A 115,343-nucleotide genomic window follows, 5' to 3' on the forward strand; every position below is an offset into this window, starting at 1 on the left:
ACGCGGGATGGAGCAGTAGGTAGCTCGTCGGGCTCATAACCCGAAGGTCATCGGTTCGAGTCCGGTTCCCGCTACTAAGTTAAGTGCTTTCGGTAAGCACTCTAAAGATACACCGCGGGATGGAGCAGTAGGTAGCTCGTCGGGCTCATAACCCGAAGGTCATCGGTTCGAGTCCGGTTCCCGCTACTAAATTAAGAGAATCACATTGTGGTTCTCTTTTTTTTGTTCAATCAATTCTAAATTTTTACAAAATTATTTTCAAAACATTTTCTACAGTCTTTATGTATTAATTTTTTACGCATCTTTATGATAAAATTTAATAAAATGGAAACTGTCATTATTTCTGAGAGAGAAAAATCAGTAGTAACAGATATAATTCTTGTTACGATTTTCGGTTTAGTTCCATTATTTTTTTTTATTAAATGGTTAATATCATCGGATGATGTTGCTGGTAGCATCTGTATTAGCGTTTTGATAGTAGCAATACTATTTTTCCCGATTGTTGTAATATCAGGCTATATCTGGGATGTAAAACAGAAAATAGTATTGTCTGAAACCGGAATAATATTATGCTACGGAAGAAATATTGTAGATATTTTACATGGTGAGGGAAGCTTCAGAATATTTCCTGATAATGAAATCAATTGGAATAAAATAACAGGCTTTGATATAAGTTCTGAAGAACGTCGGGAGGCGACTGAAGGTGGCGGTTATTCTACTACAATAAGGTATAGTCTCCTTATTAAAATCCGAAATCCAAAAGTGATTGTATATAATGCTCAGGAGTTCAAGATAAATTACTCTACTATCAGGTTGGGAAAATTTAAGGAACATCCTAATGAAATATTAGGAATTTGCGAACGGTTTCAAAAAGCCATTCAAAATGAAAATCATTACATTAATTAACAATTTATTAAATAAAAAAAATCCCACTTCAAAAAAGCGGGATTATATATTATTGAGCTATTGTAGCGTAAGGACTTAATTTGTAGTCTTCAGCATTGGTTTGATCCATAAAATCTTTCTTCTGCATTCCTTTCATTCTTCCTGCAGCATCGCTTGCATTGAAATAAGCTTCACTTAGTTTCGTTGCCATTTCAGCAGGGTTAAAATCTATTTTAGTATCACCTTCTACACCCAAATATCCGTTCTTTTTAGTTAGGTAAGTGATGTAATTTTTATAGTTGATCATTGTATCCCTGAACATTCTGTTATGATATTCAAGACATTTTTTAGATTTTTTATTTGAATTGTTTAGGATACAGCTAGACATATTTCCTCTGTACAAACGCCATTCTTGCTCTACTTTTGCATACTCTTTCCCTAAAGCGGTCTTTCCGTTAATTAGGATATTGTTGTCGCCTTCTTTAGTTGCGATTGTCTGCAAATGTCCTATAACAAGAGGAACTGTTTTTTCAATTTTTGCTTTAGTTTCTTTTAAAGTTCCAAAATCTGCTGCAGGAGAATTTTTCTTTTGAGCAGTCGTTACATTAAAAATAAGTAGTAATAGTACAATCAATAAATTATATCTTTTCATGAGAAATTTTTAAAGCACTAAAATAAATATATTTTCTCAGTTTAAACAAATAGATTTTAATTTTATTTAATAAAAATTAACAAGTTTTAAGAATTTGTGTTCTATTCCTAAATTTTACTGCCGATTAATAAGGTAATAAATTCGATCAATTAAAAATTTAACATATTTTAATAAAATTTATTTAATTGATTTTCAGAACTTTATATTAATTAATCTTTTATCACTAAAAAAATAGTTGTTGGAGTAAAATTTATTTCTACATTTGTATAACTAATTTCTTAGTGATATAGAATTTTGATACAATTTTATATCATATTTAATGATAAATGAAACAGGATATGATAATTCAGACGTTAACAAAAGCAGAAGAGCAGGTAATGCAGTATTTATGGAAACTAGAAAAAGGATTTTTAAAAGATGTCCTTGATCTTTTTCCTGAACCAAAACCGCATACCAATACTGTTTCAACTATTTTAAAAGTGTTGAAAGACAAAGAGTTCGTAGACTACAGCGTTTACGGAAGACAGCATGAATATTTCCCGTTGATCTCAAAAGAACAGTATTCGGGGAAAACCATGAAGAGCCTTGTGAAAAACTATTTTAAAGGTTCTTATAAAAGTGCCGTTTCATTTCTTGTAGAAAAAAATGAAATGACCGTTGAAGATCTTGAAATTTTATTAAACGAACTCAAAAAGAAAGACTAGCTATGGAAGCAATACTTCTATACTTTGTAAAAGTAATTTTATCTTCTGGTGTAATGTTTTTGTATTATCAGTTGTCTTTAAAAGACAAGACGTTTCATCATTATAACAGATTTTATTTACTGTCTGCAATATTGATATCACTATTATTACCGCTGATCACGGTGGATGATTTTACGATAGAGGTAAATAATGATGTTTACAGCTTGCTGGATAAAATACAGAATTTTAATACAACCAAAAACATAGAAAATGACCACACTTATTTTAGAATTATTTTTTCAGCTTTGGGATTGGTTTCTCTCTATTTTTTAGGAAGATTCATTTACGGGATCTTTAGAATACAACAGCTTAAAAGCCAATTTCAAAAAGAAAGTTTTGATGGTATTAATTTTTACCATACAAACCTCACCGAAGCTCCTTTCTCTTACTTTAAAAACCTTTTCTGGAAGAATACAATTATATTGAATTCAGACATTGGAAAACAGATTTTAAAGCACGAAATGGTGCATATTGAGCAGAAACATTCATTCGATAAAATTTTTATTGAAGTGATTACTTCCGTTTTCTGGTTCAATCCGTTTTTTCATATCATTAAAAAAGAAATAAGTTTAATTCACGAGTATCTGGCTGATAAAAAGGCCGTAAAACAATCGGACACAAAAGCATTTGCGCAGATGCTTTTAGCAAGTCACTTTTCCGGAACACAGTTACCTGCAACCAGTCCGTTTTTAAGTTCAAATCTAAAAAAACGACTCAAAATGTTACAAAAACCTAAAACCAAATTCGGGTATGCGCGAAGAATTTTTGCATTGCCGGTTTTATTTTCAGTGGCTTTTGCCTACATGGTAAATGCTAAAAATAAAGAAATTAAAGAAACAAATATTGCCATTGAGGAAGCTGTTTCTCAAATCAAAAAAGACACGATAAGACCAGAAAAAAGCAGAGATATAATTGTTACTCCCAAAGCATATAAAAAATCTGATGACGAGAAAAAAATTGCAGATCTCAGTAAAAAAATACAGGAAAAAAGTAAAGCTTTAAAGGAATTAAAACCGGAAAGCAAAGAATTTCAAAAACATGTCGACGAATTGGGAGAGCTTTCTTCTGAAATTGGCAAAATTGCAAGTTCTGATAATTTCCAGAAAACAGTATTAGCCTACAGAATGGATGGTTCTGAAATGAAAAATATCAATGATTTTTTCAAATCAGACGAATGGAAGAGCAAAGTAAAAGAGCTTAAAAGCATGAATATTGAAATGCCGGAAATGCCAGAAATGAATTTTGATTTTCCTGATGTTCCTCCATTTCCAAAAACTCCGAATGCTCCGGACGCACCAAACGCGCCACGTTCGCCGAATACTTCAAAAGTTAGGGTTTATAAATTTAATGATTTAAAAGACATGAAATGGAGCCCGGAAGCTGATATGGTATTTGCTGAAAGAGCCAAAGAATCTGCATCAACAGCTAAAAAAAGAGCTGAACTCAACAGAAAAAGAGCAAAACTTGATGAAAAGAGAGCGAAATTAGAAGGTGAGAGAGCAAAACTTGACGTAGAAAGAAGAGTCTTGGAAGGAAATAACAGAAGAGTTTACATCCAAAGTAATAACTTTAGAAATATTCCGCAAGATAAAATGTTGAGAATCAGTGCTCAGACTATGAAAATGAATAAAGGCCAGAACGATAGTTTTACAATAACAACTACTGGATCTGGAAGTGTTGTTGGTGATACTGGAGATATGAAAATTTTTATTGATGGAAAACCTTCTACAAAACAAGATATGGAAGCTTTAAAACCAAATGAAATTTCTTCAATGAATATCATGAAAAATACCAATAACGGGAAAACAGAAGGCAGCATACAAATTCAGACCAAAAAATAAAGTTCATTAAAGCTTTGTTGATATTTAAATTGACAAAGCTTTTTTATTTAATACCATAAATATGAAAAAAATACTATTCTTTTTGCTTGTAAGCATATGTGCACATGCACAGATCAACCGATTTTATTATGATTACAAATATATTTCAGATTCCACTAATAAAGCGGAAGTGAAAAGTGACATAATGCTTTTGGATATTGATAAAAATGGGTCAAAATATTATAGCCGTGAAAAATTTGCATCAGATTCTATCACAAAGGCGGATATTGCAAAACAGCTCAAAGGCGGATTTGGCGGAAGCATAAATATCAAAAAAAATATAAAACCGGGAACGATTTTCACGACCGTTACAAAAGCTTATCCTGATTATAAAGTATCGCTTTCAGATAAAATAGGACAAACAACCTATAAAGTGGCAGAAGACCAAAAACCCGAATGGAAAATTCTTTCCGAAAAACAAAAAATTGGAGAATATAATACTCAAAAAGCGACAACAACTTTTGGAGGAAGGCAATGGGTAGCATGGTTCAGTGCTGATATTCCTTTTCAGGACGGGCCCTATAAATTTTACGGATTACCTGGTCTAATTGTGAAATTGGAAGATAAAACAGGTTCGCATATAATGACTTTAATTGGTAATAAAAAAACAGAGGTAAGTGCTGAGGAAGAACTTCAGTTACCGGGTGTTACAATGATTGGAATGGGCGGTAAAGATATTGAGGTAAGTAAAAAGCAATTTAAAAAAGCCTGGAAAGATTATCAGACAGATCCTACAAAAGATATGAAACAGTCAATGAGTACTCTTCCCGCTGGTGCTGTGGTTAAAATGAGAAATCAGGACGGAAAAGATATCGATATGAACGAAATGTACAGGAATATTGAGAAAAGAGCAAAAGAAGAAATACTGAAAAATAATAATAGAATAGAACCGGATTTATACAAATAATCAGTCTATTAATAATAATCCGATAGAGCCAGATTTGGTGAAGTAGGTAAACTAATTTTTTAAATTTGAAACAGGGTAGAAAGTGATTTTTATCCTGTTTTTATTATCTTTAAACGCTAAAAAAACTAAAAATCAAATTAAAACATGAAGAAAATACTATTGTTATTCTTTCTCTTGTCGGTACTTATTATTGATGCACAATATCAAAGGTTTGTCTATGAATATAAATTTGCCATAGATTCAACAGCAAAAGATAAAACTGAAACTGAATTGATGAATCTCGATATTGCTCCAAAAGGATCAAAATTCTACAGTAAAGATTATCAGGAATTAGATTCGTTGATGATTGCATATATGCAAAAACAGGTGAAATTGGGAATTAAGGATATTAGCCTTTCCGGAATGGGATATAAAGGAGAAATGAGGTATTTTGTTGAGAAAAGTTATCCCGATTATGTTTTAAGTTATTTTAATTCTCTCCTTTCGGACGAATACTTGGTACAAGATACCCGAAAGCAGCAATGGAAAATTCTTTCAGATAAAGAAAAAATAGGGAATTTTAATGTTCAAAAAGCTGTTTGTGATTTTGCGGGCAGAAAATGGACAGCTTGGTTTACGACAGATATTCCGATTCAGGATGGACCGTATAAATTCCATGGATTGCCAGGTTTAATTATAAAATTGGAAGACAATACGCACTCTCATATATTTGAACTTAAAGGAGTCAAAAAACTTCCGCAAACAGCTGAATGGAAAAGCCAAAAAGAGAAGAAAAGATATAATGCTCTTATTACTTTAAATCAGGAAAAATATAAAAAAGTTTTTAAAGATTATCTTCAAGATCCTATGAAAGGGCAGCGACAATTATTGAATAACGGAACTATTATTGAAATGCGGGATGAATCCGGAAAAGTGATAGATCCTGCTAAGCAGATGCGCGAAGATGAAAAAAGGCTTAAGGAAAAGATGAAAAAGCAGAATAATATTCTTGAATTGGATCTATTGAAATAAAAATAAACCCTTGAAAAGTAATTTTCAAGGGTTTTATATTTTACAGTAAGCTTAATTTTACGCTAATTTCTGAGAATCTGCAATAAACTGAGCCAATCCGCTGTCTGTTAATGGGTGTCTCAACAAACTCAAGATTGGAGGAAGTGGAGAAGTAATAACATCAGCACCGATTTTAGCACAGTCAATAATGTGCATTTGGTGACGGATAGACGCTGCTAAAATTTCAGTTTCATACATATAATTATCAAAAATTAATCTGATTTCCTGAATTAAGTTTAATCCGTCAGTAGAAATATCATCAAGTCTTCCCAAGAAAGGAGAAACGTAAGTTGCACCTGCTTTTGCAGCTAAAAGAGCCTGTCCGGCAGAGAAAATTAATGTACAGTTAGTTTTGATTCCTTTGTCAGAAAAATATTTTAAAGCTTTGATACCGTCTTTAATCATTGGAATTTTCACAACGATATTCGGGTGGATTGCAGCCAATTCATCACCTTCTTTGATCATTTCTTCGTAAGTTGTAGAAAGAACTTCAGCAGAAATATCTCCGTCTACGATCTCGCAAATTGCTTTATAATGATTTTTGATAGCCTCAGCTCCCTGAATTCCTTCTTTAGCCATTAAAGACGGGTTAGTCGTTACACCATCTAAAATTCCAAGGTCTTTAGCTTCTTTAATTTGCTCTAAATTGGCAGTGTCAATAAAAAATTTCATTTGTTTAAAGATTTATTTATACAAAGATAAACAATCCTTTTTGAGTGGAAAATTTAATTAGGAATTAGGAATTAGGAATTAGGAATTAGGGTTTTTATAAATGACTAAAATTTTTCACAATCATCTGTGCAAATCTGTGAAATCTGTGGGAAATAAAATAACAGCAAAATTCCTAACTTTGTTATCAATGAAAAACCACTTCACAGCTCAGCTCGAAATCATCGGCATCAATCCTTTTATTTTTATTCCTGAGAAAATTTTAAATGAAATTTTTGAAACTTCAGGAAAAAATAAAAGTCCAATTCCCGTGAAAGGAACTGTAAACAGTAAAGAATTCAAGCAAAATTTAATGAAATATTTAGGAGAATGGCGGTTATACATCAATTTGACCATGCTAAAAGATTCTCCAAAAAGAATAGGTGAAATAATTGAAGTTTCCGTTGAATTTGATAATTCAGACAGAACAATTTCCATTCATCCTCAATTGGATAAAGCGATTAAAGAAAATCCTGTTGCCTTAAAAAATTTTGAAAATTTAATTCCGTCAAGAAGATTAGAATTGATTCGTTACATCAATAATTTAAAAACAGAAGCCAGCATCCAAAGAAATATTGAAAAAATAATCAAACATTTGCGTGGCGAGACTGACTTTTTTGGTAAGAATATTAATTAAAAACAATAAAAAAATCCGGGAAAATTTTCCCGGATTTTACTTTATTTTATGAATTTAAAGCTTTACTCAGTTTTACAGCATCCTGATTGGTAGGATCATACTGTATAGATTTTGCAATATGTTCTTTTGCTTTAGCAGGATCAGATTGTTGTTCTGCAAAGGCAATATAGAAATAAGCGTAAGCTAAATTTTTCTTATTCTGTTCCACCTCTTCCTGTTTTACTGTCGCAATATATTTCTCATAAGAAAGTTTTGCGTTGGCATCATCTTTAGCCGCTTGATAAGCGTATGCCTGACTGTAATATGATGGAGCCCAGTCCGGTAACAGAGCAGATATCTTTTTCCAGGTATCAACTGCGTTTGTCCAGTCTGATGCTTCCTGATATGCTGTAGCCAATTTTGCTAATGATTCTGTATCCTTGGGATTTGTTTCGATTTGTTTTTTAAGTCCGTCAATCGTTGCATTACCAGATTGAGCAGTAGCAGCCGTAGCTGTTGTACTGCTTGCAGTATCCGTTTGCGTTGTTTGTGCATTTACAAAACTTGCACTTCCTACAAGGATTAAACCTAAAAACACATTTTTGATATTAATTTTAGTCATTTTCATAATCTTACATTTTTAAAATTCTAATTTTTAAAATTCAATAATAATTCCACAAAGGCTTAAATTTTAGAAGCTTTAAGTTTTTTTAGAAAATATTAACGGATAAATGCATTTTTTTAGCGTAATTTTTGATTCATCGATGTTTGAGTTATCTTTGTAATTCGAGTTTTATTTTTAATAATCAATATAATTTTCTTGTATGAACATCATATTAGCCTCAACTTCCACAATTTTTGGTGGTGAATATTTAGAATATTTAAGAGAAGAATTAATCCAACTATATAAAGGAATTGATGAAGTAATCTTCGTTCCTTTTGCAAGGCCGGGTGGAATTTCCCATGACGATTACACCGCAAAAGCCCGTTCATTCTTTGAAACAATTAATATTAAAGTAAAAGGTCTTCATGAGTTTGAAGATAAAATTGAAGCTTTAAACAACGCTAAAGGATATTTTACGGGCGGAGGAAATACTTTTTTATTGGTTAAAACTTTACATGAAGAAAATTTGATGTCAGTTTTAAAATCAAACGTAGAAAGTGGAAAAGCGTATTTAGGATGTAGTGCAGGAAGTAATATTGGCGGACAAAATATGAAAACTACGAATGATATGCCGATCGTTTATCCGCCAAGTTTTGATTGTATGGGATTGGTTCCTTTTAATTTAAATCCACATTATTTAGATCCCAATCCGGACTTGAAACATAATGGAGAAACCAGAGAAACCAGAATCAAAGAATTTTTAACGCAAAATGATCTTAAAGTTGTAGGACTTCGTGAAGGAAACTGGATCAGAAGAATTGGCAATAAAATTTCCGTTGAAGGAAGTGAACTGACAAGGATTTTTGAAAAAGGAAAAGAGCCGTACGAGATTGAAGCTGGAAGTGAACTTTTGTAAGGTTAAAATATGAAAAAAATAGCTTCTGTTTTCTTTCTATTATTTTATTGTTTCTTTTATTCTCAAGATCTTAAAGTTTCAGATGAAGAAATTTATGAAGTAATAAATTTTATAATTAAAGACGGCAGTCAAAAACCATTTAAAGAGATTAAAATTATTACAGAAGATCCAAATGTAAAAAGAGATTCTAGATATTATGATGATAAAATATTAAAAGAGTTTTTTAATGTTAAAGATCTAAAAGTTATTAAGGATCAATATACAACTATCAATGATTTTTTGTTGAATCCTAAATATATTTTGAATTTAAGAATCATACATAAAGAGGAATTACTAAATTATAGCTCATCAGGTAAGAGTTTTTGGACTGAATTCAATAAAAAACATGGGAATGTTGCATTTATGTTCGTAGGTAAACCATTGTTCACTTCAGATAAAAAAAGAGTCATTATTAATTATGGTTACTATTGTGGAGGACTTTGCGGAAAGGGAGAAAGGGTAATACTTAAAAAAGAGAAAAATAGTTGGATAATAGAAAAGGTTGTATCAGGTTTCATAAGTTAGTTATGATTGTATTTAGCCAAAATCTTTATATTTGATATGAATAAACAAAATGCAATGAAAAAAACGTTTGCTGTTCTTGTGCTTTCAACTCAGCTTATTTTCGCTCAAAATATTGCCCAAAAACTGGATAAAGCAACCAAAGAGTTAATGGATTCTTCGGGAGCTGTTGCTTCCAACTTATCTTTTTATGTGTCTGATGAAAGCGGAAATTTTATTTACGAATACCAAGGAAATAAAGGACTTTCAACGGCTTCTACACAGAAAATATTCACTGCAGGAGCAGCTTTGGAAACTTTAGGCAAAAATTATACATATAAAACAACTTCAAGCTATTCCGGAACTATTTCGGGAGGAAATCTGAACGGAAATCTTTTCATTTCATCAAATGGCGATCCCACGTTGGGAAGTTGGCGTTACGAAGCTTACAAACCGGAAAATTTTAAAAAGAAATTCATTGAAGCCGTAAAAAAATCAGGCATTACAAAAATTTCGGGAGATTTAATTATTGATGATTCTTATTTTGATCATCAGACAATTCCCGGAGGTTGGCCTTGGGATGATCTTGGAAACTATTATGGAGCTGGAGTTTGGGGTGTGAATTGGCGAGAAAATCAGTTTGATATTAATATTAATGGAACAGAATTTAAGAATTTTTCCTATCCTTTGGAAGGCGTAAAATGGTTGAATGATTTAAAAACAGGAGGAAATTCAGATCAAAGTTTAATTTTCACAGCACCACATTCTGATGTTGCTTTAATCAATGGAACTTTACCCGCAGGAAAGACGGTAACCGTTTCAGGATCAGTGCCAAATCCACCATTGCAATTAGGTGTTGAAGTCAAAGATTGGTTGAAAGAATCAGGAATTGAACTTTCAGGAAAAGTAGTTACCAATTCCCAACTAGAATTAGAAGGAAAACAGGTTTTACAGGCTCCAAAAGCGAATATAATTCTTACGTATGAATCTCCGACTTTAGACAAGATCGTTTATTGGTTTTTAAGAAAAAGTATCAATATGTATGGGGAAACTTTCATTAAAACCTTAGGAAAGGAGAAAAAAGGTGATCCAAGTTTCAAAAGTGGAGTAGCTTACCTTAAAGAATTCTGGAAATCAAAAGGAATTAACGCCAGTATGATCAATTTTGCCGACGGAAGCGGACTTTCACCACAGAATTACGTTTCTGCAAAAGCAGAAGTTCAGGCTTTGTTGTATGCAAAAAAGCAGGCTTGGTTTGAAGCTTATTATGACGGTTTTCCAACACAGGATAACGGTATGAAAATGAAAAGCGGAACCATGAGTGATACAAAATCCTTCGCAGGATATCATACCTCCAAAGATGGAAAAAAATATGTGTTCTCTATAATTATTAATAATTATCAAGGGAGTGGAAGTACAGAGTTGCAGAAAATTCTGAATGTTTTAAAATAAATATGATTATCCGTAATTTGACGAACCTTAAAACAGTTAGTAGTCAAAATATCTTTGCGTGCTTTGCGTTAAAAAAAAGCATTATAATTAAAATCGGATATTCAAAAAAATAAATTATCTTGAGAAAATCCATATTTGCCAGATTAAATAACTGGATTACTTTTACCTTAATGACCATTGTGGTACTCACAATTGTTATTGCATCTACGATTTTGATTAATTTTCTCCGTAAAGAGGAAATCAAAAGAGTTGATATTTTGGTGAGTGCCCTAAAGTTTCAACAGGAAGTTGCTACTCCCAATTTAGAAATTCAGGCATTGCTTCTTCAGATTTATGGTTCTAATAGTACGATTCCTGTTATTCTTTTAGATAAAGATGATAGAATCATAGAACATAAAAATCTACCACAAGACATTGAAAATGATCCCGTAAAAATAGTGACTTTAGCCAAAAAAATGGCAAAAAGCTACAGCCCTATTGAAATTGAAATTGCAGAAGGAAACAAACAGATCGTTTTTTATGATAACTCTCCGTTGCTGAATAATTTACGGTATTCTCCATTTATATTAGGATTTTTTATTTTATGTTATTTCTTATTTTCGTTTTGGTTTTTCAGAACAATAAAGAAGACCGATGAAGGTTACCTTTGGGCAGGTTTAGCAAAAGAAACTGCTCACCAAATCGGAACTCCATTATCTTCAATGATAGGCTGGATGGAAATCATGAAGCTTGAAGATCCCGATTCTGAAGGTGTTCACGAGATTGAAAAAGATATTGAAAGATTAAGAACAATTTCAGAGCGATTTTCAAAAATTGGCTCAGTTCCTGAACTTAATGACACCAATTTTAATGCAACAATTCAGGGGAATTTTGATTATCTAAAGACACGAATTTCACGAAAAATTGATTTTAGCTTACATCTTCCAAAATACGATATTCTGGTTCCACACAATAAAATTCTGATGAGCTGGGTAATTGAAAACTTAGTTAAAAATGCAGTAGACGCCATGAAAGGTGAGGGAGCATTGCAAATGTTTGTCTTTGAGAGAAATAAAAATATCTTGATCGAAGTAAAAGATACCGGAAGCGGAATGACCAAGCAACAAGCCAGAAATGCTTTTAAACCGGGATATTCTACTAAAAAAAGAGGTTGGGGATTAGGTTTGTCATTGGCAAAAAGAGTTGTTCAGGAATACCATAACGGTGATATTAAAATTTCCCAGACTGAAGTTGGGAAGGGAACTACTTTTAGAATAACGATTAAAAAAGGATAGGAATTTTTTTTAACACGAATAGCACAAATTTGACCACTAAAACCACAAATTTTTGTTAGTGCTATTTGTGAAAAAATATTTGTGTTATTCGTGTTTAAAAATAAAAAAAGCGAGGAAAAATTTCCCCGCTTTATTATTTACTATTAACTCAGAATTATTTCTTTCCAGTCAACCACTGATCCTGCAATTTCTTTTCTGCCAGAGTCGGGTTAGCCTTGTATTGAAGCGTTTCCATCGTCAATTTATCAAGAATTGCTTTTCCTTTAAGGTCGATTTTATCCATTTTATCACCATTTTTTCTAAGAACAGTCACAGTTACATTTTGTCCTTCTTTAATGGTTTTAGAATAATTGATAAAGGCCTGTACATTTTTAATATCAATTGTTTTTCCGTCTAAAGCTAAAACTTCATCTGTAATTTTAAATCCGATACTTTTTGAGAAAGGAGATAAAGCTGAACTTTCATCAAAAACAAACGTATTATTTTTCTCGTTGTATCCTGTTTGATTTGGATCTTTAATTAACCAAAAGATTAGCGGAGTTTCCTGCTTGCTGATTTCCACACCTACCTGGCTCAAATATTCTGCATAAGGCGTTGGTTGGCTTCCTGCAATATATTTGCTGTAAAAATCTTTGATTTGAGGATAACCTGTTACAGTTACTAATTCATCAATCAGTTTATCATCTTTGAAAGGTTTGTTTTCACCAAATCTCTGAGACAATTTTCTGATCATATCGCGGTAACCCATTTCACCGTTGGATAGTTTTCTCAATTCAATATCAAGACACATCGTCAAAAGTGTTCCTTTTTCGTATACATTTCTGTATTGATCTTTGTATTGATCCAAAAGAACATTTTTACTCATCATCGTGAACGGCATGGTGTCATCATAGTTCTTAGAATTGGTAATTTTTTCGTTGATTCTCTTTAAGAACTCGTTTTTATCAATTAATCCTTCCTGAATCTGGAATAAATTAGCGAAATATTCCGTTCCGCCTTCATACATCCAAAGATGTTGAGACATTTTAGGATCAGCATAATCAAAGTTGTGAATCTCTTCAGAATGTGTCTTCAACGGATTTACTGTGTGGAAAAATTCGTGAGAAACAACGTCTGTGATGGCTTTATCGATTGCATCTTTCGGCATCATTTCTGGCAATACAACACTTGTAGATTCGTGGTGTTCCAATGCTCCGAAACCTTTAATTTGTGGGCCTTCCGTTCCTGAAAGATAAAGCAGGATTGCATATTTTTTATTGGTATTCATATCACCCAAAAATTTCTTTTGAGCAACAACCATTTTTTCTAAATTATCTTTAAAATCTGTCGCCTTATATTTTCCTGTTGGTGAATAAACTCCCAAAACAAGATCCATTCCTCCTGCATTGAACGTGATATAATCAGGTTTTGTGTACATTAACGGAGAGTCGGTCACTTTTGCGTAATTCGCTAGAACATAAGTGTCTGTAGATTCAGATTTATCTTGGTCAACCAAAGCTGTCGTTCCATAAAAATCGTTTGGTTTCTGAACCACCAATTGATAAGGTACATCCTGCATATTGTCGATATATCCGATGAATCCGTGCGTATTGATCATGTATACTTTTCCTTGTTCGATATCTGTTCCGGACGGAGAAAACACGGCTTTATGCTTTGAAGTGTCCATTTCGTCATCGAAACTGTCATTTACCAAATACGTTACTTTAGTTAAATTCTGAGCATTTTTAAGAGAATACGTATTGTCGTTCACTTTAGTGAAAGTCAGTTCTTTTCCTTTATTATCTAAAAATTTGATGCCTTCTATAAATCTTCCGTAATCGTCCACAGAATAAGTTCCGGGAACGGTTTTCGGGAAATGGAATTTGATGTCGCCTGATTTCATTTTCGGGAATTCCATTGTAACGGCAACTTTATCGTCCTTTACATTCACAAGGTCGATGTTGGTTTTAATAGACTGAGCGCTTACTAAAACAGTAACCAAAACGCTTAAACTTAGTGCTATTTTTTTCATTGAGTTTAAATTATAATTAAATAGTTGTCGTAAAATCCATTTTGTTACGAACTGATGTATTAAACTTTTCTTAAATTTTCAGATTAAAATTATTAAAATTATTAAAATGAGAAAAATGAATATTATTTTAGCCATTAAGATTTTTATTAAGAGATTAAGAATATTAATCTTGACGTTGTTTTAAACTTAAATATATATATGATTTTCTTAATTAAACTTAACTCCTTACATATTCTTAATGGTTCAAATAAATAAAAAAGCAAAACCGATATTTCACGATTTTGCCTTCTATATTTACTGTACTTTCTTGTAATTAATATAATAATTCTTGTTAAACTCAACAGGAGTTCCTTTCTTCAACTTTACCGTCTGCCAGTTTTCGGTTGGATTAATGGTTTGCTCGCCATCAATGAGGATCGGAAGCTTAAGGTTTTTGATCACATTCGTGTAACGAAATTTGAGCTCTTCTCCTTTTTGAGAATACTCCAAAGTCGGAATTTTTATAGTTCTTAAATATTGATTAAAAACACTTGAAAAATCAATACCCGATTTTGATGAAATATAATTTTCAACCTGTTCCGTTGTGACTGTTTGATGATAGAATTCTTTACTCAAACCTCTCAATATCTGCCTGAATTTTTCATCATTATTAATAATTTGACGAATCGTATGGATCATGCTTGCCCCTTTTGGATACATATCGCCACTTCCTTCGTTTCTTACGCCATATTTCCCGATAATCGGAACGTCATTATCAATTTTACTTCTATATCCTTGAGCATAAATATCTGCGGACTTTTTATCCATATATTTTTCGGTAAAAAGGGTCTCAGAATAGGTTGTAAAGCTCTCGTGGATCCACATATCTGCCTGATCTTTTGCCGTGATATTGTTGGCAAACCATTCGTGCCCGCTTTCGTGAACGATGATATAATCCCAGTTTAAGCCAATTCCTGTTCCAAAAAAGTCTCTTCCACGGTATCCGTTTTGGTAACCGTTTCCATAAGCAACATTACTCTGATGTTCCATACCCAAATAAGGCGAATCAACTAGCTTGTAAGAATCTTCATAGAAAGGGTACGCTCCAAACCAATATTCAAAAGCAGAAAGCATGGGTTTTACCTGTTGGAACTGTTTTTTAGCCTTATCTAAATTATAATCCAATACCCAATAATCCAAGTCCAGCGTTCCTTTTTCACCTTTGTAAGTATCTTTAAAGTTGACATATTTTCCAATATTTGGGATGATAGAGTAGGCGTTGATCGGGTTTTTAACCTGCCAAGTGTAGGTTGTTTTATCTCCTTCAGTTTTTTTATCAATCAGTCTTCCATTTCCAACTCCAACTAAATCTTTAGGCGTGATGATTTTCATAACCATTCCATTATCAGGTTCATCACTCCAGATGTCTTTTGTAGGAAGCCAGATTGAAGCTCCGATTCCTTCATCTGCAACGCTCATCCAAGGATTTCCTTTCTCATCTGTTGTGAAAACCCAGCCTCCGTCCCACGGTGCATTTTTAGCGATCACAGGATTTCCGGAATAGGTCACATCAATAGTATATTTTTCTCCTTTTTTGAAGCTTTTATTGGTTTTGATCCAAATAAAACCCCCGTCTTGTTTATATTCTGCAATCGGGAAATTTGCTTCCACTTTATCAGCTTTCATTGGTTGTTGAAGATCAATCTGAAAGGTAGGATTAGCAATATCTTTAATAATTTCAAAGCTGATTTTGTTGGTTCCTTTGATGCTTTTTTGCTCAAAATTAGGTTCAACGGAAAGCTCATATTTTTTCACATCCCAAAAATTTCTAAACTTGGTATTGGAACCTTTTAAAGTATCTTGTTTGGTGAAATTTTCCGGTCTTTCGAAGAATTGTCCAAAAACAAGTCCTGATGCCAATAAAAGTGTATATGAAAGCTTTTTCATTTGAAATTAAATTAATCTACCCAAAAATAGAAAATTTAATACCAACTGAGAAAAAATAAATTATAAACCTCTGTGAAGATTAGTTAAATCCATAAAAAATGATTGTCTTTAGAGCGGAGCAAAGTGCAATGAGTAATTATTATAATTTAAACGCAAAGTTTTAATGTAAAAACATATTACTTTTAAGGAGCAAAGAGATGCGACAGAGTCGCTGATGAAGTAAGCTTCTTAAGAATCAATCATATTGATTCAATTCTTTGCTCCTTAAAATTTACAGAATTAAAATAGATCTTTGCGTTAAAAAAAAATGTTTAAAAGCTGAGATACCTTAGGAATGACAAAGAGGATGTCTTATTTTTTAATTCTAATTAAAGAATTTTTTCAATAATATTTTTGAATTTATTAAGATCGATATCGTTATTATCCGATATGTCAATAAAATATTTAGTTTGCCAGTTTTTAGTTTTTTCAGCCTGTTTACTTTCTGGTTCATCCCAATTGGGGTAAACCCGAAAACCTCGTTTGCCCTCTTTTTGATTATCAGTCAGAATATATTTTTCAGCCAATACTTTTTTAGAAAAGATGAAAAATCCGAATTGGGTATTTTTTTCTGTGGCAATCAGATAAAAATCAAAATCATCGGAAGCGTTGAATGGTTCTGTTTTTCCGTCAGAATTTCTTCTCCATAAAGTCACAAATTGACCGTTTTTGGTAGGCGTAATCTTAGCTTTTCGGAATTTAATTTTAAAATTATTAAGTGAAAAATTATGACCAAAATATTCTTCACATTCTAAATCTGTTTCGATATTCGATAGATTTAATTGTAAGATTTTAAAAACAGAATCTTCAATTCGGTTTAGCTCTTCGATCATTTTTCGATTTAAATCTTACTTAAATTACTTCTGAACTGCCGGAAGATTTTCTTCACGCTTCAAAACTTTTTTATGAGTATAAGCACACATAATAATACTGAATTCATAAAGTAGAAGTAGCGGTAATGCTGCCATAATCATACTTAAAACATCCGCAGGAGTAATAATTGCCGCAACAACCATAATTAAAACAATCGCGTGACGACGATATGTTCTCATAAATTTTGGCGTCAATATTCCAATAGTCGTAAGAAAATAAATAAGGATCGGGAAAAGGAAAATAACACCCATCCCCAAAATAACCTGTAAGAATAACGTTGTGTAATCGCTCAAGTCGTAAAGCGGAACAATAATATCTGAAATTTTGAAGATAACTCCAAAATTAATAGCAAAAGGAAGGATTAAAAAATATCCACATAAAACACCTGTCATGAAAAGAATCCAAATCGCATTGATGATAAAGATTGAATTTTTTCTCTCTCTTGGATGCAAAGCCGGACCAATAAAACGCCACAATTCCCAAACAATGTAAGGAAATGCACCAACAATTCCACCAAAAATAGAAACGGACATCATGACATTAAACTGCTGATAAAGCCTTTGTACACGTACAGGAAACTCTTTCGGAAGGTGGATACTGTCTTCTCCCAAAATCATTCTGGAAAAGTGATTTACAATTTCAAATGTAGGGAAATCGTTTCTGGTAGGCCCAAAAAAGATATGGTCCATGATCCAGTTGATGTTAAAACCAACAGCGAAAGCGGCAATTATGATCGCGATCATTGATCGTACAAGATGACCTCTTAATTCTCCAATATGCCCAAGAAAGGACATTTCTTTACCTTCACTCACAGAATAATTTTTTAAAGTTCCAAATTTATGAAATATTTACAAGAAGTTAGAGATTAGATATTAGAAGTTAGATTTTTTCATGTTTCAGAACTAATTTCTAACTTCTAATATCTAGGTTCTAATTTATTCCCTCATCCAGAAGCTTATGCAGATCGATAATCCCGAAATATTTTCCGTTTTCTGTTACGATAAGCTGTCCGATATTATTTTCTTTTAAAATTTTCATGGCTTCTTTTGCCAAAGCGTCTTTTTCTATCGTTTTTGGGTTGGCAGACATGATATCTTTAGCTAAAACTACAGAAACGTCTTCGCCCTTCATCAACATTCGTCTTAAATCTCCGTCAGTAACGACTCCAATGATCTCATTTTCATTCGTTACAACGGTAATTCCGTGTCTTGATGCGCTGATTGAGATAATGACATCTCTTACTGTAGAATCTTCCGTAACCTGAGGTTTTTGAGAAGATAGAAAATCATCAACTTTTGAAATTAAATTCTTTCCTAGACTTCCTCCAGGGTGAAATTTCGCAAAATCATTTTCTTTAAAATCATTTAATTCCATCAAAGCGATCGCTAAAGCGTCTCCCAAAGCCATTTGTAGGGTTGTTGAACTTGTTGGAGCCAGTTTGTTCGGACAGGCTTCCATGTCAACATGAGTATCTAATATGATTTCTGAAAATTCTGCAAGTTTACTTTTTTTATTACCCGTCATTCCAATCAAAGATGAAGAATAATCTTTTAAATAAGGGACAAGCGTTACAATTTCAGGAGAGTTTCCCGAATGAGAAATACATAAAACAACATCCTGCTTCTGAATCACACCCAAATCTCCGTGAATCGCTTCCGAAGCATGAAGAAACTGTGATGGAGTACCTGTAGAGTTCAATGTTGCTACAATTTTATTTCCAACGTGAGCAGATTTTCCGATACCTACAACGATCAACTTTCCTTTTGCTGAGTGAATAATTTCAACTGCTTTTGCAAAATCATCGCCTATTCTGTTCTTTAATTTTTCAAGTTCTGAAATTTCTATTTCTAAAGTGCTTTTTGCGATTGAAATAATATTCGGTCTTTCCATTTTTACTTTTACAATTTTGTATACAAAAATCTCCTGATATAAATTTATACTTTAAAAAGAATATTTAATATAAATTTTATTTTTATAAATTCGTTCGCTTTTATTTTCAGCAAAAATTTTATAACTTTGGGATAGATGCAAATTTAGCAATACAAAATTAGATGAGCGCAAAAAAAGCCAATTTATCGGGCGAATTGAAAAAATATTTCGGATTTTCTACCTTCAAAGGTCAACAGGAAGAAATCATAGAAAATCTACTGAACGGAAAGGATATATTTGTTTTGATGCCTACAGGAGGGGGGAAGTCTTTATGCTACCAGCTTCCAGCTCTTATTTCTGAAGGAACTGCAATTGTGGTTTCGCCTTTGATAGCATTAATGAAGAATCAGGTGGATGCTGTAAATGGCCTTTCATCTGAAAGCGGAGTTGCGCACGTTTTAAATTCATCATTAAACAAAACGCAGACCAAACAGGTTTTTGACGATATTACAAGTGGTAGAACTAAACTGTTATATGTAGCTCCGGAATCTTTGATCAAAGAAGATTATGTTGATTTCTTTAAAGATGTCAATATTTCTTTCGTTGCCATAGACGAAGCGCACTGTATTTCAGAGTGGGGGCACGATTTCAGACCGGAATACAGAAACTTAAAATCTATTATTGATAAAATTGCCGATGTTCCGGTGATTGCATTAACGGCAACGGCAACTCCAAAAGTTCAGGATGATATCCAGAAAACGTTAGGAATGACCAATGCTTTAGTCTTTAAAGAAAGTTTTAACCGTGCGAATTTGTATTATGAAGTTCGTCCAAAGGTGAATGTAGACAGAGAGATTGTTAAATTTATCAATCAGAGAAAAGGAAAATCGGGAATTGTTTACTGTTTAAGCCGAAGAAAGGTTGAAGAATTTGCCCAACTTTTACAGGTAAACGGAATTAATGCACTTCCTTATCATGCAGGACTTGACCAAAAGGTACGAGTTGCCAATCAGGATAAATTTTTGATGGAAGATGCCGATGTAATTGTAGCTACGATCGCATTCGGAATGGGAATCGATAAACCTGACGTACGATTTGTGATTCACTACGATTTCCCGAAATCACTGGAAAGTTATTATCAGGAAACTGGTCGCGCAGGTCGGGATGGTGGCGAAGGCTATTGCCTGTCGTTTTACGATCCTAAAGATATTGAGAAGTTAGAAAAATTCTTAGCTCAAAAGCCCGTTTCAGAAAGAGAAATCGGATTACAGCTTTTAAATGAAGTGGTTGGTTACGCCGAAACTTCAATGAGCAGAAGACAATATATTCTCTATTATTTTGGTGAAATTTTTGATCCTATAACAGGTGAAGGAGCCAAAATGTGTGATAATGCATCCAATCCTCCAAAACTGAAAGATGCAACAGATGACCTGAAAAAGGTGTTGGAATTGATCAGTATAACTGGAGAAAAATTCAAGTCCAAAGATTTGATTTCTGTGATTGTTGGGAAGGAAAGTGCTGTTACAAAGTCATATAAATTAGAACAGACTTCTTATTTCGGTTTCGGAAAAGAGGATAAGGATAACTATTGGAAAACAATTTTAAGACAGGCCACGGTTCAGAATTTTCTTCAAAAAGATATTGAAACCTATGGCGTTTTAAAGATTTCCGAAAAAGGACAATTGGTTTTAAAAGGAGAACTTGAGCATTCATTTTTAATTGCTGAAGATCGTGAATTTGATCTTTCTCAGACAAAAGCAGAAAGTGATCAGGTTCAAATGCAGGCTAATGGAAGTTTAGACCAAAAATTATTTGAACAATTAAAAGATCTTAGAAAAAAAGTCGCAAAAAAATACGGAATCCCGCCTTATACGGTGTTCATGGATCCGAGTTTGGAAGATATGACGGTTCAATATCCGATCACATTGGACGAAATCGCCAAAATCTACGGAGTTGGGGAAGGGAAAGCCAAAAAATATGGTAAAGAATTTGCGGATTTTATAAATACGTATGTTGAAGACAACAACATAGAACGTACTCAGGATATGGTGTTGAAGCAGGTTGCGAACAAATCCAGCCATAAAGTTTTCATCATTCAGAGTACGGATAAAAAAATTGACCTTGAGGATATTGCAAGAGCCAAAAACCTATCAATGGATGACCTGTTGAAAGAAATGGAACGTATTGTTTATCAGGGTACAAAGTTGAATATCGATTATTATATCGAAGATAATTTTGATGAAGACATCGTAGACGGTTTCATGGAATTCATGACCGAATCTGAAAGCGACAGTATGAAAGTCTTGTTAGACGAATTTGGAGATGAACTTTCTGATGAAGAAGTAAGAATGTTGAGAATCAAGTTTATCAGTGACGTTGCTAATTAAAAAATACAGCCTTATCCCTTCGTGGGTAAGGTTTTTACTATGACGAAAAAAATTTCTGTTATGTTTATTCTGCCGGATCTTGAAACCGGAGGCGCAGAAAGAATTGTTACCACAATAGCAAATCATCTTTCCAGAGATCGGTTTGAGCCTAAGATTTTGCTTTTACGCAAGAAAGGCGGATATCTTGATCTTGTTAAAAAAGATGTTGAAATTATTGATATTAATACGGAAAGAATCAGACATTCATTAAAGCCTATTCTTGCTGAAATTTATAGAAGAAAACCGGATATTGTATTTTCCGGATTTGGAGAAGTGAATGCTTATTTAGCGCTATTTATCAAGCTTTTTCCAAGAACAAAATTCATTGCGAGAGAAACCAATGTTGTCACTCAGCATGTAACGAGAAAGGAGATCAAATTTTTCTATAATTTTTACAATAACTATCAGAGAATCATTGCGCAAAGTGATGATATGATGAAAGATTTAACGAGTAATTTCAATATTAAATCGAAGAAAATTATTAAAATAAATAATCCTGTTGATTTCGAATTTATAGATCAAAAACTATCAAATGCTGTAAAGCCTGAAAGTTTTAAATATAACTATAAAAACGTTGTAGCTATTGGAAATTTATCCTCAAGAAAGGGTTTCGATAACTTGTTGAAAGTTTTTTCAAGACTTAAAAATGAAAATATTTTACTCCATATTTTAGGAGACGGAAAAGACAGGGAAATTTTACATCAAATGAAAGATTTCTTAGGATTAAAGAATGTTTACTTTCACGGAAGACAGGAAAATCCTTATCAGTTTCTGAAATTTGCGGATCTTTTTATTCTTTCATCAAGATATGAAGGTTTTCCGAATGTATTATTGGAAGCCGGGGCTTGTGGAACCTATTCTTTAGCCAATAATTGTCCGGGCGGAATTAATGAAATCATCCAGTCTAGAGTAAACGGAGAAGTTTCTGATATTGAAAATCACGAAGATTTTTCACAAAAAGTAATGAGTATTCTGCATGGAAGTTATGATAAAGATTCTATTAAAAATTCAATTAGATCAAGATTTTCAAAGGATATTATTTTAGATAAATATGAAAAGGTTTTGTTGGATTTAATGAAGAAATAATCAGTGTAACCTATTTTATGAGCTTTTATATTTCCTTACATTTGCTCTCCAAAATTTTATCTAAAAAGTCAATATTTCATACATGAAAAAAATCCCCAAAATTGGATGTGCCTGCGAAAAACCTACTTCCGATTATACTGAATACAGAAGTTCAGAATTAGGAATAGACCGTACGAACGGAAGAAATGCCGAAGTAATGATTCAACAATGCAAGCTTTGTCAGAGAATTTGGATTCATTATTTTGTTGAATTTGAGCATCATTCTAAATCAGGAAGATGGTATAAAGGAATTGTTACTAAAAAAGACCGTTCACAAATAACTCCGGAAAATGCCGTGGAATTTTTAGAAAATCTGGAATGGTATGTTTATGGAGGCTCTTATTTTGAAAGTACGGGAACATTTGGTGAAGGGAAAGTGAACGTGGATGTGTAAATTCTGTTTTAAATTAAAAACACTATTAAAAATCAATTAAAATAATTGAAATTTAAAAAAAACCATGAATGACGAATTAAAAAAAGAAATACACAGTAAGTATAAAAAATACGTCGCTGGAAATTATAATGAAAAAAATATTTACCGATTAATACTTCAGGAAGGTTATAATCAACAGGATGTAGATGAAGTAATGAAGGAAATACATGCTGAAAAACAGAAAGTATTAAAACAAAAAAATAAATATCGTACTATTATTAGCATCATACTATATATAGTGGGTACTATTGTTTTTTTTTCAGGGATAGTATTAATGACTTTAACGGGACCTAGATTTGGAATTGCTGCAATTGTTCTTGCAGTAATCATATGGATAAGGGCAAATAGATAATAACTGTTTTATATATTTTTTCAAACCTTAAATTCAATATATAAATTTGACAAATCTCACTTTCTCACGTGGTAATTAATCAGTAAATTTGTAAGAATAAAGAAATTTAATAATAAACAAATTCATAAAATAACATGAGTCAATTCGATGTTACCGTAATCGGTTCTGGTCCTGGTGGTTATGTTGCTGCAATTCGTGCTGCACAATTAGGTTTCACAACAGCAATTATTGAAAAATACCCAACTTTAGGCGGAACTTGTCTTAACGTGGGATGTATTCCGTCAAAAGCGCTTCTAGACAGCTCTGAACATTTCGAAAATGCTAAACATAATTTCGCAGGTCACGGAATCATTATCAATGAGCCTCAGGCAGACATTGCAAGAATGATCGAGCGTAAAAACGAAGTTATCAAGCAAAATACAGACGGAATCAGCTATCTGATGAACAAAAACAAAATCACTGTTTTTGAAGGTGTTGGAAGTTTCGAATCTGCTACTCAGATCAAAGTAACGAAAAACGACGGTTCTACGGAAACCATCGATTCTAAATATACAATCATTGCAACAGGTTCTAAACCAACTTCTTTACCTTTCATCACTTTAGATAAAGAAAGAGTAATTACTTCTACAGAAGCTTTAAATCTTAAGGAAATTCCTAAGCATTTAGTAGTTATCGGTGGTGGAGTTATCGGTCTGGAATTAGGCTCTGTTTACTTAAGATTAGGTGCTCAGGTAACTGTTGTTGAGTTTATGGACAAAATCATTCCTACAATGGACGGAGCTTTAAGTAAAGAATTAACGAAAGTTCTTAAAAAGCAAGGAATGAAATTCATGCTTTCTACAGCGGTTTCTGCAGTTGAAAGAAATGGAGATACTGTAAAAATCACAGCTAAAGATAAAAAAGGAGAAGAAGTAACTGTTGAAGGAGATTATTGTTTAGTTTCTGTAGGTAGAAAGCCTTTCACAGACGGTCTTGGACTTGAAAAAGCAGGTGTTGAACTTGACGAAAGAGGAAGAGTGAAAACTAACGACCATTTACAGACTAACGTTGCAAATATCTACGCGATCGGTGACGTTATCAAAGGGGCAATGTTGGCTCACAAAGCTGAAGAAGAAGGAGTTTTTGTTGCTGAAACATTGGCTGGACAAAAACCTCACGTTAATTATAACCTAATTCCTGGTGTTGTTTACACTTGGCCTGAAGTTGCCGGAGTTGGTAAAACTGAAGAGCAGTTGAAAGAAGAAGGTGTAACTTACAAAGTTGGATCTTTCCCAATGAGAGCTTTAGGTAGAAGCCGTGCAAGTGGTGATGTTGATGGTTTGGTTAAAATCCTTGCAGACGAAAAAACTGACGAAGTTTTAGGAATGCACATCGTAGGAGCTAGAGCTGCCGACTTGATCGCTGAAGGGGTAATTGCAATGGAATTCCGTGCAAGTGCAGAAGATATCGCAAGAAGTTCTCACGCTCACCCAACCTATGCAGAAGCTATCAAGGAAGCTGCATTGGATGCTACAGGTAAAAGACCTATTCATATGTAATTATAAATGATTAATTTTTAATCATTTAAATATAAAAGAGAAATCATTTTTGGTTTCTCTTTTTTTTGGCATAAAAATGGAAATTGACCTAATAAATTTAGTTATGAAAAATATTTTTATCGGTTTGATGCTTTTTGCAGGAATTTATTCATTTGCACAGGAAGCAGGAAAGGCAGGGGAGCTTTTGAGAAATGAAGCTTCTGCGACAGAAATGCAGTCAACAAAAACAAGAGGTTTCGATAATAGAAATAATAATTCAAATAATTCAGGTTTTAGAAATCCGAATAATCAAAATAATAAAGGAAGAAACCCTAATTATCAATGGAATCAAAATTATGGGTATTCAGAAGTTTTTCTAAGGATTCCTGAAATGGGATATTTCACGGTTGAACTTGGTGATCAGGTGATTTCAAACAATTCCGGAAAGTATCGTTTTTTTGATTTACAGTCGGGTAGAGTTCCTATTTCGATTTATGATAATGGATTTTTAATTTACCGAACAACTTTACAGCTTCGAAATAATAACAGATTGGTGCTTGATTTCTTCACTAATAATGGGTTGTATTTGTTAGATTCATATCCTGTTCAAAGTCAGTCTTATGGTTTTAATGACTGGAATGATGTTTGGAATGATCTGTACGGAAATAATCAATCAGGAAATTGGAATAATTCAGGAAATGTGATGGATAATAATACCTTCCGACAGTTTTTTGCAATGTTTCAAAGAGAACGATTTGATGATGGAAAAATAGCCTTGGTCAACCAACAGATGCGCAGTTCACAATTTACTTCTGAACAAATCAGAGATCTTGTGAAGTCAATAAGTTTTGATAAAAATAAACTTATGCTGGCAAAGTCTATGTACAGTAAATGTGTAGATAAAAATAAATATTTTCTGGTAAGCGATGCCTTTGACTACGAAAGTAGTAAGCGCGAGCTGAGGGAATTTATAGCTAAATAATAAGATAAAATTGAAGAGAAGTTAATTTACTTCTCTTTTTTGTTTAGTAGGATATTTTCAATCATTAAACCTGTTTATTTTAACCACAAAAGAGACAAAAGATATTGATAATTTAAAATTTAATTGTTTTGAAAAGTTCTCAAAAGAATTAAAAAATATTTGATTTTTTAAGCTAATGTGATCTTAATGTACGGTTTATTGGTTAACTTAAATATTAATACTTTAATCTTTTGTATCTTTTGTGGTTTAATAAAAAGTTTAAACAAGTTTATAATTAAAAAATAAGACTGTTTTAATTATAATGATCGCTTTTTTGAAGCTCAAACTCTAGAAACTCTCAAACACACTCACCCAAAAACTAGCAATTATTTTCCGTACCTTTGTGGCTTAATTTTATCATTAATGCAATTAGGGAAAACTCAAACTTTAAAAATTTCAGAAAAAACAAGTTCTGGATTAATATTAACGGACGAATCTGGTGAAAAAGCTTTTTTGCCTAAAATTTTCGTTCATGAAGAAAAAGAAATCGATGAAGAAATTGAAGTTTTCGTATATCAAGATGATAATAAATTAAAAGCAACTACTGAAACTCCATTAGCAGAAGTAGGAGAGTTTGCAGTAATGGGCTGTGTACAGAGTCTTCCAAGTGGTGCTTTTATGGATTGGGGAATCATTAAAGATCTCTTCATTCCGTACAAACAACAGAAGTCTAAAATTCTTGAAGGAAAAAGATATCTAGTTTATCTGTATGTTGATGAAAGGCTAGATTTGATCACAGGAACTACAACATTCAAAAGAAATCCTCAGTATGAAGATCTGCCTTTCCAAAAAGGAGATAAAGTGGATCTGATCTTAATGAACGAAAGTGAATTGGGATGGAATGTTGTGATCAACAAAAAATATATCGGACTGATTTATACTTCTGATGTTTTCAAAAAATTATACCCGTTATCTGAGGAAAAAGGCTACATCAAAGCAATCCGAGAAGATGGAAAAATTGATGTTTCTCTACAGCCTGAAGGTTTTGAAAACATTGACGAGTTCAAACAAAAGATTTTGGATAAATTAAATGATAATTACGGTTTACTTTATCTGTCTGATAAATCTACTCCGGAAGAGATTCAGGATGCGCTTCAAATGAGTAAAAAGAACTTTAAAAAAGCCCTTGGCGGATTATATAAAGATAAGATCGTTGAGATTTTAGATGATAAGATCAAATTAGTGTAAAATAAAAAAGGAGCAGAATTTTCTGCTCCTTTTTTTATGTTTAATCTCTGTTTTTAATCAGTAACCAACCGGTGTAAACTCTTCCATCAGAAACTTTTATGGTATACCAATAATTTCCTGTAGGTAGGGGAGTTCCGTTTAATTTTCCGTCCCATTCAAGAGGTTTTTTAGAGATGATTTCTTTGAAAACAGGAAGACCTCTTCGATCGTAAAGATTGATTTCAGTTCCGGGGTAATTTTCTAATCCAACAATCTTCCATTTATCGTTTCTTCCGTCTCCGTTTGGAGTAATCGCATTCGGAATATTAAAAATTGAAAAATTCTTTTCACCAATAATACATCCGCCCTTGGTTCTTACATACACTTTGTATTCTCCAATAGTAAGATTATTAAAGACATTGGAATCCTGCCAGATAAAATTATCCAACGAATATTCATAATTTCCGGTTGCGGAAAGAATAACCGTCGCAGTGCTGTTATTGATGTTTACAGAAACAATTTCAGCAAGAATAGAGTATTTTACTTCAATCGTATCTAGGTCTTCACATCCAAAGTTGTTCGTTACTTTTACAGAATAAATTCCCGGAGTTGAAACGGTTATTGTTTGAGTCGTTGCTCCGGTATTCCATAAATAAGATGCAAAACCACTTCCAGCGTCTAATGTTACCGTTTTACCTTTACAGAATTCAATACTTTCAGGAAGCTTGATCTGAGGTTTTGGATTAAGCGATATATTTAATCTTACAACGATAAAACAACCGTCTGCTGTAGCAACTTTCACATGAATAATTGTTGTTCCGATATTTAAAACATAACCAGATGGATTGGTAATAATATTTCCCGTATTATCTGTGTAAGTGAAAATATAGTTATTCGGATTATTAATGATGTCATCTTCATAAGAATGAAGGTTTACAGTCATTGTATTTGCCGTTGTCGAATTACACAATGTATCCGTAAAATCATGTGCAGGAACATTATTGGTTGAAAGGGTAACAGCAATAGCCAGTTTTTCAGATTCACATCCATTTAAGGTTTGGGTAACAAAATAAGTTTGGCCATGAACAAGTGGAGTTGTTATGGGTAAAATATTTCCGGCAGCATTGTAAAATAGTAAAGAAGTTCCGTTTACCACCAAATTTGCCAAAGTAGGATTTGCCGAAGCACAGAAATCCTGCGTAATATTTGCTGTCGGTTTTGGAGTATTGTTTACCGTAACCTGAATAGCAATCTTATTACTTTCGCAGCCATTTATAGTTTGTGAAGCGTAATAAGTCTGTCCGTTTACAAGTGGAGTAGTTAAAGGTAAAATATTATTTGCTGAATCATACCATTTGATATTTTGCCCTGTAATTTGGATATCTGATATTTTGGGGTGATTGGTAGCACAAAATATTTGAGCTAAATTACCTGTCGGAAGTGCAGGAGAAGTTACAATCACATTTTGATTTTGCGTTGCAGTATTTCCGTTTCCATCGTTATAAGTCCAGTGAATAATATAAGTTCCCGGAATTGTATAAGAAAGCGGGTCTGTTGTCGTTGCTGTAATCGTTCCCGCGCAATTATCGTTTGCAGTCGGGAAGTTGGAAACTATAGTGTGACAATCTCCTGTAATATCTGCAAGAACTGCAATATTTGGAACTGGCGCAACATTGTCACCAACTACAACATTTACTGTAAAGCTTCCGTCACAAGCTCCAGAACCTGAAATTTGACAAGTATAAATTCCGGCATTTGCAACTGTAGTATTGGGAATTGTAGGGTTTTGGAGATTTGATGTAAATCCGTTAGGCCCCGTCCAATTGTAGGTTGTCCCACCTGTAGCGTTTAATTGAAGTGTTGAATTAGTACAGACAGGAGAGTTGGAGGTTACCATTCCGGATGATGTGCAATCTTGAAATTTGGCAATGAACATATCATTTCCACCACCTGGTGATTGTTGAAAAGTTCCAGGAGTTGCAATACCAGAGGAGTTTCCGCTGGACATTCCAGTTAAATAAATAGAACCTTCGCTATCTTTTGTAACTTCACCTTGTTGTGTTGCGCCGTTTCCTGTATAATAAGTTCCCCATTCTTTTGTGTCATTTTGATTGTATTTAATTAAAAAGGTAGAACCATACATTGGGGGAACCCCCATATAAGCTCCGGGAGTTGAAATATCTGCTTGTCCAAAATTTTGTAAATAAAGTCCCGTGAAGAAAACATTTCCTGATGTGTCAGGATATGCTAATAATTGAGGTTCACCACTAAAAGTAAAATAACTCTTTGAAATGCTATTTGTGGCTAAATTTATCCTCCATATTCCGGGTTGTCCCGAAGGAAAAGCTGTTGTTGAATATCTTCCCGGAAGAATCAGAATATCATTTACGATTCTGCCTTTTAATACAAATTCATGCCCGGCATTTCCGTAATAACTTGATCTTAAAATATTGTTACCGGATTTTGAAAGTTTTACATAAATTCCGTCTGATCCCCCACCTTTTACAGGCTGAAAAGCATTTACCATAGGGATATTTGATGATTGAGTTGCTCCAACTATTTCGAGATTATCAACCGAAGACATGATTTGAAAAATGGAAGTTGAGCCGTCACTTCTTCCAAAATAGGTCGCCCAATCTATATTTCCTGTTGTTGTATTTATAGAAGCTAAAATCCCGTCAGTGTATCCTGAAGGAGTAGATTTTGCTGGTTGCATTGCATTTACAGTAGGGAAATCCGGACTAAAAGCATCTCCGGCAATATATACTTGGTTTTGATTGTAAGAAACAGCATAAAGCTTATCTTGTCTGCTTGAAACAAACTCTTTTTGAAAAACCAAGCTTCCATTAGTATTGAATTTTACTAAAACAATATTTTCGTTATACGCGGCTCTCTGTACAATTCCTCCTGCATAAATATTGAAATTTTCATCAAAGTCAACATCCATAAAATAATCAGTCATTCCGAAACCGTAGTAAGTCCCCCAAAGTTTTTGCCCGTTTTTGGTTACTTTCATAAGAAAGGCATCAGTACCTCCTGCAAGGTTCTGTTGATAAGTACCGGAAGTTGCAAAATTAGTATAGCTGCTGGTTGATCCATGTACATAAACAGTGTTTTGACTATCAGTTTTAATTCTTCCATAATCTTCACCTGTTCCACCTACATAACTTCCCCAAATTCTTGTAGGAACAGGATCAATTACAATAGTTTTATTTGAAACATCTACAGGCGAACTAAACCCGAAAGTCTGATCTCCTAAATCTTTAAATGAAACATTAATATTTTCTCTTCTTAATCCTTCTATCCAACTATTAGGAATATTTTCATGAATTTCTCCAAAACGAACTTTCATGGCAAGCTTGCCGTCTTTTATTGAAGTAGGAGCACCATGAAATTTCATTTTAATATCTGAAACTTTACCTCCCGGATTTATAACAAAATTATATTCAATCGGTTTTAAGGTGTTATTAGGTTTAAAAAATATTAAATCAATGTTTGGATAAATGTTTTTGTATGAAATTTTCTCATAACGATGAACATTAGTAACTCCTTTAGGCTTGTTAGGAATATTGTAGTAATTATCATAATCAGAAGATTTTCCGTCTGCTATAATTTTTGAGTTTTTATTTGAATTAATAAGTTCAATATCAACTCTATGAATCAATTTTTCATAGATGAATTCATCCAAATGATAATCATTTCCATTTGGGATTTTATTTGTGCTATTTTTTGAAAAATTTGGATTTGCTGTCTTTTTAGTCTCGTAAACATCATAAGAAAACCCATTAGAACGCAGTTGTACATTCAATCCGGCAGAGTGGAAAAGGTACTTTACATCGGCATTTTCTTTTCCGTCCTGATCAACGACCTGTCCTTTATTTTCGTAGAAAAAATATTCATTATTTTTTAAAGATTTGTTCTGGGAAAATAAAAGCACACAGCTAAAAAGTGTGAAAAGAAATAAAATTTTTCGCATCAGTTATTAATTTTCGGCAAAGATATAAAAACAGCCTGCTTATCAAAGGTTAAGTATAATTAATCTCTAACTGAAGATTCAAAACATGATGCAAATCATAACAATTTTCATTAATTATTTTGTTTAACAATTTTGTCAAAACAGATGATTGGTTTATATTTGCACAAAATTGTTTAACAAAAATGTCAAAACAAGAAAAAAAAGATCAAACACAGGAATTAATAAAGGAGACCGCAAAGAATTTATTCTTTGTGAAAGGGAAATTTAACGCTACTACGCAAGAAATTGCTGATGAAGCGGGAGTCAACAGAACGCTGATTAATTATTATTTCCGTTCAAGAGACAAATTAATTCAGATAATTTTTGATGAAGCGCATCGAGTGGAAAAGGAAAAATCTGAGATCATTATGACTTCTGACCTTCCTTTTAAAGCTAAAATAGCCGAGTTTATCGAAGGAAGTTTATCTACAAGTCTTCAGTATCCTTATCTCGAAACTTACATTGTTTCACAGATTAACAAAGGAAGTTGCCATACAAGAGATGTGGAAGAAGAGGATTTGAAAAAACTTTACGAAGATATTGAAATAGAAATGGGATTGGGAAATATCGAAAAAATGGCTCCCGTTCAGTTTCTTTTGAATATGATTTCACTATTGGTATTCCCGAGTGCGGCTCGTCCGTTATTTTTAGAGAATCTGATGTTAAATGATATTGAATTTGACAAAATTATTTCAGAAAGAAAAGACATTATTTTAAATATGTTGTTTAAAAACTAAATATGTTAAAGTATTTTAAGAAATGATTCGTCACTTATAGATATAAAGAGAATAATATACATTAAAAAATAAACGAAGTATAAAATTATGAAAAGAAAACATATAACTGCAAATAAGCTAAAAATTGGGATAGCTGCTGCATTTATGATTTTCGGCTTTTCATCGGTGTCTGCACAACAGCAGGTTTCCTTACAGGAAGCTATTAAACAGGCACTTCAAAATAAAGCAGAAGCCAAAAAAGCTGCTTTACAGATCAAAAAAGCTGAATATAAAATAGACGAAGCCAGAGCCGGAGCTTTGCCACAGATAAGTGCTACAGCGGGTTTAACTTATAATCCGATCATTCAGGAGTCTTTGCTTGAATTTGGTGGAGAAAGAATCAGAGCCCAACTGGGACAACCTTGGAGCTCTACAGCTTCTGTACAGGTTCAGCAGGCTATTTTTGACCAAAGAGTTTTCACAGGTCTTAAAGCTGCAAAATCAACAAGAGAATTCTATGTTTTGAATGCTCAGTTGACGAACGAACAGATTATCGAAAATGTTGCAACAGCTTACTATCAGGTTTTTGTACAGGAAGAAAATTTGAAGACGGTAGAAGCGAGTTATGTAAATACTGAAAGAGTAAGAAATGTTATTAAAAGCTTAGTTGATAACGGTTTGGCAAAAGGTATCGATTTAGATCGTACAAATGTTCAGTTAACCAATATTGGTTCAAACAAGCAAACATTGATCAACTCTGTGGAACTTTCAAAAAATGCTTTGAAGTTTTATATGGGTGTTCCAATTGGAACTGATATTGAGCTTGAAGAAAAAACAATCGAGCCAAACCCGGAATTGATAGCAAGTAATATAAATCTTGACGAACGTACAGAGGTTAAAGTTTTACAAAAAAACAGAGAACTTCTTGTATACAACAAAAAAGCGACAGAAGCATATTTGTATCCAACAGTAAGCTTGGTGGCAAATTATGGCTGGGGCGGTCAGGGAGCAAAATTCCCGCTTACAAACGGTCTTAACAACGGAGTTCTTTGGAGCGATTATTCAGCGATTGGTTTAAATGTAAACATTCCGATTTTCACGGGTGGTGCTACAAAAGCGAAGATCAATCAGGCTGAAATTGATATTCAGGATATTGATGTGGATATTCAGAATACACAGTTAAGCTTAAGTTTAGATTATAAAAATGCAATCACCAATATGGAAAATGCATTAATCAATATCGAAAGCATGAAAGACAATGTAGGTTTGGCTGAAAGAGTTCAGAAAAATACGCAGTCTAACTATCAGTACGGTTTAGCGACACTTACTGAAGTTCTTGATGCTGAAAATGCTTTAACGCAGGCAAAACAGAACTATTCAAATGCATTGCTGGATTATAAACAAGCTGAAATTAAGCTAATTAAAGCTAAAGGAGAATTAAACACATTACAAAACCCATAATAAACTATAATGAAAAAAACTTTAATATATATCATCGTGGCAGCTGTACTTGTCGGTTTAGCGGCATATAAAATTGCTGATAATAAAAAGAAACAGGAAACAGAAGTAAAAGAAGTTGCTAAGCAGGTTGACAAAATCAATGTAAACATTGTAACCGTAGCAAGAGAAAATATCGATACAGATTATACTGCAAACGGAACTTTTCTTCCAAAACAGGAAATGAATCAATCGTCTGAAATTGCAGGACGTATTGTTAACGTTTTGGTAAAAGAAGGTTCAAGAGTTGGAGCAGGTCAGGTTTTAGCTACAATTAAAAGAGATGCGATCGAAGTTGACATTTCTCAGGCTCAAAACAACTTGCAAAATGCAGTGATCGATAACCAACGTTACGAAAACGCATATAAAACAGGAGGTGTTACAAAACAACAGCTGGATAATTCAAGATTACAGTTGAAAAATGCGCAGGTTGCAGTAAGAGCTCAGGGAGTAAGAGTAAACGATACAAGCATTCGTGCAGGAATCAGCGGAACAATCAATAAAAAAATGGTTGAACCGGGAACTGTGGTTTCTATAGGAACTTCAATGTTCGAAATTGTTAATATTAACAGCTTAAAACTTTCAGTTTTGGTGGATGAAAGCCAAATCGGAAGAATTGCATTGGGTCAGGAAGTTCCAATTAATGTTAATGTTTTACCAGAAGATTCTTTCAGCGGTAGAATTACATTTATTGCTCCTAAAAGTGATGCTTCTTTAAATTTCCCTGTTGAAATTGAAGTTCAGAACAGAGGAAACCTAAAAGCAGGGATGTACGCAACTGCTACATTTAAAACAAATCACGGTGCTGAAACTCAAAATATGTTGACAGTTCCTGCGGAAGCTTTCGTAAACGGAGTAAGTTCAGGACAATTATTTATCGTAAACAACGGAACTGCTAAACTTATCAAAGTACAGACTGGAAAAGTTTATGGCGATAAAATTCAGATCTTAAGCGGACTGAATGGCGGCGAACAGGTAATTACCAGCGGACAGATTAACCTTGATAACGGTTCGAAAATCAATATCGTAAAGTAACAGAAGATGAAGTTAGCAGAAATATCCATTAAAAGACCGTCCTTGGTTATCGTATTATTTACGATACTTACGCTGGGTGGTTTATTAAGTTACTCCATGATGGGGTACGAGTTGATTCCGAAGTTTGAAACCAATATGGTAACCATTTCTACGGTATATCCGGGAGCTTCACCTGCTGAGGTGGAAACTTCGGTAACCCGAAAGATTGAAGATGCCGTTGGTTCCCTGGAAAACGTAAAAAAGGTAGAATCTTCATCTTACGAAAGTTTATCGGTAATTATGGTTCAGCTGAATACCGGTGCCGATGTAAACTATGCTTTGAATGATGCTCAGAGAAAGGTAAATGCTATTTTAGCAGACCTTCCGGACGATGCAGATCCGCCATCACTGCAAAAATTCTCATTGGATGATTTACCGATCATGACGTTGAGTATTTCAAGTGATAAATTGAATAATAAAGATCTTTATGACCTTTTAGATAAAAAAATAGAACCTATTTTCTCACGTGTAAACGGTGTTGCTCAGGTTGACCTTGTAGGTGGACAGGAGAGAGAAATTCAGGTAAGTTTAGATGAAAAGAAAATGCAGGGGTACGGTCTTGCCATTGCAGATGTACAGCAGGCAATTCTTTCTTCAAACTTAGATTTCCCAACGGGAGCTTTGAAAACGAGAACTTCAAGATCTACGATCAGACTTTCAGGGAAGTATAGAAATGTTCAGGAGATGAACAATCTTGTAGTTTCCAATAAAGATGGAGCTCAGGTTCGTTTGTCTGATATTGCAACGGTTTTCGATACCCAAAAAGACATTGAAAAAGTAGCAAGATACAATCAGAATTCAACGATTTTACTTCAGGTTAAAAAGCAGTCTGATGCCAATGCGGTTTCAGTTTCAGAATTAATTCAGAAAACAATTGCTGATGTTCAGAACAATTATAAAACTCAAGGGGTTAAAATCAATATTGTAGATGATACAACAGACTTTACGCTTGAAGCTGCAGATCACGTAATCTTCGATTTATTCTTGGCGATTATCCTGGTAGCAGTAGTAATGTTATTGTTCCTTCACAACATCAGAAATGCATTTATCGTAATGGTTTCGATCCCGATGTCATTAATTGCAACGGTAATCGGAATGTATTTGATGGGGTATACCTTGAACTTGATGAGTTTATTAGGACTTTCATTGGTAGTTGGTATCCTTGTGGATGACGCGATTGTAGTTTTGGAGAACGTTTACCGTCACATGGAGATGGGGAAAAGCAGAATCCGTGCAGCTTATGATGGTGCTTCAGAAATTGGATTTACCGTAACGGCAATTACCTTGGTAATCGTGGTGGTATTCTTACCGATCGCGATGAGTTCAGGGTTGGTAGCTGATATCTTGGCACAGTTCTGTGTAACCGTAGTTATTGCGACATTATTCTCATTATTGGCTTCATTTACTATCATTCCTTGGTTATCTTCAAGATATGGTAAATTGGTACATTTAACAGGTAAAAATCCTTTTGAGAAATTCATCCTTTGGTTTGAAAAGCAATTGGAAAAATTCACACACTGGATCACAGGAATTTTGGAGTGGGTGTTGAAAACTTCATTAAGAAGAATCGTGACAGTGATTGTAACGTTCATTATCCTGATTTCTTCATTCATGTTGGTAGCATTCGGATTTATTGGAGGTGAATTCTTCCCGAAAATGGATAGAGGACAGTTCCTTGTTCAGATGGAGTTACCGAAAGATGCTTCTGTAGAAAAGACCAATCAGGTTACCTTAGCGGTTGAAAAATACCTTAGAAATGATAAAGATGTAGTAGATATGATCACAACAGTTGGTCAGCAGTCATCAGGTTTTGGTGGGGCACAGGCTACATTGTATCAATCAGAAATTCAGGTGATTTTAGTTGATAAATCTGAGCGTAATGAAAGTACAGATATCAAGTCTGCAAAAATCAAGAGAGCTTTAGAAGAAAAATTCACAGGAGTTGAATTTAAAACAGCACCAATCGGATTAATGGGAGCAGATAATGCACCAATTGAAATGGTGGTAACGGCTCAGGATAACGAAACGGCAAATAAAGAAGCAAACAGAATTCTTGAATTGCTTAAAAAAGTACCGGGTTCTGTAGATGCTGAATTATCAACTGACTCTGGAAGCCCGGAAGTACAGGTGAATATCGACAGAGATAAAATGGCTTCTTTAGGTTTAAATCTTTCAAGTGTAGGACAAACGATGCAGACTGCATTCAGTGGAAATACAGACGGGAAATTCAGAGCCGGAGAATATGAATATGATATCAACATCCGTTTTGGTGATGCCAACAGACAGTCGATTGATGATGTAAGAAACTTAATGTTTACAAATCCTCAGGGACAGCAGATCAGACTTAGTCAGTTTGCTGATGTAAAAATGGGTTCAGGACCAAGTTTATTGGAACGTAGAGATAAAGCGCCTTCTGTAAAGGTGAAATCTAAAGTAGTAGGTCGTCCTGTAGGAGATGTTGCCAACGAATGGGCAGCTCAGTTTATGGACAATGAAAAGACAAAACCTGCAGGAGTAAGCTATATTTGGAGTGGTGATATGGAAAACCAGACTGAAGGTTTCGGTACGTTGGGAATCGCTTTATTAGCGGCTATCGTATTGGTTTACCTGGTAATGGTATCCTTGTATGACTCATTTGTATATCCGTTCGTGGTATTATTCTCAATTCCTTTGGCATTGATCGGGGTAATGGTGATTTTGGCCATCACCGGAAACTCATTAAACATCTTTACGATGTTGGGGATGATCATGTTGATTGGTTTGGTTGCGAAGAACGCGATTATGATTGTCGACTTTGCGAATATGAGAAAAGAAGCAGGTGCGAATACGCATGACGCTTTGATTCAGGCGAACCACGCACGTCTTCGTCCGATCCTGATGACAACGATTGCGATGATCTTCGGTATGATCCCGATTGCAATTGCAAAAGGAGCAGGAGCGGAGATGAACAACGGATTGGCTTGGGTAATTATCGGTGGTTTAACATCATCATTATTCCTTACGTTGATCATTGTACCGGTAGTTTATTCATTATTTGATTCAATTCTAAGAAGAATGGGCAAAGGTGAAAAAGTAGACTACGATGCTGAAATGAAGGCTGAATATGAACATAAAGAACTAAGTGAAGACGGTTTTACACCGAAACACGTAGACTAATATAACAACCTTAATTAACCGAAAAAGCGTATCAGAAATGATGCGCTTTTTTTTGTCATTGCGATGAGCAAAGCGAAGAAGCAATCTCATGGATTAAAATATATGTATTGAGGATTTATGAACTCCTGTAAACACGTTAAAGATATATCCGATGAGGTCATTCAACCTAAAAAATGGGGTTCGGAACCTCAAATTTCATATCCTAAACCTCAATTTTTAACTTGTTAGACCTATACTTTTGTGTTCGTAACCACTCAGGAGGAGTCTTGAACTCCATCAGATGGTTTCAGAACCTCAAAAGATAAGTATAGAACCACGAAGGATGAAATAATGAACTTATTCCACTGTGTAACTTATAAAAAAAGTAATCTTTTGGGCAACAAAAAAGCTTTCGAGATAAATCGAAAGCTTTCCTTATTTTTTTATGCTGAAAAACTAATCAGCCATCACTTCACCAGACTTTCTAAAGATAAAATTTCCATAGATGTGTCTTCTTGCGAAACGGCTTGGAGAATCTGCATTCACCATTTTGATATAGGTATTTCTTGGAACTCCAATATATTCAAACATTTTCCCATTCAAATGCTGAACTTTCAAAATAGATTTCTCCAAATAAAAATCCTGAATATTAGATTTTGTGATCGTTTCAGTATATTCTTCTTTATATTTTTCCTGCGTTTCTGGGTTGATACTCACCAAAAAGTGGTACGCTTCAATGATTGTTTTGCTTTTTTCTTCAGCTTCCAGTTTGCCAGCTTCATCATTCACAAATTTATCAGGATGCGTATCTTTCATCGTATTCCTGTAAATTGTTTTTAATTCTTTCAACGTAACGGTTTTATCAACCCCAAGAAGCTTTCTGTGCTCACCAACTCTTTTCATACTATATAATCCTTATTTCGGGGTGCAAAATTAAGCTTTTTTATTTTAAAAATCGTAAGTTATTCAGTATTAATATAGAAACAATTTTATTTTAAATATTTTTTTGTTTCGTCTAATAGCATTTTTACATTTTTAAACTCAGGATTACCCTCATTACTTTCTTTTAGATTAAAGAGTCTGATTTTACTGGTTACCAATGAATCAGAAATATAAGTTTTTGAAATATATTTTGCTAAATCAGGTTGTTGATATTCATCGAAATAGATTGTGATTTCAATGATATTACTTTTTTGAGGCTTGGTACTAGACTTTTCGTAATGATTAGATTCAGATTTTAAAATACGAACTAATTTATCATTCTTATCTTTTGTTATTTCAATTGAGAAACCTGTTGAACCGACATTTTTATTTTTATTATTTCTAATGAATCCAGATCCTTCGATAAGTTTTGTAGGATAGTCTTTTGAATAAACATTAATGCTATCTAAAGAACTATAGCTTTTTAGTTTTATTTGATTTTTTATATCATTACTAGACTGTGCTGAGAATGATGTTGAAATTAATAGTAAAAGGAATAAAAGTCTCATATATTATTTATCTTCATAAAAATATTTATAGGCATAACCTTCTAAATCTCCGCCTTCAGAAATTAAACGATCTTCTTCATCATAAATTTTAAAACTTTCCTGTGAATCTCCAATACTTGCAGAACCATCCAGACCTAATAAAATGGTATAAAAGCTATCTGTCAAAAGAAGAGAAACTATTTCTTTTAATTTTTCACTCTGAACTTCATTTAGATTTAATTCTTCAATTTTTGTTGAAACAAGAGTTCTGTATTCTGATTGATTGTCAAAACTTGAGTTAAGAATGTTTTGTTTTTCTTGGTAGAAATTCTTTATGAATTCTTCAGTTGTCATTATTATGTAATAATTTTTTTGTTATAATATTCTTTCACCCATTCCATTACATGATTTTTATCTCTATAGTCTAGTAAATGAGGTGTTTGTTGTTGTAGCTTTACAGCATCTTTAGTAAAATAAGATGTTGTTACAATTATGCCTTTATTTGCCTTTTCTGTATTTAGTACATCTCTTAAACTTCGAATAATTTCAACACCAACCTTATTCTTTTCACTATACTTTTTACATTCAACCAAATATTTTATAGGACTAAAATCATCAATATATTTTAAAGCTAAAATATCATAGCCATTGTCTCTTGTTTGCTTTGTTAGCTCAACTTGAAACCCTTTATCGTATAGCAATTCAGCTATTATTTTTTCAAATTCTCTTGGATGTATTCGAAACAATTTTTCATTATTAATATAAATATCAAAAATTAATTGTTTTATTCGGTGTGTTTCTTCAAACACTATATTTGTTATAGGTAAGTTATCATATATTTCGTCTGTAACGAAAGTTATATTATCTTCTTTTTCAGTATTTTCATCATCAAAATCAACAATTAATTTAGCTAAATCATACTCATTGAAATTAATTGTATTTGTTAAATTATTAAGTATATAATCTGGAATTCCAATATTAAAATTATCTATTAATAATAGTGTTTTAGAGAAGTTTTCAGTTATAGTTTGGATTGCAGGTCTATTATCAAAAGACTTTTGCAACTTATCTAAATTTGATCTCCATGGGTCAAATTGACTACTTTGAAATTGAATTTTACTTAATTGATTTATGAATGGGGAAAGTTTATTATATATTTGATTTTGGTTAAATAAATCTTTTGGAGTCATTTTATTATTTTACTCTAATCTACGTTAATTTTTTTAAAAATTATATTTTTTAAACAAAAATAGGAGCCCAAAAGGCTCCTGAAAAAACAAATATCAATAATTTTAAAGTGTCTGTAAAGCAAGTTCCTTACTCATTTCCCGCGAAGCCTCTACCATCGCAATCAACGCTTTTTCCGTTTCATCCCAATGACGGGTTTTCAAACCACAATCGGGATTTACCCAAAGTTGTTGTGCAGGAATGACGGCTTGTGCTTTTTTCAGCAATTTTACCATTTCCTCTTTTGACGGAATTCTCGGCGAGTGAATATCGTAAACTCCTGGACCAATCTCGTTCGGATATTTGAAATCTGCAAAAGCATTCAGCAATTCCATCTGGCTTCTGGAGCATTCAATCGTAATCACATCAGCATCCATATCTGCTATATTTTGGATGATGTCATTGAATTCAGAATAACACATATGCGTATGAATTTGGGTCGCATCTTCCACACCGCTTGCCGAAATTCTAAAGGCTTCAACGGCCCATTTCAGATAATTCTGCCAGTCAGATTTTCTCAACGGAAGACCTTCACGAATTGCCGGTTCATCAATCTGGATAATTCTGATTCCCGCTTTTTCCAAATCATTTACTTCATCACGAATCGCCAAAGCAATTTGTTTGCAAGTCAATGAACGAGGTTGATCGTCACGCACAAAAGACCATTGAAGAATCGTTACAGGTCCCGTCAACATTCCTTTTACCCATTTTTGAGTTAAAGATTGAGCATATTCAGCCCAATAAACCGTCATTGGATTCGGTCTGTGAACATCTCCAAAAATCACTGGCGGTTTCACACAACGGCTTCCGTAACTTTGAACCCAACCGTTTTGTGTAAAAGCAAATCCCGCCAACTGTTCCCCGAAATATTCCACCATATCGTTTCGCTCAAACTCTCCGTGAACCAAGACATCGATCCCTATTTCTTCCTGCCAACGGATGGTTCTTTCGGTTTCCTGTTTTAATAAATTGTTGTATTGTTCGGCATTTAATTCTCCTTTTTTGAATTTTGCTCGCCAGGTTCTCACTTCTTTCGTCTGTGGAAACGAGCCAATTGTCGTTGTTGGAAAAAGAGGAAGATTCAAAACTTGCTGCTGAGTTTCTTTTCTTATATTAAATGGTGAATTTCTCTTTGCATCTTCTTCAGTCGTCACATCAACACGATTTTTCACATCCTGATTGTGAATTAATGTTGAGGTTTTACGGTTTTCAATGGCCTTTTTATTTTCAGCCAAAGCTTGTAAAACATTATAATCCGGATTTTCTGAAGCTAATTTTTTTAAATTAACAATTTCATAAATTTTCTGTTTTGCAAAAGCCAGCCATTGCTTGATTTCAGGAGATAAAATATCTTCGTTTTTCTCAGAATCAAGGTCGAAAGGAGAGTGGAGCAATGAACAAGACGGTGCAATAAAAACTCTTTCCGAACCAATTTTTTGAATGGCAGTTTTAATGATATTTAATGAGTTTTGGAAGTCGTTTTTCCATATATTTCTACCGTCAACAATTCCTAAAGAAAGGCTTAAAATTGTTGGAATATTATTTAAAACTTCATCCAACTGTTCTGGTGAACGAACTAAATCAATATGCAAAACATCGATCGGAAGGGAAGTAGTCAAGGCAAGATTATCTTTTAATCCATCAAAATAGGTAGCTACAATGAATTTCAGATTTGGGAATTGTTTTCTGATTTCAGCATAAATAAACTGATATGTTTCTTTCGCTTTTTCATTTAAATCTAAAGCTAAAAAAGGCTCATCAAACTGAATATATTCTGCACCGTGATTTTCCAGTTCTTTTAAAATCTGAATATAAACGGGAAGTAAGTTTTTTGCTAAATCCAATTTATCAAAGCCTTCTTCTTTTTCTTTTCCTAACAATAAATACGTTAATAAACCGATAATGACAGGTTTTGCATTAATTCCGGCTTGTTTTGCACTGATGAATTCTTGGATGATTTTATTGGAGAATAGCTTAAACTCCTGGTTTTTCTGAAATTCAGGAACGATATAATGGTAGTTGGTATCAAACCATTTGGTCATTTCCATGGCGGTGATATCCAATCCATCTTTCTGAAAACCTCTTGCCATTGCAAAATAAAGGTCGAGTTCAGACTTTTTGAGAGCAATTTCCTGATAACGTTCCGGAATTGCTCCAACCGTTAACGTCATATCCAAAACCTGATCGTAATATGAAAAATCATTACATGGAATAAGATCAATTCCTGCTTCCTGCTGTAATTTCCAGTTGTTTTGAGTGATGGTTTTTCCAACTTCCAACAATTCGTCTAATGGGATCTTGCCTGACCAATAGTTTTCACAAGCTTTTTTAAGTTCTCTGTTGCTACCAATACGCGGATAGCCTACTAAGTGTGTTTGCATTTCTTTTAAACTTTTAAATTAAATTTGATTTTAAAAGTTCTTCAGACACTTCGAAATACAGTCGAGGAAAAGAGTTTATGGAATAGAGTAAATACAGTGAGGACGTAATTTTTTCTTTAAATAAAAGAATTGGCTTAATGTTTTTTATTTTTTTGACGCCAAGTTTTAATTCAATTTTCTATATTATTTAAGCGGGCAAAGAAGAATCAATAAATTGATTTTAAGAAGCGGGCGTATAAAACATAAGCTTCATCAGCGACAAAGTCGCAAATCTTTGCTCCTTTAAAATAAGAAGTCATCATAAAAATCTTTGCGTTTAAAAAATAAATTAAATTAAAACTCAATTCAATTTAATTTCAAACCAAATACGTTCAAAAGTATCATCTGTATGACCCAAAAGCTTCAAACCGCGAAAGCATTGTCAATTCGGAACAGGCAGGTCTCCTGACTTGTAACAGTTTTTGTCATCCTTCCCGTTTGCACAGTGGATCTACTTGGACAAAAACTTTTTATGTTACTTACAGTTGCGCGACAGCTCGTGATTTTCACACGATTCCCTATTAATTTACCTTAAGTAAAACCTTTTCCGTTTGATGAAGTATGTTAAAGAACAAAATGGAGTTCAAAGATATTGATTAAAGTGAATTGATTGGCTTAGTGCTAAATATTAAGTATAATATTTTGTTTAAATTAATTTAAAAAGATATTTATTCTTTAAATTTGAAAAATAGAATCAAAAAAAGAATATTATTCTGTGGAAAGACTCGATGAAAAGGATCTTCAACTGTTAAGAATCCTACAAAAGAATGCAAAATTGACCGTAAAAGAGTTAGCGAAAGAAGTTAATCTTTCAGCATCGCCTGTTTTTGAACGAATGAAAAGACTCGAACAGGAAGGTTATATTAAACATTATGCAGCCGTTTTGGAAGCTGAAAAACTGAATCGTGGTTTTACCGTTTTTTGTCAGGTCAAACTAAAAATTCACGACCGTTCTGTTGGAAATGAATTTGTGAAAGATATTCTACAGATTGATGAAGTAGCTGAATGTTATAATATTTCCGGGGATTTTGATTTTCTCTTAAAAGTTCAGGTACGAGATATGAAGCATTATCAGGATTTTGTGTTCAATAAATTGGGCTCTGTAGATTCCATCGGAAGTACGCACAGCACTTTTGTGATGGCGGAAGTGAAGAATATTTATGGGGTGAATATTTAGTAATTGTAAATTTTAACCACAAAAGAGGCAAAAGCTATTTGATACCCATTATTAGGAGACAATAGTTTTCAAAAGAATAAAAATCAAAGATTTTCAAAACTAATGTGTTCTTATTTGCGGTCGATTGATTAACTTAAAATACTTATGTGTTAGTCTTTTGCAACTTTTGTGGTTAAAATAAATAGTTTAAACAATTTTTATTTTAAATTATCTCCGACTTCTAATCCTACTCAAAGAAACAGAAGTAATTCCCAGATAAGACGCAATATAATGTTGCGGAATTCTGCGGATAATCTCTGGAGATTGTTCAAATAATTGATTATATCGTTCTTCCGGTGTATCTTTTATTCTGGAAATAAATAATTTCTGATACTTTAAAAGTCTTTGCTGAAGGTTATTATAATAGAAATCTTTGATGTAAGGATTACGCTCCATTTTCTGTCTGAAATCTTCAAGAGAAGCGCTGTAAACAGTGACAGGTTCTATTGTTTCGATATTGTATAGACTGGGCAAACTGTAAAAAAGACTTTCCCAAGACGAAATAAAAGCGCCCTCAAACATAAACTGAAAAGTGATTTCTTTTCCGTCATTATTGAGCCAGCCTCTCGTAACTCCTTTTTCGATGTAGTAAAATTTTCGGGCGATTTTGCCTTCTTCGATCAAAAGTTCTTTGGGACCGAATTTTTCCTGTTCAAAATCGTTGAGGATAGTAGATAAAATTTTTTCATCAAGTTGCATTACGTGTTTATTACTAAGTTATGCATACGAAATTAGGCATTTTTTAATCATCTTTCACTTAATGTGTGTATTTAGAATGATTTAACTTAAATAATTGCTGATTTCAATTAAATTTTGATCAGGATCGCGGAAATACACAGATTTTATTTTTCCCAAAGCGCCTGTTCTGTCAACAATTCCCTCTATAATTTCTATATTTTTCTGTTTCAATTCTTCTAAAACATCATGAATATCTGTTGTTGCAATAAAACAAAGATCTGCAGAACCAGCGGTCGGATGCTGAGCTTTGGGTTCAAACTCATGACCCTTTTGATGAAGATTGATTTTTTGATTTCCGAAAGTCAGTGCTTTTCTGTTGTCTCCAAAAGTTACAACTTGAAACCCTAGAATATGAGTGTAGAATTCGATTGTTTTTTCAATATCAGCTACGGTTAATACGATATGGTCGATGTTTTGAATTTGCATGATTTTTTGGTCATTTATAATTTAAAAATTAATAGTTTTGAGATAAATTAAAACTGATGATTTTATTATTTCTCTTGTTTATTTTAGTAATTAATGTTGGTCTTGCTTATTTGGCAATGAAATATCTTAGGATGTATACAAAAAATACACAATATCCAGCAGCTTTAGATGCTTCTGTTTTTCTTATTTCATTGGTAATTCTGATGGCGATTACTCTTTTTATTCTTATTAATACTGTTACTATTGGAAGATAAGGTTATTGATTTGTTTTTGACGATTATAATATAAGCAATTGATAGATTGATAAATAACGAAATCCAAACATTAATCCCATAAAATAGATGATAGGAAAAAAGGTTCTCCTGATAAACCAGATTTTTTATGATTCTAAAAGTTATCGCTGTTGTTGTTATTGAATAACTTAAAATCATAAAAATTCTATGCTTGTCGATATTTCCTTTTTTAATATAAATTACGGCAAGGATAGTGAAATAAGCCCAAAGAAAATTTTGCAATAAAAATCCAGTAATTCCTATAATTCCTCCATTTGAAAATATTGAAAGCACAAAACAGGCAGGAAAATTAATGATTAGAATATTGTATACGTATATTTTACCAATTATTTTATGAAGTTTACGATTTTCAGTTAAAAAATGATTTGAAAACTGTGTTAAACCAGCCAAAAGGCAAAATATTATTGAAAAAATATGAATGTAAAAAAATAACAGCCAATATTTATTATTTACAACATCCTGTTTAAATTGTAAGAAGGCAATATTTTTTTGAAAAGTTGTGTATTGAGAAATGGTATTCAGCATAACAATACTAAATATGAAAAGTGCAATTGCTGATATGAATTTATAGATATTCAAAAGGAATTATTTTTTCTTGAAGCAATTTAGCTTTCAAATTGTCAGCATATTTATGAGCAAATTTTTCTTTCTCAACTTTTGGAAGACTGAAATAAAAATCGTTTCTGGCTTCCTTTAACTCATGTTCTTCATCTTCATTTCCTGGTCTTTCAACCACTTCTAAATAATGGACATAATGCCCAAATTCGTGTAGTAAGGTTCTGTAAAGCTGTGTATTTCTTGAAGGTTCGGATTTTAAATCAGCAACGAATTCTCTTTTATTTTCACTAAAAATATGTCCGTCTTGTTTAAGCCTTTCAAACTCTTTTTGATCTTCAAGACTTTGTTTTCTTGGCCAGATTATTTTTTTATTTAAATCAATTGTATCTAAAATAATGGCAGGGAAGTATTCATTTTCAAATTCATAACTATAAACCAATCTTCCCCAAACCGAAGAAATGAGTTCTTCTTTTCTCTTAGATTGTCTTAAAATGATGAATTTTAAATCTCCATAATCTTCAGATGGAATGTGCTGAATAATTTTAATCAAATCATTAACGGAGCATGAATGCATTGAATTTTCGCGAGTTTCTTCAATTACAAACAAAAATTCATGATCATTAATAACTCTAATTTCTTTTTGATACTTTTCAATTCTTTCATAAAAAGAGAGTAAAGTTCCGTAAGGTGTAGAAATTTTGAGCTTATTATTTTGTCCAAAACCTTGGTTTTCGGTTCCAATATTTCTGTTTCTTCGGGTTGGGTTGAACATTGTTAGTTTTCTAAAGTTTAGAGAAAATTATTTAAGATAATTTACGTTTATTAACCCTTTATTAAAGCTTACTTTAATAGTGTCATTATTTTTGATATTCAAAAATCGATTTTAAACCATTTTTGGTTCTGCTTTTATTAATGTTTTCTAAATCATTTCTCTCATGAACAGAGTCTTTATTATTTAGCCAAAAAGTTTTATTCTCTTTATGGCTAATTACATTATAAGTTTTTACAATTCTTGACCCTTCAGTTATTGAATTTATATAAAGTATTGTATTATCAATAAGATTATGTACTCCGAAATAAAAACTAGTTCCAAAGAATATAAAAGCTAGAATAATTACAGGAATCTGATATGCTTTAAGCGATTTTCTTATTCTAAAAATAATAATTGTAGCAATTAATACAATAATTGAAACTGTATATTTCCAAGAATAATTTTTAAAATCTTTTAAATCATCATACAGATATTTTTCTTTTATGATAGGCTTTAATATAAAATCTTGTAGAGAGAATATAACAATAAAGCACAGAACAAATATTATATTTCTTTTTGAAAACTTGGTCATTAGTTTTAAGCTAAAATTCAATTCTACATAATATTTTTCACCCTCACATGCTGCAACAGCATAATCGTCTTCGCATCCTTGATTTCACCCGAATCAATCATTGCAAGTGCATCCACAAAAGAAAGCTCTAAAACTTCAATATCTTCTCCTTCTTCTTCCAATCCGCCACCATCAGTTGTTTTCATTTCCTTGGAATATTCAGCGATGAAGAAATGTAGAATTTCAGTTACGGAACCTGGCGACATATAAGATTCAAAAACCTTTTCAACTTTTGAGATCTTGTAGCCGGTTTCTTCTTCGGTTTCTCTTTTTATGCATTCTTCGGGGTTGTCGTTATCCAATAATCCTGCGCAGGTTTCAATAAGCATTCCGTCCGAATTTCCGTTGATATAAGTCGGTAAGCGGAATTGGCTCGTCAAAATAACGGTTTTCAATTCTTGATTATACAAAAGAATTGTCGCGCCATTTCCCCTGTCGTAAGCTTCTCTGCTTTGAGTTTGTAGGGAACCGTTGCTGCTTATTTTTTCGTAGGTAATTTTATTTAAAGTGTACCAGTTGTCTGATAAAATTTCGGTTTTTAGGATCTTTACTTTGCTATTTTGCATTAGGGATTTGTTCTGTATTAAAATTTTAAACTTATATCAATAATTAATTTTCAACTATAATTGTTGAAGATAAGTCAGTTTTGAGTTTTTGATAAATTCTTCAGAAGACGTGTCTTTTGTCGCACCTTTATTGGTCAATTCAATGATATAAATAGGTGTTCCCGGAATTTTATTGTCGTTGCATATAAGCTTAAATCTCTTAATTTTTGGATCTGTACTTAATGAAACAAGTTCATCAGAAGAATTGATTCTCATATTGTTCACATCAAAAGAAGCACGAGGATCTTTTTGAAGTTTTAAGAATCTTTTCTGAGTTTTATCAGTAGTTTCATCAAGAAATTTTTCCATCTGATAATCGGTCAGAAGCTGAGGGTAAATAAGGCCTTCCTGCAAAAATAATTTGGTGGTTTTATCAGATTTATTGTAATTAATAACCTTATCATCAAACTGAACAAAATTATCCTTTACGATTATTTTACCTTCGAATTTTTTATAGTTTTTCTTTTTGTAATCATTTTTAAAATGTTCAACAATTGCCTTGTCTTTTGAGCTTAAATTTTCCTTTTTTTGAGCAAAAGCTGTCATTGATATTGATAAACAAAGGCTTAATGAAAATAGCAGTTTCATATATTTTGTAATTTTTATTTTAATTTATTTCTTATTGAGTAAATCCTCTAAAGTTAATTTTAAATCAGGGGATTCAAACTGAAATCCTGCATTCTGAATTTTTTGTGAAGATGCTCGTGAACCTTCCAGCAAAGCGTCTGCCAATTCTCCAAATATCAATTTTAAAACAAAGCTTGGAACATTCGGCATAAACAGTGGTTTTTTAACGACTTCGGCGATTTTTATAGTTAAATTTTCGTTCGTAGTTTGTTGTGGTGAATTCGCATTGTAAGCTCCTTCTATATTTGAATTTTTTAAAGCAAATTCATAAATAGAGCAAATATCTTTCACATGAATCCAAGGCATATATTGTTTTCCGCTTCCGAGAGGTGATCCGATACCTAAATTTATCGTTGGCAACATCTTTTTTAGAGCACCTTCTTGTTCTGAAAGCACGACTGCTGTGCGGATTTTTACAACTCTTTCTGCTAAATTCTGTTCTTTAAAATCATCTGCAGATCTTTCCCAAAGTACAACAACTTCACTTAGAAAATCATTTCCTGGTTGATCATCTTCGGTATAAATTTTTTCCGTTGTTATAGTTCCGTAATAATTAATTCCTGAAGCTGAAATGAAAGATTTAAGTTTAATATTTTTCTTTCTTAAAGTATCTAAAAGCAACTTTGCAGAATCTACACGGCTTGAAATCAATTCTTTTTTTCGCTCATCAGTCCAGCGTTTTTCAGAAATATTGGCTCCGGCTAAATGAATGATGTGAGAAATGTTTTCAAAGGCAGATTCATCGATTGTTCCGTTTTTTATGTTCCATTCGAAGTCGTTGGCGCGTTGTTTTTTTCGGGTTAAAAATCGTACGGAATATTCCTTTTCAAGCTTTTTGGATAGTTCCTGGGCAACCATTCCATTGGCTCCGGTGATCAGAACAACTTCTTTCATAATAATTAAATTTAAGTTTAATACAGATTATGCTTGATTTTTTACAATCAAAACAAAATCATCTTCTAACAATTTATAGCCGTAATCATAGATAAATTTGTACTCGGAACCGTTTTTATAAACTTTAAAATTGGTGAAATAATCAAAATCAAAACCCAAGCCATTTAATTTAGATTTTATAACTTTAGTTTTACCATCGATATTGAGTTCACCCAAGATTCGATAATTTTTACGAAGTTTATTATTTACGTTTCGCATAAAGTTATTTGAATCTTTATTCTGCTTATTATTGTAGGCATTTCGGCAGGCATCGTTGCAGAATTTTTTATCTGACCGGCCAATAATTTTTTCGCCACATTCTAGACAATCCATAATTTTTTACTTTTTCATTCTGTGTGTTTGTTTTTTTCTCAATAATCTTATAAATCTATTGTGAGTAGGGTAGCTTCTGTTTGGGGTGAGATTGTTGAACAACAGGGCAACGAGCAACAGTATAATGCATCCCGACAAAACGGGAGAAATCACATACCAATAGCCTAATTCAGGGATTTTTCCTGTTGAACTCACGGCAATTAAAGCCGTCGCGCCACCCGGAGGATGCAGTGTTTTCGTGTATTGCATTAATATGATGGAAAATGCAACTGCTAACGGAGCGGATAACCAGATAACATCAGGAACAATTTTGTAAACGGTAACGCCTACCAAAGCAGAAAGCACATGACCGCCAATTAGATTTCTAGGTTGTGCCAACGGACTTTGAATAGCCCCGTAAATTAAAACACTTGAGGCACCAAAAGAACCTATTAAAAATACATTCTCGGCCTGTAAAAGCTGATGAGATTGGATAAATGCAATAAGCCCAATTCCAAAAAAAGCACCTAAAAACGACCAAAAATGTTCTTTGTAATCAACCAGTGTTTCTTTATAAATCACATATTTTGAAACTCTGAATGTTCTTTTTATTGTCTTCTTCATTTATTCTTCTTTATTTTTTATTATTTGAATTAAATTTTCTACGAAAGGTTGTGTATAGATTCCTTGTTCATCATAGTCGGGATCTAAAATGGTGATCTCGATTCCGAAACATTTTTCGTTATTTATTAAAGGTTGTAGAATTTCTTTAAGGTCGTTGTAATCAATTCCATCTTCCATTCTGCTGTCAACGGCGGGCATAATTTTATCATTTAAAATATCAACATCAAAATGAATGAAAAATCCGTCTAAATTTTTGTCATTAATCATTTTTAGGAAATCTTCAGAAGTTTTTCGGAAACCATTTTTCCTTAAATTATCAAGATCAAAATAATTGATTTTTGAATTTAAAATCTGTTCTACATATTCTTCGTCATCTGTTTCAGCATTTCCGACACAGAATATATTTTCTTCTAAGAAATAAGGCTTAAGATTGTAGATGTTTGTCAGTTTTTCATGTCCTAACCCTGAAACAATTGCCAGATCCATCCCGGCAACGCCACCGCTTGGAGATAATTGTGGCGGAATATAATCGGTATGACCGTCAAGGTAAAAAAGACCAAAGTTTCCAATTTTTCTAAGAGCAATTGCGTTTCCAATCAAAATACTGCAGTCGCCACCAAGAATAATATTGAATATTTTTTTGTCAAAATTCTTTAAGATAAGCTCGGATTGTTTTTTCGCATATTCAATAATCTGATGAGAATTTTTCACTTGAGTTTCTTCATCAAAATCCATTGAATATTCGGGAGCTTCTAATCTGAAAATATTGTTGGGTTCAATTCTTTTATGAAAGTCAAATTTCCTAAGCCAGTCAGGAAGTTTTTTAACGCCGGGTTCAATCTCGTGTACTTTTTTTGTTAATCCCAAATTGAGAGGAAACTCAAAAATATTGATATCCCTTTTCATAAATTAAATTTAATCAAAGATACGTAATTATCCGTTTTCAAACGACTGTGAGTGAATTTAGATCAAATATTTTCATTGTTCTTATATTGTATAATTATAAAGTATAAATTTTATTTTATAAATGTATTATTGTTTTGAATTTTTTGTTAATATTAATGAAATTAACAATTTATTTACATTAATAAGCTTTTAAATTAGTAATTATAATGTTATTTAAACTACCTTTGGTGATATTTCAACAAATTTTGAAATATTCTGATAAATTTTTCCCCTTAATTACTAATAATCAAACTTAATTTCAATTCAAACATGAAAAAAACAATACTTTTAGTTACAGTTTTGTTCTCTGCATTTTATTATTCCCAAGTTGGTATTAACACTTCTAATCCTCAAGGTCAGTTTACTATTGATGCGGCTAGAGATAATCCTGCTACAGGAACTCCCAATGCTGCTCAACAATTAAATGATTTTACTGTAACATCTGCAGGAAATGTAGGTATCGGAACGAATGCCCCAACCAATAAAGTTCATATAAATGGAGGCTTTAGATTAACAGACGGTACGCAGGCAAATGGTAAGATCTTGGTTTCTGACGGAAATGGAGTTGGAACTTGGCAGGATTCAAGTCCGGCAGTTATTGTTACTTCTACCACGGGAACTCAGGTTCCACTAGCTGTTACTTTCACTTGGATTGGTTCTTCTGCAACGGTTACTATTCCGGGATATTATCTTATAAGTCCTCGTTTAATTACAGATAAAACTCCTGCAAATTGTGGAAATTTTATTGCATATAATTTAAGCAAAAGCTCTACAGGTATTTTAAATCCAGCATTCCCGCTTCAGGATTCCCACTTTGCACCGGGTACTGTTACAGATTTTATTTATTCTACCAATGTTGCTTTATTGGAAGCAGGAACATATTATATGTTAGTGCGTTACAGTGGAGGTTGTACTTCGAATACGACTAGGCTTAATGCCGGTCAGAACAGTTTTACCCTTACATTATTAAAATAACTTGCTACCTATGATTTATAAAAATAAGCGGAATAAAATGCAAACGAAAAAAAATATTATTTTCTTAATGTTCTTTTTATCAGGATGTGCCTTTTCGCAGACTGGTATTCATACTTCCAATCCACAAGGTCAGTTTACTATTGATGCAGCTAAAGATAATCCATCAACAGGATTACCGACTGCTACACAGCAATTAAATGATTTTACGGTAATATCTAATGGAAATGTAGGAATAGGAACGAATTCTCCAACAACTAAACTACACATAAATAATAGTACAAACGGAGCCCTAAGAATTGTAAACGGAACAGAAGGAAACGGAAAACTTTTGGTATCAGATAATAATGGAGTAGGAACCTGGCAAAATTCTTCGCCTCCTGTTGTAATTAATTCAACAACTGGGGGTTCTGTTAATATAGGAACGAGTTATGCTTGGGTAGGTTCTGTTGCTACAGTAACAATTCCCGGATTTTATCTTATAAGTCCTAAGTTACTTACAGATAAAACTCCTGCTGGCTGCGGGGTGTATATTGCCTATAATCTGTCAACCAGTACTACTGTTGCTGCTAATCAGCCATATGTTCAGCAGGATGCTCATTTTGCGAGCGGAACTATTTATGATTTCATTTATTCTGCTAATGTAGGTTACCTGCAGGCAGGAACTTATTATATGCTGGTGCGTAATGGCGGAGGATGTACATCAAATGTTACCCGAGTTAATGCCGGACAAAATAGCTTTTCATTAATACTATTAAAGTAAGTAATCAATGAAATTGTTTATAATTAAAAATCAATAGATTCTAATAACACAAAGAAAGCAAGAAATTATACAAGAAATTCCCTCTTTTTGTATAATTGAAATTTCATTAAGTAAATACATTTTCACTATACGAAAACCGTCTATTTTAGGCGGTTTTTTGTGATTAATTCTTTTTCCTTTATCCGGTTGTAAACGACTACAAACGAATTTAAATAGTTTTATACCGATTCTGGTTTTCAAATTCAACAACCTTTGCCACAGAGATTTGAGAAAACAGTGAACGTCTCTTATCTGAATCATTAATCTTAAAAATATATAGTATGTCACTAAGAAACAAAGTAAAATTAATAGGTTACACAGGAAAAGAAGTAGAGGTGGTAAACTTCGACAGCGGTGCTGTAAAAGGAACAGTATCGTTGGCAACAAACGATCATTACACCAATACAAAAGGCGAAAAAGTGGAAGAGACTCAATGGCACAATTTGGTATTCTTCGGGAAAATTACTGAGATCTTTCAAAAATATGTTTCAAAAGGAAAAGAGATCGCTATTGAAGGGAAATTGACGTACAGATCATATGATGATAAGGAAGGCGTAAAGCGATATATTACGGAAATCAGAGTAGATGAAATCTTATTATTAGGAACTAAATAATTCTAAAAACACAAATGATGAAAGTAAAAGTTTTTAAAATAAGATTGCCCGAAGAATTTCTTTATCAGGATCAGGAAATGCTTGACCGCTTTCTGGAATCTCACGAAATTATTAAAGTGGAAACCGCATTTGTACACGATGAAAATTATTGGTCTGTTGTTTTATATTTTGAAGAATTAAGACTGAAAGAACCTTCAAATACTGTAAAAGAAAATAAAACAGCAAAATATTCTCTCGAAGATGATACGCTTAATTATGATGAAGAAAAGATTTTAAATGCCTTAAAATTATGGCGTTCGGAAAAAGCAAAAGAACAAAATCTTCCTTCTTATTTTATTGCCACCAATAAAGAATTGATGTCTGTAGCTAAATATAAACCTGCAAAAAAAGAAGAATTGCTGGAGATCAAAGGTTTCGGAAAGCATAAAATTGAAAATTATGGTGAAGAAATATTAGAAATCCTTGAAAATATCTGATTTTTCATAGATCACTGGAACACAAATGATGAAAATAAAAATGAGAAGTCGGAGGATTCATTCTTCGACTTTTTTAAGGTAGTTTAAAAAAGTCCTTTCAATTCCTTATTTTTGCAATTATATCAATTATTAATCATCATTTATCAATTATAAAATGAAGCCAAGTTTAGCAAAAGGGACGAGAGATTTTACAGCGGAAGAAGTTTCAAGAAGAAAATATATCATTAATATTTTACAGAAAAACTTTGAATTATTTGGATTCCAGCCATTGGAAACCCCAAGCTTTGAAAATCTTTCAACATTGACAGGGAAATACGGAGAAGAAGGAGATCGTTTGATTTTTAAGATCATGAACTCAAGTATAAATGAGGCCAAAGATGAGAAAAAATCTCAAATGCTTACTGATTTTCAAAGAGCTTTAGAGAAGCCATTCAATTCAGAAAATCTTACAGATAAAGCCCTTCGTTACGACCTTACCGTGCCTTTTGCAAGATTCGTAGCAATGAATCACGGGAAATTAACTTTCCCTTACAAACGTTACCAAATTCAGCCGGTTTGGAGAGCAGACCGTCCTCAAAAAGGGAGATTTAGAGAGTTCTATCAGTGTGATGCAGACGTTGTAGGAAGCGAAAGTCTTTTTCAGGAAGTAGATTTGGTTCAATTATATTTAAAATCATTTGCTGATTTAAAAGTTCCAGTGACAATTCATTTAAACAACAGAAAAATTCTTTCTGGTTTAGCAGAATACGCAGGAATTACAGATAAATTAATTGATTTCACTGTCGCTCTTGACAAGCTTGATAAAATTGGAAAAGAAGGTGTTGTTAAAGAATTATTGGAAAGAGAAATTTCTCAGGAATCGATTGATAAATTAGATTTTCTATTCACTCAATCTGATGATGCATTGGAAAATCTTCTTCAATTAAAAGAAAAATTTATTGGAAATGAAGTAGGAACAAAAGGTGTTGAAGAACTGGAATTTGTTTTAACTAAATCCATAAGTCTTGGCGTTGATATCCAAAATCTTGTTTTTGATATTACGTTGGCGAGAGGATTAGATTATTATACAGGAGCTATTTTCGAGGTGAAAGCTGACGAAGTTCAGATGGGTTCCATCGGCGGCGGCGGAAGATATGACAATCTTACAGAAGTTTTCGGAGTGAAAAATATCCCGGGAATCGGAATTTCTTTCGGACTTGACAGAATTTATCTTGTCGTAGAAGAACTCGGACTTTTCCCTGAAGAAGCAACATCTAAAGTTGAATATTTATTTGCAAATTTCGGAGGTGAAGAAACTTTAGAAGCTTTAAAATTGATCATGAAGTTAAGAGAAAAAGGAATTTCAGCAGAATTATATCCCGAAAATGCAAAAATCGGAAAGCAATTCACTTACGCAGAAAAGAAAGGAATTAAAAACCTTGTTTTCTTAGGTGAAGAAGAACTTAAAAACGGAACGGTTACTTTTAAAGACCTTTCTGCCGGAGAACAGAAAACTGTTTCTTTGGACGAGTTTTTAGGTAACTAATAAAATGCAAAAAAAAGTCTCCAAAGACATCATAGAAAAATGGTTAAAAGGCTGGTCTTTATCAAGAGATCTGCCTTTGCCGTTTCAATATCAATCAGGCTTTAAAGTAGATGTTAATGATGAAAAACAGAAAACCCGTTATGTTTTTGCAGAGCTTAATGATGATTTTTTTCAATTAGCAAATTCAATTGAAGAGCCCTGGATTTTTTTAAAAGTTTGTGCTTCTTTTGATGATTTTAAACATAAAATTCCTGAAAAATGGGAGGTTCAGCCGCAGGGTTATATGATGTCATGTGTAAGCCCGATAAATTTTTCTAATATTATTTTACATGATGATTATAAGTTAGAATTTGAAGTATATAATTCAACTTTTGTCGTTAAAATTGTTACTAAAAATAATGAGCTGGCTTCAATAGGCAGGGTTGTTATTGTTGATGATTTGGCTGTTTATGATCGGATTTCAACTGAAATTGATCATAAAAGAAAAGTTCTCGCCACTTTTATAATGAAAGAGCTTGAAAAAATAGCTTTATCGAAAGGTGTTTCCAATAACTTTTTGGTTGCAACAGAACAAGGTAAATCTCTGTACGAATCATTAGGTTGGGAGCTTTACAGTCTGTATACTTCGGTTGTTATTCCATCTGAAAAATCAAAATTTTAAGTTGAATTCAATTATATTTGAGGAAAATAGTAATTTAGGTTCCTAAAATTATTTTAAAACAAAACCAATGAGCGAAAAATCCAGACTTGACGAAATAAAAGAAGAATTAGAAAAATTAGACATCAATCCTACGATTTTTGCCAGAAAAGAAATCCGTGAGCTACCGGAAATTCTTTCGAGAGACGAAAAAATAGTTTATCTCGTTGAAGGCAGAAACAAAACGACCAAACACCATATTATTTTGGTAGCTACTGACAGAAGGTTGATTTTTGTTGATAAAGAATTCATGTATGGACTAAAAGTTGAAGATTTTTCTTATGATAAAGTAAGTTCAATTCAGTATGAAAAAGAGTTTATGCTGGCTTCAATCGATATTCATATTTCGGAAAATATTCTTGAGATCGATGGAGTAGGAAAGTATTATGCAGAACTGTTTTGTGAAAAAGTAAGAAACTTTATGGCTCGTCCGAAAGAAGCTTTTCAACCAAAAAGTGAACCTACAGTTTTAGACCAACTGGAACAATTAGGAAGATTAAAAGAAAGCGGAGTTTTAACGGAAGAAGAATTTGCAGAGCAGAAGCAGAAACTTCTTGAAAAACTTAAATAAGTCTTTCATTCAAGTAAAAATTAAACACAAATTCGTAATTTGGATTATTCTTATGGAGTTTACTTTCTGTTTGATATAATTTAAAACTATTAAACCAAAAACCAGATGGATATTATTTGCGCATTGTGCGGAACACCCTTAACGTCTATGGATACGCTTTTGGGCGAAAATAAACTGTCGGACGGCAGTATTTTATGCAATAAATGCTTCAATAAGGCGACAAATATTAATAAAGACCTAGTAAATTCAATCGAAAGTTTCAATCTTGCGGAAGTAAGAGGAATTATTCTTGGCGGGAAAATTGACGATTTCGAAGAAAATATCGCTACACCAGTTCTTGAAACTCCGAAAATGGAAACACCAGTCAATACTTTTTTTGATCCGAACAGTTTTAAAGATTACGATCAGCCTACAAGGCTTGATGAGATTAAAGATCAAATCGTTGCGCTTAATGCTAAACTTAGCATTTTTGTGGACAGTGAAGTGAAAGAATTGGTGAATATTTTGGATAATGGTGAAAAAATTGTCGCCATTGCAGAAGGGAAATATTTAGGTAATAACCGTGAAGGTATTGTTTTCTCTACACAAAAAAGAGTTGTATTTATCGACAAAAAATTCTTTGGAGGTGTTGTAGAAAATGAATTTATGCACGATAAAATCTCTTCTGTAGAATATGATTCAGGTATTCTTACTTCTTCGATGAAGATATATACACAAGGGTCAACTGCAGAATTTAAATTATATAATAAAAGTGCAGCCAAAGCTTTTTACGATGGAATAAAAGATTACATCGGTCGTTCAGGAGCGGTTCAGCAGCAATCATTTAAACAGGAAAGCTTTCATATTTCTATAAATGATCATTCATTTAGCTCTAATAATCAATCTTCACCATTTGATATATTTAAACAGGTTATTTCAAAGCCTGAACAAACAAGTGAAAAAGCGCCGGAAAATGTAAAAAAAGAACCTGCTGAAGCTATTTTTGAGCAATTAGAAAAGTTGGGGAAATTAAGAGAAATGGGAGTTTTGACAGAAGCTGAATTTGCAGAACAGAAAAAGAAATTATTGGAAAGGTTATGATAAAGGCATTCATTATTAGATTAATCAACGGAAAATGGTATTCGGCACCATTGATTTTCACCATTTTTACGGTGTTTTGCTGGCTTTGCCTTATTATTTTACCAACGAGAGCCTTAATATGGGGTTTATTTTTTTGTTTACCATTTATTGGTTACTTTTTCTGCTTTATTTTGGGGATTGCGAAGATGTTCATGAAAGAGTTTAAAGAGGGAATTAAACAATGTTTTTTTACTCTTATTGTTACATTTGCAGCCATGCTTTTCTTTACAATTTTTCTTCCTACGAGTCCATACAAGGAATATAAAGGCGATGCGAAGAATCCCAATAATGTAAAGACCGAAATGCCTTTAAAGTTATCTCTTAATGAAGAAAAATCTTTGTTTAAAGTTGATAAACAGGATATCCTTTTATATGATTACTCAATGCCGGGCAATTATAAATATCAGGTTTTTCTTAATAAAATTGAGAAAGGAAAAGTCTATTTAAAAATGTTTGATCTTGTCACAAACAGAATTCTTTCAGAAAAAGAAATTAAAAAAGACTCTCAAATAGAAGTTTATAATCCAACAGATGAATTAAAAGAGTTTGGATTAAGCGATCCAATTACTGTTGAAGAAGGCGAGTGGGGAGATTATTACGGAAGTAGAGTTGAGGTTTGGTTTCAGCCGGATGACAGTACTCAGCCTGAAAGAAAATTAATTACGAAGAATTATATTATTCAAGGTCAATAAAACATTTTGAGTGTTTTATAATTAATTTGATATAATTGAAAGGAGCTTGTGAACTTAGCTGAGTAGAACGCCTTTGCGAACTTTAAAACATTTAGTAGTCAATAAATCTTTGCGATCTTTGCGTTAAAAATATTACTGCTATAAGTGGATATTCTTAATTTTTTTAATCTAAAATTAAAATCATGGAAAATTATCTCGAAATAAATAAAAAATCCTGGAATGCTAAAGTAGAACCACACTTAAAGTCAGATTTCTATTTTGTGGATGAATTTTTAAATGGGAGAAATTCACTTAATTCTATTGAGCTTGATCTTTTAGGAGATGTAAAAGGAAAAAGTATTTTGCATTTGCAATGTCATTTTGGGCAGGATTCCATTTCGTTATCAAGGTTAGGAGCAAAAGTTATCGGAGTAGATTTATCAGACAAAGCAATATAAGCTGCCAATAATCTCGCGAAACAGTGTGAAACAGACACTGAATTTATTTGTTCAGATGTTTATGATCTTCCGAATGTTTTAAATGAAAAATTTGATATCGTTTTTACAAGTTACGGAACCATTGGCTGGCTTCCTGATTTGGATAAATGGGCGAAAGTTATTAACCACTTTCTAAAACCTAACGGAAAATTTGTAATAGCAGAATTTCATCCTGTAGTTTGGATGTTTGATGATGATTTTAATGGAATTACGTATAATTATTTTAATGAAAAACCAATTGTAGAAACCTATGAAGGAACTTACGCAGATTTTTCAGCAGATATTGTTCAGGATTATGTAATGTGGAATCATTCGTTGTCTGAAGTCTTTCAATATTTAATTAAAAATGGATTAATGATTGAAAATTTTCAGGAGTTTGATTGGTCACCATATCCTTGTTTTAAACATATTGACGAATTTGAGAAAGGAAAATGGCGAATAGAAAAATTTGGAAATAAGATACCAATGGTTTATGCCGTGAGCGCACAAAAAAAGTCATCGTAAAAATATTCTACGATGACTTTCCTTATATATGAATGTTAAAAAAAACTAGTCTTAACTTAAAGAATCTTCAGCTTTTGTTTTCGCTTCGTCTAATTTCGCCTGAGCCTGAGAAGCTACGTCATTGGCTTTGGTTTTAAGATCATTTCCCCATTTATTAAGGTTGTCTTTTGCACTGTTGATCTTATCTTTTACTGCTTGCTGCTCTTCTGGAGTAGATTTTTTATATTTCCAATAAGCTAAAGCACCTAATCCTAATAAAGCAAGTATTCCATTTGTTTTGTTTCCCATGATTTCTATTTTTTTAATGTTATTATTAATACTAAAATTTGTTATTAAAATAAGTATGTAAAATACGTGCCAAAAAAATGAATTCAATTATAAATTTATGTTAAAATTTAATTAAAAACTTCAAAATTTTCACCATCAAAACTTGCAAATACCATGGTTGGATAAGAATCCTGATGATAGATATTCCCTTGTTTATCAATGGCAATCGCACCTGCGAAACCATCAATTGTTTTTAATTCCTCAAAAGTTTTATTAAAAGCATTTTCAAGGCTCATCCCGTCTGTAACTCTTGTCACAATTTTTGTGGAAGTAGCATTGCTTACAATGTCTTCTCCAACGCCTGTACAGCTTACGGCACAGAACGAATTGGCATAATTTCCGGCAACAGTTGCAGAATCAGAAATTCTTCCAGGGATTTCAAAACCTTTTCCTCCGGTTGAGGTGGCAACGGCTAATTTTCCGTCTTTATCAATTGCTACACAGCCAACAGTTCCTTTTCCGCCATTTGCTAATTTAGCTTCATATTCTTTTCTACGTTGAGGGGTTTCAGTTGAAAAATTTTCAAAACCATGTTCTGTGGCGTAATTTTTTGCACCGCTTCCTCCCAAAACTCTGTCATCTTCTTTCATTAAGTCTTTCGCAACGAAAATCGGGTTTTTTACATCCTGAATATTGATAACTCCACTTAATTTTTGTGTCTCACCGTCCATGATCGCAGCACTCATACGAATGACTCCGTCGCTTTGGATTTGAGAACCAATTCCGGCATTATATAATTCATCATCCTCCAAAAGAGAAACGGCATAAGCTACCGTATCAAAAGCAGAATTTGACTGTAAATATTCAAAAGCCTTTTGAGCAATATTTTTTAACGATTCTTGTTTCGCTGTTTTTACTTCATGGCTTTGGTCACTTTCTGAGAAGAAACCGCCGTGGATGATTAATTTCATAAAATATAATTGATAGGTGATAAATGATAATTGATATTCTTGACGAAGTTAATTTATTTATCAACCAAAATCATTGATCAATTATCATTAATCATTTATTATTTATCTTGTGGAATCGGATTAAATTGAGAATTTTCAATCGTCAATGTTTTTGTCGTCAGGTCATAATGGTCGTTCATCGACATTACATGTACAGTTAAATTATCAATAGAAATAGGCTCTCCAAGATTGATGTTGGTAAGATTGGTGTCTTTAATAAACCTTCCGTCAACAATAATTACAAGTCCTGAACCTACGGCAGTCATTGTATCATTATGAATAAAAAGTCCGGTATCTTCACCTAAACCAATTCCCAATGTTCTCGGATTATTGACAACAGCTTGAAATAGACGACCAATTCTTCCTCTTTGTACGAAGTGAGTGTCGATGATTACATTATCAATTAAACCTAAACCTTGCGTAGTTTTTATTTCACCTTTCAGCAAGGCTTCAGAACTGCTTCCCTGATAAATCATATTTTCAGAGGCGGCAGCTGCTCCTGCAGAAGTTCCGGAGTAAATAAAATCCTGCTCCTGATATTTTAATAGAATGGTATCATGAAATCTTGTTCCGCCAAGAATAGAGGTCAGCCTCAACTGATCTCCACCTGTGAACATCACAACATCTGCTGCATTAGCTCTTGCTACCATCGCATCAGAATTGGCTTCCTCACGATTGTGGATATCAAGGATGTTTACATTTTTGGCGCCTAAAAATTCAAATGCTTTCTTATATTCCGTACCAACAATTTGGGGGATCTGAGAAGCAGTCGTAATAATTTCTATTACAGAATCTTCTTTAAGCTTAGACTCATTAATTATCTTTCTTAGAATACCTCTTTCAAAGAAATTGAGGTTTTTTTCGATATTCTGATCGAAGTCGGTTTCAGCAAAGCTGCCTTTATTTACAGCCCCTCCGATAACGATTAATTTTCCAACGGGTTTCATCATAGTGTGCAAATTTAAAAAATTATTAACATTTAGCGAAATCTATACCACATTTTAATTGATCCTGAGTATTTTAGAATTATTAATAATTTTCAATTTTATTTTGAGAAATCTACAAGTGTGGTATAGTTTTGTTTATGGTTTTACATTATCTTTGATTCTGGAATATGTTATCATTAATAAGAAAAATGCAAAATGTCTATGAAAATTGAGAAGATACAGGCTTTACGTGGTCCTAATATTTGGAGTATAAGAAGAAAAAAGCTGATACAGATGCGGTTGGATCTTGAAGAACTGGAAAATTTCCCTACCAATAAAATCGATGGTTTCAGAGAAAGAATAGAAAAATTAATGCCGTCTTTAATTACGCACAGATGTTCTGAAGGCGTAGTCGGAGGTTTTTTCCATAGAGTGGAAACCGGAACATGGATGGGGCACGTTATTGAACATATTGCTCTTGAGATCCAGACTTTATCAGGAATGGATACCGGATTCGGAAGAACACGTGAAACAAAAACTCCGGGTGTTTACAATGTAGTTTTCGATTATATTGAAGAAAATGCGGGAATTTGCGCTGCCGAACAAGCCGTAGAAATTGCAGAAGCTTTAATTGAAGGCAGAGAATACGACCTGAATGCTTGTATTCATAGGCTGAAAGAGATCAGAGAACGTGTTCGTTTAGGTCCGTCAACGGGAAGTATCGTTGAAGAAGCAGTTTCCAGAAGAATTCCTTGGATCAGATTGGGGACGAACTCTTTGGTACAGCTTGGTTACGGAGTTAATCAGCAGAGGTTTCAGGCTACGATCACGGGCAAAACAAGCTCAATTGCAGTAGATATTGCATGTAATAAAGAATTAACCAAAAGAATGCTTCATGATGCTGCGATTCCTGTTCCGATTGGTGATTTGATCATGGATGAAGAAGGATTGGAAAGCGTTATCAGAAAAATCAATTATCCGATTGTTTTAAAACCTTTGGACGGAAATCATGGAAAAGGTTCATCAATCAATGTAAATGATTGGGAAGCTGCAAAAATTGGTTTAGAACATGCTCAGAAATATTCAAAAAAAGTAATTGTTGAAAAATATATTACCGGATATGATTTCAGAGTTTTAGTAATTAATAATAAAATGGTTGCTGCTGCGAGAAGAGTTCCTGCCCACGTTGTGGGAGATGGAGAATTAAATATTCAGCAATTAATTGAAAAAGAAAATAAAGACCCAAGAAGAGGGTACGGTCATGAAAATGTATTAACTGAAATTGCAGTTGACAAAGACACGACAGAGCTTCTTGAAAAACTTCATTATACACTTGAAACGATTCCTCAAAAAGGAGAAGTTGTCTATTTAAAATCAACGGCTAACCTTTCTACTGGAGGGACTTCTATTGATGTTACTGACATGGTTCACCCGGAAAATATCACCATGGCAGAAAGAATTTCCAAGATCATTGGTCTGGATGTTTGTGGAATTGATATTATGGCCGAGAATTTAACGCAACCATTAAAAGAAAGCGGTGGAGCCATCATTGAAGTAAATGCTGCTCCAGGTTTCAGGATGCACCTTGCTCCAAGCGAAGGTCTTCCAAGAAACGTTGCTGCTCCGGTTGTTGATATGCTGTATCCGGCAGGAAAACCATTTACGATTCCGATCATCGCGGTGACGGGAACGAACGGTAAAACAACTACGACAAGATTAATTTCTCATATCATTAAAAATAACGGTTTTAGAGTAGGTTTCACAACGTCAGACGGTATTTATATTCAGAATACGATGTTGACGAAAGGTGATACTACAGGACCGCTTTCAGCTGAATTTATTCTGAAAGATCCAACTGTAGAATTTGCCGTTCTGGAAACTGCCAGAGGTGGAATTCTTCGCTCAGGACTTGGTTTTTCTCAATGTGATATTGGGGTTTTAACCAATATTAAAGAAGATCATTTAGGATTAAATGATATTCATAATCTTAAAGATTTAACAAAGGTAAAAAGAGTCGTTCTTGACAGCGTAAAGAAAAACGGCTGGAGCGTGATGAATGCGGATGATGAGTATTCTATGAGAATTGTGAATGATCTACACAGCAATGTGGCAATTTTCAGTATGGATGAAAATAATCCACACATGAAGAAATTCGCAAAAGAAGGGAAAATTACCTGCGTTTATGAAGAAGGTTTTGTGACGATCAAAAAAGGTGACTGGAAGATCAGAATCGGAAAAGCAAAAGATTTCCCGATTACGATGGAAGGGAAAGCTAAATTCATGATCGAGAATGTTTTAGCAGCGAGTTTGGCGTGTTATCTTCAAGGATTGGGAATAGAGGATATTTCAAATTCTTTAAGAACTTTTATTCCGAGTGCACAGCTTACTCCTGGAAGACTGAATGTTTTCAAGTTTAAAAATTTCAAAGTTCTAATTGATTTTGCTCACAATCCATCCGGATATGAAGCGATTGAAGATTATCTTAAAAATGTAGAATCTACCAAGAAAATTGGGATTATTTCCGGAGTCGGAGACAGAAGAGATGAAGACATCAGACTGTGTGGAAAAATCGCAGGAAGAATGTTCGATTACATCATCATCAGAAACGAAAAACATCTTCGTGGAAGAAAAGAAGAGGACATTAATGCATTAATTATCGATGGTATTAATGAAGCTCAAAGAGATGTAAGCTATGAAATTATTCCTAAAGAAATTGATGCCTTAAAACATGCAATGGGAATGGCTGAAGAAGGAGCTTTCATAACTGCTTTAAGTGACGTGATTTCTAACGCGATCGATCTGGTACAGGAATATCAGGCGAGGGAATTGCTTGAGGATGATAAGATTTAATTGGAAGTTCAGGGTTTCGGCTTCGAAGAAGCCGAAACCCTGAACTCAATACTTTTCAAAATAAAAAACCTCCAAAATTTTGGAGGTTTTTTATTATATTCTTGTCCAGTTTTTCTCTATTTTCTGTAATTTTAAAAAGTATGGAATCAGAACAGCAAGTTCAAATCTGAGCATAAAATGTTTTGTAAAGAAGGGTAAAACGATCATTACAATTCCACAAATAATGAATCCTAAAATAGCATCAATTTTTGCAACTTTAATGCCCCAGTCTTCTTCAAACCAAAGTCCGTAAGAGGCAATTCCTTTAAAAACAAATAAAAAGCTTATAAGAATACCTGTTAAACTGTAAGGTTCAGTAGTTTCTAATCCATAAAGTGACAACTCTGTATTTTTCATAAAAAATCCAAAAGCCAGGATGAATGCACCCACTACTCCTGTAAAAAAGAATAACCAAATGAAAATTTTAATCCAGACTGGTAATAAACTTCTTCTTCGTACAAAATTACTTTTTATATCAAACTCTTCAAAAGCTGATTGTTCTTCCATTGTATATTAGTTTTTATAAAATATTATTCTTCCACAAAAAACGCATTAGAACTGCCGATCCAAATAGCATCTTTCTTATTAAAATCAACATTCACCATGGCGGCTTTTGTCATTCTTCCAAGATTTTCCAATAGGATAGGGCGTTCGTCATTTTCTCGCCAAATATACAATAATCTGATTTCTGCTTTTGAAAATTCACCATTGATATCTTCAAAAAGCGGAGCATAAGTTACTTTTCTCTGTAAAATATAATTTTCTTTATCCTCTATGGCGTCTGTGATTTCTTTTGTCGGGTCTAAATTAACTCCACTTCCTGCAAACGAAAATAAAGGTTTTAAAACAAAGTTTTCAAGACTTTCACTTTTCGGAAATTCGTGTAAGAAATAACTTTTCGGGACAAATTGATGTTTCAGCATTGGCAGAAGAAACTTTGAAATTTTGAAAAACCAGTTTGGATGCGTAACCCAAGTTACATCTACATCTTCACGGAAATCAAATTCAGTTTTAAGATCAGGAATTCTGTCTAATTCGTCGAAAATTACACGGTTATAGATTCTTTTGATCTCAATTAATTTTCCGTCATTTTCATAGAATAGTTTTCTACCTTCTTTCTTTACTTTCGTTAAACAAACGGTTTTTATTCCTAATAATTTCTCGGTCAGAATAAAATCGATTAAAGTTTTTTGTTTTTCAGGGAAAATTTCAAGAAGAATTACGTTTTCAGGATTTTCGTTACCTACAATTAGATCTTTTACATAATTTCTAAATTCTTCATGAGGCATTTTGTTTTTGATATCATTTAAAAAAGGATAAACTTCACAAAATGTATCTTCAAAAATCTTTTGAAAAGCATACAATGATGGAAACGCTTGAAGCTCTATTAATTGAGGTTCTATTTCACCGTTTTCACTTTTACAGATTCCAAAATCTATGGTAAAAAAATGAGGTTGATTGGTATCATTCGGAACTTTACAGTTTTCAGGAATCGCTTTTTGTAACGTTTCTGGCGATAAAGCTTTGATCTGATCAATAATACTTTCGCTTGCATCAATAAGCTTGTCTTTAAATTGATTCGAAAGAAACATTGGACTTTCGGAAATTCTGAAAGAAGTCTCAACACCACTTTTTTGTTTTAGAATCTCTTTAAACTGATCATATTTTTCCTGAGAAAATTCCTGATTAAATTGTTTTCTGTATTTTGAGACCATATTCTTTTTCTTTGTGATTTTAAAAAATCGAGCAATGTTGCTCGATTTCTGTATTGATTTTGTTTAATATTTTAAGATGCTTCGACTCGCTTAGCATGACAATGTTACCAAAATGACATTTATTATTAGAAATGTCATGCTGAGCGGAGTCGAAGCATCTATAATTTAGAATTGTTAAGCCATTGCTTCAATTTCTTTCAGAACGTTTTTTTTTGCAAATTGCAAAAATCTTGGAAGAATTTGAGCTTGCGTAAGAACGATTTTGTCTTCATCATCCATTCTGTCTACAGTTTCAAGATATTTTTCCATTCCGTAATTCTCGATCATGGCTTCTTTATTCTTTTCATCTTTAAGGTTTTCAACCATACCTTCAGGATTAGCTTCAGGGTGGAATTGAGTTCCGAAGATCTCTTCTGAAAAACGAACCGCCATAATAGCTCTTTCAAGATTAATATGTGGACGGAATTTCTCAATCGCAACGATTTTCATTCCTAATTCCTCGAAACGCTCATGATTCGGTTCAATGAACTGAAATGCTCTAGAATCAACTGCATAGAAAGGATCTGGAAGATTTTTAAATAAAAATTCCTGCTCACCTTCATCAGTTTTATGGATTGGCATTACTCCGAAAGAATAAGATTTTCTTTTGCAGATATTACCTAATTCCCAATGAATACTCGCCAATTGGAATGAATGACAAATCAGGAACATATACTTTTTATCATCATTATATTTATTATGATTATAAACGGTATCCAGAAATTCTGCAAATTTATCTTCCCATTCAAGACCTTCTCTGTGTGGATCTCCGGGGCCTCCTGATGAAATGAAAATATCAAAATCTTCAATATTTGGCATTTCATTTTTATGTCTTACATCAAAAGTTTTGATGATAACATTTTCTTCAGAATTTTTTTTGAATGCTTCCGAAATCTCTCGTATATTTTTAAAGCCTTGATTTGCCTGATTGTTATTCATGTCCAGCAAAGCGATTCTAATATCCTTCATACTACTTCATATTTTTTACAAAGTTATCAAAAATATTATGAAACAGTTTGCCCATGTGTTATGCCATACTCTGTTTCTGAGATCATATAATCCACAACTTTTGTAAGATCGCCTGTTTCTTCATAGACTTTAAGTTGTCTGTCGGCACCTGTTCCATTTTCAAGAATTGTCCATGCATATTCAACTTCTTTTCTGCACCCTAATTCGTCCACAACATCATCAATGAACTCAAGCAATTCTTTTAATAAATCAGGATAAGGAACAGATTCTTCTTTGCCAAAATCAATTAAATGTGAATGTATTCCGTCTCTGGAAGCTCTCCATTTATTTTCATTCAATAATAATCTTCTATAACTTCTGAAACTTAAATTCTGTTGATGCAATTTGTAAATTTTAGCCACTAAACTTTGCATAATAGCAGCCAAACAAACCGTTTCTTCAATTCTTAAAGGCATATCGCAGATTCTGAATTCAATCGTAGGGTAGAACGGGTGAACGCGTAGATCCCACCAAATTTTCTTGGCATTATCAATGGTTCCTGTTTTAACCAAAAGATCAACATAGCTGTCAAATTCTGCAAGAGAATTGAAATAACTCGGAATTCCTGTTCTTGGAAATTTAACAAAAATCTCCTGTCTGTAAGATCTGAATCCTGTATTTCTCCCTATCCAAAAAGGTGAATTAACAGACAATGCATAAACGTGAGGCAAGAAATAACGCATTACATTTTGAATTCTCACACCTTCTTCACGATTTGGAATTCCTATATGAACGTGCAGTCCGAAAATAAGATTTCCGCGGGCAACATCTCCCATATCGTCTACAATTTTGTTGTAGCGCTCGCCATCCGTGATGGTGTTGTGCTCCCAGTTTGAGAAAGGGTGTGTTCCGCCTCCTGAAACGCGAAGTCCCTGTTCGTGAGCGGTATTAATAAGGTGTCTTCTTAAATTTGTAAGCTCAGCCTGTGCTTCCTGAATGTTCTGGCAGATACCCGTTTCCATTTCAATCATGGATTCGTGCATTTCGTGCTTTAAGTTTTCACTTAAAACAGCTTTTCCGCCTTCAATAATTTTCGAAACATGAGAAACCAAATCACGGCTCTCAACATCTATAATTTGGTATTCTTCTTCGATACCAATCGTAAATTGATGCATTCTTTTTCGGTGTTTTTTTGATTTTATTTCTATTTAACTGAGTCTTTCACGAAAGTTCCCCAAGAGATATTTGGTTTCCCTGGAACATATTCTTTTGCTTTTTCAATTGCTAATTTGGCAGAGTTTTCTACGATCCACGCGAAGTTTTCTTCACCTACAGAATTTCTGTCCGCATCCGGAGCCGGGTTACAGAAGTCGATTGCGTAAGGAATTCCGTCTCTGATGGCAAATTCTACCGTATTGAAATCATATCCTAAAGCTTCATTCATTTTAATCGTATAATCATGAATAACCTTTAATAATTTTTTTAATTCTTCACCTTCCGTCTGGTGCGTTGTTGCGTATCTCAAATGGTGCGGATTTCTCGGTTCGTAAGGCATGATATGAACATATTTCTTGCCTAAACAATATACTCTGTAATAATCTTCGAAGACGATTTCTTCCTGAACCATCATTACCAACTGTTCGGTTTCTCCTAATTTATTCCAAAGATCTTCAGGGCTTTCTACTCTGTAAACGCTTTTCCAGCCACCGCCGTCATGAGGTTTCATGTAAGCAGGGAAGCCAACATAATCGAAAATATACTCCCAATCGTGAGGGAATTTCAGGTTTCTGAAAGATGTTTCTGTAGTATCTGTAGGTCTTTCATGCGAAGGAAGCAATACTGTTTTCGGAAGAGGAATTCCCAGTTTAGACATCAATGCATTATTGAAAAACTTCTCGTCTGCACTCCACCAAAAAGGGTTGTTGATAACGTAAGTTCCGTTCAATGCTGCATTTTTAAGATAAGCTCTGTAGAAGGGAACATCCTGCGAAATTCTGTCTATAATTACTGCATATCCGTAATCTGCGCCTTGCTCCAATTTGTCAATGCTTACTGCTTCTGCAATAATTTCTCCACCTCCTAATTCATTTACCTTGTCTATAAATGCCCAAGGAAATGTATCTTCCATCCCGAATAGAATTCCAACTTTTTTTGCCATAATTGTTGTTTTTTTAATGTTTTATATTAATAATTTGAATTTAAAAATTTAAGAGAAAAATCTTCCTATAAAGGTTGGGAAAACCAATCGCCAAAGCGGCCAGTCATGGTTGATCCATTTTCTTTCATCGTACCAGAAATCAATTCCTTTTGCACTTAAAATGTCTGCCATTTCTAAGTTTTTGTCCTTACAGATATCCTGATCTGAGGTGCTTAAAACAATGTGCATGTGTTTGTATTTCCAAGATTCATCATTTTTAACAAATTCTCTCGGGCAATTGAAATAAACTAGTTCATCCGAATATCCGTCCATAAAGTTGCGGATACTAAACGCTCCCGAAAGACAGAATAAATGCGAAACTACATCAGGAAATCTAAATGCAAAATTAGCAGCATGATATCCTCCAAAGCTTGCTCCTGCAACCGCTACACGATGCGTATTATGAAGTTTTTGGATGTAAGGCACAAATTCCTGAATCAGAAATTGCACATACAATTCATAATTTTTAATTCTTTGTTGTGGAGATATTTTTTCGTCATAGAAACTCCAGCCATCGATGGTCTGAATATTATAAAGTTTTACTTTTCCCTGTTCAACAAACCAATTTATGCTTCCATTAAGGTGAAAATCATGGTTTTGGGTATATTGCCCTTGTGAAGTCGGGAACATGATGATGGGATGACCATAATGTCCGGTAACCTCTACTTTAAGGCTTGTTCCTAATATATTTGAATAGTAATCAGTATGTTCTATCTGCGGCATTCTTTTTCTTGTTTGGGTTTTAATATTTTATTTAATTAATATCTGAAATTATATGAATTTCACAAATTCAATTCCGCCAAGTCGTTCATCTTGTAGAATATCAAGAACAATTGTTCCTAATTTTGGATGATCAAAAACAATATTTTCTTTAAACTGCCATTCTGCATCAGGTTTGTTAGCATTTTTTGAATCTACAAATCTGTAGTATGCTTTACTTTCCCAATTTCCGTTTTTAGCATTTTCCAACGTGTCTTTTAAACTTGATTTTTCTGGAATATTTAATTTTATAAGATCAATAACTTCTTGAATATTAATTTCTTTGTTCATTAATTGTTTATGAGCTTGGTTTGCTTTTTGGAGGAAGAATATTCAGTAATTCTGCATGTATTTTTTCGGCAGCGCGATCCAATCTTTCCTGTACAATCGTTGCGTCGTTTGATTTGTAAACAATACCAACGTGGTAATCTATCGGTAAAAATTTCACGACTTCTTCACATTCGAATTCATTATAATCAGGCTCTTTATCTTTAATTAAAGCAACAATTAATCCTGAATAATATCCTGTAGGCTTTGAAACTTCATATTTTTTACCTTTCAGAAGGGCATCTTCAATTTTTGCCCATTCTCTCCAGATATTGATATTGCTTGAAGCTTCGACCAAATCAGGAATATGAGCACCACCAACTCTTGATGAAGTCTCAAGGAAGTAGTATTTTCCATCATCTTTACTTCGGATAAATTCTGTGTGAGTAGCACCATAAATTAGTCCAAAACTGGACAAAACTTTTGCATTCACATCATCTAAAGCTTTAAATTCATCAGAATATCTTCCTAATGTTTTTGTTCTGAAAACCCCACCTTCATGAGAAACCTCCATTGGCGGAGCAAGGTATTTTGAAGCAGAAGTGAAAACGATTTGTTTATTAAATGTTAAACTGTCAACATGATAAACATCTCCGGGTTTGAAACTTTCTAATAAAAATAAGTGACGCTCTTCTCCAAGCTCATTTAAAGCTTCCCAAAGCTGTTCTCTATTTGTTATTTTTTTAATTCCCGATGCCGAAGCCTCCGAACGAGGTTTCAAAACCCACGGTCCCGGAACTTTGTCAACGAAACGATTAACCTCATCGTTATTAAAAACTGCTGTAAACTCCGGAACATTGATTCCTGAATCTTTTGCCTTTTGTCTCATCGCTAATTTATCTCTGAAATAACGATGTGTGGTCTGTCCCATTCCCGGAATACGGAAAGTTTCTCTTATAAGTGCAGCTTTTTCAACATCATAATCGTCCAAAGCGATCACGGCGTCTACTTTTCTGGTCTGCATTAAGTGTGAAAATCCCTGAACCAGATGATCAAGATTCCAGACAGACGGCTTCAGTTCGGGCATGTAAAATACCTCGTCAATAGCTTCCCACGGCCAATTTTTTTCCTTAAGATTTTCGGATGTCACCAAGATTATTTTATTACCGAGCTTCTTCATTTCTTCCATGAAATCATAGCCCTTGTAATAGCACGAAATACATACTATTGTTTTCTCCTCCATATAATGTTTTTTTAATTTTGATGAATATTCAAAAAAGAAAGCGATTTTTTATTGATTAATTAATGCTAAAAACCGTCTATCAGTATGTATTTGAAAATTCTTACTCAATTATACAGAGAATTTTTGTAATAAACTAATTTTTAGTGATAATTTTCGATTAAATCGGCCAATAATTGCACTCCAAAGCCTGTTGCAGCTTTTTCTTTGGCATATCCAACGTTTCCAAAAGCGACTCCGGCAATATCTAAATGTGCCCATTTTGGGTGGTTTTCGATAAATTGTTCCAAAAATTTTGCAGCAATGATACAATCTCCGATTGGCTTCATAGAAATGTTCTTCATATCAGCCACATCAGACTGAATATCGTCTTTCCAGATATCCCATAAAGGCAGATTCCATAATCTTTGATTGGTTTTATCGCCTGTTTTTATCAAAAGATTTTTTAATTCTTCATTATTTGAAAACATAGCTCCACAAGTATCACCGAACATTCTTACCGAACTACCCGTTAATGTTGCAAGGTCGATCATAAGGTCGGTTTTGTAGTTTTTGGCCATGTAAGAAAGCCCGTCAGCAAGGATCATTCTTCCTTCTGCATCGGTGTTCAGAACTTCGATTGTTTTTCCGTTATAAGCTGTAATTACATCACTTGGTAAGAATGCGTTTTCAGAAATTGCATTGTCTGTAATCGGTAAAATTGCTACGATATTTACAGGAAGTTCCATTTCTGCAGCATAAATTAGAGTTCCTAAAACCGCCGTTGCGCCGCCCATATCAGACTTCATATAGTGCATATTGTCAGGGTTTTTCAGGGAAATTCCTCCTGTGTCAAATAATACGCATTTTCCTACCAAACCGATTGTTTTGGCATTTTTGGCTGTCGTTTTATATTCTAAAATTGTAAAAGCAGCATCATAAGCACTTCCTTGATTCACAGAAAGGTAAGCTCCCAAACCAAGTTCCTCACATTTTTTTCTATTGAAAACTGTGTATTTTAACTCATGTTTTTTTGCTAAATTTTTAAGATATAAATTAAAAATATCAGGATTTTTAAGGTTGGCAGGTTTGTTTAGCCAATCCTGACAGGCAATTTGTCCATTACACAAAGCCTCTGCTTTTTTACTTATTGAATCTAATTTTTTCTGACTTGCATTTTCAAAATGAATTTCAAATTTTGTATTCCAGAAAGGATGGCTTTTTTCGAAAGGATAGTTGTAAGTTCCTATTAACAGACCTTTTGCAAATTCTTCAAACTGTTTTTCATTAAGAAAATCCGCCAAAACCAACGTGGGAACTGCCTGTAAATTCTTTTTTTGAGTTTGAGAAAATTTATTAGCAACCTGCTGGATTTCAAAATTTTGAAGACTTGATTTTCCAAGACCGATAAAGTAAGTAATGCCTTCTTCGTGGGCGTTTACAAAGATTTCGTTCTTCTTTCCTGTGAAAAAAGCTGAAATATTTTTATTGAAATTTTTCCCCGTTTTTCCCCATTCTTCTTCTGTAAATAATTGGAAAACCTGAGTATATGTTCTGTTTTTTTTATTAATTAGTTTCATAAATGTTAATTTTTAATGCTTTTTTGTTGAGGCTTCACTTCTACAGGATTTTCCCTGTTGTCGTAGAACAACCATTCGATAGCTCTTGGGAATTCCTGTGACCAGTAAAATTCATTGTGTGTTCCTTCGGGATTAATATTGGTTCTGAATTCAAAATCAAACAGATTTTTTTTCTCCCATCTTTTTAAATATTCTTCAAAAACATAGATTCTTTTCACCATTTTTGAGCCTTCCTGAGCGCCACCGTACAGATAAATTTTTGTTTTGAAAGGCGTCCTAAAGTTCATCATCGGGAAATTATTATTAGGTTCAACCCAAAGGGATGGAGAGAAAATTAATAATTTAGAATAGACTTCTGGATAGAGAAAACCGCTGTAAATACTGATTAAAGCGCCAAGTGAACTTCCTCCGATTCCGGTATTGTCTCTGTCTTTTTTGGTGCGGTAATTTTCGTCAACGTAAGGTTTTAAAGTATCAGCGATAAAGCGGATGTATTTTTTACCCTCAGAACCATTGGCTACATTATCATTATCGAAAATATATTCTTTAATTCTTTCTTCGCTTCCGTGTTCTATGGCGATTACGATCATGTCTCCACGGCCGTATTCTGCTAGAATTGAGAGCTTTTTATCAATTTCCCAGTTTCCGTATCCACTTCCTTCATTGAATAGATTTTGAGCATCCTGAAGGTATAAAACAGGGTAGCTTTTCTCAGAGGTATAATAATCATAGGGTAGTAAAGCCCAAACTTTACGATAACGCTCAAGTTGCGGAATGTAAAATTTTTCCGAAATAATTTCTACAATTGGAAAAAACTCTTTTTTGAACGGTCCCCAGTTCAGTCTCCATTTTTCAATAATATCAGAGGTTTTACCAATTGATTTATCGATTTTTCGGTTGGGAGTAATGCTTCCGTATTTGTCGAGTTCTACGTTTTCCCATCCGCCTTTTGTGAATTTGTATTCAACAACGGAAGGCAGAATCTGATCATCAATTTCAATGAAATACCTGTGCGGATCTAGTTGTGTAAGCTGGTAGCTATAATCTTTAGGATTCCATTTATTGAAATTTCCTGTGATGTAAATAGGTCTATCGTCACTTTCTTCAGTATAAAGTTCAAACTTCATCATGTGTGTAATAAATATTAACTGATAAATTTATAAAAAATCTTTTTATGGCAATCTTTTAAATTAATAAATAATACGATTTAAAAATTTATATATTTGGTACACAAGGGTGTGAAAAAGATTAACATAATAATTATTTCAACAATAATTAACGGTGTTTGTTGATATTTTTCGTAGTTTCAAGAAATATATAAAAATTAATCAAAGTATTGATGAATTCTGTTAAAACGTATACGCTTTTCACTGAACATGATGTTTATCTCTTTAAAGAAGGTAAGCATTATAAGCTATACGATAAGTTTGGTGCACATTCTGTAGAGAAAGACGGGATTCAAGGGGTTTATTTTTCGGTTTGGGCTCCAAATGCGAAAAAAGTTTCAGTGATAGGTAACTTTAATAATTGGAACGACAAAGATCATATTTTGTTTCCAAGATGGGACGAATCAGGAATTTGGGAAGGTTTTATTGCCGGATTAACCTGGGGAACGCTCTATAAATATGCTATTGAAACTCCACGCGGAGAAATTTTAGAAAAAAGTGATCCCTATGCTTTAAGCTGGGAACAAAATATTCAGGCTGCTTCATTGGTTTCCACGACTTGGTATGAATGGGACGATAAAGGATGGCTCAAAAACCGCTGGAAAAAAAATAGTTTAAATGCTCCGATCTCCGTGTACGAGATGCATTTGGCTTCTTGGCTAAGGGAAGGTGATGATCCTAAAAGATTTTTAAACTACAGGGAAATTGCCAAAAAGCTAGTTCCTTACATCAAAGAAATGGGTTTTACGCATGTAGAATTCATGCCAGTGATGGAATATCCTTACGATCCGAGCTGGGGCTACCAAATTACCGGATTTTATGCGGCTACCTCACGTTTTGGATCTCCACAGGATCTCATGTTTTTAATTAATGAATTACATAATAATGATATTGGTGTTATTTTAGATTGGGTTCCGTCTCATTTTCCGGGTGATGCCAATGGTTTGTACCGATTTGACGGTTCTTTTTTATATGAACACGAAGATCCGAGAAAAGGCTTTCATCCCGATTGGAAATCGCATATTTTCAATTACGGAAGAAATGAAGTTAAATCTTTTTTAATTTCAAACGCCATGTTTTGGCTGGAACGTTATCATGCTGACGGATTGCGTGTGGATGCGGTAACTTCAATGCTTCATCTCGATTATTCCAGAAATGAAGGCGAATGGGAACCAAATATTTATGGTGGAAATGTAAATCTGGAAGCGAAAGCTTTTTTGCAGGAATTCAATACCGCTGTTTATAAAGAATTTGGCGATAATATTATTACGATTGCAGAAGAAAGTTCGGATTTTCCGATGCTTACAAAGCCTGTTCATGATGGCGGAGTTGGTTTTGGAATGAAATGGATGATGGGCTGGATGCACGATACATTAGATTATTTTAAAGTAGAGCATGCTGACCGAAAATTCAGTCATCATAAACTTACTTTTGCTTCGATGTACATGTATAACGAAAATTACATGATGCCTTTGTCTCACGATGAAGTGGTACACGGAAAAGCGAGTTTGATCTATAAAATGGTCGGCGACGAATGGCAAAAATTTGCAAATCTTCGCGTACTGTATGTCTATATGTTTACGCATCCGGGAGCAAAGCTTTTGTTTATGGGCGATGAATTCGGGCAGACCAGCGAATGGAATTTCACCCAAAGTTTAGATTGGCATTTATTAGAATATCCTGTTCATAAAGGTTTGCAGACTTTAGTTAAAGATTTAAATCATATATACAGATACGAAACTGCTTTTTATGAAAATCAATTTGATAAAAGTGGTTTTGAATGGGTAGAAGCCGATGATCTTGAGAATTCGGTGATTACCTATTTAAGGAAAGGGAAAAAGAAAGATGATGTCTTTATGGTTGTTTTGAATCTTACTCCAAAGGTTTTAGATTATAAAATTGGTATCAATGCGGGAACACATTGGGAGGTTATTTTTAATTCAGACGATAATAGATATAATGGAAGCGGTGTAAAATCTGAAATTATTAAGGAGCAATCTGAACCGTGGATGAATCGTCCTAATTCGATAATTTTAAAACTTCCGCCTCTTGCTGGGGTTGTTTTAAAAATGAAAAAAGATAAAAAGTATAAATTACACAGAATTAAATTACACAAAAGATAAAAAATGGTTGTTTATCATCTAAGCACGGAATGTTATCCGATAGCTAAAGTAGGCGGTTTGGCGGATGTTGTAGGAGCTTTACCGAAATATCAGAATAAAATAAAAGGGGTTGATGCTAAGGTTGTTATGCCTTGGTATAATAAACCTTTTGTTTATGATCATGAGTTTGACATAGTTTTTGATGGCTTCATTCATCAGGGGCCGGATATGCTTCAGGTTCAGGTGTTCAAAGAGAAAAGCGATGTTTTGGGGTTCGAATTATACATGGTGAGAATTCCCGGACTTTTAGACAGAGATAATCCTTATGGTTATGAGGATGAAAGTTATCAGTTTTTGGCTTTTCAGCACGGTGTTTTGCATTGGTTGAGCGCGATGAAGATTCGTCCCGATGTTTTACACTGTCATGATTATCATACAGGTCTCGTTCCTTTTATGATTGAACATTGCCCAGATTTTGAATTTTTAAAAGGCGTAAAAACCATAGGAACTATCCATAACGGTGAATATCAGGGAATGATGAGTTGGAATATGGCCAATTATATGCCTGCTTTCGACAGCTACAAATGGGGATTGATGGATTGGAATGGCTACATGAATCCATTGGCAAGTATGATTAAATGTTCGAGTGCTTTTACAACTGTTTCGGCAGGGTATTTGGAAGAACTTTTCGTCAGTTTCAGAGGTCTTGAAAGCTTAGTTCGTGAAGAATTCGGAAAAGCATACGGAATTATAAACGGAATTGATACAGAAGTCTGGGATCCAGAAACCGATCCGATGTTGGATTTTAATTTTAATGTTAAAAATGCTATCCAGCAGAAAAAGAAGAACAAAGAAAAGCTTTGTAAAGAATATGGTTTAAAACCCGAACTTCCTTTGTTTGCGTTTATCGGAAGGTTCGCAACAGAAAAAGGTGCCGACTTGCTTCCTGACGTTGTTTGGAAAAGTATTAAACAAAGTTATGGCGCTTTAAATATTATGGTTTTAGGCTCAGGAAACTCATACATTGAAAATAAACTGAAAGAATACGATTATACCTATTCCAATTTTGCGTTGGATCTTGGATATAAAGAGCATCTTTCGCATCAGATATATGCTTCGGCTGACTTTTTATTGATGCCTTCAAGAGTGGAACCATGCGGATTGAATCAAATGTATTCCATGAGATACGGAACAATTCCGGTCGTAAGGTATATTGGAGGGTTAAAAGATACAGTTGAAGACATTTCAACAGGCGGAGCGGGGATCAATTTTGCCTATCCCGGGGTTGATGATATTGTCCATGCGATGAATAGAGGGTTAAGTATTTACAATGAAAAAGACGTTATGGAGAATCTTATTCACGCAAACATGAATTTTGACTTTGCATGGGAGAAATCTGCAGAAAAATACATAGCTTTATATACTAACTAATGTGTTGTAATATATAAATGATGAAAGTCCTAAAGTTTGTATTGATTGGCTTAATGCTTTTAATTTCAACTCAAATTTTTTCTCAAAACACAATGCAGATGATGAGACAGTCTTCAATGATGCATAATCAGCAAAGGAGAATGGATGAACAACAAAGGTTTACACATTCTTTATTAACGAATAATGGCAGCAAGATTGTTTCTAATGAAAAACAACTTAAAAGCAGTAAAAGGCAATTAAGAAGAATTGAAGGAAGAGCGGAAAAACTTGAAACTGAAATTTCAGCAGATAAAAGTAAATTAGACAAAGCAGAAAATAAAGAAATTATTCAAAAAAAGATTGATGAAAAACAGGCTAAGCTTGATCTGCTTCAAAACGAAAAGCAAACTATTCAGAAAAAAATTGAAGGGTTGGAGTTTCAGATTGCTGTTACTAAAAAAATGAGTGAAAATGCGGCCGATAAATCAAAGCAAAAATAATATTAACCAAAAAGAATAAAAAACGCAATATAATTTATGAATCACAATGTTATTTCCATTGTTTTGGGAGGCGGAAGAGGCACGAGACTTTTTCCATTAACGTACACAAGATCAAAACCGGCTGTACCTATCGCAGGAAAATACAGATTGGTAGATATTCCTATTTCTAATTGTTTAAATTCAGGATTAAATAAAATCTTGGTTCTTACACAGTTTAATTCAGCTTCATTGAATTCGCATATCAAAAACTCTTACCATTTTGATATTTTCAGCAAAGGTTTTGTTGATATTTTGGCAGCCGAGCAGAATGTGGAAAATGAGAGTTGGTATCAGGGAACGGCGGATGCAGTGCGTCAGTCGATGAAGCATCTTGAAAAATATGATTATGAATATATTCTGATTCTTTCAGGAGATCAATTGTATCAGATGGATTTCAAAGAAATGCTTGACTTCCATATTGAAAAAGGAGGGGACGTAACTATTGCTACAATACCTGTAAATGCTAAAGATGCCACAGGTTTCGGAATTTTAAGTTCTGATGACGAAGGGAATATTACTTCTTTTGTTGAAAAGCCTGATTTTGACATTTTGGAAAGTTTAAAATCTGAAGTTTCTGAAAAGAATAAAAATGCAGGAAAAGAATATTTAGCTTCAATGGGAATCTACATATTCACGAAGACAATCCTTAAAAAAATGTTTGAAGAAGGCGCGGGAGACGATTTCGGAAAAGACATCATCCCGAATTCCATTGGAAAATACACGACGTTAAGTTATCAGTTTGAAGGATATTGGACGGATATCGGAACAATCGAATCTTTTTACGAAGCTAATATTGATCTGTGTCAGGATTTTCCTCAATTTAATCTATTCTCATCTTCGCCAATTTATACAAGAGCGAGAATGCTTCCACCGTCGAAAATCAACGGTTCTTATGTAAGTAAGGCTGTTTTTGGAGACGGATGCATCATCATGGCAGATAAAATTGAAAATTCAGTTATTGGAAATAGAACGAGAATTGATAAAGGAAGTACGATCGTAAATTCCTATGTCATGGGAGCCGATTTTTATCAAAGCACAACAGAAATTGTTATCAATGACAGGAAAGGCCGTCCCAACATGGGAATCGGAAAATACTGCTACATCGAAAAAGCAATTTTGGATAAAAACTGCTACATTGGAGATAATGTAAGAATTATTGGCGGAAAACACTTGCCGGACGGTGATTTTGGAACACACTCAGTACAAGATGGTATTGTAGTGGTGAAAAAAGGAGCTATCGTTCCTCCGGGAACTCATATTGGGTAAATTAAGTCTGAGAGTTTGAGAATTGTAGTGTTTGAAAGTGCATATGTCATTCAGAACGAAGCAAAGCGGAGTGAAGAATCTATTTTCAAATAATCATTGAATAAAAAATAAAAACGCATCTTTTAGGAGGTGCGTTTTTTATATTCTTGAAAAATATTGTAAGGGTGTGTCAGGTTTTCGGATCTCTCCGAAACCTTAAAGCTAGGGTGCGGGAAGCTTTCGGGAAGGAAAGAAAACTTATTAAAATCAAAATGGCCAACATATTGGTCACTTTTTTTATTTGTCTTACTTTTGTGCGATGCGTTTTTTTAAAATCATAGCGATAGTTGCGATACTGTTGGGAGGAGCTTATGCTGCTTCCATGTATTATTTTGTGGATGAAAGCAAAAGCTTTAAAATAGAGAAAGAGATAGATTATCCAGTGGAGAAGGTCTTTTCTCAGTTCAATAATCTGCAGAATTTCACGCGTTGGAACAATTTCTTCAAAAGTTCTAAATCTATCGATATTGATTATTACACACCTTATGAAGGAAAGGGTAGTAGTATAAGCTATGTAGATCCGAAAAACGATACGGACGGAGAAATGTTCATCAGATATGAAAATCCAAACAAAACGTTGAGATATCAGCTATTTGAGGATAGAAATGAAAACCCAACATTGGTTGATGTTAAGTTTAAAGCCGTTTCTGCTGAAAAAACAAAAATCATCTGGAATGTTCATACCCCAAAATTATCCGTTTGGAAAAGAGTAGAAAATTTCTGGACAGAAGACCGATTTGCTGAAAATATCAACAACAGCATGACGACTCTGAAAAATGTTTTAGGCAATAAAGTGGAAAAAGATAATCAGATGGCTGCTATAAAGTATGATAGTTTGATGGTTGAGAAGGAAGAAGACAAACTTTTATTGGGAATTAACGTCAGTACATCAAATAAAAAAGATGCCCTTTATAAAAATATCGTAATGAATTATAACAAGGTTTATAATTACATAACGATGGATCTCGGCAAAAAAGATGACGAATTTGGGTATCCAATTATGATTACGGATGCCGATAATTATAAAGATAAAGAAGTCTCTTATTTTCTTGGAATTCCGTTGTCTAAAAAATTCGGGGTTACAGATAATAACTTTAATTTCAGATCGGTAAGTCCTACACAAAACTACGTTATGTATTACCGAGGTACCTACGAAGGAAGAGTTAAAGCGGTGCAGCAATTGATTCAAAAAGCTAAAAAAGACGAGATGCGTTTCGGAGATATTCGCCAGACTTTTATCGAACGTCCGATGGAAGGCCAGAACGTTAATATGAAGTTGTCTTTATCTGTTTATAAGTAAATTAATTATATTTATTTCTTTTATAGTTTTTTTAATAGTTTTGGGCTGTCCCACGTCGGTTTTTTTTATTAAATTTGAGGATTAATTCTACAAACAAAATTTAATAATAGATAAACTGTAATAATGGACAGATTTTCATTCCTAAACGCAGCTCATTCTCAATTAATTGAGGATTTATACCAACAGTATTTAAAATTCCCGGACTCTTTAGAACCATCATGGAAATCCTTCTTTCAAGGATTCGATTTTGCTTTGGAGAACTACGGTGAAGGCGATAACGTTCAATATATCCAAGCTCCGGCTAACGCTGCTCCGGCAGTTCAGCAAATATCTCAGGCAGCCGCTAACGGCGAAGTTCCTGAGCATATCAAAAAAGAATTTAAAGTTGTAAACCTTATTGAGGCTTACAGAACAAGAGGGCATTTGTTTACAAAAACAAACCCGGTTAGAGAAAGAAGACATTACACTCCGACTTTAGATATCGAAAATTTCGGTCTTGATAAGGCTGATTTAAATACAAAATTCAACTGTGCCCTTGAAACTGGGATGAAAGAACCTGCAACATTACAGGAACTTATCACGCATTTAGAAAACATTTACTGTGATTCTATCGGTGTTGAATATACGTATATCAACAATGTTGAAGAAAAAGATTTCATCAAAAAATGGTTGCAGGTAAACGAAAACCATCCAAGTCTTTCAGCTAACGAGAAAACTGATATTTTATTGAAGTTGAATCAGGCTGTAGCTTTTGAAAACTATCTTCACACAAAATTTGTGGGACAAAAAAGATTCTCTCTTGAAGGCGGTGAAACATTGATTCCTGCGTTGGATCAACTGATTTCAAGATCTTCTCAATTGGGAGTTGATGAGGTTGTTCTTGGGATGGCTCACAGAGGTAGACTTAATGTTTTATCTAATATTTTCGGAAAATCTTATAAGCAGATTTTCTCAGAATTTGAAGGAAAAGAATTTGAAGAAGATGTATTCTCTGGTGACGTTAAATATCACTTAGGTTCATCTAAAAAAATAAAAACAGCTTCTGGAGAAGAGGTTGCAATTAACCTTACTCCAAACCCATCTCACTTAGAAACGGTATCTGCTCTTGTTGAAGGGATTTGTCGTGCTAAGATTGACGATAAATATAAAGGAGACGGGTCTAAGATTTTACCGATCGTAATTCACGGTGATGGTGCATTGGCAGGACAGGGTATTGCTTACGAAGTTGCTCAGATGATGACATTGGAAGGATATAAAACAGGAGGAACTGTTCATATCGTTGTAAACAACCAGGTTTCATTTACAACTAACTATGCAGATGCTAGATCTTCAACCTATTGTACAGATATTGCTAAAGTTACAGAATCTCCTGTAATGCACGTAAATGCTGACGATGCTGAAGCGGTAGTACATGCGATCCATTTTGCTGCTGATTTCAGAGCTAAATTTGGAAAAGACGTTTATATTGATTTATTAGGATACAGAAAATATGGTCATAACGAAGGGGATGAACCAAGATTTACTCAGCCTAATTTATATAAATTAATTTCTAAGCACCCGAATCCAAGAGAAATTTATAAAGATAAATTGATCAACGACAGCGTTATTTCTAACGACGTTCTTAAGAAAATGGAAACTGATTTCAAAGCACTTTTAGATAAAGACTTTGATGCTTCTAAAGAAATCGAGAAAAACGTAATGGACTTGTTTATGTCTGATGACTGGACAAATTATCCTATCGGAAAAAGAGGTGCTGTTCAGTTACCTGTTGATACAAAATATGACTTGGCGAAGTTGAAAGAATTGGCAATCAAAATGTCAACACTTCCGGCTGATAAAAAGTTTATTAATAAAATTACAAGACTTTTCGAAAACCGTCTTAAAGCAATCGACGGAAATTCTTTAGATTGGGCATTAGGAGAGTGGTTAGCTTATGCTACATTGCTTACTGAAGGTCACAACGTAAGAATTTCAGGAGAAGATGTGGAAAGAGGAACATTCTCTCACAGACACGCGGTTGTAAAAACTGAAGATACTGAAGAAGAATTCATTCCGTTAAGACATGTTTCTGAAAGCAGATTTGATGTTTTCAATTCTCACCTTTCTGAATACGGAGTTTTAGGATTTGATTATGGTTATGCTATGGTTTCTCCTAATACTTTAACAATTTGGGAAGCTCAGTTTGGAGATTTCGTAAATGGAGCACAGATTATTGTTGACCAATATTTGGCTGCAGCAGAAGAAAAATGGAAGATTCAGGATGGTTTGGTAATGCTATTGCCTCACGGTTCTGAAGGTCAGGGTGCAGAACACTCTTCAGCAAGATTAGAAAGATTCTTAACGCTTTGTGCAAACGAAAATATGGTAGTAGCGAATATTACATCGCCTGCCAATTATTTCCACTTGTTAAGAAGACAGTTAAAATGGACTTTCAGAAAACCATTGATCGTGATGAGTCCAAAATCTCTATTGAGACATCCAAAAGTAGTTTCTCCATTGGAAGATTTTGCAACAGGAAGTTTCCAACCGATTTTAGACGATCCAACTGCTGATCCTAAAAAAGTAGAAAAATTAGTGCTTTGTTCAGGTAAATTATACTTCGAATTATTGGCTAAAAAAGAAGAATTAAACGCTGAAAATATTGCTTTGGTAAGATTTGAACAATTGTATCCATTACAAAATGATGCAATCGAAGCGATCTTCAATAAATATGAGAACAAAAAAGAAATTGTTTGGGCTCAGGAAGAACCGGAAAATATGGGTGCTTGGTCTTACATTTTAAGAAACTTCAGAGATACGGGAATTCAGGTGATTTCTCCGGTTCCAAGTGGTGCTCCGGCTCCGGGAAGTCATAAAATGTTTGAGAAAAACCAAAATGCAGTGATCAACAGAGTTTTTGATAGAGACGATGCTCCTGCTAAAAGACCTGTAACAGCTTAATTAAAAATAATATTCAATTAAAAAATAAAAAATACTCAATATGTCAATTTTAGAAATGAAAGTTCCTTCACCGGGCGAATCAATTACAGAAGTTGAAATTGCAACTTGGCTTGTAAAGGATGGTGATTATGTAGAAAAAGATCAACCTATCGCTGAGGTAGACTCAGACAAAGCAACGCTAGAATTGCCTGCAGAACAAAGTGGAATTATTACTTTAAAAGCGGAAGAAGGTGATGTGGTACAAGTAGGGCAGGTAGTTTGTTTAATTGATGTGGATGCTGCTAAACCAGAAGGTTCTGCTCCTGCTGCTCCAAAACAAGAAGAAGCTCCTAAAGCTGCTGAACCGGCTAAAACAGAAGCTCCAAAACCGGCTGCACCAGTTGCTGCTCCTCAAACTTATGCTACTGGAGCTCCATCTCCTGCTGCTAAGAAAATTCTTGATGAAAAGGGTATTGACGCATCACAAGTTAACGGACAGGGAAGAGACGGAAGAATCACTAAAACTGACGCTGAATTGGCTGCTGTTCCTGCAATGGGAGGTAGTTCTTTAACAGCTACAGGTTCTAGAGCTTCAACGACTACTAAACTTTCTGTTCTTAGAAGAAAGATTGCTTCAAGATTAGTTTCTGTGAAGAATGAAACAGCAATGTTAACTACTTTCAACGAAGTTGACATGTCTGAAATCTTTAGACTAAGAAAACAATATAAAGAAGAATTTGCTCAAAAGCATGGAGTTGGACTTGGTTTCATGTCTTTCTTCACAAAAGCGGTTACAAGAGCATTAAAATTATATCCGGATGTAAATGCATCAATTGACGGAGATTTCAAAATTAACTATGATTTCTGCGATATTTCAATTGCAGTTTCGGGTCCTAAAGGATTAATGGTTCCGGTATTGAGAAATGCTGAAAACATGTCTTTCAAAGGTGTTGAAGCCAACATTAAAGATCTTGCTGTTAAAGTAAGAGACGGAAAAATTACGGTTGACGAAATGACTGGAGGTACGTTCACTATTACAAATGGTGGTACTTTCGGATCTATGTTATCTACACCGATCATCAACCCTCCTCAGTCTGCAATCTTAGGAATGCACAATATTATTCAAAGACCGGTTGCGGTTGACGGACAAGTTGTAATTCGTCCAATGATGTATGTTGCAATGTCTTATGACCACAGAATTATTGACGGAAAAGAGTCTGTAGGATTCTTGGTAGCAGTAAAAGAAGGTATCGACAACCCTGTTGAAATTTTAATGGGTGGTGACGAAAGAAGAGGATTAGAATTATAGTTTTAAATAATTTAACATAAATCTTACAATCTCGCCTCAAAAAAGGCGAGATTTTTGTATATATCTAAAAAATACAAAAGTGATGTTTTCAAAAATGACTTCGAATATCAAAGTTTCAGTAATACCTGAATACGATAGCAAAAACAGTTATCCATCCGAAAATCGATATGTTTTTAAATATAGCATAACGATAGAAAATGACGGAAATTTTCCTATAAAAATTCTTAAAAGAAAATGGTTAATTTTTGACGTAGGATTCGGATTTACAGAGATCATAGGAGATGGTGTAATAGGATTAACACCGGAAATTCCTGTAGGTGAGAATTTTGCTTACTTTTCCAATGTAATGTTACGTTCCGGAGTAGGAAATATGAGTGGAAAATATTTGGTTAAAAATATGGATACTCAGGAAAGTTTTGAAATTGACATTCCGAAATTTAACCTGCTTTCCGAAGTTCTAAGCAATTAATTCTGAATAAACTGTAGCAGAAAAGCTAAGAGAGTGTAGATGAAGTTTAAACATTATCATCTGTGTAAATCTGTGCAATCTGTGGGATAAAAATACTCACAATTATTCAAATTAAAACAGCCAATAATTAGTCCAATTTTACATTAATTTGTCATTCCGTAGGAATCTAAGTAGGAATCTAAATTGCTTTTTAGAGATGCTTCTGATACAACAAAAAGCTTTTATTAAAGCTTTTTAATTTTCAGCTTCATATAATCAGAAACTTCATCATTGCTTGTAAGAAATAATTTTTCAAAAGCCAATAATGAAATTTTCGCACAAACTTCTGCATCAGCGCCTGCTCTGTGATGTTTAAATTTGATTTGATGATATTCCGCCAAATGTTTTAAACCATATTTAGGCAGATAATTCCATGATTTCTTAGCAAGCTGAATACTGCATAAATAGTCTATTTTAGGCGTAAATATTCCATAATGACTCAGACATGCTCTTAAAACTCCGGCGTCAAAACTCGCGTTGTGAGCAATCATTAATGTTCCGTACATCATTTCCTGAATTTCGTACCAGATTTCATCGAAAGTAGGAGAATTTTTTACATCATTAGGTACAATTCCGTGTACATCGATATTATATTGACTAAAATATGGAAAACTAGGAGGTTTTATCAACCAGGTTTTTGTCTCTATAATTTTAGAATCCTGCACAACACAAACGCCAACTTCACAAGCTGAACTCCTGTCGTTAGTGGCTGTTTCGAAATCTATTGCGCAAAAATCCATGAAATGTAATTATAAAATTAAGTGGTATAAGATATGAATTATTTCTAATATTTTGGGCAGCTAAGAACTTCGTTCGTAAACTTCGAAAAAGCATTCGCTTTTATCTTATTTATGCCTTCCGTTCCCGCAATTTTGTAGTTTTGCCAACGCTTTTTCCTTTCTAAAAAACTACAAAATGTGCTCCACTCAAGTCGGGCTGCATCTTTCAACGTTCCTTAAATATTACTGATCAATCCTGAAACTAAGTCCTAAAACCTAACTCCTGATACCTTTTAGAGAAAATGTTTAAAAATCAACCATTTGGATTGATAGAAATTATCTTTTTGATGTTTTTGACGAAGCTTCCAGGTTCCGGGAAGTTGTGCATAGAAACCAAAATGTGCTCTTGCAACAGCCCAGAGATGTGGAAACCCATGTTTAAATCCAAAATAAATTCCAGCGATTCCGTCTAAACACAATCTGAAAAATATCAACCAAATTAATGTAGGAAATGGTAAATTTTTCAACATCATCGAAAGGTTATTCCTGATGTTTAAATAAGTCTTTTGAGCGCTTTGTTTGTTTAAAGTTCCTCCTCCAACGTGATAAACTTTAGATTTTCCTGTATAAAATATTTTCTTTCCTGAATTAATTAATCTCCAACAAAGATCGATTTCTTCCTGATGGGCAAAAAATCTTTCATCAAAACCTTTCTGTTCCCAGAAATCTTTAGAACGGATGAAAAAACAACATCCTGAAGCCCAGAAAATCTCAGTTTCATCATCATACTGACCTTTATCTTCTTCCAAATCATCAAATACTCTTCCTCTGCAATAAGGATAGCCAAGGTTGTCTATTAAACCACCGCCAGCTCCTGCAAATTCGAAGAAATTTTTATTATTAAAAGATAATATTTTTGGCTGAATAGCTGATATTTCGGAATTTTTTTCAAATAATTCTAACACAGGTTCTATCCAGTTTTCAGTGACTTCAACATCTGAATTGAGCAAACAGTAATATTCAGGTTTAATCTGCTTTAAACCTTCATTATAACCTCCTGCAAAGCCAAAATTCTGATCGTTTTTGATAATGTGGACTGATGGAAAATGAGCTCGTAAATAGTCTATAGAATCGTCTGTAGAAAGATTATCAATGACATAAATATCTGCATTTTGAGAAAATTGAACAACACTTGGCAGAAATTTTTCAAGCCAGTTTTTACCGTTCCAGTTTAATATGGCAACTGCTAGTTTTTTCGACATCTCCATCTATATTTTTTCGGAATCAAAATCTTTAATAGAATCTTGATATTTCCATTTTCTGTGTGACCACAAATAATTATCGGGTCTTTTATGCAACGTATTTTCTAACAATTTATGGAATTTTCTTACCACTTCATTTTTTGCAAATTTCTCTCCGTCAGGCATAACTCTATGGTAATTAATCTGATAAAAACCACGTTTAACCTTCTTCATTTCACAATAAATGAAAATAAGATCCATTCTTGTGGCTAATTTATCATAGCCTATAAATGCGGGAGTTCTTTGATTTAGAAACTCTAATCCGTAACTGACATGCGAAAAATGCGGTGTTTGATCTGCTACAAAAAGATAAATAGAATCGCCGTTGTTTTTAGATCTGAAAATATTTAAGACAACTTCATTTGCTTCCAAGGCATCATTCCCAAACTTGCTTCTTACTTTTTTCATCTGATTTTCCCAAAAAGTACTGTTAACCTTTCTATAAACCGGATGACAGTTTGTTTGTGGTACGATGGTAGCCAAAGTATTCATCCATTCCCAATTGAAAACATGTCCTGCCAACAAAATAATATTTTTTCCTTCTTCTTTAGCTTCGTGAAACAATTCTTGGTTAATGTGCTGCATCCTTACCTTTGTTTCCGTTTCAGACATGGTGAAAGATTTTATTGTTTCTGCCAAATAATCTGAAAAATTTAAATAAAATTTCTTTTTAATTGCAGCAATTTCTTCTTCCGATTTTTCTGGGAAAGAGTTCTTTAAATTCTGAGTGATTACTTGTTTTCTATATCCAACAACATAATAATTTAAAAAGAAGATAATGTCCGAAAATATATATAATATTTTCAGAGGAAGTTTAGAAATTAAGTATAATATTTTGATAAGGAAATTCATAAAACGTGCAAATTTAGTGATAATAAAATTATGGTTTCATTTTTGCTGATAATAAGTATTAATTTTTTATTTTTATAGTATGAAAAAGACATCATTAAAATATTTTGTAGCCCTATTTATGGCATTTGGATCAATGGCGTATGCTCAAACAGAAAAAGTGAAGGAAGATCCGAAAGTAATGGAGCAGAAGAAAAAGGCAGCGGCAGAGGAAAAAGCAAAATTACCTAAACCATACAACCCAAAAGCGGATGCTCAGAAAGATATTGAAGCTCTGATCGTTCAGGCTAAGAAGGAAAATAAAAATATTATGATTCAGGCGGGAGGAAATTGGTGTATCTGGTGTCTTCGTTTTAATCAGTTTGTGCAGACAACTCCTGAATTAAAGGGAATTGTAGATAAAAATTACGTGTATTATCATTTAAATTTCTCTCCGGATAATAAAAACGAGAAAGTTTTTAGTCAATATGGAAATCCTGGTGAAAAATTTGGTTATCCTGTTTTCATTGTTTTAGATAAAGACGGAAAAATGATTCACGTACAGCAAAGTGATGTTTTGGAACAGGATAAAGGATACAGTTTGGAAAAAACAAAAGAGTTTTTCAATCAATGGGCTCCGAAATCATAAAAATTAAAACCGAGAAATTTTCTCGGTTTTTTTATTTTTAAAGTAATTTTTTAATCCAGCTTAGTTTCTTTTCAGAATACGGAGGATATTTAATATTCGGTTCTCCCCAAGTTGCTTTTTCAAGAACAGGTTTTTGATGTGAAAAAGTTTCAAAGCCAAATTTTCCATGGTAATTTCCCATTCCTGAGCTTCCAACGCCACCAAAAGGGAGATTGTCATTTCCTAAATGCATCACAACATCATTGATACCGCCTCCGCCAAAAGAAAGTTTTTGAGTGAAAGATTCCTTCTCTTCAGAATTATTGGTGAATAAATAGGCTGATAATGGTTTTTCAAGTTCAATCAGAGAATTTACTATTTGATTAAAACTTTTAAATGAAATCACAGGCAAAACAGGTCCAAAAATCTCTTCCTGCATCACATCATCTTCCCAATTTATATTATTTAAAATAGTCGGTTCAATGTATAATTTTTCTTCATTATAATTTCCACCGAAATATATTTTTTCTTTATCGATCAATTTAATTAATCTTTGAAAGTTCTTTTGATTGATAATTCTTGTGTATTGCTCAGAATTTGGCTCATACTTAAATTCTTTAATTTGATTTCTCAACATTTCCAAAAACTGTTCCTGAATAGATTCTTCAACCAATAAATAATCCGGAGCTACACAGGTTTGTCCGGCATTTAAAAATTTACCCCAAATAATTCTTTTGGCTGCGACTTCAAGATTGGCATCTTTAGTTATAATGACAGGAGATTTTCCGCCTAATTCTAAAGTTACGGGCGTTAAATGTTCGGCTGCAGCTTTGTAAATAATTTTCCCAACTTTCGTGCTTCCAGTGAAAAATATTTTATCGAATTTTAATTTTAGAAGTTCTGTTGTTTCATCAATTCCTCCTTCAAAAACATATAAATATTCGGGAGGAAAATTTTCATTGATGATTTTAGACATTGCTTTCATTGTATTTTCAGCAATTTCACTTGGCTTTAAAATACAGCAATTCCCTGCAGCTAAGGCAGCAATAATAGGAGAAAGGGATAATTGATAAGGATAGTTCCAGGCTCCAATAACTAAAACACAGCCTAACGGATCGGAGTAAATTCTACTGCTTCCGATTTGGTTGGAGAGATTGGTTCTTACTTTTTTTGGTTTTGCTAAAGCATTTAAATTTTTAAGATAATAATTAATATCCTTTAGAATAAAAGAAATTTCAGTGGTAAACGTATCAAATTTTGATTTACCAAAATCTTTGTAAATGGCTTCATTTAAAAGATTTTCATTTTCAAGAATAAGATCTCTTAATTTTTCAAGATACATTTTCCTGAATTTTAGATTCTTCGTTTTCTGTGTGTTGAAAAACTCTTTCTGCTTTGATACGATTTCCTGAATTTCCATAAACCAAATTTCAGAAAATAATGCAAATCTTTTGCCTAAAAATTACATTATATTTCTAATTGCAATTTTCACGGGATGATACAGAAGCAAAAGCAAAGCGGTGATCAATGCCAACCAAAATAATCCTGTGAAGATTTCCATGTTGGAAAGTAACATGGACTGTGCGGCAATTTTAGCTTTAAAAGCTCCCGCGGTCATTGATAATGAGTCATTAATAGGCAGTTTTGCAATATTGGCTCCAAAGATTTGATTCCACTGTGAATAAAAAACCGGATTTGTATCTGTTAATTGAAAACTTAATGTATCCGAATGTTTTAAGGTTAAAAATAACATCAAATTCTGCATTAAAGCGTAACCAATTGCGGTTGTCCAGAAACGGGTAGAAGTACCCAAGGCTGTGGCATTGGAAACGTTTTCTTCGGACATTCCTGAGATCAGGAAAAATACTAAAGGTGTAAACAACAATCCTTGCGCAAGTCCCTGTAAAAATAAAGGCGGACAAATAGTTTGTAGTGTTGTATCGGGATAAAAAGTATAAGTAAACCAAGCGCAATCAATCGCTAATAATAGAAATCCTGTGAAGAATACAATTCTTGAAGAAACGCCTTTCATTAAACATATCCCGGATAAAAATACGCCAATAATTGTTCCCAAAACATTCCAATATTGGATGTCAACAATGTAATCCCAAGGCCATTTCCAGACGGTTGCCATGATGCTGTATACATTATTTAAACCTGAACGAATTAAATAAAATATGAAAAATAAAAGCATTCCAACAATTACATTTTTTGAACTGAAAACTTCAAAATGGAAAAGAGGACGTTTAGAATTTCTCTGTTTTAGCATAAATAATCCACCTGAAATCAGGAATACAAACAGACATAAAATGATGGTGTCAGATTCAAACCACATCAATTTTTTTCCGTAAATAATGGTGTAAGCTCCGGCTTGTAAACAAATCCAAAGCAGAAACCAACTTGTAATATCTAATTGATACAGGGGCTTTTTAGGAAAGAATCTGTTTCTGTTGAAAAGAGCAATTCCGATAATTAAAACAAAAATATGAAAGTAAAGAATCATTAAGATCATATGCTGGAAATCATAGTCCTGAATGCTCGATTTTAACAAAGAAGTTGTGACTGTTCCACCCGTCAGCATGATCGTGTACATGAAAAGATAGGCAATCACTTTGGCGTGTTTTGTTTTTAATTCCGCAATAATTAAAGGTAAAAATATGGCACCTTCCATTAATCCAAAAATCCCTTCTAGAAATCTGATTACTAAAATGATATGATAGTCGTTCGTGATGGATAAAACATATAAAATAATGACCGAAATGGAAGACATCAGCAGAATATAATATTTTACACTAAAATAAGCCATAAACCGCTGTAAAACTAACATGGTTACCACGAATGTTCCGTACATCATCATTAATAAATACTGAATGTCATCAGGATCTACATCCATAAAAGACGACGTAAAAGCACTGTTGGAATGCAGGATTGACAATAGCATCAAGTGCGGAAACAATGCCAATACAAGAAGCGGCAGCTTCAGCCATTGTGGAACCCATTTATAATAAACTGAATTGTGTTGCATTTTTTTAATGAATAAAAACGAAAAGACCGAAAAGCAAAATGTAAAAAAAGTAAAAGGTAAAATGGCAAAATGCGTAAGAAAAAATGGCAATTTTGCTGCTTTGCAGTCCAGCCTTTTCGTTGAAAAAAGAACTTAATTGGTTGATTTTAAATTTGAGAAAGAGGAATTTGAAAATTTAAATCTTTACATAAAATCTAACATCACATAAAACTCTCAAACCCTCATACACTCAAACTTTATATTTTCTTTGCACTCACCAGAACATTCATTCCAGAAAGTAGTTTTTCGTTATTTTGATTGTTATCAAGAATAATTTTCACAGGGAATCTCTGTTCTATTTTAACGAAGTTTCCTGTTGCATTGTCTGGTTTCACTAAAGAAAACTGGGAACCTGAAGCAGGTGAAATTGATACAATTTTCCCTTTGAATTCTACATCAGGAAAGGCATCTGCGGTAATCGTAATTTCTTGCTTTTGATCGATTTGTCCAAGCTGAGTTTCTTTATAATTGGCAATGATCCATTTTTCTTTACTAACAATTTGAACCAAAGCCTGACCTTCTTTAATCAACTGACCTTCCTGAATTGTTTTCTTTCCAACCCAACCGTCATAAGGCGCTGTAACTACCGTGTAGGAAAGGAAAAGTTGAGCATTATTCAAGCTTGCAGAACTTTGCTGGATCTGACTTTTCGCCGGAGCAACTTTTGTTTCCTGTTCGTTTGCACTTGCTTTTACGGCATTTTTTTGCTGTTCCAACGCTAAAAGATTAGCTTTTGCCTGATCGTATGAAGCTTTTACATTTTCAAACTGTTGTTCGGTAGCGGCATCCTCTGAAACCAGGTTTTTATATCTTTTAAAATCCTGCTCCGTTCTCCAAATATCAATTTTGGCAGAGGCAATTTTTGCATCGATGATTTTGGTGTCACTTTCTTTTGTATTGACCCCACTTTGAATGGTAGTAATATTTTCAGAATTGGCGTGAAGATTGGCTTCTGCCATTTTCACTTGGTTTACAAATTCTCTGTTATCAATGATGATCAAAGTATCTCCTTTGTGAACGAATTGGTTTTCGTTGAATTTTATTGTTTTAATGAAACCTGAAACTTTACTGGAAACAGGCGTAATATATTGTTCGATCTGCGCGTCGTTTGTGGTAACATTTTTTCTCGAAAAAAGATAGAAACTTAGCATTCCTGTGATTCCGCTGATAATAAGGATCCAGGCCAATAAAGTGATCGTTTTATTGATTCTTTTTTCTTTTTGTGTTAATTGTTTCTGTGCCATAGTTTTTTACAGGTTTCCAATCGTATATTGGAGTTGGTAATATTTAAGTTGTCGGTTTATTTTTACGGAAATAAGATTAGATTGAGCTTCCAGATTGGCATTATCAGCATCAATAAGTTCAGTAATTAAACTTAATTTATTGATGTATTTTGTTCTTACAATACGGTAGTTTTCTTTCGCTTGATTAATAGCTTCTTCGGCTATTTTCACCTTTTGATCGGTTTCTTCAAACTTCTTGTAGGCTTCATAGACATTGTGTCTTATATTTTCATCGTTTTCCTCAATTTGAAGTTTTGCCAAGCTTATATTTTCCCTTGCTTCCTGCATTTTGTATTTGTTTTTATACAGACTTTCAATAGGATAAGTAAGGTTTACTCCAATCATTCCTAAACGGTAAGCGTAAGGTTCAGGAGGGAAAAACATCATATTCGGATATTTAAAAAAATATTCTCCACCAGCTGTTATTTTAGGTAAATAATTCGCTCTTGTTATTTTTTGATCCAACTGTTTTAATGAAAGGTTTTTATGCGTCATTTCAACAGATTCGTTCTTGATTAGAGCAGTTTCTGTTAATTCATCTACATACGGAATTTCAGCTTTATCAGAGATTAGATCTTCTGTATTGACGTGCATTTCCTGGTTTTCCGGAAGGGAAAGAATTGTTTTTAATTTATGTTCTGCGATTTGAATATCATTATCCAATTCTGTCCAGCTCATTTTGTGATTGGAAAGCTGTAAAGAGGTTCTCAACACTTCATTCACTGTTACCACGCCGTTTGCTTTTAGGGCTTTTACCTGTTTGATATTTACGGAATCTTCTTTCATTTTATCATTAATTAAACTTTGCTGTTCTTTTAAATGATGGATCTGAAGAAAGGCAGTGATGATTTCCATGGTAAGCTGTCTTTCATCCAAATGAGTTTTTAAACTTGAAATTTCGGTGTCAATGGATGCTTTTTTCTCTGTATTTTTAATTTTTCCTCCCATGTAAACTGGAATAGAAGCTGAAAGTGTAAAATCATACATTCCGTTAATTACATCGTATTTTGTAGCTTTTCCGAATAAGCCATTTTCATGTTGAAAAAGATTGGAAACCTGAGTATAGCTTGTATGAAATTCAATGTCCGGTAATTTTTCCATTTTGAGATCTTTCTCTTTGGTTTCGGACATTTGTTGTTTTAAGTAACTTATCTTAATATTTTTATTATTCTTTAGACCTAATTCCACGGCTTGTTGTAAGCTAAGGGATTGGTAATCTATCATTTGTGAGTGTAGAAAGCTGCTTATCAATAATAAGCACAACGCAATGCCTTGATATCTACATGCGTTAAATATCATTTTCATAATTTAATTAAAGGTTTTTTGATAAATTGATTTTGATTATGCAAAGTTACGGGGTGGAGTGCCAGACACGATTTGTGAAAACAGAAAAAGATTTGTTCATTTACGCCAAAGTGAAATTTTCTCCTTACCTTTATTCTATGAATGATAGTCATTTTGGAGCAGTCGAAGAAGAAGATGCCGAATTTTATGTATATAATGTACTTGCAGGAAATATAACAACGGATGTTCATTATCACGGATCTGCACAATTAGTGTATGCAGAGGGCGGTATTGTGCATGTCTTTACTGATTCAAAGCATTGGTATCTTCCTGCTAGATGTTTTATGTGGATACCCGCGGGAACTCCACATTATATTTTTAGTTCAAGTCCAAAAGTAGATTTATATAATTTTTATTTTAAAAAAGAAGAAAATGAAAATGGCTTTTTTGATGAAATTAATGTGTATTCGGTAAGTCATTTGCTTAGAGAGATGATTTTATATACTAAAGACTGGGATGGGAAAATCACAAAAAATGATACTTCAAAATATTATTTCCTCAAAGCGCTAAAAAGTATTCTCCCTGAGAAAAGAGACAAAAATTTGGCATTTCCGGTGCAACATCCTTTTCCGAAAGATGAAACCTTATTGAAGATTGCTAAATACGTTCATGCTAACCTTGAAAAACCTCTTACAATCGAATCTACTGCCAAAGAATTCGGAATGAGTACAAGAACCTTATCCAGAAAGTTTAAAGAGATTTTAGGGATGAATTACGTTCGTTTTCTACGTGCTTTGAGAATCACCCGTTCCTTAGAGCTGATGTTGGAAGGAAAGTATAATATGTATGAGATTGCGATGATGGTTGGGTATAATAGCTTGTCTTCTTTCAGTAATATTTTTAAAAAGGTAATTGGGGTGGCTCCGAGTGAATATCAGCAGAAATTGAAAGGGAAATAGGTGAGTGGGAGAGTTGGAGTGTTGGAGTGTTGGAGTGTATGAGAGTTTTAGTGTTTTAGAGTCATTGCTTCGTCGCTACACTCCTCGTAATGACAAAAAGTAATGATGGCGACGAATGCCCTAGCCCCGATAGCAACGGTTACCCCGCAACACGGAGTGAGAGATTGAAAGGGTTTTGGTGTTGGAGAGCGCTGGCGTGAGGAGTATGAGTGGATAGCGGGATTAAGCTTCTAAAAATAAGTGGTTAATTAGCAATTGGTAATAAAAACAAAGAAACCACTTCAAACGAAGTGGTTTATATATTTGAGAAAATCTCTATAGAATCTTAAGCTTCTTCAGAAGGAGTTTCTTCTACAGCAACTACTTTCTTAGGAGCAGCTGGTTTAGGAGCTTCTACTGGAGCGTCAGATACGATGTCGAATTCGAAGTTGTACTCAACATTTCTGTGTAATCTGATGTTAGCAGTTACTTTACCAGTTCTCTTAATAGTGTTTCCTGGGATTTTAATGTATTTCTTCTCTACAGAAACTCCAGCTTTAGCAAGAGCAGCAGAAAGATCTGCATTGTTGATAGATCCGAATAATTTATCACCAGAACCTACTTTTGCAGGAATGATAACTGTAGTTTTCTTCAATTGATCTACTACACCGTTAGCTGTAGCGATTAATTTAGCTTCTTCTTCTTTTCTAGCTTCCAAAGTAGCTTCTAGAGCTGCTTTGTTTTTAGGTGTAGCTAAAAGTGCAATTCCCTGAGGAAGTAAGAAGTTTCTAGCATAACCTGGTTTTACGCTTACTGTATCGAATTCAAGACCTAAGTTTTCTACGTCTTTTTTTAGGATAATGTCCATTGTTGTTGTCCGTTTTTAGTTTTAGAGAAAAGAATAAAGAGTAAAGAAGCAAGACTTTAAAATCTTTTATCATTCATCTTTTATCTCTTATCTAAAAATCGTTAGAATTAAAATTATTTATTCAGCAACAAAAGAAGAAAGCGAACTCTCTTCTTTTATTTATTTTTTGTTGGCTTATTTCAACAAGTCAGCTACGTAAGGCATCAAAGCAAGGTGTCTTGCTCTTTTGATAGCAGCAGAAACTTTTCTTTGGTATTTCAAAGAAGTTCCAGTGTATCTTCTTGGTAAGATTTTACCTTGTTCGTTTACGAACTGTAATAAGAAATCAGCATCTTTGTAATCAACGTGCTTAATTCCGAATTTTTTGAATCTACAATATTTCTTTTCAGATTTTGTATTGATATCAAGTGGAGTTAAGAATTTTACTTCTGATTCTCCTCCAGCTGAGGCTTGTTTAGCCATATCATCTATTGCCATGTCTTGTCTTTTTTAATTTGGGGTTAATATTAAGCCTTAGCTGTCTTTACTTTAGTTCTTCTAGTGATAGCATACTCTACAGCGTGCTTGTCTAGTTTTGTAGTAAGGTAACGAATTACTCTTTCGTCACGTTTGAATGCCAATTCTAAGTCAGCAACTACAGTACCTTCACCTTTAAACTCAATTAAAGTGTAAAATCCGTTCTTTTTCAATTGAATCGGATAAGCTAATTTTTTTAGTCCCCAATTTTCTTTGGCAACGATTTCGCAGTTCTTTTCTTTGATAAGATCTTCGAATTTTTTCACTGCTTCCTCCACCTGAGCATCAGATAGAACGGGAGTTAAAATGAAAACAGTTTCGTAATTGTTCATAATGTTAAATGAATTTGTTAATTATTTCGAGGTGCAAAATTATGTATTTTATTTCTAATACACAATGTATCGCACAAATATTTGTGAAAAAATATCAAATAAAATTGGTGAATTGTCAATCGTGAATAGTGAATTTTTGAAAATTAATACATAATCGAATCAATATTATTTAAAAATCAAGAATTGTATTTATTTTTCACACTAAAACACTAAAACACTAAAACACTAAAACACTAAAACACTAAAACACTAAAACACTAAAACACTAAAACACTAAAACATCAATCCTCCTTTCTAATCTCCGCCAAGAAATTAACCTTTATCACATCATACAATGAATGCCTGCTTACTAAAATCGATGCAATGGAAGAAACCATACCAGCCAACATCAAATGGAAAATCAGAGAATGCCTGTCGGTCATTTCCAATACAATAATTGCTGATGTAAATGGAGCTCGGGTGATTCCGGTAAGGAAGGCAACCATTCCGCCTAGAATAACGACGTTGCTTTCGTTTGGCGTTAAATGTATCGCTCCTGAGATCACAGATCCAATACTTGCTCCGGCAGTCAAGGCTGGTGCAAAGATTCCACCTGCGCCACCTGAGGTAAACGAAAGCGCAGGACCCAACATTCTTAAAATAGGAACATACCAATCTTCATGTTTATCCTGAGTGAAAAGTACTCTTTGCATAATCTCTTTTCCTGAACCTAAAACTTCTCTGTTGATGAAATAAGCGATAGAAGCGATAAAAAGAGCACAGGCAACCAAAAAAATAACATTCGATTTGTCTGTTTTTAATTTTCTTTTTTTCCAGTCATTCATTTTAAGCATGGTTACGGAAAGCTGACTTGCCATAATTCCTGCAATTCCTGCGACTAAAACGATGGGAAACATAACCATTAAAGAAACATCATTAGTTTTGGGATAACCTAAATATAAATAAGATCCTGCAAATGTCTGAGCAGTTAATCCGGCAATAATAACAGCGGTAAAAAGAGCTGTTTTAAAGTAATTAATATGCGTTTTTGAAAGTTCTTCAACAGCAAATACAATTCCGCCAAGCGGAGTGTTGAAAGCGGCTGCAAGACCAGCAGCTGCGCCTGTCATAATCATATTTTTCTTGGAAATTTTTGGCCACCAATGAGGAAGATATTCATTAACCTTTCTGAAAACAGAACCTGCAATTTGAATAGTTGGACCTTCACGACCAACAGCACCACCACCAATCACTAATATGACAGAGGAAAGGATTTTAAAAACAATAATTTTTAAACTTAGTAAGCTTCTTATTTTGGTATGTTCTTTTGGGTTAGCCAGTTCAACGGCTGCCATTACCTGCGGAATTCCGCTTCCTTTGGCATTTGGAGCAAATTCTTTTACCAGCCACCAGGAAAGTACAAAACCGATCGGAGCGATGATAAAAATCATCCAATCGTGCCAATGAAGAATAATTTCCAAAAGCTTTTCTCCCCATGCGAAAATTTTAGCATACATCACAGCGACAAAGCCCGTAATCACAGACCCAATCCAAAAGGGGATCGCTTGAAGCAGGTTGTACTTCAGCTGTTCGTTTCGGATATTGTCGAAGGATTTTTTGAGACTTCTTCGAATGAGGGTGAAAATTTTCAACATTTGTTTGTTTTGAGCTATAAAATTACATGAAATTTATAGAATTCATATTCTATAGGATATATTTCTAACCAGATTTTATTTTGTCTAAAGATAAATTAGGATTTAAAGTTTGTCTTAAATTTAATATTGAACTTGTTTAAACTTTTTTATTTAACCACAAAAGATACAAAAGGTTAGATGTACTATTTATTTAAGTTCATAATAAACGGCAAATAAGAACACATAAGTTTTTAAAAATCTTTGATTTTTATTCTTTTGAGGACTTTTGCTTTCAAAAGTATCCAAATTTTAAATCACTCCATCATGTCTTTTGTGGTTAAATAAAAAAGTTTAAACAGGCTTTTATTTAAATCTAAAATTAAAAAACCTCCGAAAAATAAATTTCGAAGGTTAATTATATTTGATTGGCAAAAATTTCTCATTACCAATTATTCATTACTTATACTTCCGTGTTCATATCCCAGTTCTGAAGATAATCGTGAACATGTTTCAGAAACATACCTCCAAGAGAACCGTCTACAACTCTGTGGTCATACGAGTGAGACATAAACATTAACTGACGGATTGCGATTACATCACCATCTTTAGTTTCAAGAACTGCAGGCTTCTTAACGATGGCTCCGATTGCCAAAATAGCTACCTGAGGCTGAGGAATAATAGGAGTTCCCATTAAGTTTCCAAAGCTTCCTACGTTAGAAATAGTATATGTTGCACCTTGAGTGTCCTCAGGTCTTAATTTTTTATTTCTTGCTCTATAAGCTAAGTCATTGATTGCTTTTGCAAGACCAGACAGAGATAATTGATCTGCATTTTTGATAACAGGAACAATAAGATTTCCGTCTGGAAGAGCAGTAGCCATACCGATATTGATGTTTTTCTTCTTGATGATGTTCTCACCATTAATAGAAACGTTGATCATTGGATAATCCTGAATAGCCTTTACAATCGCTTTTACGAAAATCGGCATGAAAGTTAATTTTTCACCTTCACGTTTTTCGAAAATATCTTTATGCTTATTTCTCCATTTTACAACGTTGGTAACGTCTGTTTCGATGAAAGAAGTAACGTGTGGCGCAATATGTTTTGCTTTAACCATGTTTTCAGCGATGATTTTTCTCATTCTGTCCATTGGAATGATCTCGTCACCTGCTGCTACTGAAATTGGCGTTGCAACCGCAGTTGTTGCCACTGGTTTTGGAGCTGATACAGCAGGAGCCGAAACTGCCTGAGTTGTTTGAGGTTGATTCCCTCTGTTAGCTACATGAGCTAAAATATCTTCTTTCGTAATTCTTCCTTCTAAACCGCTTCCTTTGATGGTTTTAAGTTCAGTTTCAGAAATGTTTTCCTGTTGAGCGATAGATTTTACAAGAGGTGATAAATAAAGATCTCCTGAATATTCTACATGTGAAGTAGCTGTAGGGTTTAAAGCTCCTTCAATCGTTTTTAATGTTTCAGCATCCGGAGCTGAAGTTGGAGTTTCCGTTTTCACTTCTTCTGACGCTGTATTTCCGCCTTCTCCTTCAATTTCTAAAATAGCAATGGCTTCACCAACTTTGGCAACTTCGTCTTTTTGCTTTAAGATTTTCACAATTTTCCCCGAAACTGGTGTCGGAACGTCTGAATCTACCTTATCTGTTGCAATTTCTACTACGGAATCATCCTCTTTTACACTATCACCTTCATTGAATAACCAAGTGATAATTGTCGCTTCCATAACACCTTCTCCCATGGAAGGAAGCAATAATTTGTATTCTGCCATTTTTAATTTTTAGATTTTGACAAATATATAAAAAAAATCGGTTTTTTTATGAAATGTATAATTTTAGAAAAATTGAATGTAAATATTCTCGCCTACGTTCAATCCAAACAAAGATTTTGCCCCATTTTTTTTGCTGCCTTTGTAGATCGTAAGTTCTAAAAGCTGACTGTCATTGAAAATTGCCGCCGACTGTCCATGATACTCTGTCTCCCTTTCCCAGTCGGAAACCACTTCAGTATGGCTTTGAAATATCTTTGAAAGCGTTAAGTTTCTGAATTTTATAGTGAAATTTTCATACCCTTTGCCTGTACTTTCGAAAATTTCTTTGTTGATATTTGAAATTATATTTCCGAAATTATCAATGTATGTTACCTCTCCAATAATCATTCTTTCCGGCTCATTATAAACAGGTTTCGGGAAGAAAAGTTCTTTTACGGTATCAATTTTTCTTCCGATAACTTCCGGAAGACCGCCATTTGCCAAATGTACTGCAGCAGGAACAAAAACATCGGTTGATGTAAAGTTCACCACATCATCGAACCTGTTGTTCAGCGTAATTTCGTAGATAGCTTCAGGTTTAATATCAAAAAAAACTAAACTTAAAAGTCCATTATCTGCTGCCAGAAAATAGGAGTCGTTTGCTTTATATAAAATATTTTTTCTTGATTTATGGAAAAAACTGTCTACCGCCAAAATATGAATACTGCCTTTCGGGAAGTATTTATGGGCATTTCTAACGATATAGGAAGTTTGTATAAGGTTGAATGCCTGGATATCGTGGGTAATATCAACAATAGTAACCTTCGAATTCAGAGACAGAATCTTGCCTTTGACAGCCGAAACCCTGTAATCTAAATTTCCGAAATCCGAAGTAAGCGTAATAATTGACATTTTGTAATTCTAGAATGATAGTTTTTGCAAATTTATTTAAAATAAAGGGAATTAGGAGAATTTGAATCCTTAAAAATATCCTAAAAATGAATAAAATAAAGGCTTACAGTTATAAATTGATTTAAAGTTAAATATTAAAAATTTAGAATCTATATTGAATTTATGAAATGTAAAGATCAATAATTTTTAAGTTTGGATTTTAATTTTGTTTTTAAAAAGACTGTTAAGGTTGTGATGATGTAATAAACAATTTGTTTTGTTGTTGTGATTTTAATGTGAAATTGATAATTGTTTAGTAATGTTCTATTTAGATCAGAAGATTTGTTACGATATTATTAAAATGGTTGTTTGTGGATAAAAATTTAAGATCTATTTGAAAAAAAACTCTAAATTTAGATTCTAATCTAAAAATATTTGCATGTTTGAATTAACGTATGATTTGGAAGATATTGATTCAAAAATCTTCTATGGAGTTAATAACCAATATTTCAATTTAATAAAATCCAGCTTTCCGACGCTTAAAATTACGGGAAGAGATCATTATATTTTTGCAATGGGAAATCAGGAAACTCTGGATGTTTTCAGACAGAGACTTGATGATATTGTAAAATTTATTTCTAAAAATAATTCTATCGAACTAAAAGACGTTGAAAATATTCTTAAAATAAAAGATGAGAACGAAAAACAGTTGATTTTTGATCAGGATATTATCGTAAAAGGAGTAAACGGTAAAATTATTAAAGCTAAAACCGCCAATCTTAAAAAATTAGTAAGAGAAACTGAGAAAAAAGATATGGTTTTTGCCATTGGCCCAGCAGGAACGGGTAAAACATATACGAGTGTAGCTTTAGCGGCCAGAGCGTTAAGAGATAAAGAAGTCAAAAGAATTGTTTTAACGAGACCAGCCGTGGAAGCAGGGGAGAGCCTTGGGTTTTTACCGGGAGATCTTAAAGAAAAGCTTGATCCGTATTTGCAGCCTTTATACGACGCGCTTCGCGACATGATCCCTCATGAAAAACTGGAAGGTTTTATGGAGAAAAAAGTCATTGAGGTTGCTCCATTAGCTTTTATGAGAGGTAGAACTCTTGATGACGCCTTTGTTATTTTGGATGAAGCTCAAAACACGACTCATGCTCAGATGAAAATGTTTTTAACCAGAATGGGGATGAATGCGAAATTCATTATCACAGGAGATCCAACTCAAATTGATTTACCTCCGAAACAAAATTCAGGGTTAAAAGAAGCGATGAGAATCTTAAAAGACGTAAAAGAGATTGGTTTTGTTCACCTTACAGAAGAAGATGTTGTGAGACACCCTGTTGTGAAAAAGATTATTCTCGCCTACAACGAAGAAGATAAAAGATCGAAAGATTAAATTTTTGTTAATCAAAAATGATGTTTAAGTGAAATGATGATTTGTTGGAATTGGACTTGAGAAATTGAGTTTATTTTAGCATTAAATCTAAACTTAACCATGAAAAAACTTTTGTTTTTGTCCTTTTATTTATTAATTGGGATTCAATTAAACGCTCAAAAAAATACTTTAGGAATCAAAACCGGCTTAGGACGTTCTACTTTGAAAACGGACTATGCGGGTTCTGATTCCTATTTTGATTCTAAAGGAAAACTTTCAGCGTATGTTGCTGGTTTTGCTGAACATAAGCTTAATGAAAATTGGGCTTTACAAGGTGAAATTGGCCTTTCGATTGTAGGTGGAAGAAATGTGTTTTATGAAGACGGACACTCTGAAAATGTGAATGCCATTACATTAGGTAAGCTGAATATTCCTTTAATGATTAAATATTATTTCAATGAAAAAGTTAATATAAATGCAGGCATAGCCCCAAGTTTTATCTTAGAAACCATGAGTAAAGACCGAAATAACGGAAAGATATTTTCAAATATTTTCGGTGATGAAATTGATATTAAAAAGTATGTAAAAGTTTTTGAAGTCAATCCTTTTGTAGGAATTGAATTTCATCTAAGTAAAAAAATCTTCTTTGATGCTAGATATACTTTTGGAATTTATAATATCGGAAAAGAATTTCAAGGCGAAGGATTTGAAGTGTTAAAAAGCAGTTCTTTGCAGTTTGGAGTAGGTTTTAAATTCAAAAAATAACTTTTTATACGATGCTCTAAACTATCTTTAATTGATAATATCTATGCAATTACTAATATATTTTTGTTAAAATTTGTTAATTCGAAAAATTTTATTAGTTTTGCGGCACAATAATTTAAAAACTAATACAATGAAAAAACTTTTACTCGTTGCAGCAATAGCTGTACTAGGTGCGAATGTAAACGCTCAGGAATTTAGATTCGGACCTAAAGTAGGTTTTGCAATGTCAACAATCAAAGTTGATGAAAAGCAAGACGATTTAGAAAAAAGAAAAATGGATCCTAAATATACTTTCTACATTGGAGGTATGGCAGAATACAAAATCAATGATAAATTCGGTTTTCAGGCAGAGGTTTTATACTCTCCACTTGGAGCAAAAGAAAAGATTGACGGAGTAAATGCAGGAGGAATTTATTTTGGTGAACAAACCAAAGTTACTTTCGGGACACTTCTAGTACCGATTTCTGCTAAATATTTTATCACAGAAAACTTATCTGTTGCTGCTGGTGCTAACTTCGGAGTTATCCTTACTGCTAAACAAAAAACTGTAATTGGTTCAGATCTTATCAGCATAGATATAGAGGATGAGGACGGTTCAGGTGAAATCGATATTAAAGATGATATCAAAAAATTAAACATTGCTCCATTTGTAGGTGTAGAATATATGCTTGAAAACGGACTTTTCTTTGATGCAAGATATAGCTTAGGAGTATCTAACCTTTCTAATGATAACAGCGGTGGTAAAATCACTAATAGCTTCGCACAAGTAGGTGTAGGCTTCAAATTCGGGAATAACTAATATTTCTAAATAGTTTAAAATATAAAAGGCAAAACAGGTTTACTTGTTTTGCCTTTTTTTGTTATATAAAGGATATTATTAACCACCCAACTTTTAAAAAAGAAAATAATTAGTAATTTTGAGCCCAGTAATTTAAAATTATTAAAATGAAAAAATTGTTATTATTAGGAGCTTTTGCTCTTTTGGGTGGTGCTATGCAGGCTCAGGAAGGATTCAGATTAGGTGGTCATGTTGGTGCTCCGCTAGGTGATGCTTCCGATGCAGCCAGCGTTACAGTAGGTATAGACGCAGCTTATATGTGGAATATTGCCAAAGGTTTGGACATTGGTGCTACTACTGGGTATTCTCATTTTTTTGGAAAAGACAATGTAGATGATTTTGGTTTCATTCCAATTGCAGCCTCCGGAAAATATAAATTTGCTAAAATTCCTCTTTTCGTAGGATTGGATCTTGGAGCGGCAATTTCTACTAAAGATTATATCAATAGTGGTTTGTATATCGCACCAAGAGTAGGATATCAAATGAAGAGAGCTGAATTGTATTTAGGATTCCAAAATATTGCAAGTAAGTATAAGAATCATGACTATTACTGGTATGGTGACAACAACTATAACTTCGGAGCGATTAACTTTGGTGTTAATTTCTTCTTAAAGTAATATATTTAAAAAGAACCATTTTAAGACTCCGATTGCAGAATTGGAGTTTTTTTATGAAAAATATTGCTAAAAAAATACAAACAAGTGTTTAGTGTATTTTATCTCTAAAATTGGCAATTTTTGTGAATGATATTAATCACATTAACAAATTTTAATATTCGTGGTACCCGCTGTAAATTTGCCGTCAGAAAGTATTAAAATTTTATAAAATGAAAAAATTATTATTAGCGGGTGCTGTTGCACTTTTCGGTTTATCTAATGCTCAGATTGCAAAAGGAACTGCATATATTTCAGGACAAGTAGGTTATTCTCAAGAAGAAAACAACAATAACGACAAAAAAGTAGAAAGTTTTAAAGTTATTCCTACTGCAGGATATTTCGTTGGAACTAACCTAGCTGTAGGTTTAGGAGTTGGTTACAAGAATGATAAAACTACTACAACTTCAACTTTAGTATCTCCTGTTGGAACTGCAATATCAGAAAATAAAGATACTACATCTGCATTTGTTGTTGCTCCTTTCGTAAGAAAATACTGGACTATTGCTGACAAATTATATATCTTCGGTCAACTTGAAGTTCCTATGGAATTCGGTCAAGTAAAAGAAGAAGGTGTTACAACTACAACTGTAGGAAGTACTGTTAGCACAAATTCTGTTTCTGACAAAGCAAACTATACTTCAATCGGAGTAAACATTAAGCCAGGTTTGGATTATTTCTTAAACAAAAACTGGTCTATCGAAGCTACTTTCGGTGAATTTGGATACAATACTTCTAAATTTGACGTTGATGGAGCTAAGAGTGTAAACAACTATAAATTCGGTTTGAATTTATCAGCTGTAACTTTCGGAGTTAAATATGTTTTCGCTAAATAATTAACGAAACATCAAAAAAATAGAGTCCTAAGATTAATTTCTTAGGGCTTTTTGTCTGTAAATAAAACTTAAACTTTTAATTAAAAATTAAATAAACATGAAAAAATTACTATTAGCTGGTGCAGTTGCACTTTTTGGCTTATCTAATGCTCAAATGACTAAAGGTGACTGGGTAATCAGCGGAAGTACTGGTTTCTCTTTCAACAATATCACTCAGAAACAAACTGTAGGATCAGACTCTGCTGACGGTCCTAAAGTTAGCACAATTAACTTTACACCTTCTGTAGGATATTTTGTTATGGATAAATTTGCAGTAGGTATCGATCTTGATTTAACGAGCATCACTACAAAATTTGACGTATCTGATATCGATTACAAGAGCAAGTCTACGCTTACAAACTTCTCTGTTATGCCTACAGCAACGTATTATTTTGCAAACGGAACTAAGTTTGTACCTTATTTAGGAGCTGGAGCAGGTTTTGCAACAAACAAAACTAAATCTTCTGAGACTTTAGCAGGTGTTACAGACTCTTCAGACGATACAGCAAGCGGATTTACTTGGAAAGTAAAAGGTGGTGTTAATTATATGATTACACAGTCTTTTGCACTTAATGTTGGTCTTTCTTACAACCAATTCACAAGCAAGCAGGATATTGACGGAAGTTCAGATCAGTTCAAAAACAGATACAATAACTTTGGAGTGAATGCAGGTTTTTCTTTCTTCATCAAATCTAAAGCTCAAAAATCTGATAAATAATCAATTTATTTTAGCTTAAAAATAAAAAATCCGACTCAATTTTGAGTCGGATTTTACTTTTATATAGAGCTTTTACTATTTCTTATTTTCCCATTCCGCCCATTCCCGGCATGTTTGGCATCTTGCTCATCATCTGCATCATTTGCTTACCTTGAGGGCCTTGCATCATCTTCATCATTTTACCCATTTGATCAAATTGCTTCATCAATTGGTTTACATCTTCAATTTTTCTACCAGCACCTCTTGCAATTCTCTGCTTTCTCTGAGTATTGATGATTGAAGGTCTTCTTCTCTCATCCGGAGTCATAGAATAAATGATCGCTTCAATATGTTTGAATGCATCATCGCTGATTTCAACATCTTTAATGGCTTTTCCAACTCCCGGGATCATTCCCATCAAGTCTTTCATGTTACCCATTTTTTTGATCTGATTAATTTGCTTTAAGAAATCATCAAAACCAAACTCGTTTTTAGCGATTTTTTTGTGAAGTTTTTTAGCTTCTTCCTCATCAAACTGCTCCTGAGCTCTTTCTACTAAGGAAACAACGTCTCCCATTCCTAAGATTCTGTCGGCCATCCTTTCTGGGTAGAAAACATCTAAAGCCTCCATTTTTTCTCCTGTAGAGATAAATTTGATTGGCTTTTCTACAACAGAACGAATTGTTAATGCAGCACCACCTCGTGTATCACCATCTAATTTAGTAAGAACAACTCCGTCAAAATTTAAAGCATCGTTGAACGCTTTCGCTGTATTTACAGCATCCTGACCTGTCATTGAGTCAACTACGAATAGCGTTTCATTAGGTTTAATGAAATAATGAACAGATTTAATTTCGTTCATCATCTGCTCATCAATCGCCAAACGACCTGCAGTATCCACAATTACAACATCATGACCGTTTGACTTTGCAAAAGCAATTGCATTTTCAGCGATCGTAGATGGGTTTGTAGAACCTTCTTCAGTGAAAACGGGAACACCAATTTGTCCACCTAAAACTTTCAACTGTTCAATTGCAGCCGGACGATAAACGTCACACGCAACCAATAAAGGCTTTTTATTTTTTTTCGTTTTTAAATAACTCGCTAATTTTCCGGAGAAAGTTGTCTTACCGGAACCTTGCAAACCTGCAATAAGAATAACAGACGGTTTTCCTGAAAGATTAATTCCTTCCTGAGAACCTCCCATTAACTCTACCAGCTCGTCATGAACGATTTTCGTCATCAATTGTCCCGGAGTAAGCGATGTAAGAACGTTTTGTCCCAACGCTTTATCCTGAACTCTTTTCGTAAGGTCTTTTGCTACTTTATAATTAACATCGGCATCTACCAATGCTCTACGAATCTCTTTTACGGTCTCCGCAACATTGATTTCTGTAATTTTTCCACGTCCGGAAATATTTTGAAGCGCCTTGTCTAATTTATCCTGTAAACTATTAAACATATTTATTTGTAAATTATAGGTTGCAAAAATAAGGAATTTTTGGTAGATGCAAAGTATAGAACACGTAATATTATATATAAGGATAAAATCATGGGAGTAAACGCTGTCATATTATAATTAAAAATCATATTTTTGCGCCAAATAGAAATACATATCGGTTTACATCAAAACTGTAAACAGTAAATAAATTTATAATGAAACCTAATCCTAATATTCTAGTTGTTGTATTATTCTTTTTAACATTCTTGATTCATTTTTCTCTTTGGAAATTTGTTTATCATTTAGATGAAATCATTATTATTAAATTTTATCTTTTCCTAAGTGTAATGTTTACGATGATGATCACGCTTATTATTTTAATTAATAGAGTAGCACCTCAATTCTTAGGATTATCAGTAGTAGGATTGATCCTTATAAAATTCGGATTAATGTACCTTATAAGGAAAAAATTGAATCTCGAAGTCATTCCAGGTTATAAATTTCATTTCATAATACCATATTTTGTCCTGACAACGCTGCTTACATATTATGCGGTCACGCTTATTAATCATGACAAAAAACAGTAAAATTATTTATTGAAAATAGAAAAAAAATTCTATTTTTGCACAACGAAAAAAACCTATCAATGTTTAAGAAATTTGCAGTTTTATTCTACAGTATTTTTGTGTTAAGTTTAGTCTCTGCACAACATGGCGAGTCCAATGCTAGTGCTGTAGCTGCTCCGGCAAAAGAGCTTTCAGAGAAAGACAAAGTTACTAAAGAAAACAAAGAGTTTATTGATCATCACTTATTGGATGCTCATGATTTTACATTTATGGTTGACAAAGAAGGTCATCACATAGGTTTTCCTCTTCCTGTTATTTTTTATGATAACGGTTTTCACTCTTTCATGAGTAATAAAGAAGGTTTTATACATGGTGAGCCAACAGAAGTAGATGGTTCTTATTATAAATTGCACCATGAGAAAATTTATAAAACCGATGCGACTGGAGCTTTATCACTAGGTAAAGATGGTCACCCTACTAATGAAAAGCCTTTAGATCTTTCTATTACTAAAAGTGTACTTATTATTTTCTTAGTGGCGGTTGTGTTGCTTGCAATCTTTATAGGTATGGCTAGATCATATAAGAAATCAGTTGTTCCTACTGGAGCTGCTAGATTCTTAGAGCCTCTAATTATTTTCGTAAGAGATGAGATTGCTATTCCAAATATCGGACACAAGTATAAAAGATTCATGGGATACTTATTAACTGTATTCTTCTTTATACTTTTCTTAAACGTATTAGGATTAATGCCTTTCGGAATCAATGTTACAGGTAATATTACAATGACATTCTTCTTGGCTATTCTTACATATTTAATTACTACATTTTCAGCTAATAAAGATTATTGGAAACACATCTTCTGGATGCCGGGAGTACCTGTACCGATGAAATTTATTATGTTACCAATTGAATTATTGGGAACAATCACTAAACCTTTTGCATTGATGATCCGTCTTTTTGCAAACATGACAGCTGGTCACATTGTAGTAATGACTTTAATTGGATCAATTTATATTTTTAATAACTGGATTGCAGGAGTGGCATTCCCATTCTTAACATTAGTAATTTATTTATTAGAAGTATTGGTAGCGTTCCTACAAGCTTATATCTTTACAATGTTATCAGCTTTATTTATTGGAATGGCTGTTGAAGAACACGAGCATAGTCATACTGCTCATCATTAATTAACAATTTTTTAGAAACAATTTTTTAAATTATATTTATTATGGAAATCCCTAGAATTATTGGTGCAGGTCTTATCGTACTTGGAGTAGGTATCGGTCTTGGTAAAATCGGAGCTGCTGCTCTTGAAGCTATCGCTAGACAGCCTGAGCAATCTGGAAAAATCCAAACTGCTATGCTTATTGCGGCTGCACTAGTTGAAGGTGTTGCATTTGCTGCGTTATTCGCATCATAAGCCAATCAAAACAAAAAAACATTGTTGTAGCGGTTGGCTACAACAATGTTAATTTAAGAAAAAAGTAATAATTTTTTATACATTAATATAATGGAATTAATTCATCAGTTTTCATCAGGATTATTTATTATCCAGTCTGTTATTTTTCTAGCACTATTATTTTTGTTAGGTAAATTCGCTTGGAAACCTATTTTAAAATCTATTAATGATAGAGAAACTTCTATTGTTGACGCTTTGAATCAAGCTAAATTGGCTAGAACTGAAATGGAAACATTAAAAGAAGACAACGAAAGAATCATTCGTGAAGCTAAAATCGAAAGAGATGCTATCCTTAAAGATGCTAGAGAAATTAAAGATAGAATCGTAGGTGAAGCTAAAGATGCTGCTAAAACTGAAGGAGATAAAATGATCGAATCTGCTAAACAGACTATCAATGCTGAGAAAAATGCTGCAATGGCAGACATCAAATCTCAAATTGGTACTTTATCTGTAAACATTGCTGAGTCTATCTTGAAACAAAAATTAGACAACAGTGAAGCTCAAAACGAGTTGGTTCAAAATTATTTAAACAAATCTAATCTTAACTAAGAATGCTTACATCTAAAGTAGCTAAAAGATACGCGCAGGGTTTGCTTGAGTTCACTAATGAAACAGGCCAAACAGCTACTGTATTTTCTGAAATGAAAGATGTTGCGAAATTGATGTCTCAGTCTACGGATCTGAACAAATTTTTCATGACACCTTACATTGATGCTAAAAAGAAAGTAGAGGTAGCAAAAGAGATTTTCAAAGGTTTATCTGTTTCTTCTCAAAATTTAATCACATTGGTTATCAGACATGGTCGTGAAAATCAATTGAAAAATATTGCTCAGGAATATATCAATAAAGTTGAAGATATTAATGGAGTACAGAGAGTAACTCTTACTACGGCAACTCAACTTTCGAAAGAAAATATTGATCAGATATTAGGATCTACAAACTTAGTAAAAGCAGGTTCAAACTTTGATTTGAAACTAAATGTAAATCCTGATCTTTTGGGAGGATACATATTAAGAGTAGGAGATCAGCAGGTAGATGCCTCTGTGAAATCTAAGCTTAATCACATTAAAAAAGATTTTCAATTAAATTAAGAAAAAAACAACCATACAATGGCAGAAATAAATCCGGCAGAAGTATCTGCGATCTTAAAACAGCAATTGGCCAACTTCGATACTCACGCAAACGTTGAGGAAGTAGGTACAGTTTTAACCATCGGTGATGGTATTGCTCGTGTATACGGGTTAGAAAACGTACAATACGGAGAGTTGGTGAAATTTTCTAGTGATGTAGAAGGTATTGTACTTAACCTTGAAGAAGACAACGTTGGTGTTGCTCTACTTGGTGAAAGTAAATTAGTAAGAGAAGGAGATACAGTAAGAAGAACAAACAGAATCTCTTCTATTAAAGTAGGAGAAGGTATGTTGGGTAGAGTAGTTGATACTCTTGGTAATCCTATCGATGGTAAAGGTCCTATCTCTGGGGAATTATACGAAATGCCATTGGAAAGAAAGGCTCCTGGAGTTATCTTCAGACAGCCGGTAACTGAGCCTTTACAAACAGGTATCGTTGCAATCGACTCTATGATCCCTGTAGGAAGAGGACAGAGAGAGCTTATCATTGGTGACAGACAAACAGGTAAAACTACTGTTGCAATTGATACGATCATCAACCAAAGAGAATTTTTTGATGCAGGAAATCCTGTATATTGTATATATGTTGCTATCGGGCAAAAAGCTTCTACAGTAGCACAAATCGTTAAAACTCTTTCTGATAAAGGAGCTTTAGCATATACTGTAATTGTTGCTGCAAACGCATCAGATCCAGTTCCAATGCAGGTATATTCTGCAATGGCAGGTGCATCTATCGGTGAGTTCTTCAGAGACACTGGTAGACCGGCATTGATCATCTATGATGATTTATCTAAACAAGCGGTAGCTTACCGTGAGCTTTCTCTACTATTGAGAAGACCACCGGGACGTGAGGCTTACCCTGGAGACGTTTTCTATCTTCACTCAAGATTATTGGAAAGAGCTGCAAAAGTTATCGCTGACGATAAAATTGCTAGTCAAATGAATGATTTACCTGAGTCTTTAAGACCTCTTGTAAAAGGTGGTGGTTCATTAACTGCACTTCCAATTATCGAAACTCAGGCTGGTGACGTTTCTGCGTATATTCCAACTAACGTAATCTCTATTACTGACGGACAGATCTTCTTGGAGTCTGACTTGTTCAACTCAGGGGTTCGTCCAGCGATCAACGTTGGTATCTCTGTATCGAGAGTAGGAGGTAACGCTCAGATCAAATCAATGAAAAAAGTTTCTGGTACACTTAAATTAGACCAGGCTCAATATAAAGAACTAGAAGCGTTCGCGAAATTCGGTTCAGACCTTGATGCTTCAACTTTAGCGGTTATCTCTAAAGGTGAAAGAAACGTAGAGCTTCTTAAGCAGCCAGTAAATTCTCCACTTCCTGTAGATAGCCAAGTTGCTATGATCTATGCAGGTACAGAGAACTTAATGAGAAACGTTCCTATCAAAAAGGTTAAAGAATTCCAAATCGAATACATCGCTTTCTTAAGATCTAAGCACCCTGAAACTATGGCTGCTCTTAAAGCTGGGAAAATTGATGATTCAATTACAGGTGTTCTTAAGCAGGCTGCTAGTGATTTAGCTGCAAAATATAACTAAAAATTAGTTGATGATTGTTGGTTGATAGTTGACAGAATTTTCTAAAACTAGCAACCAACAACCGACAACCAACAACTAACCCAATATGGCAAACTTAAAAGAAATACGAGGAAGAATCAGTTCAATTTCATCTACGATGCAAATCACGCGTGCTATGAAAATGGTTTCCGCTGCGAAACTTAAAAAAGCACAGGATGCAATCGTAATGTTAAGACCTTATTCTGAAAAGCTACAGGAGATCATCCAGAATGTAAATTCTAGTTCAGATCCTGACCAGGTTTCTATTTATGCTCAAAAAAGAGAGGTTAAAAGAGTACTTTTCATCGCTGTAACTTCAAACAGAGGTTTGGCGGGTGCTTTCAACTCTAATGTTGTAAAGGAACTTAATATTCAGTTTCAGAAGAATGCTCAATACGAAATTGAAGTTCTTACAATTGGTAAAAAAGCTTACGATGCTGTAAGAAAGACTCGTTCTGTTTACTCAAATGAAAGCGCCGTTTTTGATAATCTGAACTTTGAAGCAGTTTCTAATCTTACTGAAGCAGCAATGAGCAGTTTCAAAGAAGGGAAATTTGACGAAGTTTATGTAATTTATAATAAATTCATCAATGCTGCGACACAGGAAGTTACTACAGAACAAGTTCTGCCTATCTTAATGGCTGAAGTTGATCCTACAGAGCCTCAAGTGGAAACAGATTATATTTTTGAGCCAAATAGAGCTGAAATTTTAGATAATTTAATTCCAAAATCTATTAAAACTCAGGTTTTCAAAGCTGTTTTAGATTCTGTAGCGTCTGAGCACGGTGCGAGAATGACAGCAATGCATAAAGCAACTGACAACGCGCAGGAGCTTAAAAATGATTTGGTAATTTTCTACAACAAAGCAAGACAGGCAGCTATTACAAACGAAATCTTAGAGATCGTTTCAGGAGCAGAAGCCTTGAAAAATTCGTAAAGAATTAATTTAACAAAATATTAAAGCATCGATATTCTCGGTGCTTTTTTTGTTATTTTTATTTTGTATATCTTTGTATCAATTAAATATATAATTTCTAAATGGACTCGGACATAGTCAGGCTTTTACTAGCCGTATTTCTTGTATTATTAAATGGCTTTTTCGTAGCCGCAGAATTTTCAATTGTTAAAGTTCGTTACTCACAAATCCAGTTAAAGGCAGCCGAAGGTAACTCCATGGCAAAACAGGCAGAGCACATTATTAAACATCTTGATGAGTATTTATCTGCTACACAGCTTGGTATCACGTTGGCATCACTTGCTTTAGGTTGGGTTGGAGAAAGTGCTCTCCACCATGTTGTTGACAATATTTTCCATTCCTTGAATGTAGAAATGGCGCAGACAACAATTACCACAATTTCAGTGGTTACCAGTTTTGTTTTAATTACGGTGATGCATATTGTATTTGGAGAATTGATTCCTAAATCAATTGCGATCAGAAAATCGGAAGCAACTACAATGGCAACAGCAGTTCCGTTGAGAGTTTTTTATACGGTCTTCAAACCATTTATTTGGTTGATGAATTTGATGTCGAATACTTTCTTAAGATTGGTGAAAATTCACCCGGCATCTGAACAGGAGATCCATTCAACAGAAGAACTTCAGCTTTTGGTAAAACAAAGTGCTGATAGCGGTGAGATTGAAGAAGAGAACTATGAGATCATTAAAAATGCGTTTGATTTTACAGATCACTCCGCAAAACAGATCATGGTTCCTCGTCAGAATATTACTTCAATTGATTTTGAAGAGGATATTAATGAAATAATCAATAAAATTATGGATAGCGGGTATTCAAGAATCCCTGTTTATGTTAATTCTATTGATAATGTGATTGGTATTTTATATACAAAAGAAATCATCAGAGAGTTTGTTAAGAGAAAGGGCGAGCTTAGTCATGATGATCTTAAAGAATTAATGCGTGATGCATTCTT

General features: G+C 33.6%; 109 protein-coding genes, 2 tRNA genes, 1 pseudogene and 1 riboswitch (1 of these 113 running past the window's edge). Of the genes and pseudogenes, 60 read left to right on the plus strand and 52 right to left on the minus strand.

The genetic code is table 11. The annotated features are described in order from the left end of the window. Position 1 precedes the first annotated feature (1 nt). From AC1Q7L_RS01530 to AC1Q7L_RS01540, 3 genes are all read left to right on the plus strand, one after another. Positions 2–74 (plus strand) — tRNA-Met (locus AC1Q7L_RS01530). A 39-nt stretch (positions 75–113) separates the two neighbouring features. After that, a tRNA-Met gene (locus tag AC1Q7L_RS01535) sits at positions 114–186 on the plus strand. 138 nt (positions 187–324) lie between these two features. Then, positions 325–906, plus strand: coding sequence for a hypothetical protein (locus tag AC1Q7L_RS01540; protein ID WP_492305700.1), 582 nt, complete (start codon positions 325–327; stop codon positions 904–906). 49 nt (positions 907–955) lie between these two features. On the opposite strand, the gene AC1Q7L_RS01545 is transcribed toward AC1Q7L_RS01540, so the two are convergent. Continuing rightward, positions 956–1,537 (minus strand): hypothetical protein, encoded by a 582-nt coding sequence (locus AC1Q7L_RS01545; RefSeq protein WP_066757821.1) that lies wholly within the window; start codon positions 1,535–1,537, stop codon positions 956–958. Between the two features lie 338 nt (positions 1,538–1,875). Here AC1Q7L_RS01545 and AC1Q7L_RS01550 point away from each other — a divergent pair, with 338 nt between their 5' ends. The 4 genes from AC1Q7L_RS01550 (at position 1,876) to AC1Q7L_RS01565 (ending at position 6,078) form a co-directional block, all read left to right on the plus strand. Beyond that, positions 1,876–2,241 carry a BlaI/MecI/CopY family transcriptional regulator gene (locus AC1Q7L_RS01550; RefSeq protein ID WP_072406936.1) on the plus strand — a complete coding sequence of 122 codons (366 nt, stop codon included), beginning with the start codon at positions 1,876–1,878 and terminating at the stop codon, positions 2,239–2,241. A 2-nt stretch (positions 2,242–2,243) separates the two neighbouring features. Then, positions 2,244–4,121, plus strand: a complete 1,878-nt coding sequence (locus AC1Q7L_RS01555) for a M56 family metallopeptidase (RefSeq protein ID WP_492305699.1) — start codon at positions 2,244–2,246, stop codon at positions 4,119–4,121. 61 nt (positions 4,122–4,182) lie between these two features. Continuing rightward, positions 4,183–5,067, plus strand: a complete 885-nt coding sequence (locus AC1Q7L_RS01560; protein ID WP_492305698.1) for a GLPGLI family protein — start codon at positions 4,183–4,185, stop codon at positions 5,065–5,067. 144 nt (positions 5,068–5,211) lie between these two features. After that, on the plus strand, positions 5,212–6,078 hold the full coding sequence (locus AC1Q7L_RS01565; RefSeq protein WP_492305697.1) for a GLPGLI family protein: 867 nt from the start codon (positions 5,212–5,214) through the stop codon (positions 6,076–6,078). Positions 6,079–6,135: 57 nt separating this feature from the next. Here the strand turns inward: AC1Q7L_RS01565 and fsa are convergent, their stop codons facing one another. Continuing rightward, on the minus strand, positions 6,136–6,789 hold the full coding sequence (gene fsa, locus AC1Q7L_RS01570; protein WP_492305696.1) for a fructose-6-phosphate aldolase: 654 nt from the start codon (positions 6,787–6,789) through the stop codon (positions 6,136–6,138). 187 nt (positions 6,790–6,976) lie between these two features. Between fsa and AC1Q7L_RS01575 the strand changes: the two genes are divergently transcribed. Further along, on the plus strand, positions 6,977–7,462 hold the full coding sequence (locus tag AC1Q7L_RS01575) for a YdeI/OmpD-associated family protein (protein WP_492305695.1): 486 nt from the start codon (positions 6,977–6,979) through the stop codon (positions 7,460–7,462). Positions 7,463–7,508: 46 nt separating this feature from the next. Here AC1Q7L_RS01575 and AC1Q7L_RS01580 read toward each other — a convergent pair whose 3' ends face one another. Continuing rightward, a complete protein-coding gene (locus AC1Q7L_RS01580) occupies positions 7,509–8,069 on the minus strand; it encodes a tetratricopeptide repeat protein (protein ID WP_492305694.1) in 561 nt (186 codons plus the stop codon). A 196-nt stretch (positions 8,070–8,265) separates the two neighbouring features. Here AC1Q7L_RS01580 and pepE point away from each other — a divergent pair, with 196 nt between their 5' ends. The 4 genes from pepE (at position 8,266) to AC1Q7L_RS01600 (ending at position 12,227) form a co-directional block, all read left to right on the plus strand. Continuing rightward, positions 8,266–8,961, plus strand: a complete 696-nt coding sequence (gene pepE, locus AC1Q7L_RS01585; RefSeq protein WP_492305693.1) for a dipeptidase PepE — start codon at positions 8,266–8,268, stop codon at positions 8,959–8,961. Between the two features lie 9 nt (positions 8,962–8,970). Continuing rightward, the gene (locus AC1Q7L_RS01590) at positions 8,971–9,525 is read left to right on the plus strand and encodes a hypothetical protein (RefSeq protein WP_492305692.1); all 555 of its coding nucleotides are present in this window, start codon (positions 8,971–8,973) and stop codon (positions 9,523–9,525) included. A 54-nt stretch (positions 9,526–9,579) separates the two neighbouring features. After that, the gene (gene dacB, locus AC1Q7L_RS01595) at positions 9,580–10,953 is read left to right on the plus strand and encodes a D-alanyl-D-alanine carboxypeptidase/D-alanyl-D-alanine endopeptidase (protein WP_492305691.1); all 1,374 of its coding nucleotides are present in this window, start codon (positions 9,580–9,582) and stop codon (positions 10,951–10,953) included. Positions 10,954–11,069: 116 nt separating this feature from the next. Then, positions 11,070–12,227, plus strand: coding sequence for a sensor histidine kinase (locus tag AC1Q7L_RS01600; protein WP_410691285.1), 1,158 nt, complete (start codon positions 11,070–11,072; stop codon positions 12,225–12,227). A gap of 154 nt (positions 12,228–12,381) precedes the next feature. Here AC1Q7L_RS01600 and AC1Q7L_RS01605 read toward each other — a convergent pair whose 3' ends face one another. The 5 genes from AC1Q7L_RS01605 to AC1Q7L_RS01625 all read right to left on the minus strand — a co-directional run bounded on the left by AC1Q7L_RS01605 (position 12,382) and on the right by AC1Q7L_RS01625 (position 18,966). Further along, complete coding sequence (locus tag AC1Q7L_RS01605; protein WP_492305690.1) at positions 12,382–14,238, minus strand: M61 family metallopeptidase; 1,857 nt, start codon at positions 14,236–14,238, stop codon at positions 12,382–12,384. A gap of 294 nt (positions 14,239–14,532) precedes the next feature. Then, complete coding sequence (locus AC1Q7L_RS01610; protein WP_492305689.1) at positions 14,533–16,164, minus strand: M1 family metallopeptidase; 1,632 nt, start codon at positions 16,162–16,164, stop codon at positions 14,533–14,535. Positions 16,165–16,532: 368 nt separating this feature from the next. After that, positions 16,533–17,036 carry a MepB family protein gene (locus tag AC1Q7L_RS01615; protein ID WP_492305688.1) on the minus strand — a complete coding sequence of 168 codons (504 nt, stop codon included), beginning with the start codon at positions 17,034–17,036 and terminating at the stop codon, positions 16,533–16,535. Positions 17,037–17,060: 24 nt separating this feature from the next. Beyond that, positions 17,061–17,888 carry a twin-arginine translocase subunit TatC gene (tatC, locus tag AC1Q7L_RS01620; RefSeq protein WP_170857252.1) on the minus strand — a complete coding sequence of 276 codons (828 nt, stop codon included), beginning with the start codon at positions 17,886–17,888 and terminating at the stop codon, positions 17,061–17,063. 118 nt (positions 17,889–18,006) lie between these two features. Then, positions 18,007–18,966: a KpsF/GutQ family sugar-phosphate isomerase gene (locus tag AC1Q7L_RS01625; RefSeq protein WP_492305687.1), complete on the minus strand. Its 960-nt coding sequence runs from the start codon at positions 18,964–18,966 to the stop codon at positions 18,007–18,009. A 161-nt stretch (positions 18,967–19,127) separates the two neighbouring features. On the opposite strand from AC1Q7L_RS01625, the gene recQ reads away from it, so the two are divergent. From recQ to AC1Q7L_RS01660, 7 genes are all read left to right on the plus strand, one after another. Beyond that, positions 19,128–21,332, plus strand: coding sequence for a DNA helicase RecQ (gene recQ / locus AC1Q7L_RS01630; protein ID WP_492305686.1), 2,205 nt, complete (start codon positions 19,128–19,130; stop codon positions 21,330–21,332). A 39-nt stretch (positions 21,333–21,371) separates the two neighbouring features. Continuing rightward, on the plus strand, positions 21,372–22,457 hold the full coding sequence (locus AC1Q7L_RS01635; RefSeq protein ID WP_492329369.1) for a glycosyltransferase: 1,086 nt from the start codon (positions 21,372–21,374) through the stop codon (positions 22,455–22,457). A gap of 82 nt (positions 22,458–22,539) precedes the next feature. Beyond that, positions 22,540–22,890 carry a hypothetical protein gene (locus AC1Q7L_RS01640; protein ID WP_492305685.1) on the plus strand — a complete coding sequence of 117 codons (351 nt, stop codon included), beginning with the start codon at positions 22,540–22,542 and terminating at the stop codon, positions 22,888–22,890. A 64-nt stretch (positions 22,891–22,954) separates the two neighbouring features. After that, the gene (locus AC1Q7L_RS01645) at positions 22,955–23,281 is read left to right on the plus strand and encodes a hypothetical protein (protein WP_492305684.1); all 327 of its coding nucleotides are present in this window, start codon (positions 22,955–22,957) and stop codon (positions 23,279–23,281) included. Positions 23,282–23,415: 134 nt separating this feature from the next. Next, entirely contained in the window at positions 23,416–24,819 is a 1,404-nt protein-coding gene (gene lpdA, locus AC1Q7L_RS01650) for a dihydrolipoyl dehydrogenase (RefSeq protein WP_492305683.1), read from the plus strand. A gap of 103 nt (positions 24,820–24,922) precedes the next feature. Continuing rightward, positions 24,923–25,780 (plus strand): proline and serine-rich protein 1 family protein, encoded by an 858-nt coding sequence (locus tag AC1Q7L_RS01655; protein WP_492305682.1) that lies wholly within the window; start codon positions 24,923–24,925, stop codon positions 25,778–25,780. Between the two features lie 402 nt (positions 25,781–26,182). Next, positions 26,183–27,007 carry a CvfB family protein gene (locus AC1Q7L_RS01660; RefSeq protein ID WP_410690769.1) on the plus strand — a complete coding sequence of 275 codons (825 nt, stop codon included), beginning with the start codon at positions 26,183–26,185 and terminating at the stop codon, positions 27,005–27,007. A gap of 40 nt (positions 27,008–27,047) precedes the next feature. On the opposite strand, the gene AC1Q7L_RS01665 is transcribed toward AC1Q7L_RS01660, so the two are convergent. After that, positions 27,048–30,962 carry a DUF7948 domain-containing protein gene (locus AC1Q7L_RS01665; RefSeq protein ID WP_492305681.1) on the minus strand — a complete coding sequence of 1,305 codons (3,915 nt, stop codon included), beginning with the start codon at positions 30,960–30,962 and terminating at the stop codon, positions 27,048–27,050. 182 nt (positions 30,963–31,144) lie between these two features. Between AC1Q7L_RS01665 and AC1Q7L_RS01670 the strand changes: the two genes are divergently transcribed. The 4 genes from AC1Q7L_RS01670 (at position 31,145) to AC1Q7L_RS01685 (ending at position 37,444) form a co-directional block, all read left to right on the plus strand. Next, entirely contained in the window at positions 31,145–31,738 is a 594-nt protein-coding gene (locus AC1Q7L_RS01670) for a TetR/AcrR family transcriptional regulator (protein ID WP_410690766.1), read from the plus strand. An 87-nt stretch (positions 31,739–31,825) separates the two neighbouring features. After that, a complete protein-coding gene (locus AC1Q7L_RS01675; protein ID WP_492305680.1) occupies positions 31,826–33,178 on the plus strand; it encodes a TolC family protein in 1,353 nt (450 codons plus the stop codon). A gap of 9 nt (positions 33,179–33,187) precedes the next feature. Continuing rightward, positions 33,188–34,249: an efflux RND transporter periplasmic adaptor subunit gene (locus AC1Q7L_RS01680; RefSeq protein WP_410690764.1), complete on the plus strand. Its 1,062-nt coding sequence runs from the start codon at positions 33,188–33,190 to the stop codon at positions 34,247–34,249. 6 nt (positions 34,250–34,255) lie between these two features. Then, positions 34,256–37,444, plus strand: coding sequence for an efflux RND transporter permease subunit (locus AC1Q7L_RS01685; RefSeq protein ID WP_492305679.1), 3,189 nt, complete (start codon positions 34,256–34,258; stop codon positions 37,442–37,444). Between the two features lie 435 nt (positions 37,445–37,879). Here AC1Q7L_RS01685 and AC1Q7L_RS01690 read toward each other — a convergent pair whose 3' ends face one another. The 5 genes from AC1Q7L_RS01690 to metE form a co-directional block, all read right to left on the minus strand. Continuing rightward, complete coding sequence (locus AC1Q7L_RS01690; protein ID WP_410690762.1) at positions 37,880–38,326, minus strand: KTSC domain-containing protein; 447 nt, start codon at positions 38,324–38,326, stop codon at positions 37,880–37,882. Positions 38,327–38,412: 86 nt separating this feature from the next. Further along, entirely contained in the window at positions 38,413–38,913 is a 501-nt protein-coding gene (locus AC1Q7L_RS01695) for a hypothetical protein (protein WP_492305678.1), read from the minus strand. A 3-nt stretch (positions 38,914–38,916) separates the two neighbouring features. After that, positions 38,917–39,246 carry a hypothetical protein gene (locus tag AC1Q7L_RS01700; RefSeq protein ID WP_492305677.1) on the minus strand — a complete coding sequence of 110 codons (330 nt, stop codon included), beginning with the start codon at positions 39,244–39,246 and terminating at the stop codon, positions 38,917–38,919. 2 nt (positions 39,247–39,248) lie between these two features. Beyond that, positions 39,249–40,082, minus strand: coding sequence for a restriction endonuclease (locus AC1Q7L_RS01705; protein ID WP_492305676.1), 834 nt, complete (start codon positions 40,080–40,082; stop codon positions 39,249–39,251). A gap of 102 nt (positions 40,083–40,184) precedes the next feature. After that, a complete protein-coding gene (metE, locus tag AC1Q7L_RS01710; RefSeq protein ID WP_492305675.1) occupies positions 40,185–42,500 on the minus strand; it encodes a 5-methyltetrahydropteroyltriglutamate--homocysteine S-methyltransferase in 2,316 nt (771 codons plus the stop codon). A gap of 417 nt (positions 42,501–42,917) precedes the next feature. After that, positions 42,918–43,100: riboswitch (cobalamin riboswitch) on the minus strand. A 154-nt stretch (positions 43,101–43,254) separates the two neighbouring features. Here metE and AC1Q7L_RS01715 point away from each other — a divergent pair. Next, complete coding sequence (locus tag AC1Q7L_RS01715) at positions 43,255–43,716, plus strand: Lrp/AsnC family transcriptional regulator (RefSeq protein ID WP_073290835.1); 462 nt, start codon at positions 43,255–43,257, stop codon at positions 43,714–43,716. Positions 43,717–43,923: 207 nt separating this feature from the next. Here the strand turns inward: AC1Q7L_RS01715 and AC1Q7L_RS01720 are convergent, their stop codons facing one another. Both AC1Q7L_RS01720 and AC1Q7L_RS01725 read right to left on the minus strand, forming a co-directional pair. Continuing rightward, complete coding sequence (locus tag AC1Q7L_RS01720) at positions 43,924–44,454, minus strand: Crp/Fnr family transcriptional regulator (protein ID WP_492305674.1); 531 nt, start codon at positions 44,452–44,454, stop codon at positions 43,924–43,926. Positions 44,455–44,535: 81 nt separating this feature from the next. Next, complete coding sequence (locus AC1Q7L_RS01725) at positions 44,536–44,919, minus strand: VOC family protein (protein WP_492305673.1); 384 nt, start codon at positions 44,917–44,919, stop codon at positions 44,536–44,538. A 56-nt stretch (positions 44,920–44,975) separates the two neighbouring features. Here AC1Q7L_RS01725 and AC1Q7L_RS01730 point away from each other — a divergent pair, with 56 nt between their 5' ends. Then, complete coding sequence (locus AC1Q7L_RS01730; RefSeq protein WP_492305923.1) at positions 44,976–45,173, plus strand: hypothetical protein; 198 nt, start codon at positions 44,976–44,978, stop codon at positions 45,171–45,173. Here the strand turns inward: AC1Q7L_RS01730 and AC1Q7L_RS01735 are convergent. The 9 genes from AC1Q7L_RS01735 to AC1Q7L_RS01775 form a co-directional block, all read right to left on the minus strand. Beyond that, the gene (locus AC1Q7L_RS01735) at positions 45,108–45,737 is read right to left on the minus strand and encodes a DUF2306 domain-containing protein (protein WP_492305918.1); all 630 of its coding nucleotides are present in this window, start codon (positions 45,735–45,737) and stop codon (positions 45,108–45,110) included. The genes AC1Q7L_RS01730 and AC1Q7L_RS01735 overlap by 66 nt on opposite strands. A gap of 40 nt (positions 45,738–45,777) precedes the next feature. Beyond that, positions 45,778–46,542, minus strand: coding sequence for a hypothetical protein (locus AC1Q7L_RS01740; protein ID WP_492305672.1), 765 nt, complete (start codon positions 46,540–46,542; stop codon positions 45,778–45,780). 85 nt (positions 46,543–46,627) lie between these two features. After that, positions 46,628–47,113, minus strand: a complete 486-nt coding sequence (locus AC1Q7L_RS01745) for a hypothetical protein (protein ID WP_492305671.1) — start codon at positions 47,111–47,113, stop codon at positions 46,628–46,630. 23 nt (positions 47,114–47,136) lie between these two features. Further along, complete coding sequence (nudK, locus tag AC1Q7L_RS01750; protein ID WP_492305670.1) at positions 47,137–47,718, minus strand: GDP-mannose pyrophosphatase NudK; 582 nt, start codon at positions 47,716–47,718, stop codon at positions 47,137–47,139. Positions 47,719–47,772: 54 nt separating this feature from the next. Next, on the minus strand, positions 47,773–48,345 hold the full coding sequence (locus AC1Q7L_RS01755; RefSeq protein WP_492305669.1) for a hypothetical protein: 573 nt from the start codon (positions 48,343–48,345) through the stop codon (positions 47,773–47,775). A 24-nt stretch (positions 48,346–48,369) separates the two neighbouring features. After that, positions 48,370–49,278: a TIGR01777 family oxidoreductase gene (locus AC1Q7L_RS01760; RefSeq protein WP_492305668.1), complete on the minus strand. Its 909-nt coding sequence runs from the start codon at positions 49,276–49,278 to the stop codon at positions 48,370–48,372. Between the two features lie 27 nt (positions 49,279–49,305). Continuing rightward, entirely contained in the window at positions 49,306–49,650 is a 345-nt protein-coding gene (locus AC1Q7L_RS01765) for a hypothetical protein (RefSeq protein ID WP_492305667.1), read from the minus strand. A gap of 6 nt (positions 49,651–49,656) precedes the next feature. Further along, entirely contained in the window at positions 49,657–50,253 is a 597-nt protein-coding gene (locus AC1Q7L_RS01770) for an HPP family protein (RefSeq protein ID WP_492305666.1), read from the minus strand. Beyond that, positions 50,254–51,159 (minus strand): arginase family protein, encoded by a 906-nt coding sequence (locus tag AC1Q7L_RS01775; RefSeq protein ID WP_492305665.1) that lies wholly within the window; start codon positions 51,157–51,159, stop codon positions 50,254–50,256. A gap of 309 nt (positions 51,160–51,468) precedes the next feature. On the opposite strand from AC1Q7L_RS01775, the gene AC1Q7L_RS01780 reads away from it, so the two are divergent. From AC1Q7L_RS01780 to AC1Q7L_RS01825, 10 genes and pseudogenes are all read left to right on the plus strand, one after another. Further along, the gene (locus AC1Q7L_RS01780) at positions 51,469–52,173 is read left to right on the plus strand and encodes a hypothetical protein (protein ID WP_492305664.1); all 705 of its coding nucleotides are present in this window, start codon (positions 51,469–51,471) and stop codon (positions 52,171–52,173) included. Positions 52,174–52,210: 37 nt separating this feature from the next. Then, positions 52,211–52,933, plus strand: a complete 723-nt coding sequence (locus AC1Q7L_RS01785; RefSeq protein WP_492305663.1) for a hypothetical protein — start codon at positions 52,211–52,213, stop codon at positions 52,931–52,933. Positions 52,934–53,253: 320 nt separating this feature from the next. Next, complete coding sequence (locus AC1Q7L_RS01790) at positions 53,254–53,586, plus strand: single-stranded DNA-binding protein (RefSeq protein WP_492305662.1); 333 nt, start codon at positions 53,254–53,256, stop codon at positions 53,584–53,586. Between the two features lie 17 nt (positions 53,587–53,603). Continuing rightward, positions 53,604–54,062: an HRDC domain-containing protein gene (locus tag AC1Q7L_RS01795; RefSeq protein ID WP_492305661.1), complete on the plus strand. Its 459-nt coding sequence runs from the start codon at positions 53,604–53,606 to the stop codon at positions 54,060–54,062. A 154-nt stretch (positions 54,063–54,216) separates the two neighbouring features. Continuing rightward, positions 54,217–55,587 (plus strand): histidine--tRNA ligase, encoded by a 1,371-nt coding sequence (hisS, locus tag AC1Q7L_RS01800; protein WP_492305660.1) that lies wholly within the window; start codon positions 54,217–54,219, stop codon positions 55,585–55,587. A 4-nt stretch (positions 55,588–55,591) separates the two neighbouring features. Then, positions 55,592–56,248: a GNAT family N-acetyltransferase gene (locus AC1Q7L_RS01805; RefSeq protein WP_492305659.1), complete on the plus strand. Its 657-nt coding sequence runs from the start codon at positions 55,592–55,594 to the stop codon at positions 56,246–56,248. Between the two features lie 67 nt (positions 56,249–56,315). Further along, positions 56,316–56,855, plus strand: a complete 540-nt coding sequence (locus tag AC1Q7L_RS01810) for a PH domain-containing protein (protein ID WP_492305658.1) — start codon at positions 56,316–56,318, stop codon at positions 56,853–56,855. A 105-nt stretch (positions 56,856–56,960) separates the two neighbouring features. Beyond that, a complete protein-coding gene (locus AC1Q7L_RS01815) occupies positions 56,961–57,935 on the plus strand; it encodes a PH domain-containing protein (RefSeq protein WP_492305657.1) in 975 nt (324 codons plus the stop codon). A 191-nt stretch (positions 57,936–58,126) separates the two neighbouring features. Then, a complete protein-coding gene (locus AC1Q7L_RS01820; protein WP_492305656.1) occupies positions 58,127–58,666 on the plus strand; it encodes a hypothetical protein in 540 nt (179 codons plus the stop codon). Between the two features lie 182 nt (positions 58,667–58,848). Continuing rightward, positions 58,849–59,646, plus strand: a pseudogene (locus AC1Q7L_RS01825) (class I SAM-dependent methyltransferase). A 51-nt stretch (positions 59,647–59,697) separates the two neighbouring features. Here the strand turns inward: AC1Q7L_RS01825 and AC1Q7L_RS01830 are convergent. From AC1Q7L_RS01830 to AC1Q7L_RS01840, 3 genes are all read right to left on the minus strand, one after another. Beyond that, positions 59,698–59,934, minus strand: coding sequence for a YtxH domain-containing protein (locus AC1Q7L_RS01830; protein WP_410690735.1), 237 nt, complete (start codon positions 59,932–59,934; stop codon positions 59,698–59,700). A gap of 107 nt (positions 59,935–60,041) precedes the next feature. After that, on the minus strand, positions 60,042–60,884 hold the full coding sequence (locus AC1Q7L_RS01835; RefSeq protein WP_492305655.1) for an isoaspartyl peptidase/L-asparaginase: 843 nt from the start codon (positions 60,882–60,884) through the stop codon (positions 60,042–60,044). 98 nt (positions 60,885–60,982) lie between these two features. After that, positions 60,983–61,870 (minus strand): cyanophycinase, encoded by an 888-nt coding sequence (locus AC1Q7L_RS01840; protein WP_492305917.1) that lies wholly within the window; start codon positions 61,868–61,870, stop codon positions 60,983–60,985. A gap of 201 nt (positions 61,871–62,071) precedes the next feature. Here AC1Q7L_RS01840 and cphA point away from each other — a divergent pair, with 201 nt between their 5' ends. After that, positions 62,072–64,699 carry a cyanophycin synthetase gene (gene cphA, locus AC1Q7L_RS01845; protein WP_492305916.1) on the plus strand — a complete coding sequence of 876 codons (2,628 nt, stop codon included), beginning with the start codon at positions 62,072–62,074 and terminating at the stop codon, positions 64,697–64,699. Between the two features lie 93 nt (positions 64,700–64,792). Here the strand turns inward: cphA and AC1Q7L_RS01850 are convergent, their stop codons facing one another. The 10 genes from AC1Q7L_RS01850 to AC1Q7L_RS01895 form a co-directional block, all read right to left on the minus strand. Further along, on the minus strand, positions 64,793–65,245 hold the full coding sequence (locus AC1Q7L_RS01850; RefSeq protein WP_492305654.1) for a hypothetical protein: 453 nt from the start codon (positions 65,243–65,245) through the stop codon (positions 64,793–64,795). A 23-nt stretch (positions 65,246–65,268) separates the two neighbouring features. Beyond that, a complete protein-coding gene (locus AC1Q7L_RS01855; protein WP_492305653.1) occupies positions 65,269–66,453 on the minus strand; it encodes a hypothetical protein in 1,185 nt (394 codons plus the stop codon). Positions 66,454–66,627: 174 nt separating this feature from the next. Further along, the gene (locus AC1Q7L_RS01860) at positions 66,628–67,461 is read right to left on the minus strand and encodes a type 1 glutamine amidotransferase (RefSeq protein ID WP_492305652.1); all 834 of its coding nucleotides are present in this window, start codon (positions 67,459–67,461) and stop codon (positions 66,628–66,630) included. Positions 67,462–67,496: 35 nt separating this feature from the next. After that, positions 67,497–68,615 carry a carboxylate-amine ligase gene (locus AC1Q7L_RS01865; protein ID WP_123984659.1) on the minus strand — a complete coding sequence of 373 codons (1,119 nt, stop codon included), beginning with the start codon at positions 68,613–68,615 and terminating at the stop codon, positions 67,497–67,499. 29 nt (positions 68,616–68,644) lie between these two features. Further along, positions 68,645–69,598, minus strand: coding sequence for an ATP-grasp domain-containing protein (locus AC1Q7L_RS01870; protein ID WP_492305651.1), 954 nt, complete (start codon positions 69,596–69,598; stop codon positions 68,645–68,647). A gap of 48 nt (positions 69,599–69,646) precedes the next feature. Next, positions 69,647–70,360: an alpha/beta hydrolase-fold protein gene (locus AC1Q7L_RS01875; RefSeq protein WP_492305650.1), complete on the minus strand. Its 714-nt coding sequence runs from the start codon at positions 70,358–70,360 to the stop codon at positions 69,647–69,649. 48 nt (positions 70,361–70,408) lie between these two features. Continuing rightward, positions 70,409–70,687: a hypothetical protein gene (locus AC1Q7L_RS01880; RefSeq protein ID WP_492305649.1), complete on the minus strand. Its 279-nt coding sequence runs from the start codon at positions 70,685–70,687 to the stop codon at positions 70,409–70,411. 7 nt (positions 70,688–70,694) lie between these two features. Next, positions 70,695–71,906 carry an ATP-grasp domain-containing protein gene (locus AC1Q7L_RS01885; protein WP_492305648.1) on the minus strand — a complete coding sequence of 404 codons (1,212 nt, stop codon included), beginning with the start codon at positions 71,904–71,906 and terminating at the stop codon, positions 70,695–70,697. Positions 71,907–72,046: 140 nt separating this feature from the next. Then, the gene (locus AC1Q7L_RS01890; RefSeq protein WP_492305647.1) at positions 72,047–73,462 is read right to left on the minus strand and encodes a leucyl aminopeptidase family protein; all 1,416 of its coding nucleotides are present in this window, start codon (positions 73,460–73,462) and stop codon (positions 72,047–72,049) included. Positions 73,463–73,467: 5 nt separating this feature from the next. Beyond that, positions 73,468–74,589, minus strand: coding sequence for an alpha/beta hydrolase (locus tag AC1Q7L_RS01895; RefSeq protein WP_492305646.1), 1,122 nt, complete (start codon positions 74,587–74,589; stop codon positions 73,468–73,470). Between the two features lie 212 nt (positions 74,590–74,801). Here AC1Q7L_RS01895 and glgB point away from each other — a divergent pair, with 212 nt between their 5' ends. The 8 genes from glgB (at position 74,802) to apaG (ending at position 85,981) form a co-directional block, all read left to right on the plus strand. After that, complete coding sequence (gene glgB / locus AC1Q7L_RS01900) at positions 74,802–76,751, plus strand: 1,4-alpha-glucan branching protein GlgB (RefSeq protein ID WP_492305645.1); 1,950 nt, start codon at positions 74,802–74,804, stop codon at positions 76,749–76,751. A gap of 3 nt (positions 76,752–76,754) precedes the next feature. Beyond that, a complete protein-coding gene (locus AC1Q7L_RS01905) occupies positions 76,755–78,161 on the plus strand; it encodes a glycogen synthase (protein WP_492305644.1) in 1,407 nt (468 codons plus the stop codon). A gap of 20 nt (positions 78,162–78,181) precedes the next feature. Continuing rightward, entirely contained in the window at positions 78,182–78,640 is a 459-nt protein-coding gene (locus tag AC1Q7L_RS01910; protein ID WP_492305643.1) for a hypothetical protein, read from the plus strand. A gap of 36 nt (positions 78,641–78,676) precedes the next feature. Next, the gene (locus AC1Q7L_RS01915) at positions 78,677–79,945 is read left to right on the plus strand and encodes a glucose-1-phosphate adenylyltransferase (RefSeq protein ID WP_492305642.1); all 1,269 of its coding nucleotides are present in this window, start codon (positions 78,677–78,679) and stop codon (positions 79,943–79,945) included. 298 nt (positions 79,946–80,243) lie between these two features. Continuing rightward, positions 80,244–81,284, plus strand: a complete 1,041-nt coding sequence (locus tag AC1Q7L_RS01920) for an SRPBCC domain-containing protein (RefSeq protein ID WP_410690719.1) — start codon at positions 80,244–80,246, stop codon at positions 81,282–81,284. Between the two features lie 123 nt (positions 81,285–81,407). Next, positions 81,408–84,224, plus strand: a complete 2,817-nt coding sequence (locus tag AC1Q7L_RS01925; RefSeq protein ID WP_410690718.1) for a 2-oxoglutarate dehydrogenase E1 component — start codon at positions 81,408–81,410, stop codon at positions 84,222–84,224. A gap of 40 nt (positions 84,225–84,264) precedes the next feature. Next, complete coding sequence (gene odhB / locus AC1Q7L_RS01930; RefSeq protein WP_410690717.1) at positions 84,265–85,512, plus strand: 2-oxoglutarate dehydrogenase complex dihydrolipoyllysine-residue succinyltransferase; 1,248 nt, start codon at positions 84,265–84,267, stop codon at positions 85,510–85,512. 94 nt (positions 85,513–85,606) lie between these two features. Continuing rightward, positions 85,607–85,981: a Co2+/Mg2+ efflux protein ApaG gene (gene apaG / locus AC1Q7L_RS01935; RefSeq protein WP_492305641.1), complete on the plus strand. Its 375-nt coding sequence runs from the start codon at positions 85,607–85,609 to the stop codon at positions 85,979–85,981. A 224-nt stretch (positions 85,982–86,205) separates the two neighbouring features. Here the strand turns inward: apaG and AC1Q7L_RS01940 are convergent, their stop codons facing one another. From AC1Q7L_RS01940 to AC1Q7L_RS01950, 3 genes are all read right to left on the minus strand, one after another. After that, positions 86,206–86,760: a 3'-5' exonuclease gene (locus AC1Q7L_RS01940; protein ID WP_066758043.1), complete on the minus strand. Its 555-nt coding sequence runs from the start codon at positions 86,758–86,760 to the stop codon at positions 86,206–86,208. A 272-nt stretch (positions 86,761–87,032) separates the two neighbouring features. Further along, positions 87,033–88,001, minus strand: a complete 969-nt coding sequence (locus tag AC1Q7L_RS01945) for a glycosyltransferase family 2 protein (RefSeq protein ID WP_492305640.1) — start codon at positions 87,999–88,001, stop codon at positions 87,033–87,035. A 6-nt stretch (positions 88,002–88,007) separates the two neighbouring features. Next, a complete protein-coding gene (locus AC1Q7L_RS01950; RefSeq protein WP_492305639.1) occupies positions 88,008–88,892 on the minus strand; it encodes a lysophospholipid acyltransferase family protein in 885 nt (294 codons plus the stop codon). A 133-nt stretch (positions 88,893–89,025) separates the two neighbouring features. Here AC1Q7L_RS01950 and AC1Q7L_RS01955 point away from each other — a divergent pair, with 133 nt between their 5' ends. Continuing rightward, complete coding sequence (locus tag AC1Q7L_RS01955; protein WP_410691282.1) at positions 89,026–89,517, plus strand: thioredoxin family protein; 492 nt, start codon at positions 89,026–89,028, stop codon at positions 89,515–89,517. A gap of 37 nt (positions 89,518–89,554) precedes the next feature. On the opposite strand, the gene AC1Q7L_RS01960 is transcribed toward AC1Q7L_RS01955, so the two are convergent. The 4 genes from AC1Q7L_RS01960 to AC1Q7L_RS01975 all read right to left on the minus strand — a co-directional run bounded on the left by AC1Q7L_RS01960 (position 89,555) and on the right by AC1Q7L_RS01975 (position 95,148). Then, positions 89,555–90,916, minus strand: coding sequence for an aldehyde dehydrogenase (locus tag AC1Q7L_RS01960; protein WP_492305638.1), 1,362 nt, complete (start codon positions 90,914–90,916; stop codon positions 89,555–89,557). A gap of 42 nt (positions 90,917–90,958) precedes the next feature. Next, positions 90,959–92,521 (minus strand): MFS transporter, encoded by a 1,563-nt coding sequence (locus tag AC1Q7L_RS01965; protein ID WP_492305637.1) that lies wholly within the window; start codon positions 92,519–92,521, stop codon positions 90,959–90,961. Between the two features lie 236 nt (positions 92,522–92,757). Then, complete coding sequence (locus tag AC1Q7L_RS01970; protein WP_492305636.1) at positions 92,758–93,804, minus strand: HlyD family secretion protein; 1,047 nt, start codon at positions 93,802–93,804, stop codon at positions 92,758–92,760. 6 nt (positions 93,805–93,810) lie between these two features. Next, positions 93,811–95,148 (minus strand): TolC family protein, encoded by a 1,338-nt coding sequence (locus AC1Q7L_RS01975; protein ID WP_492329370.1) that lies wholly within the window; start codon positions 95,146–95,148, stop codon positions 93,811–93,813. Between the two features lie 74 nt (positions 95,149–95,222). Between AC1Q7L_RS01975 and AC1Q7L_RS01980 the strand changes: the two genes are divergently transcribed. After that, positions 95,223–96,086 carry a helix-turn-helix domain-containing protein gene (locus AC1Q7L_RS01980; RefSeq protein ID WP_492329371.1) on the plus strand — a complete coding sequence of 288 codons (864 nt, stop codon included), beginning with the start codon at positions 95,223–95,225 and terminating at the stop codon, positions 96,084–96,086. Positions 96,087–96,411: 325 nt separating this feature from the next. On the opposite strand, the gene rplI is transcribed toward AC1Q7L_RS01980, so the two are convergent. From rplI to AC1Q7L_RS02010, 6 genes are all read right to left on the minus strand, one after another. After that, positions 96,412–96,933: a 50S ribosomal protein L9 gene (gene rplI, locus AC1Q7L_RS01985; RefSeq protein WP_066758063.1), complete on the minus strand. Its 522-nt coding sequence runs from the start codon at positions 96,931–96,933 to the stop codon at positions 96,412–96,414. A 174-nt stretch (positions 96,934–97,107) separates the two neighbouring features. Next, positions 97,108–97,410 (minus strand): 30S ribosomal protein S18, encoded by a 303-nt coding sequence (rpsR, locus tag AC1Q7L_RS01990; protein WP_027382072.1) that lies wholly within the window; start codon positions 97,408–97,410, stop codon positions 97,108–97,110. A gap of 29 nt (positions 97,411–97,439) precedes the next feature. After that, complete coding sequence (rpsF, locus tag AC1Q7L_RS01995; protein ID WP_066758064.1) at positions 97,440–97,781, minus strand: 30S ribosomal protein S6; 342 nt, start codon at positions 97,779–97,781, stop codon at positions 97,440–97,442. Positions 97,782–98,062: 281 nt separating this feature from the next. Continuing rightward, on the minus strand, positions 98,063–99,415 hold the full coding sequence (locus AC1Q7L_RS02000; RefSeq protein WP_492305633.1) for a chloride channel protein: 1,353 nt from the start codon (positions 99,413–99,415) through the stop codon (positions 98,063–98,065). Between the two features lie 439 nt (positions 99,416–99,854). Beyond that, complete coding sequence (locus AC1Q7L_RS02005) at positions 99,855–101,174, minus strand: dihydrolipoamide acetyltransferase family protein (RefSeq protein ID WP_492305632.1); 1,320 nt, start codon at positions 101,172–101,174, stop codon at positions 99,855–99,857. 63 nt (positions 101,175–101,237) lie between these two features. Then, positions 101,238–102,065, minus strand: coding sequence for an SAM hydrolase/SAM-dependent halogenase family protein (locus tag AC1Q7L_RS02010; protein WP_410690706.1), 828 nt, complete (start codon positions 102,063–102,065; stop codon positions 101,238–101,240). Positions 102,066–102,483: 418 nt separating this feature from the next. On the opposite strand from AC1Q7L_RS02010, the gene AC1Q7L_RS02015 reads away from it, so the two are divergent. From AC1Q7L_RS02015 to AC1Q7L_RS02040, 6 genes are all read left to right on the plus strand, one after another. Further along, complete coding sequence (locus AC1Q7L_RS02015; RefSeq protein WP_410690704.1) at positions 102,484–103,440, plus strand: PhoH family protein; 957 nt, start codon at positions 102,484–102,486, stop codon at positions 103,438–103,440. Between the two features lie 99 nt (positions 103,441–103,539). Continuing rightward, positions 103,540–104,184, plus strand: a complete 645-nt coding sequence (locus AC1Q7L_RS02020; protein ID WP_492305631.1) for a porin family protein — start codon at positions 103,540–103,542, stop codon at positions 104,182–104,184. A gap of 130 nt (positions 104,185–104,314) precedes the next feature. Beyond that, a complete protein-coding gene (locus AC1Q7L_RS02025) occupies positions 104,315–104,983 on the plus strand; it encodes a porin family protein (RefSeq protein ID WP_410690703.1) in 669 nt (222 codons plus the stop codon). Positions 104,984–105,129: 146 nt separating this feature from the next. Continuing rightward, complete coding sequence (locus AC1Q7L_RS02030) at positions 105,130–105,639, plus strand: hypothetical protein (protein ID WP_066758078.1); 510 nt, start codon at positions 105,130–105,132, stop codon at positions 105,637–105,639. 209 nt (positions 105,640–105,848) lie between these two features. Continuing rightward, a complete protein-coding gene (locus AC1Q7L_RS02035) occupies positions 105,849–106,511 on the plus strand; it encodes an outer membrane beta-barrel protein (protein WP_492305630.1) in 663 nt (220 codons plus the stop codon). A gap of 97 nt (positions 106,512–106,608) precedes the next feature. Further along, entirely contained in the window at positions 106,609–107,268 is a 660-nt protein-coding gene (locus AC1Q7L_RS02040) for an outer membrane protein (protein ID WP_492305629.1), read from the plus strand. An 82-nt stretch (positions 107,269–107,350) separates the two neighbouring features. Here the strand turns inward: AC1Q7L_RS02040 and ffh are convergent, their stop codons facing one another. Then, positions 107,351–108,709 (minus strand): signal recognition particle protein, encoded by a 1,359-nt coding sequence (gene ffh, locus AC1Q7L_RS02045; protein ID WP_066758088.1) that lies wholly within the window; start codon positions 108,707–108,709, stop codon positions 107,351–107,353. Between the two features lie 194 nt (positions 108,710–108,903). On the opposite strand from ffh, the gene AC1Q7L_RS02050 reads away from it, so the two are divergent. From AC1Q7L_RS02050 to AC1Q7L_RS02085, 8 genes are all read left to right on the plus strand, one after another. Beyond that, entirely contained in the window at positions 108,904–109,275 is a 372-nt protein-coding gene (locus tag AC1Q7L_RS02050) for a hypothetical protein (protein ID WP_410690700.1), read from the plus strand. Positions 109,276–109,334: 59 nt separating this feature from the next. Then, a complete protein-coding gene (gene atpB / locus AC1Q7L_RS02055) occupies positions 109,335–110,438 on the plus strand; it encodes a F0F1 ATP synthase subunit A (RefSeq protein ID WP_410690699.1) in 1,104 nt (367 codons plus the stop codon). Positions 110,439–110,479: 41 nt separating this feature from the next. After that, positions 110,480–110,671, plus strand: coding sequence for an ATP synthase F0 subunit C (gene atpE / locus AC1Q7L_RS02060; RefSeq protein ID WP_027384648.1), 192 nt, complete (start codon positions 110,480–110,482; stop codon positions 110,669–110,671). 90 nt (positions 110,672–110,761) lie between these two features. Continuing rightward, positions 110,762–111,259, plus strand: a complete 498-nt coding sequence (locus AC1Q7L_RS02065; RefSeq protein ID WP_410690698.1) for a F0F1 ATP synthase subunit B — start codon at positions 110,762–110,764, stop codon at positions 111,257–111,259. A gap of 2 nt (positions 111,260–111,261) precedes the next feature. Continuing rightward, positions 111,262–111,801 (plus strand): ATP synthase F1 subunit delta, encoded by a 540-nt coding sequence (atpH, locus tag AC1Q7L_RS02070; RefSeq protein ID WP_410690697.1) that lies wholly within the window; start codon positions 111,262–111,264, stop codon positions 111,799–111,801. Positions 111,802–111,819: 18 nt separating this feature from the next. Next, a complete protein-coding gene (gene atpA, locus AC1Q7L_RS02075) occupies positions 111,820–113,397 on the plus strand; it encodes a F0F1 ATP synthase subunit alpha (RefSeq protein WP_410690696.1) in 1,578 nt (525 codons plus the stop codon). Between the two features lie 85 nt (positions 113,398–113,482). Then, positions 113,483–114,352, plus strand: coding sequence for an ATP synthase F1 subunit gamma (atpG, locus tag AC1Q7L_RS02080; protein WP_410690695.1), 870 nt, complete (start codon positions 113,483–113,485; stop codon positions 114,350–114,352). A gap of 101 nt (positions 114,353–114,453) precedes the next feature. Next, on the plus strand, positions 114,454–115,343 hold the 5' portion of the coding sequence (locus tag AC1Q7L_RS02085; protein WP_410690694.1) for a hemolysin family protein. 469 nt of this gene lie beyond the right edge of the window; the window shows 890 of its 1,359 coding nt (coding positions 1–890); its start codon is at positions 114,454–114,456; the stop codon falls past the right edge of the window.

The sequence above is a fragment of the Chryseobacterium sp. GW823-FHT05E08 genome (genome assembly GCF_058795655.1).

Coding starts and splice junctions, on each gene's coding strand:
- AC1Q7L_RS01780 (WP_492305664.1), top strand. CDS start 51,469: ATGAAAAAAACAATACTTTTAGTTACAGTTTTGTTCTCTGCATTTTAT.
- AC1Q7L_RS01925 (WP_410690718.1), top strand. CDS start 81,408: ATGGACAGATTTTCATTCCTAAACGCAGCTCATTCTCAATTAATTGAG.
- fsa (WP_492305696.1), bottom strand. CDS start 6,789: ATGAAATTTTTTATTGACACTGCCAATTTAGAGCAAATTAAAGAAGCT.
- AC1Q7L_RS01655 (WP_492305682.1), top strand. CDS start 24,923: ATGAAAAATATTTTTATCGGTTTGATGCTTTTTGCAGGAATTTATTCA.
- AC1Q7L_RS02000 (WP_492305633.1), bottom strand. CDS start 99,415: ATGTTGAAAATTTTCACCCTCATTCGAAGAAGTCTCAAAAAATCCTTC.
- AC1Q7L_RS01540 (WP_492305700.1), top strand. CDS start 325: ATGGAAACTGTCATTATTTCTGAGAGAGAAAAATCAGTAGTAACAGAT.
- AC1Q7L_RS02025 (WP_410690703.1), top strand. CDS start 104,315: ATGAAAAAACTTTTACTCGTTGCAGCAATAGCTGTACTAGGTGCGAAT.
- ffh (WP_066758088.1), bottom strand. CDS start 108,709: ATGTTTAATAGTTTACAGGATAAATTAGACAAGGCGCTTCAAAATATT.
- AC1Q7L_RS02035 (WP_492305630.1), top strand. CDS start 105,849: ATGAAAAAATTATTATTAGCGGGTGCTGTTGCACTTTTCGGTTTATCT.
- AC1Q7L_RS01665 (WP_492305681.1), bottom strand. CDS start 30,962: ATGCGAAAAATTTTATTTCTTTTCACACTTTTTAGCTGTGTGCTTTTA.
- AC1Q7L_RS02010 (WP_410690706.1), bottom strand. CDS start 102,065: ATGTCAATTATTACGCTTACTTCGGATTTCGGAAATTTAGATTACAGG.
- AC1Q7L_RS01915 (WP_492305642.1), top strand. CDS start 78,677: ATGAATCACAATGTTATTTCCATTGTTTTGGGAGGCGGAAGAGGCACG.
- apaG (WP_492305641.1), top strand. CDS start 85,607: ATGACTTCGAATATCAAAGTTTCAGTAATACCTGAATACGATAGCAAA.
- AC1Q7L_RS01755 (WP_492305669.1), bottom strand. CDS start 48,345: ATGAAACTGCTATTTTCATTAAGCCTTTGTTTATCAATATCAATGACA.
- pepE (WP_492305693.1), top strand. CDS start 8,266: ATGAACATCATATTAGCCTCAACTTCCACAATTTTTGGTGGTGAATAT.
- AC1Q7L_RS02040 (WP_492305629.1), top strand. CDS start 106,609: ATGAAAAAATTACTATTAGCTGGTGCAGTTGCACTTTTTGGCTTATCT.
- hisS (WP_492305660.1), top strand. CDS start 54,217: ATGAAGCCAAGTTTAGCAAAAGGGACGAGAGATTTTACAGCGGAAGAA.
- atpE (WP_027384648.1), top strand. CDS start 110,480: ATGGAAATCCCTAGAATTATTGGTGCAGGTCTTATCGTACTTGGAGTA.
- AC1Q7L_RS01775 (WP_492305665.1), bottom strand. CDS start 51,159: ATGAAAAGGGATATCAATATTTTTGAGTTTCCTCTCAATTTGGGATTA.
- AC1Q7L_RS01880 (WP_492305649.1), bottom strand. CDS start 70,687: ATGAACAAAGAAATTAATATTCAAGAAGTTATTGATCTTATAAAATTA.
- AC1Q7L_RS01955 (WP_410691282.1), top strand. CDS start 89,026: ATGGCGTATGCTCAAACAGAAAAAGTGAAGGAAGATCCGAAAGTAATG.
- AC1Q7L_RS01905 (WP_492305644.1), top strand. CDS start 76,755: ATGGTTGTTTATCATCTAAGCACGGAATGTTATCCGATAGCTAAAGTA.
- AC1Q7L_RS01965 (WP_492305637.1), bottom strand. CDS start 92,521: ATGCAACACAATTCAGTTTATTATAAATGGGTTCCACAATGGCTGAAG.
- AC1Q7L_RS01875 (WP_492305650.1), bottom strand. CDS start 70,360: ATGCCGCAGATAGAACATACTGATTACTATTCAAATATATTAGGAACA.
- AC1Q7L_RS01860 (WP_492305652.1), bottom strand. CDS start 67,461: ATGAAGGATATTAGAATCGCTTTGCTGGACATGAATAACAATCAGGCA.
- dacB (WP_492305691.1), top strand. CDS start 9,580: ATGAAAAAAACGTTTGCTGTTCTTGTGCTTTCAACTCAGCTTATTTTC.
- AC1Q7L_RS01850 (WP_492305654.1), bottom strand. CDS start 65,245: ATGGAAGAACAATCAGCTTTTGAAGAGTTTGATATAAAAAGTAATTTT.
- recQ (WP_492305686.1), top strand. CDS start 19,128: ATGAGCGCAAAAAAAGCCAATTTATCGGGCGAATTGAAAAAATATTTC.
- AC1Q7L_RS01695 (WP_492305678.1), bottom strand. CDS start 38,913: ATGAGACTTTTATTCCTTTTACTATTAATTTCAACATCATTCTCAGCA.
- AC1Q7L_RS01550 (WP_072406936.1), top strand. CDS start 1,876: ATGATAATTCAGACGTTAACAAAAGCAGAAGAGCAGGTAATGCAGTAT.
- atpG (WP_410690695.1), top strand. CDS start 113,483: ATGGCAAACTTAAAAGAAATACGAGGAAGAATCAGTTCAATTTCATCT.
- glgB (WP_492305645.1), top strand. CDS start 74,802: ATGAATTCTGTTAAAACGTATACGCTTTTCACTGAACATGATGTTTAT.
- AC1Q7L_RS01805 (WP_492305659.1), top strand. CDS start 55,592: ATGCAAAAAAAAGTCTCCAAAGACATCATAGAAAAATGGTTAAAAGGC.
- AC1Q7L_RS01835 (WP_492305655.1), bottom strand. CDS start 60,884: ATGAAATTAATCATCCACGGCGGTTTCTTCTCAGAAAGTGACCAAAGC.
- AC1Q7L_RS01910 (WP_492305643.1), top strand. CDS start 78,182: ATGAAAGTCCTAAAGTTTGTATTGATTGGCTTAATGCTTTTAATTTCA.
- AC1Q7L_RS01625 (WP_492305687.1), bottom strand. CDS start 18,966: ATGGAAAGACCGAATATTATTTCAATCGCAAAAAGCACTTTAGAAATA.
- AC1Q7L_RS01870 (WP_492305651.1), bottom strand. CDS start 69,598: ATGGCAAAAAAAGTTGGAATTCTATTCGGGATGGAAGATACATTTCCT.
- AC1Q7L_RS01975 (WP_492329370.1), bottom strand. CDS start 95,148: ATGAAAATGATATTTAACGCATGTAGATATCAAGGCATTGCGTTGTGC.
- AC1Q7L_RS01830 (WP_410690735.1), bottom strand. CDS start 59,934: ATGGGAAACAAAACAAATGGAATACTTGCTTTATTAGGATTAGGTGCT.
- nudK (WP_492305670.1), bottom strand. CDS start 47,718: ATGCAAAATAGCAAAGTAAAGATCCTAAAAACCGAAATTTTATCAGAC.
- AC1Q7L_RS02020 (WP_492305631.1), top strand. CDS start 103,540: ATGAAAAAACTTTTGTTTTTGTCCTTTTATTTATTAATTGGGATTCAA.
- AC1Q7L_RS01580 (WP_492305694.1), bottom strand. CDS start 8,069: ATGAAAATGACTAAAATTAATATCAAAAATGTGTTTTTAGGTTTAATC.
- AC1Q7L_RS02015 (WP_410690704.1), top strand. CDS start 102,484: ATGTTTGAATTAACGTATGATTTGGAAGATATTGATTCAAAAATCTTC.
- AC1Q7L_RS01810 (WP_492305658.1), top strand. CDS start 56,316: ATGAGCGAAAAATCCAGACTTGACGAAATAAAAGAAGAATTAGAAAAA.
- AC1Q7L_RS01590 (WP_492305692.1), top strand. CDS start 8,971: ATGAAAAAAATAGCTTCTGTTTTCTTTCTATTATTTTATTGTTTCTTT.
- AC1Q7L_RS01560 (WP_492305698.1), top strand. CDS start 4,183: ATGAAAAAAATACTATTCTTTTTGCTTGTAAGCATATGTGCACATGCA.
- AC1Q7L_RS01740 (WP_492305672.1), bottom strand. CDS start 46,542: ATGTTCAACCCAACCCGAAGAAACAGAAATATTGGAACCGAAAACCAA.
- AC1Q7L_RS02005 (WP_492305632.1), bottom strand. CDS start 101,174: ATGGCAGAATACAAATTATTGCTTCCTTCCATGGGAGAAGGTGTTATG.
- AC1Q7L_RS01685 (WP_492305679.1), top strand. CDS start 34,256: ATGAAGTTAGCAGAAATATCCATTAAAAGACCGTCCTTGGTTATCGTA.
- AC1Q7L_RS01700 (WP_492305677.1), bottom strand. CDS start 39,246: ATGACAACTGAAGAATTCATAAAGAATTTCTACCAAGAAAAACAAAAC.
- atpA (WP_410690696.1), top strand. CDS start 111,820: ATGGCAGAAATAAATCCGGCAGAAGTATCTGCGATCTTAAAACAGCAA.
- AC1Q7L_RS01970 (WP_492305636.1), bottom strand. CDS start 93,804: ATGGCACAGAAACAATTAACACAAAAAGAAAAAAGAATCAATAAAACG.
- AC1Q7L_RS02065 (WP_410690698.1), top strand. CDS start 110,762: ATGGAATTAATTCATCAGTTTTCATCAGGATTATTTATTATCCAGTCT.
- AC1Q7L_RS01640 (WP_492305685.1), top strand. CDS start 22,540: ATGAAAAAAATCCCCAAAATTGGATGTGCCTGCGAAAAACCTACTTCC.
- AC1Q7L_RS01865 (WP_123984659.1), bottom strand. CDS start 68,615: ATGCATCAATTTACGATTGGTATCGAAGAAGAATACCAAATTATAGAT.
- atpB (WP_410690699.1), top strand. CDS start 109,335: ATGTTTAAGAAATTTGCAGTTTTATTCTACAGTATTTTTGTGTTAAGT.
- AC1Q7L_RS01815 (WP_492305657.1), top strand. CDS start 56,961: ATGGATATTATTTGCGCATTGTGCGGAACACCCTTAACGTCTATGGAT.
- AC1Q7L_RS01785 (WP_492305663.1), top strand. CDS start 52,211: ATGCAAACGAAAAAAAATATTATTTTCTTAATGTTCTTTTTATCAGGA.
- AC1Q7L_RS01920 (WP_410690719.1), top strand. CDS start 80,244: ATGCGTTTTTTTAAAATCATAGCGATAGTTGCGATACTGTTGGGAGGA.
- AC1Q7L_RS01575 (WP_492305695.1), top strand. CDS start 6,977: ATGAAAAACCACTTCACAGCTCAGCTCGAAATCATCGGCATCAATCCT.
- AC1Q7L_RS01760 (WP_492305668.1), bottom strand. CDS start 49,278: ATGAAAGAAGTTGTTCTGATCACCGGAGCCAATGGAATGGTTGCCCAG.
- AC1Q7L_RS01735 (WP_492305918.1), bottom strand. CDS start 45,737: ATGCTGAATACCATTTCTCAATACACAACTTTTCAAAAAAATATTGCC.
- AC1Q7L_RS01645 (WP_492305684.1), top strand. CDS start 22,955: ATGAATGACGAATTAAAAAAAGAAATACACAGTAAGTATAAAAAATAC.
- AC1Q7L_RS01940 (WP_066758043.1), bottom strand. CDS start 86,760: ATGGATTTTTGCGCAATAGATTTCGAAACAGCCACTAACGACAGGAGT.
- AC1Q7L_RS01745 (WP_492305671.1), bottom strand. CDS start 47,113: ATGACCAAGTTTTCAAAAAGAAATATAATATTTGTTCTGTGCTTTATT.
- AC1Q7L_RS01635 (WP_492329369.1), top strand. CDS start 21,372: ATGACGAAAAAAATTTCTGTTATGTTTATTCTGCCGGATCTTGAAACC.
- atpH (WP_410690697.1), top strand. CDS start 111,262: ATGCTTACATCTAAAGTAGCTAAAAGATACGCGCAGGGTTTGCTTGAG.
- AC1Q7L_RS01765 (WP_492305667.1), bottom strand. CDS start 49,650: ATGGATTGTCTAGAATGTGGCGAAAAAATTATTGGCCGGTCAGATAAA.
- AC1Q7L_RS01615 (WP_492305688.1), bottom strand. CDS start 17,036: ATGATCGAAGAGCTAAACCGAATTGAAGATTCTGTTTTTAAAATCTTA.
- metE (WP_492305675.1), bottom strand. CDS start 42,500: ATGCAAACACACTTAGTAGGCTATCCGCGTATTGGTAGCAACAGAGAA.
- AC1Q7L_RS01960 (WP_492305638.1), bottom strand. CDS start 90,916: ATGGAAATTCAGGAAATCGTATCAAAGCAGAAAGAGTTTTTCAACACA.
- AC1Q7L_RS01725 (WP_492305673.1), bottom strand. CDS start 44,919: ATGCAAATTCAAAACATCGACCATATCGTATTAACCGTAGCTGATATT.
- AC1Q7L_RS01790 (WP_492305662.1), top strand. CDS start 53,254: ATGTCACTAAGAAACAAAGTAAAATTAATAGGTTACACAGGAAAAGAA.
- AC1Q7L_RS01855 (WP_492305653.1), bottom strand. CDS start 66,453: ATGGTCTCAAAATACAGAAAACAATTTAATCAGGAATTTTCTCAGGAA.
- AC1Q7L_RS01690 (WP_410690762.1), bottom strand. CDS start 38,326: ATGAAAAGAGTTGGTGAGCACAGAAAGCTTCTTGGGGTTGATAAAACC.
- AC1Q7L_RS01610 (WP_492305689.1), bottom strand. CDS start 16,164: ATGAAAAAGCTTTCATATACACTTTTATTGGCATCAGGACTTGTTTTT.
- AC1Q7L_RS01670 (WP_410690766.1), top strand. CDS start 31,145: ATGTCAAAACAAGAAAAAAAAGATCAAACACAGGAATTAATAAAGGAG.
- AC1Q7L_RS01705 (WP_492305676.1), bottom strand. CDS start 40,082: ATGACTCCAAAAGATTTATTTAACCAAAATCAAATATATAATAAACTT.
- AC1Q7L_RS01820 (WP_492305656.1), top strand. CDS start 58,127: ATGAAAGAGTTTAAAGAGGGAATTAAACAATGTTTTTTTACTCTTATT.
- AC1Q7L_RS01945 (WP_492305640.1), bottom strand. CDS start 88,001: ATGTCGAAAAAACTAGCAGTTGCCATATTAAACTGGAACGGTAAAAAC.
- AC1Q7L_RS01605 (WP_492305690.1), bottom strand. CDS start 14,238: ATGAAAAAAATAGCACTAAGTTTAAGCGTTTTGGTTACTGTTTTAGTA.
- AC1Q7L_RS01660 (WP_410690769.1), top strand. CDS start 26,183: ATGCAATTAGGGAAAACTCAAACTTTAAAAATTTCAGAAAAAACAAGT.
- AC1Q7L_RS01895 (WP_492305646.1), bottom strand. CDS start 74,589: ATGAAGTTTGAACTTTATACTGAAGAAAGTGACGATAGACCTATTTAC.
- AC1Q7L_RS01565 (WP_492305697.1), top strand. CDS start 5,212: ATGAAGAAAATACTATTGTTATTCTTTCTCTTGTCGGTACTTATTATT.
- cphA (WP_492305916.1), top strand. CDS start 62,072: ATGAAAATTGAGAAGATACAGGCTTTACGTGGTCCTAATATTTGGAGT.
- AC1Q7L_RS02030 (WP_066758078.1), top strand. CDS start 105,130: ATGAAAAAATTGTTATTATTAGGAGCTTTTGCTCTTTTGGGTGGTGCT.
- odhB (WP_410690717.1), top strand. CDS start 84,265: ATGTCAATTTTAGAAATGAAAGTTCCTTCACCGGGCGAATCAATTACA.
- AC1Q7L_RS01890 (WP_492305647.1), bottom strand. CDS start 73,462: ATGAAACTAATTAATAAAAAAAACAGAACATATACTCAGGTTTTCCAA.
- AC1Q7L_RS01720 (WP_492305674.1), bottom strand. CDS start 44,454: ATGCAACTTGATGAAAAAATTTTATCTACTATCCTCAACGATTTTGAA.
- AC1Q7L_RS01680 (WP_410690764.1), top strand. CDS start 33,188: ATGAAAAAAACTTTAATATATATCATCGTGGCAGCTGTACTTGTCGGT.
- rpsR (WP_027382072.1), bottom strand. CDS start 97,410: ATGGCAATAGATGATATGGCTAAACAAGCCTCAGCTGGAGGAGAATCA.
- rpsF (WP_066758064.1), bottom strand. CDS start 97,781: ATGAACAATTACGAAACTGTTTTCATTTTAACTCCCGTTCTATCTGAT.
- AC1Q7L_RS01675 (WP_492305680.1), top strand. CDS start 31,826: ATGAAAAGAAAACATATAACTGCAAATAAGCTAAAAATTGGGATAGCT.
- AC1Q7L_RS01885 (WP_492305648.1), bottom strand. CDS start 71,906: ATGGAGGAGAAAACAATAGTATGTATTTCGTGCTATTACAAGGGCTAT.
- rplI (WP_066758063.1), bottom strand. CDS start 96,933: ATGGACATTATCCTAAAAAAAGACGTAGAAAACTTAGGTCTTGAATTC.
- AC1Q7L_RS02050 (WP_410690700.1), top strand. CDS start 108,904: ATGAAACCTAATCCTAATATTCTAGTTGTTGTATTATTCTTTTTAACA.
- AC1Q7L_RS01730 (WP_492305923.1), top strand. CDS start 44,976: ATGATTTTATTATTTCTCTTGTTTATTTTAGTAATTAATGTTGGTCTT.
- AC1Q7L_RS01545 (WP_066757821.1), bottom strand. CDS start 1,537: ATGAAAAGATATAATTTATTGATTGTACTATTACTACTTATTTTTAAT.
- AC1Q7L_RS01770 (WP_492305666.1), bottom strand. CDS start 50,253: ATGAAGAAGACAATAAAAAGAACATTCAGAGTTTCAAAATATGTGATT.
- AC1Q7L_RS01795 (WP_492305661.1), top strand. CDS start 53,604: ATGAAAGTAAAAGTTTTTAAAATAAGATTGCCCGAAGAATTTCTTTAT.
- lpdA (WP_492305683.1), top strand. CDS start 23,416: ATGAGTCAATTCGATGTTACCGTAATCGGTTCTGGTCCTGGTGGTTAT.
- AC1Q7L_RS01840 (WP_492305917.1), bottom strand. CDS start 61,870: ATGAAACCCGTTGGAAAATTAATCGTTATCGGAGGGGCTGTAAATAAA.
- AC1Q7L_RS01555 (WP_492305699.1), top strand. CDS start 2,244: ATGGAAGCAATACTTCTATACTTTGTAAAAGTAATTTTATCTTCTGGT.
- AC1Q7L_RS01950 (WP_492305639.1), bottom strand. CDS start 88,892: ATGAATTTCCTTATCAAAATATTATACTTAATTTCTAAACTTCCTCTG.